The sequence below is a fragment of the Collinsella aerofaciens genome, from assembly GCF_002736145.1.
Taxonomy (GTDB): Bacteria; Actinomycetota; Coriobacteriia; order Coriobacteriales; family Coriobacteriaceae; genus Collinsella; species Collinsella aerofaciens_A.
Map to the genome: position 1 here is coordinate 2,132,990 of NZ_CP024160.1, position 115,343 is coordinate 2,248,332.

Consider the following 115,343-nt stretch of genomic DNA (forward strand, 5'->3'; position numbering starts at 1 on the left):
CCTTAAGACCGTGTCCAGCCTGCTCGACTATATGAGCACCGACCAGGTGAGCAACTTTATCGCCAATCTGTCCTCGACGCTGGGCGATTCGGTCCAGGACCTGCAGGACGTTCAGGCCAGTGCAACGTCGCTTGCGGGCATTTTGAGTTCTACGTCCGATTCACTGACATCGGCGGGCGGCATGCTCAAACAGTCCGGATCGACCGAGGAGTCGGTGAAGCAGCTCATGCAGCATGCCGAGAGCGGTATTGCCGATTCCGAGCAAGCGCTCAAGTCCGCCAGCGATGCAATCGATGCCGCTATTGATGGGAGCGCAGGTTCGTTCGATAACGTTTCTACCGAGCTCGCAAAGGCATTCGACGCTGCAAACCTGCATGTCAATCTTACGGTGCGTCAGCTCAACGATGGCGCAGCGTCACTCAAGAACCGTGCCGACGAGATTGATGCCACGGCGAATGAGCTCCGTAGTCTTGCTGGCCAGGTGAGTAACGATAAGCTCAAGGCAGGGCTTGAGGACGCGGCTGCTGAGCTTGACAAAACCGCGGCGGAGTACCGCAACAATGCCAATGAGCTGACGAACATCGCGACGTCGCTCACGAACAGCATGGCCGAGGTCAACAGCTCGCGTGCCGAGGTCGACCAGGCCATCGCCGATGCCAAGGCGGGTATCTCGGGTGCCAAGTCCGACTACGATTCTACGTTCTCGGTTAAGGCCAAGGAGCTCAAGAAGACCATTTCGGGCGTTCTGGATTCCCTGAACGGTATCTCGGGTGACCTAGATAGCGCCGTGAGCGGTCTGACCGACGCCTCTGGTTCGCTCGCGAAGGGTCTCTCCAAGGCTGCAAGGCTCGTCAACAAGGCTTCCGATCAGCTGGGTGAGGCATCGGACAAGATTAGCGCGTTCAAGGACGAGCTCGACGGTGCCCTTATGTCGGACGATCTGGCCACGATCAAGACGATGATCGGCAACGACCCCGATGGCCTCGCCGTGTCGCTTTCCGGCCCCGTTGCGCTCGATCGCAAGCCGGTCTATCCGATCCGCAACTACGGCTCGGCCATGGCGCCGTTCTACACGATTTTGTCGCTGTGGGTGGGCTCGATTGTTCTGGCGGCCATGATGAAGGTCTCGGTTGACGATGAGCTCATCAACGAACTCATCCCCGTGCGCCTGCACGAGATCTACCTGGGCCGTTATCTGTTCTTTGGCGGTCTGGCCTTGCTGCAGGCAACGCTCGTGTGCGCGGGCGACATTCTGTTCTTTGGCATCCAGTGCGACAACCCCCTGCAGTTTGTGCTTGCCGGCTGGGTCGCGAGCCTCGTGTTCTCCAATATCGTCTACACGCTCACGGTTTCGTTTGGAGATATCGGCAAGGCCCTCGCCGTCGTGCTGCTGGTCATGCAGGTCGGCGGTTCGGGCGGTACGTTCCCCATCGAGATGACCGGTCCCGTGTTCCAGGCGATCTATCCGTTCCTGCCGTTTACCCACGGCATCAACGCCATGCACGCCGCCATGGCCGGTGCCTACCATATGGAGTACTGGATTGAGCTGGGTATCTTGGCGAGCTACCTGATTCCGTCGCTGGCCCTGGGCGTCGTCTTCCGCCGCCCGGTTATCAAAGCCAACGACTGGATCATCGAAAAGCTGGAGTCAACCAAATTGATTTAATGCAGCGACGTAAACGCCGTCGGAACATCGAGGCCTTCCAACCCGATGCTTTAGCGTAGTGAATTGCACGGGTTGCTTGGTTGTTGTTACAGTAGCGGGGCGTGCCGGGGGTCCGGTGCGCTCCGTTTTTATTTGACCATGAGGCGGCACGCAGCCATATGCGTGCGGACACCACGCCCAGATTGAGTGCGAGGATGTTCCATGGCCCAATACGCTGCCAACGAAATCGAAAACTTGCCCGATAGCCCTGTTGCTCGCGAGGACCTGGGCGCGGGCGGCACCTTCCGTGGTGCTGGTGCTCGTTCGCCGTTGTTCTGGAAAGTTCTACTGCTTTCGGTGGCGATTATCTGGGGCTACTCCTTTACCACTATGAAGGACGCGCTCGACACCATTCCGGTGTTCGAACTGCTCTATATTCGTTTTCTTCCTGCGGCGCTGGTCATGCTTGTTATCTTTCGCAAGCGCATCGCCGCCCACCTTAACGCTCGCAATCTGATTGTTGGTCTGAGCATGGGCGCGCTCATGTGGGCAGCCTATGCCTTGCAGACGGTCGGTCTGGCTCAGACCACGGCGGGTAAGAACGCTTTTTTGACGGGCACCTATTGCATTTTGGTCCCGTTCGCGAGCTATTTCCTAAGCGGCGAAAAGCTCACTCGTTACAACTTGGGCGCCGCATTGCTCTGCCTGGCGGGCATTGGCCTGGTGGCGCTCGATAGCGTCGAGTTCAACATCGGTGATGCCATCACGCTGGGCGGTGCGGTTTTCTTTGCCATCCAGATGGCGGTGACCGCCAAGTACGGTCGCAAAATGGATATCAACGTCATTACGTTTTGGATGTTTGTGGGCAATGGCGTCTTGAGCCTTATCTCGTCGCTGTTGTTCGAGACCCAAGCGCCCACGTCCGTGTGGACGCCGAGCTTTATCGGCGTGATGGCCTTTCTCTCGGTGGGCTGCACGTGCGTGGCGCTGCTCATCCAAAACGTCGGCTTGGCGCACGTCCCGGCCTCGACGGGCTCATTGCTCCTATCGATGGAGTCCCCCTCGGGCGTGTTGTTTTCGGTGCTGCTGATGGGGGAGGCGCTCACTTCGCGTCTGCTCGCCGGCTTCGTCCTCATCTTCTTGTCGATCATCTTGAGCGAGACACATTTCGATTTTTTGCGCCGAAATAATTGAGCGCAATTGTAAACAACTTGTTGCGCCGCCCTCCTGGGGCGGCGTTTTTTATGTAACGCCCTTACAGTTATGCCTTGCACTTTAGACTATCAAAGTGTTTGCTGCACAAATAATACTGGAGGGCATCTATGGCACCAGCTCAGTCCGATTTTCAACCGCAACCAGCGCCCAAGGCCACCCAGGCAGCGCAAGCCGCTATCGGTGACGGTCTTGTTGCCGAGGCTCAAGCTTTTGCAGACAAGCTTGCTGCGTGGCGCCACGACCTGCACCAGACGCCCGAGTTGGGTAATCGCCTTCCGCAAACCTCTGCGTATATCCAGGCACGGCTGATCGAGATGGGCATCCCGTTTGCCACACTCGTCGACGGCTCCTGTGTTGTGGGCCTCATCGGTGCCGGTGCGGCCGTGGCGGCCCAGGGCAACGGTACGTGCACGGACGATCAGGCCGGCACGGTCATCATGCTGCGCGGTGACATGGATGCCCTTCCCGTCGCGGAAGAGTCGGGCGAGCCTTTCGCCTCTGTCAACGGCTGCATGCATGCTTGCGGCCACGATATGCATGCGACGGCCCTGCTTGGTGCCGCCCGCCTGCTCAAGGCTCGCGAGGCCGAGCTTGTCGATGCCAATGCCACGGTTAAGCTGCTGTTTCAGCCGGGCGAGGAAACCTTTGAGGGCGCTCGCGCTGCCATTGCCGATGGTCTTCTGCAGAACCCGCGTCCCCAGGCGGCTTTCGCCATGCATGTTAACAGCCAATCGCCGCTCGGCCTGGTGCTCTATGGGAGCCCGGCGCTTTCGGGCGTGTACGGTTTCCGCATTACACTGCAGGGCAAGGGCGGCCATGGCTCGAGCCCCGAGATCTGCATCGACCCCATCACGGCCGGCGTCCATGTGCACCTGGCACTCCAGGAGCTCATCTCCCGCGAGGTGCCGGCGGCCAAGGAGGTCGCACTTACCGTGGGTAAGTTTGCCGGCGGACAGGCGGCAAACGTCATTCCCGACACCTGCGTGCTCGAAGGAACGCTGCGCGGCTTTGACGTCGAGCTCATGGCGCATCTTAAGGCCCGCATCGCCGAGGTCGTCAACGGCGTAGCGGCAACGTATCGCACGCCGGCGACCATCGAGACGCTCTCGGATGTTCCGCCGCTCGTACTCGATGACGATATGACCCAGGCATCGCTGGGCTATGTGGGTGCGACATTGCCCAAGGCAGCTTTCCTGCCGTTGTTCCACGCCATGGCGAGCGAGGACTTTGCGCTTATCTCGAGCGAGATCCCGAGCGCGTACTTTACCGTGGGCGCCGCTGTAACCGATACGGATGAGCATTTTGCCCAGCACCATCCCAAGGCGCGCTTTAACGACGCCGAGCTGCCGCTCGGTGCCGCGGCTTATGCGGCAGTCGCTTTGGGCTATATCGCCGACCACCGGTAGCACCCAATCTTGCTACTCGTTTGTTTAAAAAAGGAACAGTATGTCCCAGCAACGTAAGTTCTTCCCCGGCTGGCTCGTGGTGGCCTCCGGCTTTGTGATCATGGCCACGTGCTACACGATTTTCGTCAACTGCATGAGCCTGTTCCAGCCGCTCATCGTCAGCGACTTGGGAATTTCTCTTGCGCAGTACAACATCTCCAACGCCATCTCTACCGTGGTGAGCGTTATCGGCTCACTTGTGATCGGTCATGTTGCCGATAAAGTAAGCGGTCGCGTTTTGGGCTCCCTAACCGTTATCGCTACCTCTGCCGTTCTTGCCGGTATGAGCTTTGTCGGTGAGTTGTGGCAGGTCTACGTGCTCTTTGCCGTCTCGGGCTGCTTTGCCGTCGCCTCGACCCGCCTGCTCATTAGCCTGGTGACCGCCAACTGGTTTACGGCCAAGCGAGGCCTTGCCATCTCCATCGCACTTTCGGGCTCGGGCTTTGGCGGCGCTATTCTGTCTCCCATCGTGAGCTCGCTGATCGTGAGCGTTGGCTGGCGTTCCGCCTTCCTGGTGCTCGCGGCTATCTGCATGGTGGCGGCGCTGCCCATCACGGCCTATTCCTTCCGCACCAAGCCTTCCGAGATTGACCTGAAGCCGCTCGGCGAGAACCCGGGCGATCCGTCCGTCTCGACGGCCGGCGACAAGGACGAGCACACGGCTCCTGAGGTTAACGTTGGCTGGTCTCGCATCAAGAAGAGCCCGGCGTTTTGGCTGCTTGTCGTCGCCTTCCTCTTTATGGGGCTTGTCAATGGCGCCATCCTGCCCAACCAAGTTACGAACATGACGAGCGTTACCGTCAACGGCGCCAAGATCGTCACGGGTGGCCACGACCCCATGTGGGCCGGTACGGTGCTTTCTGCCTACATGGCCACGGTCGTTATCGCCAAGATTTCGCTCGGTGCCATCTACGACCGCTTTGGCCTGCGCTTTGGCAATATCCTTGGCTCCGTTGCGTGCATTGTCGCCTGTGTGGCGCTGTGCTTTCCGACGACGGACCTTGGTCCTATTGTGGCCGCTGTGAGCTTTGGTATCGGAACGTGCATGGGCACCATCACGCCTACCATTGCCGCATCCAAGCAGTTTGGCATGGCCGACCTCGGCAAGGTCACGGGCACCATTACCTCGCTCGAGATGGTCGGCGGCACCGTGGGCGCCATCGTCTCGGGTGTGCTGTTCGATGCCATGGGCTCCTTTGCGAGCACCTGGATTGTGTGCCTGGCGTGCTCCGTGGCCATGCTCGTGTTCCTGCTGGCATCCGAGCCCATCGCCGCCAAGCTGCGCGCGAGCGTGGCGGGGGAGTAGACGCCCGTCGCTCTTTTCTGTTTGCCCCGTTCTGTTCGTGGCCGCCCTGGAAGCCGAATGGATGCTCGTACCATCATTCGGTTTCCAAGGCGGCCACGGGCCTACGAAATGATCCGTTTTCCTCCGTCCCCAAGGGTTCACGTGATCCGAAGGGAACGGAGGAAAACGGATCACAAACAGCGGCGGTGCGTCTGGCCGAACGAGTCCCCATACCCTCGTTCGGTCAGACGCGCCGCCGCGGTTTGTGTTTGTGCCGTATAATGTCCACTACCTATGACGCGATACAAAAGAAAGGTGTTTGCCCATGCAGGCACAGAAGGCGGAGGGAACCCGCGACCTTATCGGCGCCGAGATGCGCGCCTGGCAAAAGATGCAGCAGATTGCGGCCGGCGTATTCGAGCCGTTTGGCTTTAAGCCCATCGAGACACCCGCGATCGAGCAGGTGGACGTCTTTGTCCACGGCATCGGCCAGTCGACCGACGTTGTGCGCAAGGAGATGTTCCGCGTCTTTAGCGGCGCCAACCTGGAACGCGTCTTTGCTGAGGGCACCGACACCAAGCTCAAGCCCAAGCAGCGCCTGGCGCTTCGTCCCGAGGGCACGGCCGGTGTGGTGCGCGCCGTCGTGGAGAACAACCTGGTGCCCCAGGGCTCCACGCCGTTTAAGGCTTACTACGCCGAGGCCATGTTCCGCGGCGAGCGTCCCCAGAAGGGTCGCCTGCGCCAGTTCCACCAGGTGGGCATCGAGTGGCTCGGCGCTCCCGATCCGGCTGCCGACGCCGAGTGCATTATCATGCTTATGGAGTTCTACAAGCGCCTGGGCTTCGATCTGTCCAAGCTTCGCCTGCTTATTAACTCGATGGGCGATGCGCAGTGCCGTCCGGCATACCGCGAGCAGGTCAAGCAGTTTATCCTCGATCACGCCGACGAGATGTGCGACGAGTGCCGCGAGCGCGCCGAGCTCAACCCGCTGCGCGCCTTCGACTGCAAGAACGACCACTGCCGCGAGATCATGGCCGACGCCCCGCTGATGGGCGACAACTTGTGCGACGAGTGCCGCGAGCACTACGAGCAGGTCAAGCGCTATCTGGATGCGGCGGGTATCGAGTATGTCGAGGACCCCACCTTGGTGCGCGGCCTGGACTACTACACTCGTACCGTCTTTGAGGTCGAGGCTCCCGGCGCCGGCGTCGGCTCCATTGGTGGCGGCGGTCGCTATGACGGCTTGGTCGAGCTCGAGGGTGGCAAGCCCACGGCAGGCGTCGGCTTCGCCGTCGGTTTTGAGCGTGCGCTGCTGGCCCTTCAGGCATTTGGTAACGACCTGGGTGCCGAGGAGGCCCCGTGCGTCTACGTCGCCAATGCCGGCAAGGAGCTGCGCCAGAACGTCTTTGCCATCACGCAGGAGCTTCGCGCCGCAGGCATCGTGACCGAGGCCGACTACCAGGGTCGTTCGCTCAAGGCCCAGTTTAAGCAGGCCGATAAGGTTGGCGCCAAGCTCATTTTGGTCCTGGGTGGCGACGAGCTTGCTGCCGGCAAGGTCAAGGTGCGCGACATGGAGAGCCATGACGAGGTGCTGGTCGATTTGGCCAACGTTGTCGAGGCGGTTCGCGAGCGCCTGTAGCGCATTATTTTGAGCTGCGGACCCGCTTGAGTGTCCCGTCCATTGCGAGCGATTGTTACGGGGGTGTTTCGCATTTATGCGGAATGCCCCCGTTTGTGTATGCCGTCCACCGAGAAATACGACCATTTAGAGCAAAAACCCTTGCAATGCAGAAAATACTTTTGTGTGGTAAAGCGCAATCAGTGTCGAAAGTATTTCTCAAGCGCCTATAATGAATACCGCATGTTACGTGCATAGAAGGAGGAATGGGAGGAAACGTGGCTGAGAACCTAAGCAACCAGTCTGTACCCGAAGCCGCGGCGCGCGTCGCTGCCGTGGTCAACCGCCTCGTTAACCGAATCGGCTCGAATGCCGAGTCCAGGGAGCGTCTCGCCGAGATCGAGATCCCCGAGGAGCTGCGCGATAATCTGGCGCTGTTCCTGCGCCTGGAGCGCCGTGTGCTTAGCGAGTATGATCCCGAGATCGCGGACCTGTTCGACAAGATTCTGTCGGCAGAAATCGTGGCCAATGCCGGCAACCCCGGTAGCCGTGCCGCTGACGAGGCCGTCGACGAGCAGGGCGTGCCCACCGCCGACGAGCCCACCGCCGTGGCGTTTCGCGAGGTCGTCGATCTGATCGACAGCCTGCCGCTCGATAAGCAGCAGGTTATCGTCCGCGCCTTTACGAGCTTCTTCCACCTGGCAAACCTGTCGGAGGAGAACTACCGTGTGGCGCAGCTGCGCGAGCGCGAGGCCGGTGCGTCGACCGATACCGAGGTCGATCCCGCCAACGAGCTCACCGTCGCCTATCACCAGCTGGTGAATGAGCTGGGCGTCGAGGGCGCCAACGAGCTGCTCGGCAAGCTTGAGTTCCATCCCGTTTTTACCGCGCATCCCACTGAGGCCCGCCGCAAGGCCGTCGAGGGCAAGATTCGCCGTATCTCCAACCTGCTGGAGGAGCGTCCGCGTCTGGGCGGCTCCGACCTGGTGGAGAACGAGCGCCATATGCTGCAGGAGATTGACGCCTTGGTGCGTACGAGCCCCATCGCGCTCAAGAAGCCCACGCCGGTCGAGGAAGCCGATACCATCATCGACATCTTCGATAACACGCTGTTCGACGTCATCCCCGTTATCTATCGTCGTTTTGACGACTGGGTGCTGGGCGACAAGGCCGGCACCGTGCCGCCGCTGTGCCCGGCGTTCTTCCATCCCGGCAGCTGGATCGGTTCCGACCGCGACGGCAACCCCAACGTCACCGCCAAGGTGAGCCGTGAGGTCGCCGCCAAGTACTTCACCCATATGGTGCTCAAGCTCGAGGACAAGTGCCGCCGCATCGGCCGCAACCTCACGCTCGAGGCCACCTACAGCAAGCCGTCTGCCGAGCTCATCAACCTGTGGAACCATCAGGTCGAGATGAGCACCCAGTACACCGCACGTGCTGAACTGATCTCCGAGCACGAGCCGCATCGCGCCGTCATGCTCGTCATGGCAGACCGACTCAACGCTACTGTCCGTCGCATCACCGACACCATGTACCACAGCGCCGATGAGTTCCTGGAGGACCTGCGCGTCGTCCAACGCTCGCTGGCCGCTTGCGGTGCCGTCCGTGCTGCCTACGGCCCGGTCCAGACCATCATCTGGCAGGTCGAGTCCTTCGGCTTCCACATGGTCGAGATGGAGTTCCGTCAGCACTCCGTGGTGCACGCCCGCGCCCTCAAGGATATCCACGAGAACGGTATCCATGGCGACCTGCAGCCCATGACGCGCGAGGTCATCGATACCTTCCGTGCTATCGGCTCCATCCAAAAGCGTTACGGCAAGAAGATGGCGCACCGCTACATCATCTCGTTCACCAAGAGCGCCCAGCATGTGGCCGACGTCTTTGAGCTTGCCCACCTGTCCTTTGCACACGAGGAGGATGTCCCCGAGCTCGACGTGATCCCGCTGTTCGAGCAGCTCGAGGATCTCGAGGGCTGCGTCGACGTGCTCGACCAGATGCTTACACTGCCCGTGGTGCAAAAGCGCCTTGCCCAGACCAACCGCCGCATGGAGGTCATGCTGGGCTACTCCGACTCCTCCAAGGATGCCGGTCCTACCACGGCCATGCTCGCGCTGCACTCCGCGCAGGAGCGCATTGCCAAGTGGGCCGAGAAGAACGATATCGACCTGGTGCTCATGCACGGTCGCGGCGGTGCCGTGGGCCGTGGCGGCGGCCCGGCCAACAAGGCCGTGCTGGCGCAGCCCAAGGGTTCGGTCAACTGCTTCTTTAAGCTCACCGAGCAGGGCGAGGTCATCTTTGCCCGTTACGGCAACCGCACGCTGGCCCAGCGCCATGTTGAGTCCGTTGCCGCCGCAACGCTTTTGCAGTCGGCCCCGAGTGTCGAGAAGACCAACACCGAGACCACGCAGAAGTTCTGGGATATGGCCGACAAGCTCAACGCCGCAAGCCACGAGCGCTATCTGGACCTGCTGAACACCGAGGACTTTACGCCGTGGTTCTCGACCGTGACGCCGCTGACCGAGGTCGGTCTGCTGCCGATCGGCTCGCGCCCGGCCAAGCGCGGCCTGGGTGCCAAGTCGCTCGACGACCTGCGTACCATTCCGTGGATCTTCAGCTGGAGCCAGGCACGCATTAACCTGGCCGCTTGGTACGGCCTGGGCACCGCCTGCGAGCAGCTGGGCGATCTTGACCAGCTCAAGGCTGCCTACCAGGAGTGGCCGTTCTTCCGCACCTTTATCGACAACATCGAGATGTCGATCGCTAAGACCGATCAGCGCATCGCCAAGATGTACCTGCACCTGGGCGATCGCCAGGATCTGTCCGAGAAGGTCTTCACCGAGATGCAGCTCACCCGTAAGTGGGTCCTTGCCATCGTCGGTGACGAGTGGCCGCTGCAGCGTCGCCGCGTGCTTGGCTGCGCTGTCCGCGTGCGCAACCCCTACGTCGACGCCCTGTCCATCGCCCAGGTCCGCGCTCTTCGCGAGGTGCGTATGAACCAGGACGAGATGGCGGAGGAGAAGAAGGCCGAGTACATGAGCCTGATTCTTTCGACTGTGACCGGCGTCTCGGCAGGTTTGCAGAACACGGGGTAATCGATAGCCCTGTAGTCGTCCGGGTCCGCCATCAGCTTACTTTTAGGCACGTCCTCGGACATGCAAGAAGCCCTCGCTGCGCACTTCGTGCGGCGAGGGCTTCTTGCGTCCTGCGGAGTGTGCCTAAAAGTAAACTGATGGCGGGCCCTGCGATGTCCGGTCTTCAGCGGATTGGCCGCTGGGTGAGGGTGGTGCTTGGGGCGACGTGCAAAAAACGGAGTTTTCAGCAGCCAAAGATTGATGCATAAGGCCATAGCCGGCTTTCGCTGCCTTTGTTGATGCTTTTGCACGACAATTGGGCCTTGGCGATGTCCATATATGGCTGGTTTCTCGCCGCATGCCATCCAGATGGGTCGAGTCATGAGGACTATCTACTTTTTGAAAGACTTTTGACACCAAAATCTTATCCCGCGATGCTGAATACTCGCAAAAATGCACGCTCCGGAGGGTACTACCCTGTTACGGCTAGAAATCCATGCGCCATTTTATGCAATTATTAACGCATTTATGCAAAATGCTTTACGTGCGTACGTCTTGGGGTAGATGTTTGCCTCGGCGCTGTGTAAGTCATCCTTTCTATTGTGTCTTTTACGGGCGGCCGCGGTCCCGTTTGGGATCGCGGTCGTTTTGTTGTGGGTCAAATATGAACGTTGTGTTAATGAGTCGGTGGACGGTGGTGTTTTTCGGTGAGCGGCGTATCCTTCCAACGGTTTATCTAGTGTGTCAGTTGAAAGGAAGAGGGCGCTCATCATTGTTTGAATGTGAACTGCCGTTTGACCACAAGACGTTGCATCTGGAGCTCGAGGATAAGAACTTCGCGGGTGTGATGGAAGGTCATCAAAACGAGTTTAAGACTACAAAATCTCAGGAAGAGCTGGTAGAGGAGTCGCTTGCCAACCCTTATGGCTCACCTTCGCTCGAGGAGCTTTGTGCTGGCAAGAAGGATATCGTCATCATTAGCTCCGATCATACGCGTCCCGTTCCCTCGCGTGTGACGATGCCTATTCTGCTGCATCACATCCATTCCGCTGCGCCCGAGGCTCGTGTGCGTATTTTGGTTGCTACGGGTATGCACCGTCCGTCGACGCACGAGGAGCTCGTCAATAAGTATGGCGAGGAGATCGTTGCTAACGAGGAAATCGTTATGCACGTCGCGACTGACGACAGCATGATGAAAAAGATCGGCACCCTGCCTTCTGGTGGCGAGTGCATCATCAACAAGATTGCCGCCGATTGCGATCTGCTGCTTGCCGAGGGCTTTATTGAGCCGCACTTCTTTGCCGGTTTCTCTGGCAGCCGCAAGTCCGTGCTGCCCGGCATCGCCAGCTACAAGACCATCATGTACAACCACAACGGTCAGTTTGTGAATGATTCCCACTCGCGTGCCGGCAACCTGTGCCACAACCACGTGAGCGAGGACATGTTTGCCGCCGCCGAGATGGCTCACCTTGCCTTTGTGCTTAACGTTGTGCTCAACGGCAAGCACGAGGTCATCGGCTCCTTTGCCGGCGACATCCACAAGGCGCACGAGGCTGGTTGCGAGTTCGTGAAGAGCCTTGCCGGCGTTGAGCCCGTCGAGTGCGAGATTGCCATCACCACCAACGGCGGCTACCCCCTCGACCAGAACATCTACCAGGCCGTGAAGGGCATGTGCGCTGCCGAGGCCACGCTTCCCGAGGGCGGCGTGATCATCGATGTCGCCGGTTGCGCCGACGGTCACGGTGGCGAGGGCTTCTATCACAACATCGCCGACAACGATCCGGCGGAGTTTGAGCGCGCTTGCATCGATCGTCCTAAGGACGAGACCCTGCCCGACCAGTGGACGAGCCAGATCTTTGCCCGCATCCTGGCGCATCACCCTGTGATCATGGTCACCGACCTGTGCGATCACCAGATGCTCAAGGATATGCACATGACGCCGGTCAACACTATCGAGGAGGCGCTCAAGCTCGCCTTTGAGATGAAGGGTGCCGATGCCAAGGTAGCCGTTATTCCCGATGGCCTGGGCGTTGTCGTCGCGCAGCGCTAGTGCGCGGCCTAAACGAATCGTTTATAACCGACAAGAAAGATAAGGTTTTATGCTTACCAAACTCCTCTGCGAATTCGGCGCAACGGCCCTCATGATCATCTTTGGCGTGGGCGTGCACTGCGATACGGTGCTTAAGGGCACCAAGTATCAGGGCTCCGGCCACATGTTTGCCATTACTACTTGGTCTTTTGGCATCTCGGTCTGCCTGTTTGTCTTTGGCGGCGCCGTGTGCATGAACCCGGCTATGGTTCTTGCGCAGTGCATCGTCGGCCTGGTACCGTGGAGCAGCTGCATCCCCTTCATGATTGCCGATATGCTCGGCGGCTTTGTGGGTGCCGTAATCGCTTGGTTGATGTATGCCGATGAGTTCAAGGCTTCCGAGGGCGTCGTCGACCCCATTGCTCAGCGCAACATCTTCTCGACCAACCCCACCACCGAGGGCACGAACTATGCTCGTAACTTCTTCTGCGAGGCTATCTGCACCTTTGTGTTCATCAGCGCTATCCTCGCTGCCGCTAGCCGCGCCGGCGAGAACGTTCTGATGCTCGCAATTTGCGTCGGCCTGATCGTTTGGGCCGTTGGCATGGGCATGGGCGGCATCACCGGCTTCGCCATGAACCAGGCTCGTGACCTTGGTCCTCGCATGGCCTATCAGGTACTGCCGATCAAGAACAAGGCTGACAACAACTGGAAGTACGGCCTGCTCGTTCCTGGCATCGCTCCGTTTGTCGGTGCTATCTTGGCTGCACTGTTTGTGCATGGTTTCTTGGGCATGTTCTAGTCCAAGGCTACATAGGTTGTCCGCCGTCCGCATGGGGTAACTTCCCAGCGCGTCCTCGGACATGCAAAAAGGCTCGCTGCGCACTTCGTGCGGCGAGCCTTTTTGCGTCCTGCGGAATGCGATGGGAAGTTACCCCATGCGATCAGCTGCGGGATTTTAGTCGCGTTGGAACAAGCAACCCAACGTATATATTTGAATTGGGATGGGAGGGGCTTGTTGCTGTTGGGGGCGTTGAAGTGCGAGCGACACTTTGGGATGCGTGGCGCCCTGGGTTGGGGCGATGCTTTGGGATGAGCTTCTTACTTAGTTTAAGAGGGGTTTTATGGCTGATAGGTAGTCTTTGGCTACGTCCTCTTTTGGGGCTTGGAAGTTGTGCCAGGCCCACCATTGGACCATTCCTACGAAGCTTGAGGCTATGTGGTGGAGGAGGAAGCTGCGGTCCATGGTGGCGGCGGGGCCGTTTGGGTCGGTAGGGACGGTTTCGGCTGCGCGCGACATGATGGTCTTGCGGAGACAGTCGGCGAAGACGCGTGAGCCGGCGCCGGCTACGAGGGCTCGTACGCCCTGGCGGCACTCCCAGAGGTTGTTGAGGATATGCTCGACCTGCACGCGTGGGTCGTCGAGCGGTGTGCCATCGTCGTCGAGGGCGTGGGTGCAGATGTCGCTCACGAGCTCAGCGAGCAGATCATCTTTGCTCTTGAAGAGGCCGTAGAACGTGGCCCGACCCACATGGGCGCGAGCGATGATGTCGCCGACGGTGATCTTGCCGTAGTCCTCTTCGCGCAGCAGCTCGGAGAACGCCGCAACGATGGCGGCGCGGCTTTTTGTCTTGCGGGCATCCATGGCTATGCGTCCGCGTGAACGAGCAGGCAGCGAAGCGTGCCGGAGCAGCCCTCGTAGGGGCGCTTACCGGCGCCGTAGCCGACGGCCTCGATGCGGTAGCGGGCCGGCAGGTGCTCGGACGTGCGCAGTGCAGCGACGACGGCAGCGCCCGTGGGCGTCACGAGCTCGCCGGCGACCGGTGCGGGCGTGAGGGCGATATTGCCCGCCTGGCACAGGTTGACGACAGCGGGGACGGGAATGGGCATGAGGCCGTGGGCGCAACGGATGGTTCCGTGGCCCTCGGAGAGCGACTCGACCACGATGTTCTCGATGCCCAGGTTGTCGAGGCAGATGGCGACGGAGCAGACGTCGACGATGGAGTCGACGGCGCCCACCTCGTGGAACATGACGGTCTCGGGCGTTTTGCCGTGGGCCTTGGCCTCGGCGGCGGCGAGCGCGGTAAAGATGGCGAGCGCGCGACGCTTGGCGCCATCGCTTAACTGCGAGCCATCGATGATGGCGGTGACGTCTGCTAAAGAACGGTGGTGATGGTGGTGGGCGTGATGATGACCCTCGTGGTCGTGGTCGTGGTCGTGGTCGTGGTCGTGGTCGTGCTCGTGTTCGTGCTCGTGTTCGTGCTCGTGTTCGTGCTCACCATGATCATGATGGTGGTGTCCATGCTCATGCACGTGCTCGACAGCAGCCTCGTTGCCGTAGAGCCAGGCCATATCATGATCGTGGTTCTCGAGCTCCTCTGCAAGCTGGACGTCGAAATCGCAGGCGTCGATGCCATGCTTGTTTACGCGTGTGACGGCGATCGTAAAGCCGTCGACCGGCAGCGTGGCGAGCTGCTCGCGCAGGTGCTCCTCGCTGGCGCCTAGGTCGAGCAGGGCCGCGACGGTCATATCGCCGCTGATGCCCGAGGTACCGTCGATGATAAGCGTGTGCTGATGGTTGGACATGGAATGCTCCTTAACGGGCGCAGGGCGTGCCAGCGCTCAGATGATTGATAAGACTTGCCTGGTAGGCGGCGCCAAAGCCGTTGTCGATGTTGACGACCGAAACGCCGCTGGCGCAGGAGTTGAGCATGGCGAGCAGTGCGGCCACGCCGCCAAAGCTCGCGCCATAGCCCACGCTGGTGGGGACGGCGATGACCGGGCAGCTCACCAGACCGCCGATAACGCTCGCCAGGGCGCCCTCCATGCCGGCGATGGCGATGACCACCTGCGCCTGAGCAAGTTCCTCGGCATGCGCGAGCAGGCGGTGCAGGCCGGCGACACCTACGTCGTAGAGGCGGTCGACCTCGTTGCCATAGAATTCGGCCGTCAACGCGGCTTCTTCGGCGACGGGTAAGTCGCTCGTGCCGGCGCAGGCGACAACGATGCGTCCGTTGCCGGTGGGGGAGGGCTTGCCGCCCACGAGGGCGAGCTGTGCGTCCGGGACATATCCCAGGTCGATGCCGTTGCCAAGAAGCTCAGCGGTGCGCGCGGCTTTTTCGGCATCCAGGCGCGTGACCAGGATGCGCTCCTGGCCGGCATCGCGCAGTGCTTCGATAATGGCGGCAATCTGATCGGCGGTTTTACCGGCCCCGTAGACAACCTCGCCGGCTCCCTGGCGCACCCCGCGCGAAAGATCGAGCTGCGCAAAGCCCAAATCGGCGGTCGGAGCCGTCTGGATGCGCGTGAGGGCGTCGGCAGGGGTGACTGCTCCGCCGGCAACATCGCTCAGCAATTGCTCAAGATCTCGCTTATCCATATATGTTCCCTTCGACGGCGCAAAGTCTAGCACTCAAAGGGTATATTTCCGAACACTAAGACAAAATTGTTCGGAAACTATAGGACAGACTGATTCAATTGTTAGACGGATCGACTAGTCGCGCAGGATGATGTCCATGGCGAGCATCAGGTTGCGCTCGTCGATGGTAAACGGGGCGGCCTCGCGCGTCTTGGGCTTGGCACAAAACGCGATGCCCGTGCCTGCGGCCTGGATCATGGGGATGTCGTTGGCGCCGTCGCCGATCGCGACCGTATGGGCTATGTCGACGCCGCACTCAACTGCCCAGTCCAACAGCTGGATAAGCTTGGACTCCTTGGTCACGATGTCTGCCGCCAGCTTACCCGTGATCTTGCCGTCCACGACCTCCAGGCGGTTAGCCAGGCAAAAGTCGATGCCCGCGGCGGCCACGATCTTATCGGCGACCTCGTGAAAGCCGCCGCTTACCACGCCGACCTTCCAGCCCTTGCTGTGCGCCGAGCGCACAAGCTCCAGCGCGCCGGGGGTAAACGTCACGCGCTCAAAGGTGCGCTCGAACACGCTCTCGTCCAAGCCGGCAAGCAGCCCCACGCGCTCCTCGAGCGCCTGCTTAAAGTCGAGCTCGCCGCGCATGGCGCGCTCAGTGATCTGTGCCACCTGCTCGCCTACGCCGGCCTCCTCGCCCAACAGGTCGATGACCTCCTGGTTGATGAGCGTGGAGTCGATATCCATAACGATGAGGCGTGCGGTCATGACGGGCCTTTCCGAGTGCAGTTGTATTGGGGCACATTGTCGCACGTGACGAGCGCGGGCGGGTGCCGCGGCGCGTCAATTGTTTCGTCTCCGTCAAGTCTTTGGGCAGGAGCTACTTTTCCACGGCACATCGACACAGGTGCGATAAGATAGAACGCCATGTCTGGCTGCGCGGTTTACGCAGGCCGGGCAAATCTGTACGACGCCGCCCGGAACGACACGGGGCGGCACAGATCCATAAAGGAGGATCACTGGTATGAGCCAGACCCGTCCCATCGACGAGCATTCCATGCACACCCGTACCTGCGGCGAGCTTCGCCGCGAGAACGTGGGCGAAGAGGTCACCCTCACCGGTTGGGTGAGCCGTCGCCGCGACCACGGCGGCCTTATCTTCTGCGACCTTCGCGACCGCGAGGGCATCACGCAGCTCACCTTCGACCCCGAGCACTCCGACGGCGACGCCTTTAAGATCGCCGAGACTATGCGTCCCGAGTGGCCCATCAAGATCCATGGCGTCGTGCGCGCCCGTGGCGAGGAGACCACCAACACCAAGCTCGCGACCGGCGAGATCGAGGTCCTGACCGATCATGCCGAGGTGCTCAACACTTCCGTCACCCCGCCGTTCCAGATCGAGGACGGCATCGAGACCAGCGAGGACACCCGCCTGCGCTATCGCTATCTGGACCTCCGTCGTCCCGAGATGATGGCCAACCTCAAGCTGCGCTCCGACTTTACCTTTGCCATTCGCGAGGCGCTGCACAACCGTGAGTTCATGGAGGTCGAGACGCCCTCCCTGTTTAAGTCCACGCCCGAGGGCGCCCGCGACTTCATCGTCCCCAGCCGCATCCAGCCGGGCAACTTCTACGCCCTGCCGCAGTCCCCGCAGCTCCTGAAGCAGCTGCTCATGGTCGGTGGCGTCGAGCGCTACTATCAGGTCGCCAAGTGCTTCCGCGACGAGGACTTGCGTGCCGACCGCCAGCCCGAGTTCACCCAGGTCGATATCGAGATGTCCTTCGTGGACCAGAACGACGTTATGAGCGCACTCGAAGAGGTCCTGGCCGACGCCTTCGGCCGCATGGGTGTCGAGATGCCCACGCCGCTGCGTCGCATGGACTATTGGGAGGCCATGGACACCTATGGCTCCGACAAGCCCGATACTCGCTACGGCATGCACCTGGTCGACCTGACCGACATCTTTGCCAACTCCAAGTTCAAGGTCTTTGCGACTGCTGCAAACGAGGAGGGCTCTGTCGTCAAGGCCATCAACGCCAAGGGCGCCGGTGCCTGGGCACGTGCCAAGATCGATAAGCTCGCCGGCGTGGCCTCCACGTTTGGCGCCAAGGGCCTGGCCTGGATCGCTTTCCGCGAGGATGGCTCCATCAACAGCCCCATCGTCAAGTTCTTCTCGGACGAGGAGATGGCGGCTCTGCGTGAGCGCATGAACGTCGAGCCCGGCGACCTTGTGATGTTCGCCGCCGGTCCGCGCCTGCTCTCTGACGAGATCCTGGGCGGCATGCGTTCCCACATGGCTAACGCGCTCGAGATCAAGCGCGAGGGCCACGACTTCCTGTGGGTCGTCAACTTCCCGCTGTTCCACTGGGACGAGGATCGCAAAGCCTATGCTGCCGAGCACCAGCCCTTTACCCTGCCGACCGAGACCGACATCGCCAAGATCGAGGCCGATCCGCTGGCAGCCGGTTCCTGCACCTACGACTTTGTCATGGACGGCTTTGAGGCCGGCGGCGGCGGTATGCGTATCCACAACGCCGAGATGCAGATGTCCATGCTCAAGCTCCTGGGCTTTACCGAGGAGCGCGCCGAGTCGCAGTTTGGCTTCCTCATGGAGGCCCTCAAGTTTGGTGCACCCCCGATGGGCGGTTTTGCTCTGGGCCTGGACCGCGTGTGCATGCTGCTCACCGGCTCCGACTCCATTCGCGACGTCATGGCGTTCCCTAAGACGGCCAGCGGCTCCGACCTTATGTCGGGCGCTCCGAGTGCTGTTTCCGGCGCCCAGCTCAAGGACGTCAGCCTGCGCTTGATGTAGGCGAGTGGCTGCATATTGCCTGTAACGAGGGAAGGACGCGTTCCTTCCCTCGTTTTTTGTGGGACGGGGGTGCGCCGGTAACGTACAATAACTACCACGTGGCTGGGTTTGCCGGCCGAATGTGCGATGCCGCGGGAGGGGACATGGTCGAGTTTACAAAGACGATTAAAGATCCGTTGGGACTACATGCCCGCCCGGTTGCGCTGCTCTACGACATCATTGCCAAGCATCGTAGCGACGTATCGGTCAGCATCGGCGATCGTCACACGGATGGCCGCGATGTGATGGGGCTCATGGCTCTCTACGGCGAATGTGGCGAGGACATCATCTTTCGCGTTTCGGGCGTGGATGAGGCCTCCTGCGTCACATCGATCAGAAACCTCTCGCTTTAACCGCAATAATGTGGCAAAGGGGCAGCTCCCTTTGTTGCATAAATTGGTATGACAAGGCACCGCAAAGAGATGGTCTTTGCGGTGCCTCTTTTGTTTCGTATAGGAAACTTTTTCGAAAACTGAATGAGGACCCTTTCCAAAAAGTTAACCACGTGTTAGTTTACTAAAGCGAACATAGACGTGGTTAACTTTTACCGCGTCGATGTTGAGGACGAACCGACGTTAGGAGCTCACTCATGTCTTGCGGACCGCAGATGCCGGCTATGCCGCTTTCGATGGTAAAGGCGGGCGAAACCGTGCGCGTGTCTCGTGTAAAGGGCAATGAGGACATGAAGCACCACCTCAAGGACCTCGGCTTTGTCGAGGGCAGCGAGATCCACGTGGTGAGCTCGAGTGGCGCCAACATCATCGTCACGGTGCTGGGCGCACGCTTTGGCATCGATTCCAAGGTTGCCATGCACATCATGACCGTCGGTTAGTCCGCAGCATTCTGTAAAAACTGAAAGGGGGACAAATAAATGAAGACGTTGGGTGACGTTAAGGTGGGCGAGAGCTCTACCATCGTCAAGCTTCACGGTGAGGGCGCGCTGCGCCGCCACCTCATGGACCTGGGGCTCATCAAGGGCACGTCGTTTAAGGTCGTGAAGGTCGCGCCGCTCGGAGATCCGGTCGAGATCAACGTGCGCGGCTACGAGCTTTCCATTCGCAAGGAGGAGGCTGCCGTCGTCGAGGTCCAGTAAGGACTCGCGGCGCATATTTCTGCAGATAAAGTTAGGTTTTTCTAACTTAATCCAGCATCTTTGAAGCACATTATCCAGCCCGCGCGGAGAAAGCAGCGCGGGCACACAAGGAAGAAGGATTGAATGGCGGATTCTCAGATCCATGTCGCGCTGGCGGGTAACCCCAACTGCGGCAAGACCACGCTTTTCAACCTGATCACCGGCGCCAACGGCTACGTTGGCAACTGGCCGGGCGTCACGGTTGAGAAAAAGGAAGCCAAGCTCCTGAGCGACAAGAGCGTCACGATTACGGACCTCCCCGGCATCTACTCGCTTTCCCCCTACAGCCCCGAGGAGCAGTGCTCGCGCGACTACCTCATGAGCGGCGAGCCCGATGTCGTTGTCCAGGTGGTCGATGCCACCAACCTCGAGCGCAACCTGTACCTGGCGCTTCAGGTTATCGAGACCGGCCTGCCCGTGGTCGTTGCCCTCAACATGGCCGACCTGGTCGAGAAGAACGGCGACAAGATTGACACGGACAAGCTTTCCAAGAAGCTCGGTTGTCCGGTCATGATGATCTCGGCCCTTAAGAACAAGGGCATCAAGGAGCTGTTCGAGCAGGTCAAGAAGTCCGCTGCTTCCAAGGGCCAGGTGCCGGAGCACAAGTTCGACTCTTCCATCGAGGACGTTCTGGACCACATCGAGAACAATCTGCCGGCGAGCGTTCCCGCCAACAAGCGTCGCTACTACGCCGTCAAGCTGTTCGAGCGCGACGCGGACGCCTGCAAGCTCATCAACCTCACCAAGGAGAAGGCCGCTCGCGTGGAGCAGCTGGTCGCTCAGTGCGAGCAGGACTGCGACGACGACGCTGAGTCCATCATCACCGGCGAGCGTTATGGCGTGATCGCCCACATCATCGACGAGTGCCTTACCAAGGCTCCGGCCAAGATGAGCACCTCCGAGAAGATCGACCGCGTGGTTACCAACCGTATCCTGGGCCTGCCGATCTTCGTCGTCATCATGTTCTGCGTGTACTACATCGCCGTTTCCACCCTAGGCGGCACGGTGACCGACTTCACCAACGACCAGCTCTTCGGCACCGACGGTTGGTACGTGCTCGGTCAGGGCCGCGATGCCTACGACGCAGCTGTTGAGGCTGCGGGCGACAACGCCGACTCGGTCGACCCGGCGCAGTATGGGCCCTATGTCCCGGGTATCACCACCATGGTGCACGACGCCCTTGTGGCGGGCGGCACCGAGGACGGCGGCCTGGTCGATTCACTGGTCTGCGACGGCATCGTCGGCGGCCTGGGCGCCATCTTCGGCTTCGTCCCGCAGATGTTCCTGCTCTTTGTGATGCTGTCCTTCCTGGAGGACTGCGGCTACATGGCCCGCGTCGCCTTTATCATGGACCGCGTGTTCCGCCGCTTCGGCCTGTCCGGTAAGTCCTTTATCCCCATGCTCGTGTCCTCGGGCTGCGGCGTCCCCGGCGTCATGGCCACCAAGACCATCGAGAACGAGAAGGACCGTCGCATGACGGTCATGACGACCACGTTCATTCCCTGTGGCGCCAAGCTGCCGATCATCGCCCTGCTCATGGGTTCCATCATCGGCGATTCTTCCACCACCGCCGCGTGGATCAGCCCGCTGTTCTACTTCTTGGGCGTCTTTGCCGTCATCGCCTCGGGCCTCATGCTTAAGAAGACCAAGCTCTTCGCCGGCCGCCCGACGCCGTTCGTTATGGAGCTTCCTGCCTACCACTTCCCGGCGATCCGCTCTTGGGCGCTGCACGTGTGGGAGCGCTGCTGGGCCTTTATCAAGAAGGCCGGTACGGTCATCTTCGCGTCCACCGTTGTGGTGTGGTTCCTGTCCAACTTTGGTAGCTACAACGGCACGTTTGGCTTCCTGCCTGCTATGGAGGGCATCCCCGAGGAGTTCATGGACTACTCCGTGCTTGCCATGCTGGGCAACCTGGTCGCCTGGATCTTCGCCCCGCTCGGCTTTAGCACCTGGCAGGCAACTGCGCTGACCGTCTCGGGCCTTGTCGCTAAGGAGAACGTCGTCGCCACCGCCGGTTCGCTGCTGTCCGTCGCCGACGCCGGCGAGACCGACCCGAGCCTGTGGACCGCGTTTGCCGGCATGTTCCCGACTATGGGCGCTTGCGTTGCCTTTGGCGCGTTCAACCTGCTGTGCGCTCCATGCTTTGCCGCCATGGGCACCATCCGCAACCAGATGGACTCCGGCAAGTGGACCGCGATCGCCATCGGCTACGAGTGCGCCTTCGCATGGGTTATCGGCCTGTTCATCAACCAGTTCTACAACCTGCTCGTTCTGGGCCAGTTTGGTATCTGGACGGTTGTGGCTATCGTGCTGCTGGTTGCGATGCTCTTCCAGATCTTCCGTCCCATGCCCAAGCACGCTTGGACCGACGAGGATGAGACCAACACTGCTTCCGCCGCAGTTTCCGCTTAAGTCCGAATAAGGATCGGCCCCTTTTCACGAGCCCGGGTGTCCCAGCGACACTCGGGCTTTTTGGTGAGGGAGATGTGGCGTTTCCGCAGATAAAACCGATCAAAATATACCTGTCCCTTTTTGGCAGGTGGAGAATGGGGTAAAGTAAGTGTTGGTTAACTAGAGGAGGCTTGCTATGGCACCTATCGATATTGTTGTACTGGCTGTTATCGGTATTGCGTTTGTCGCCGTGTGCGTGCGCATCTACCGCAAGGGCACCTGCGCCGACTGCGCTCAGGGTGGCGTTTGCACGGGGCATTGCTCCAACAAAAAGACGTGCGCCGCACTTAAGGGCGTGGACAAAATTGCCGAAGACTTGGGCCGCGGTATCAAATAAAGGTCCAGGCACCCAAGCGCCTCGCGAGCATCCGTTCGCGGGGCGCTTTGCACATTTGGGGGAGAGCGCGGCGAGTTGAAGAGTGATTTTGGGGTATCGTTACCTGTACTGTTAATTGGCAACTTATCTATAACGGAGTAACCCCATGAGCGCTCGCGTAACCATGAAGGACATAGCCGCCGAGCTTGGCGTTTCCATCAATACCGTGCACAAGGCCCTGACGGGTAAGGCCGGCGTGAGCGAATCCGTGCGCTCCAAGGTGAATGCTAAGGCCGAGGCCATGGGTTACCATCGCAATACGAGTGCCTCGAGCCTGCGACGCAAGGATATCAACCTGGTGTTTTGCCTGCCCCGCGCATCGCGCGAGGGGGCGTACTTTTTCCGTTACCTTTGGGAAGGCTGCAACCGCTTTGAGCGGGAGGTCATCGATCAGGGCATTACGGTTGAGCGCTTAGAATTTGGCGTGGGCGGCTACGCCGATGCGCTCGAGCAGATTGATGAGCGTCTGCAGGTAGGCGAGAAGATTGACGGCCTGCTTGCCTATGTTCCGGGCGATGACCGCGCAACCGAGCTTTTGAGGCAGATTGCCGAGGCGGGTGTGGCGATTGAGCTCGTCGACGGCGACCGACCGCACCTCGATCGCCTGGGCGCCAGTCTGGCGGACTATTCCGCGGCGGGCAGTCTTATGGCAGAGCAGGCGGCAAATCTGGTCCACGCTTCTGGGGCTGACGCCCGCGTGCTCCTGTTGGCGGGCGACCCCTATACCGATTCACACTACCTGACCGCCCGCGCCTTTCATAATTACCTGCGCGAACACGATATTCCATGGCAAGTTGAGGACCTTGCCGGCGCCCATGCGCAAGTCAAACAGCTCGAGCGCGAGCTTGAGCAGCGCTTGAGTGCGCCGGATGCTCCCGAGCTCATCTGTAGCGTTTTTGCCGTTGGTTCCGAGGTGGTCGCCGACGCGCTTGTTTCAAGCGGCAAGGCCGGCAAGGTCATGGTAATCGGCAACGACCTGTTCCCCGAGAGCGCCTTGGCCTTGCGCCGTGGCATCTTTACTAATATTGTCTATAAGGACCCGGTGAGCTTGGCCTACCGTGGCGCTAAGACCTTGGGCGAGTATCTGCTGTGGGGTAAAACTCCGGCGGAGCCCGTGCAGAAGGGTGCTGTGGAGATGGTGTTTGCCAGCAACGTCGACCGCTACTGCGAGCTTGCGGGAATTTAGCCGTTTAGTCAGGTACCCCCTCTTGCGACGTGCATTTTTTGGAGTATTCAGCAATGGCGTGTCCCGAAAGAGGCTAGGACGACTGTTTCAAGTGCCCCCGATGGCGTAATTCGCCATCGGGGGCACTTATTTATGCCGATTGGGCGCAATATGAGCATCAGATAGGGCTCCGAAGACGGTGCGCGGTGCGCTCCGATGCTGAATACTCCCAAAAATGCACGGCGGAACATGACCCACCTGGCCAAAGCGCTCAAGTTCGGTATTCGGGGACGCCTGCCAATTCGCAATACATACAAGTCACGGCTCCAGTAACCGTTGAACGGGCAAAATCGACCGTTCACCCCATGGTGGTTAGGTGAACGTTCACCTTTTAAGTCGCAATGAATTAGTATAGTGAACGTTCACCTAGAGGATAACGAGCGCATCGTGCGCCCGCTCCGCCAACAAAGGGGTTGTTTGATGAAAAACTTCATGGACGATCAGGATTTCCTGCTGAGCACCAAAACCGGCGAGGAGCTGTTCCACAACTTTGCCGAGGGTATGCCCATCGTTGACTACCACTGCCACATTTCTCCCAAGGAGATCTGGGACGACAAGCGTTTTGAGAACATCACCGAGGTTTGGCTGGGCGGCGACCACTACAAGTGGCGCCTAATGCGTGCCAACGGCGTCGACGAGCGCTTCATTACCGGCGATGCCCCTGCTCGCGAGAAGTTCCAGAAGTGGGCCGAGACCCTGGGCCGCTGCGTGGGCAACCCCGTCTTTGAGTGGAGCCACCTGGAGCTTAAGCGTTACTTTGGCTACGAGGGCGTCCTGAACGGCAAAACCGCTCAGGAGGTCTGGGACCTTGCCAACGCCAAGCTCGCTGAGGCCAGCTTTACCTGCCGCAACCTGATCAAGCAGTCCAACGTCCGCATGATCTGCACTACCGACGACCCCGCCGACAGCTTTGAGTGGCACAAGAAGATTGCCGCCGACGACAGTTTTGACGTTCAGGTCGTTCCCGCCATGCGCCCCGATGCCGCCCTGCGCATCGAGCGTGGCCAGGAGTTCGCCGACTACTGCAAGCATCTCTCCGAGGTTGCTGGCGTTGAGATCAGCGACTTCGAGGGCATGAAGGCTGCCATCTCCAAGCGCTACGACGTTGCCCACGAGCTGGGCTGCCGCGCTTCCGACCACGCGCTCGACTACGTTATGTACGTTCCGGCTACCGCCGACGAGATCGAGGCCATCTTTGCCAAGGGCCTTGCCGCCGAGCCGCTTACCGAGGACGAGGTCCTCAAGTACAAGACGGCCTTTATGCAGTTCGTCGCCGGCGAGTATGTCCGCCTTGGCTGGGCCATGCAGCTGCACTTTGGCTGCAAGCGTGACAACAACCGCGCTATGTTCGCCAAGCTCGGTCCCGACACCGGCTACGACTGCATCTCCAACTACACGCCGTCCGACCAGCTGGCCGATTTCCTCAACTCCATCCAGGAGTCCACGGGTCTGCCCAAGACCATCCTGTACAGCCTGAACCCCATCGACAACACCATGATCGATACCGTGATGGGCTGCTTCCAGGAGGCTCCGACCGCCGGCAAGATCCAGAACGGCTCTGCCTGGTGGTTCAACGACAACGAGGTCGGTATGCGCGAGCAGCTCACGGCTCTGGCTAACGAGGGCGTGCTGGGCAACTTTGTGGGCATGCTTACCGATTCCCGCTCCTTCCTGTCCTACCCGCGTCACGAGTACTTCCGTCGCGTGCTGTGCGGCGTGATCGGCGAGTGGGTCGAGCAGGGCAAGTATCCGGCCGACATGGAGCTGCTGGGAGCCATCGTGCGCGACATCAGCTACAACAATGCAGTCCGCTACTTTGGCTTTGACCTGGATACCGTCGAGGCCTAAACCCGCATCGAATCACACCGAACTCGGGAGCGCCGTTGCCACACGCGGCGCCCCCGTTTTGCCTGCACGCTAACAGCAATCTAAGGAGAGACATCGATGGAGAACATCAGCTACGAGACGCTCGAGAAGATCGGCTACAAGGGCTACCTGCTGCCCAAGGACGCGCCCGAGAAGGTTCTGCAGTTTGGCGAGGGCAATTTCCTGCGCGCCTTTGTCGACCGCTTCTTTGACATGGGCAACGAGGCAACCGGCTGGAACGGCAAGGTTGTCATGGTCCAGCCCATCAGCGGTGCCTTTGGCTTTGCCGACGGCATTAACGCTCAGGATGACCTGTACACCGTGCTGGTGCGCGGCAAGGAGAGCGGCAACACGGTCGACGAGTCCCGTGTGATCAGCGCCTGCAGCCGCTGCCTCAATCCGTATCGCGAGGACGACTACCGCGCCATGATGGAGGTCGCCGTCTCCGACGATTTGGAGATTATCGTCTCCAACACCACCGAGGCCGGTATCGCCTACGATCCGTCCTGCAAGGCCGACGACATGCCGCCCGCGAGCTTCCCCGCCAAGCTTGTCCAGGTCCTTCACACTCGCTGGGCTGCCGGTAAGCCGGGCGTCATCGTGCTCGCCTGCGAACTCATCGATCACAACGGCGAGGAGCTGCTGCGCATCATGAACCAGTACGTGAGCGACTGGGGCTGGGAGGATGAGTTCTCGCAGTGGATGGCCAACGACTGCACCGTCTGCACCACGCTCGTCGACACTATCGTCCCCGGCCGCATCCGCGACCCCAAGGAGGCCGCTGCCGTGGCCGAGCGCCTGGGCTACGAGGATCCCTTCCTGGCCGTGCGCGAGCCCTTCCAGATGTGGGGTATCCAGGGCGATGAGTCGCTTGCCGAGAAGCTGCCCTTCGTGAAGGCCGGCCTGCCGGGCGTCTTTGTGACCCCCGACGTCACCCCGTACAAGAAGCGCAAGGTCCGCATCCTCAACGGTGCCCATACCGCCTTTGTCCCGGGTTCCTGGGTTGCCGGCTTTGACATCGTGCGCGATTGCATGCACGACGAGATCGTTCGTGGCTTCATGAACACGATGCTCTACGACGAGGTCATCCCGACGCTTGCCGCCGATCTGGATGTCGAGGACTGCAAGGCCTTTGCCGCCGCCGTCGAGAACCGCTTCGACAACCCGTTTATCGATCACGCGCTGCTCTCCATTTGCCTCAACTCCACGGCCAAGTGGCGCGCTCGCGATCTGCCCACGCTCAAGGACTATGTTGCCGAGACCGGCAGCCTGCCCAAGTGCCTGGCCACGAGCCTCGCTACGCTCATTGCCTTCTATACGCAGGAGCTTGTGTCCCGCGAGGGCGATGGCCTGCACCTGCGCCGTGCCGACGGCACCGAGTATACCGCTCAGGACGACGCCTTCGTGCTCGATTTCTACGCCGCCCACGCCGGTGCAGACGATGCCGAGCTGGTGCACGACGTGCTCAGCAACGAGCAGATGTGGGGCGAGGACCTTACGCAGATCACCGGTCTTGAGGAGTTTGTCGTCAACGCGCTTGCCGTCGTGCGCGCCGAGGGCGCCAAGCAGGCATTTGCCAACGCCCAGGCCTAAATCCTTCTGTGCGCCCGCCGGGCAACTGGCGGGCGCCCGCTGACTTCTGCTCAACCTGTAGGGTTAGGACTCTTTGTAATGAATACTATCCAGATCAATCCGGCCGACAACGTGATCGTTGCGCTGTCGCCGCTTGCCAAGGGCACCGCCGTCGCGGTTCCCGGGGTGGGCGAGGTCGTGGCCGCGGAGGATATTCCGCAGGGCCACAAGATGGCCGTGCGCGCCATTGCGGCGGGGGAGGACGTCGTCAAGTACGGTCTTCCTATCGGCCACGTGACGGGCGACATCCAGCCCGGTCAGTGGCTTCATACGCATAACGTCAAGACTAACCTTTCGGGCGAGGTCGAGTACGCTTACAACCCGACGCATCCGGTCGTTGAGCCGGTTGAGCCCGAGACCTTTATGGGCTTCCGCCGCGCCGACGGCCGCGCCGCGACGCGCAACGAGCTGTGGATCATCCCCACGGTCGGCTGCGTCAACGAGGTCGCGCGTGCCATGTGCGAGCAGGCTCAGGATCTGGTCGAGGGTTCGCTGGAGGGCGTTTACTACTTCCCGCATCCCTTTGGCTGCTCGCAGACCGGTGCCGACCATGCCCAGACGCGTCGTCTGTTGGTGGCGCTCTCGCGTCACGCAAACGCTGCGGGTGTGCTGTTCCTGTCCCTCGGTTGCGAAAACTGCACGCACCAGCAGGTACTCGACGAACTCGGTGACTTCGATCACGAGCGCGTTCGCTTCCTCACCTGCCAGGATGTAGCCGACGAGCAGGTCGAGGGCCACAAGATTCTGTCTGAGCTGGCCGACCTGGCCAAGCAGGCCAAGCGTGAGCCCATTCCGGCCTCCGAGCTGGTCATTGGCCTTAAGTGCGGTGGCTCTGACGGTCTTTCGGGCATTACCGCCAACCCCACGATCGGTCGCGTGAGCGATATGGTCGTCGCCCGCGGCGGCACGTCGGTGCTCACCGAGGTGCCCGAGATGTTTGGCGCGGAGAGCATTCTGCTCGATCGTTGCGAGAGCCAGGACGTCTTCAATGCCGCCTCCGACATGCTCAACGGCTTTAAGGACTACTTTATCAGCCACGGCGAGGTCGTCTATGAGAACCCGAGCCCCGGCAACAAGGACGGCGGCATTACCACGCTCGAGGACAAGAGCTGTGGCTGCGTGCAAAAGGGTGGGTCTGCCCCCATCGTCGACGTGCTGCCGTATGCCGGCCGGGCAACTAAACATGGTCTGAACATGCTGTGCGGTCCGGGCAACGACATGGTATCCACCACGGCCCTGACGGCTGCTGGCTGTCACGTGATTCTATTCTCGACCGGCCGCGGCACGCCGTTTGGCGCACCGGCGCCTACGCTCAAGGTGTTCACCAACCAGCGTCTGTGCGACCACAAGGCCAACTGGATGGACTTTAACGCCGGCGTGGTGGCTACGGGCGAGCGCACGCTCGATGAGGCTGCCGGCGACCTGTACCAGATGGTGCTGGACACGGCGAGCGGCAAGCTTACGAGCGCCGAGCGTCGCGGCTGCCACGAGATCAGCATCTGGAAGGACGGCGTCTGCCTGTAGCGGCAAATGGATTCGCATAGGCCACTGTTGACCATGGCCCCGTCGGGAGTGTTCCCGGCGGGGCCATGTTTGTTCTGTCTGTTCGGGCGTGTCTTTCTGAGGGTACGGGAGCGGCGAAAACAATAAACGTTCACCTAATCGACCTCAAATTTAAACCCACTCAATACCCATGTAATCGTGATTTTTTTCAAGTCAGATGTCCGTTTAACGGCAAAAAACGACCGTTCAAGGATAATATACAAGTGAACGTTCACCTATCATAAGCAATCGCGCATAATCTAGCTAAACGTTCACCCTACGAGTGGACGACATGCAGACAGACATCGGTATGGACTCCAATGTCTTGTTACAAGACAATCGAGAAAAGAGAGGGAGCTCGATGACTAACAAGATCGGTAAAAAGCGCAAGATCACATTCTGGACGCGCTTGGGCTTTGGTATGGGCGGCATGCTCAACTCCGGTGCCCTGAGCTTTACGCACAGCTACATGGTGCTGTTCCTGTCCACGGAGTGTGGTCTGTCCGCAGGCGAGGCTGCGCTGATCAGCTCGTTCGCCATCTATCTCAACGCCATTCTGTGCCCGCTCATGGGCTTTGTGGCCGATAACTTCTACGCTACCAAGATCGGCCGCATCTTTGGCCGCCGCCGTTTCTGGATCTTGCTGGCTATCCCGATGATGGTCGCCGAGCCGCTCATCTTTGTGGCTACGCCGTTTGGTTTCCCGTACTACTTTGTGTTGTACCTGATCTACAACGTCGCGTACACGTTCTGCACCGCCAACCTGTCGCCGCTTACCATCGAGATGACCGATGACTTCAAGGAGCGTACGTACCTCACCGGCTACAAGCACCTCTTTGGTAACGCCGCCGGCTTCCTGATGGCAGCACTCGTCGGCTTTGGCTTTGGCACCTTCGGCGAGACCAACCCGTTCAGCTACTTCATTATTGCTACGATTAACGCTTCGGTCATGGCAATCTCGCTGCTCTGCGTGTACCTGTCTACGTGGGAGCACACCCCCGAGGAGGTCGCTCAGGAGAAGATCGAGAGCGTCGGCGAGGGTATCAAGAAGTTTTTCATCGACGTTATCTCTACCTTCCGCAACAAGTCCTTCCGCAAGGTCCTGTATGCGCAGGTCTCCACGAAGCTCGCCGCTGCCTGCTGGTCTGCGTGCCTGTCCTTCTTCATCGTCTACTGTCTGCAGATTCCTAAGTCCTACGAGTCCGTGATGGAGATGCCCGGCAAGGTCGTCGCTATCGTCTGCACCGCCATCTGGGTCGCCCTCATGGCCAAGAAGGGCTTCCACAAGTCTTGGTACCTGGCAAACGTCGGTTGCGCCGCGTGCATCATCGCCTACAACTACTTCGCCTTTGGTCAGATCAACGGCACCTCCACGGTCGCCATCGCCATGATCGCCTACCCCATCATCTTCGCCATCTGGAAGTTCTTCTACGTTGGCTTCCAGTATCTGCCCGATGTTCTGCTCAACTACATCCCCGATGTCGATGAGCTCATCACCCTGCGTCGCCGCGAGGGCATCTACAGCTCCGCTCAGCAGCTCTGCCAGCAGATTGCCCAGGCTGTTGCCGTCAACGTATGGGCTATCGTCCTTGCTGCCTCCGGCTTCATTCAGACCGCCGGCAACAGCGACGCCGTGACCCAGCCCGCCACCGTGCCTCTGTACATTTGCGGCTACATGCTCATCGGCTGCGCCGGCTTCTTCCTGCTCGCGGCTGTCCTTGCCCGCGGCATCAAGATCGACAAGGAGCAGTGCGACATCCTTTGCGACGAGATCCACCGTGTCAAGGAGGGTGGCAAGATGGCCGACGTCAAGCCCGAGGTCAAGGCGCTTTGCGAGGAGCTCTCCGGCTTTAAGTACGAGGACTGCTTCGCCCACAACAATGTTGGCTTCCAGGACGGCAGCGTAATTCCCGCCGAGTAGGGCCAACGCATTGTCCAAACCAAAGGGCCGTGCCACCGGAGATCCACCGGCGGGTGCGGCCCTTTTTTAAAAACGAGTAGTATGAACTTCTGATTACATTTGAGGGAGAGACCCATGGAGACGAACGTTATCTGGCGCAACGCCCGCGCGGCCGTTATCGAGCTCGACGATGGCGGCTACTTTACCTGTGCCGATACGTGGGAAATCTTTGTCAACGATGAGCCCGCCGGTACCACGAATACGGTCGAGACCTATGTTGACGGCCTGGTTCCCGGCAGGCGCAACCTGATCCGCTTTGTCTGCGGCGAGCGCGAGTTGAGCGTAGGCGTCACCACGCCGGCGGAGCCCTTTACCATCAACGTTCGCGACTGCGGAGCCAAGGGCGATGCCGAGCACGATGACACCACCAACATTCAGGCTGCCATCATGGCCTGCCCCAAGGGCGGGCGCGTGCTGATCCCCGCCGGCAACTACCGCATCAAGTCCCTCTTCCTTAAGAGCAATATCAACATCGAGCTTGCCGAGGGCGCGGTGCTGCTGGCCCGTCACGACCGCGCGGCGCTTGCCTACATTCCGGGCACGGTCACGGGCGACGAGGGCGCCGGGTATGCCGGCACCGACATGCTGCCCCTGGGCCGCTGGGAAGGCGAGAGCTTTTCGGCCTACTGTTCGACCTTTACGGGCCTGAGCGTGCACGACGTGTGCATCTATGGCCGCGGCGCCATCGACGGCCAGACCGATTTTGCCGAGGACAACTGGTGGAACAAGGACTTTAAGAACATCTTCCGTCCCGAGGAGGGCCGCGAGGTCGCCCGCCCACGCATGATTTTCCTGTCCGAGTGCGAAAACGTGAGCCTTGCCGGCTTTACCGTACGCAACAGCCCGGCGTGGAATATCCATCCCATCCTGTGCGAGCACGTCGATGCCCTGTGCCTGTCAATCGAAGGTCCCAAGAACTCCCACAACACCGACGGCTTCGATCCCGAGAGCTGCGGTTTTGTCCGCGTCCTTGGCTGCCAGTTCTCGGTGGGCGATGACTGCATCGCCATCAAGAGCGGCAAACTGGGCATCGAGCCCGAGCTTCGTCCCGCTACGCACGATATGCTCGTCTCGCACTGCTACATGCACGATGGCCACGGCGCCGTGGTGCTGGGATCCGAGGCTGCCGGCGGCATCAAGGACCTTACCGTGAGCAAGTGCCTCTTTGAGCGCACCGACCGTGGCCTGCGCGTCAAGACCCGCCGCGGCCGCGGCAAGGACGCCGTCAACGAGGGCATCACCTTCGAGCACATTCGCATGGACAAGGTGCTCACGCCCTTCGTGGTCAACTCGTTCTACTTCTGCGATAAGGACGGCAAGACCGACTATGTCCAGAGCCGCGACGCGCTGCCCGTCGACGACCGTACGCCCGGCTTTGGCGCCACGACGTTTTGCGATATCGAGGCCACCAACTGCCATGCGGCCGCGGCCTATATCACGGGCCTTCCCGAGAGCAAGGTGACGCGCCTGACGTTCCAGGATATCCATGTGACCTTTGCCGCCGCTGCCGAGCCCTTTGTGCCGGCCATGGCCTGCGGCGTGGAGCCCATGGTGCGCCAGGGCATCATCGCGCAGAACGTGAAAGTCCTCGACCTGCAGAACGTGCGCATCGAGGGTCAGGATGGCGACGAGCTGCAGTTGCAAAACGTCGACAAGGTTATCCGCGCGTAGGGTAGTGCTCTTGCACAAGTGAATACGGTATGTTGAGGCGTGCGACGGTCGGGTCTGCCCGGCTGTCGCACGCAATCTATAGGTGTCGGTATTGCATGGTGGGTGTTCTGTGACAGAAAGCGTAATGACAGATGAGTGGTAAAGAACAGCTCTTTGAGGTGTCGCTCGAACGCGAAGGCGCGTATCGCAGTATTTCGGCGGCGCTCGAGGCGGCGGAGCGGTGTGTACCCGATGCGACCGTGCCGGTGCGCGTGCTGGTGGCGCCGGGCGAGTACCGCGAACAGGTCGAAATTCGTCGTCCGCATGTGACGCTCGAGGGCGAGACCGCCGACAGCGTGCGTATCGTGGGCGGCCTGGGCGCCAAGATGCCTTCGGAAGACGGTAGCGGCCAGGATGGAAGACTCGGCACCTTCCGTACGTATACGGTGCTGGTCGATGCCGACGACGTGACGCTTGCGGGCCTAACGATCGAAAACGATGCCGGTGACGGTCGCGAGGTCGGCCAGGCGATTGCCCTGTATGCCGACGGCGACCGCCTAGTGGTCGATACCTGCCGCATCCTGGGCCATCAGGACACGCTCTTTTTGGGGCCGCTGCCGCCGCACGAGGCCAAGCCGGGCGGCTTTATAGGCCCCAAGCAGTTCGCCCCGCGCCGGGTGGGGCGGCAGTATTTTCGACGTTGCCGGATCGAGGGCGATGTCGACTTTATCTTTGGCGGCGCGCATGCCTACTTTGAGGGGTGTGAGATTCGCTCGCTCAACCGCGATATGGATGTCAACGGGTATGTAACGGCAGCCTCCACGCCTCAGGGCGAGCCGTACGGATTTGTGTTTCATGGCTGTTCGTTTACAGCCGATGAGGGCATTGCCCCCGGATCGGTCTATCTGGGTCGTCCATGGCGCGAGTGGGCCCAGACCGTTTTGCTCGAATGCTGGCTGGGCCCCCATATTTCACTCGAGGGTTGGTGGGATTGGAATAAGCCAGCGGCACATGACGGCACCCTGTATGCCGGCGGTGCCCTGTTTGGCCCGGCGGGTGATACTGCCGCTTGGGTGCCGTGGGCGCATTGCCTGACCGGTCAGGATTCCGAACGCTATGCGCGTGACCGAGTGCTTGCCGGCACGGATGGTTGGGATCCCGAGGGCGGCGACGGTGATGCGGTAGAGACGGCCGGGCTATCTGCCAATGGCCGCACCGTGCACATCGAGACGTACTACGAGGACGAGCCTGCGCTGCGCGCCCGACTGAAGCGCGAAGGGCGCTCGGCCGCATTTACGGGCAAGACTCCCACAGACTTTGAGGTATGGAAGGCTGCGACCAGGACTCGTCTGTACGATATTTTGGGTCTTTCGCTTATGGACCGCGCCCCGATTGAGATTCGTGAACTCAATCGCGTGCGGGTTGCCGGCAGCATCGTGCGTACTCATGCGGTGTTGCAGGTTGAGCACGATGTGTGGATGCCGTTTTACCTGTTGGAGCCGTCCCGCCCCAAGCTTGACGAGCGGGGACTCAAGCGCTGTTATATCTGCCCACATGGTCACCAGGGGGCGGGTGCTGCAAGCATAGCCGGCGTTGTGGGCGTGCCGGCGGTCGACGATGCCGTGCGTAAGTTCAATTACGACTACGGTCTGCGTTTGGCGCGCATGGGTTACGTGACCGTCTGCCCCGATGCGCGTGGTTGGGGATACCGTCGTGACTGGAAGGGTCAGGGCGACGACGAGAACAGCTACCTGCGCGGTACGTGTCTGAATCAAGCACGTATGGCCGAGCCGCTGGGTCTTACGGTCGCGGGCCTCAACGCCTGGGACAACATGCGCTTGATTGATTACTTGGAGACGCGCGGTGACATTGCCATGGACGACCTGGGCTGCTTTGGTTTTTCGGGCGGCGGTTACATGACGTTGTACCTGGCCGCGCTCGACCCGCGCGTGCGCAAGGCGTTTGTCTCGGGCTATCTGTATGGCGTTGATGACTCGCTGCTGCATCTCAATGGAAACTGCAGCTGCAATTACACCCCTGGACTCTGGCGTCTGCTCGACATGGGGGACATCGCCTCGCTTATCGCACCGCGCCCGCTCTTGGTTCAAAGCTGTGAGAAAGACCATCTCAACGGCGCCCGCGGGCTTGCGAACGTAGACGAGCAGCTCGATATCGTTCGCGACGCCTACGCGCTGCTGGGCAAGGACGAAAACCTTCTGCACGAGGTGTGTCCGGGTGGACACCATCTTGGCGTGGCGCATCTTGCCGAGGATATCGAATGGCTCGATTCGCAAGTTGCAGAATGCGCCCACGCATAGCCCCTCGGCATGTTGCGAATGAACGGTATGTACCTGTATGACCGCCGGTGTGCGGGTGAGGAGAAGAATATGGAACCGAAAAACTTGAGCGAATCGACCATCTGCTGCTTTGGCGATTCGACCACCTGGGGCGATAACGGATGCGGCGGGGGAGGCAACGACATCTCTTGGACCTCGCACCTGGGTGCGCTGCTGGGCGGCGCTACGATCGAGAACTTTGGTATTAAGGGTTCGCGTATTGCCGTCAAGGCCGACCGTAGCGATTCGTTTGTCGAGCGCTTGGACGGCATCGATCACACGGCAGATATCTGCATCGTTTTTGGCGGCGTTAACGACTTTAGCCGTAACGTGCCGCTGGGAGAGCTGGGCAGCACGGACGTGCACGAGTTCTACGGTGCGCTCGACTACCTGATCCGCACCATCACGGCGCGCTCGCCTCAGGCAAAGCTGGTGTTTATGACGCCGTGCAAGACGAGCGGCAAACACGAGAAGGATATTCCGGCAAGCAACGAGGCCAACCATCTGGGCCTGACGCAAGACGCCTATGTGCGCGCGATGCTGGAGGTCTGCGATCGCTACTCGGTGCCGGTGATCGACCTGTATGCGCAAAGCGGCATCAGCCCGTTTTTGCCGGAGCACCGCGAGCTCTACATGCCGGACGGTCTGCATTACAGCCCTGCCGGCTATGAGCGCCTGGCGCATCGCATCGCTGCGGGCCTCACCGCCGTTTGCCGTTAAAAGGCTGCCGTTCACGGGGATTATAGGGTTAACGTTCACCCTATAATCCCCGTTCGCGTTACACTAGGTTAACGTTCACCCATCAATAACGTCAGAGGGGACAGCAATGGGTTGCAATCAGATTCTGGACCGTTATATCGAGCAGTTGATCGAGACCTCTACGCCTCAGGCGCCGGCCTGGAATATCGAAAAGCTTCGCGCCGGCAAGGAAAACACCTGGAACTATATCGATGGCTGCATGATCAAGGCACTCATCGAGCTGTACGAGATCACCGGCGAGCAGCGTTACCTGACCTTCGCCGACGACTATATCGACTTCTTTGTCCAGGATGACGGCACCATCAAGCATTACGATCCCCAGGAGTACAACCTCGACAACGTCAACGCGGGCAAAACCCTCTACAAACTCTATGACCTGGTGGGCAAGCCCAAGTACCGTGCCGCCATGGATACCATCTATCGTCAGCTCGAAACCCAGCCGCGTACCAAAGAGGGTGTGTTTTGGCACAAGGCCGTCTACCCCAACCAGATCTGGCTCGACGGCATGTACATGGCGCAGCCGTTCTACATGCAGTACGAGCTGAGCTTCCACAACCGCCGTGCCTGCTCGGATAGCTTCCATATGTTCCAAGTGGTGCACGATTTGATGCGCAACCCCCTCAACGGCCTGTACTATCACGCCTACGACGCGAGCCGCAAGCAGTTCTGGTGCGATCCCGTCACCGGCCTTTCGGCCAACTTCTGGCTGCGCGCCGAGGGCTGGTTCGCCATGGCGCTCATCGATACCTGGGAGCTCATGCCGCCCTCGATGTCGGCCGAGAAGGACGAGATCCGCAAGATGTTCCACGACCTGATCGACGCCATGCTGCCGTATCAGGACGAGAAGACCGGCATGTGGCACCAGGTCATCAACCTGCCCAATATCGCCCCCAACTATCTGGAGGAGTCGGGCAGCGCCATCTTTGCCAACGCCATCATGAAGGGCGTGCGCCTGGGCGTGCTGGGCGAGCGCTACTACCAGTACGGCCGCCGTGCGTTTGACGGCATCTGCGACACGTGCCTGTCCGAGCGCGACGGACAGCTGGCGCTCGACAACATCTGCCTGGTGGCGGGTCTTGGCAACACCGCGCACCGCGAGGGCACGTTTGGCTACTACATGAGCGAGCCCGTCGTCAAAAACGACGCGAAGGGCGTGGCGCCGCTGGTGCTCGCCTATATCGAGACCATGCATCATGACAAGTTGGCCGGTAAGCGCGATCCGCTCGCCCCTTCGGGCGTGTGCTCCATCGATGACCCGTTTGGCGGCTACACCCCGGGCATCAATGCTCATAAGGGGCGTGAATAGCGTGGGGGCCATTACTCCGGGCGTGCGTTTACACGACCTTCCGCAGGGGACCGTCGAGGAACGCATCCGCATGGCAGGAGAGCTGGGCTTTTCGTGCATTCAGCTGCCGAGCAAGGTGCTCTACGCATCAATGGGAATCGATCGATGCGGTCTGACCCGCGAGCTCGCCGACCATTTGCGTGCGGTGCTCGATGAGGCGGGCGTTTCGGTCGCCGTGCTCGGCTGTTATAAGAATCTGGCGACGCCCGATCGACAACAGCTCACGGATAACTTTGCCGAGTACGAGGCGTGCTTGAACTTTGCTCAGATGCTCGGCGGCTGTCCGGTTGGCACCGAGACCGGTCGTCCCAATGCGCAGAACCGCGTTGCTGACGACCGTATGGCCGACGAGGCACTCGATGCGTTTATGGATGGACTCGCGCGCGTCTGCGAGTGCGCCGAGGCCGTGGGTGGGCAAATACTGATCGAGCCCGGCTGGAACGAGACGGTCAACACGCCAGATCGCTGCCGTGAGGTGCTGGAGCGCGTCCCGAGCCCGGCGCTCGGCGTGATCTACGACCCGGTGTCGCTGCTGCATCCCACGATCGTCGGTGAGGCTTCCGAGCAGGTGTCGCGCATGTTGCACCTGTGCGGCAGCAAGATTCGCGTGCTGCATGCCAAGGACTACGAGATCGTAGACAACGAGGACCAGGATGGCTGGTGTGATGGCTCGGGCTCTCGTTTGGTATGCCACGGCGTCTGTACGTGCGGAAACTTTGATTTTGAGGCTATTGCCGCTTGGGCCGCGGCCGCGCGACCGGGCATTATGACCGTTATCGAGAACAGCACACCGTCCACGGTCGAGCGTTCGCGCGACGAGCTGCTGCGCATGGGGCACAGCGTGATGTGCGAGCACGTGATTCTGTAACGAAGCAGGTTGGCGAAAGAGATTGTCGTAGAGGTCCAGGAGAGGAACCGATGGCTATTCATATTGTTGAGGAAGCGAACCGTTGCCTTGGGTGCAAGAAGGCGTTCTGCCAGCTTAAGGGCTGCCCGGTGCAGACGCCTATTCCGCAGGTCATCGACCTGTTTAAGCAGCGCCGTCTGGAAGAGGCGGGTGAGCTGCTGTTCCAGAACAATCCCATGAGTGCGGTCTGCTCCATGGTCTGTAACCATTCGGGCCAGTGCGAGGGCGCATGCATTCAGGGCCGCAAGGGCGCACCGGTGCATTTTTCGAGTATCGAGAACTATATCTCGACGGCATATTTGGACCGCAAGGAGTGGAAGCCCGCGCCCTCATGCGGCAAGCAGGTTGCCGTGGTCGGTTCCGGTCCCGCCGGCATTACCGTGGCCATTAAGATGGCCCAGCTGGGCTGTGCCGTCACAGTGTTTGAACAGCGCCCCGAGATCGGCGGCGTGCTGGAGTACGGTATCCCCGAGTTTCGCTTGCCCCGCGCACTCGTGCAAAAGTACCGTCACGTGATGTGCTCACTTGGCGTACGCGTCCGTCCCTCGACCACCATCGGTGGCGCGCTGCATATCGACGACCTGCTGCGCGACGGCTACGATGCGGTCTTTGTCGGTACCGGTACCTGGCGCGCCCGCAAGCTGGGTATTCCCGGCGAGTCGCGTGGCAACGTACTGTTTGGTATCGATTACCTGGTTGATCCCACGAGCGTGGCGATCGGTCAGAACGTGGCGGTTATCGGCGCCGGCAACGTGGCCATGGATGTTGCCCGTACGGCCCTGCGCTCGGGCGCTCGCAAGGTTACCGTGTATGCCCGATCGCGCCATATCTCGGCCATCGATGACGAGGTGGAGCTGACCGAGCTTGACGGTGCCGAGATCGTGCGCGGCAAGGCGATTTGCGCCATCGACGATAACGGTCCGGTGTTCGAGACGGCTATCTTTGACGAGGACGACAACGTGGTGGGCTACGAGGAAGAACTTGACCATGTGCCCGCCGACACGGTTGTGATTGCGGCCTCGCAGGTGCCCAAGGACAAACTGGTGCTTACGACGGGCGGTCTGGAGACCGACCATCGCGGTCTTCTTTCGGTCGATGAGTACGGCATGACCACCGTGCCCGGCGTCTTTGCCGCCGGCGATGTCGTCAACGGCCCGCTCACCGTGGTCCATGCCGTAGCAGGCGCCAAGCTCGCCGTCGAAGGCATGACCAGCTATCTGGGCCTCTAACCCATCCCACCCATCAGTTGCGGTGAAATACGGACTGTTTTGGCTGTCAAAGGCCTTATCTACTCCGTATTCCACCACAACTTTTTTGTGAGGGTCGGGATTGAAGGTGAGGAATGCGAGCGAGTGCGGATACGGCAGTTGCTGGTACGATAAGTACGTTAGCAACTGCCGCCGAGCGGCTCAAACGAAAGGAACCCTGTATGGAGTCCTCCGCCTATCCGATGCTCTTTAGCCCGATCAAGGTCGGTACGACCGAGGTCAAGAACCGTGTCTTTATGCCGCCGGTATCTACCAACCTGGCCGATCATGGCTATGTGACCGACGACTTGGTCGATCATTACCGTGCCCGCGCCAAGGGCGGCGTGGGCCTCATCATTACCGAGGTCGTGACGGTCGAGCCTACCTATACCTATCTGCCGGGCGACATGTGCTGCTACGACGACACGTTTATCCCCGGCTGGGAAAAGCTCGCCGCGGCCGTCCACGAGTATGGCTGTAAGATCATGCCGCAGCTCTTCCACCCCGCCTACATGGCCTTTAACATTCCGGGCACGCCGCGCCTGATCGCTCCGTCCTTTGTGGGGCCGTCCTATGCCCGCGAGGCGCCGCGCCCCATCACGGTCGACGAGATCCACGAGCTCACGCATCAGTTTGGCGACGCTGCCGTTCGTATGCAGAAGGCTGGCGTCGATGGCGTCGAGGTCCATGCGGCGCACGCCCATGGCATGCTCGGCGGCTTTTTGACCCCGCTATATAACAAGCGTACCGACGAGTACGGTGGCTCGCTCGACGCCCGCATGCGCTTTTTGCTCGAGGTCATCGCCGAGATTCGCGAGCGCTGCGGCAAGGACTTTATCATCGACGTCCGTATCTCGGGCGACGAGTACACCGATGGCGGTCTGACCCTCAACGACATGATTTACGTCTCGCGTCGCCTGGAGAAGGCTGGCGTCGACATGATCCACGTGTCGGGCGGCACTACCATCAAGCGCGGCTCCGCCATTCCCGCCGCCGGCACCCAGCAGGCCTCGCACGCCGCCTGCTCGCGCGAGATCAAAAAGCACGTCAACATTCCCGTTGCCACGGTCGGCCGCATCAACGAGGCATGGATTGCCGAGGAACTGATCGAGGACGGCGCCGCCGACATCTGCATGATGGGCCGTGCCAATCTGTGCGATGCCGAGTTCTGCAATAAGGCCGCTGCCGGCAACGCCGACGACATCCGCCCCTGCATCGGCTGTTTGCGCTGCCTGAACGGCATTATGTTTGGCAAGCGCATCTCCTGCACCGTCAACCCGGACGTGGAGCGCGACGAGGCCGGCTACGAGCCTGCCGCCGAGGCCAAGAACGTACTGGTTGTGGGCGCTGGTCCTGCGGGCATGGAGGCAGCCTACATTGCCGCCAAGCGCGGCCATAACGTGGTGCTCGTGGACAAGCAGGACGAGCCGGGCGGCGAGATGCGCATCGCAGCCGTTCCGCCGGCAAAGCAGGAACTCACCCGCGTGATCAAGTATCAGTACCGTCGCCTGGCCGAGGCCGGCGTGAGGTGCGTATTTGGCACCGAGCTTACTGCCGAGGACATTCAACGTGACTACGCGGGCTACGAGGTTGTCCTGGCCTACGGCGCCGAACCCATCGCGCCGGCCTTTATGCAGAGCTTTAAGCAGGTCATGACGGCCGACGACCTGCTGGGCGGCAAGGCTTTCCCGGGTAAGAAGATCGTCATTGTGGGCGGCGGCACCGTTGGCTGCGAGACGGCCGATTACCTGGCCCCGTTGGTCAACGATCTGTCGCCGGCAAATCGCGATGTCACCGTCATCGAGATGACCAAGACGCTCGCCGCCAACGAGGGCGGCGCCGGCCGCGCGGTGCTCATCACGCGCATGCTCTCCAAGGGCGTTCACGTGCTGACTGAGGCCAAGGTGACCGAGATTACCGAGGACGCCATCAGTTACGAAAAGGACGGCGAAGTCCACACCATCGCCGACGCCGATACGCTGGTGCTTGCCATGGGCTATCGTCCCAATACCAAGCTGGCCGACGACCTGGCTGCAGCCGGCGTTGCCGCCCACGTGCTGGGCGACGCCAACAAGTGCGGCAACATCCGCGACGCCATCGGCGATGGCTACAAGGTTGCCTGCGAGCTGTAGGCTCTTGGCAAATAGAGGAGCGGCCGCCTTGCAGTGGCTCAAGCGATAGCCAATCAAAAAAGGCGCCGCGACACATGGATTGTCGCGGCGCCTTTTGCTTGGCGGTTTGTTGGGGGTCGGTGCGCCCCGTGGGCCTTATTACAGGCCCAAGATCTCCTTGACCTTGGCGATGATGGCCTCGTCGGTGGCGTTGGCAAAGAAGTACTCCTGGAAGTGCTCGCCGGCAAGTGCGCCCTTCACCAGGTCCTGATCGATCTCGCCCAGGACGTCGACGAGCGGACGCATGGTCACAGCGCGCACGCCATCGAGGATCTTCTTGTTGCGCTGCTCGGGCTCAACGCGCTCGGCGGGGTAGCCGTTACCCGAACCAAAGCCAAAGAGCTTCTCGAAGGTGTACTCGAGGTTGAGCTCCTGGCCCCAGCCGTTCTTGAGCGCGAAGGGCATAGCGACGGCGTTGCCATCGTTGACCTGGGCAAAGGTGTAGGCATCCAGCGGGTCGGCAACATGGCCGCACAGCACGCCAGGGAAGGAGTTGCAGGCGAGCATAGCGCCCTCGCCGGTGCCGCAACCGGTCACGACGTAGTCGGCGGCACCGGAGTTGAGCAGCACGGCGGCAAGGATGCCGTTCTGCACGTAGGTGAGGGGCTTGGAGTCGGCGTCGGCATACATGCCATAGTTAAAGACGGTGTGGCCCATAGGCTCGACAACCTTCTTAAGGGCAGCCTCGATCATAGGGTTTTTGGAGTTCTGAGAATTCTCGTTGATCAGAGCGATCTTCATTTGAGTTAACCTTTCAGCTAGTTTTTTAGAATTAGATATGTTTTGCGCGCCATCTTCGAGTAGAAGGCCGTTGTGCGGGCGGTCGGCAGTTAAGTCTGTCGCGAGTTCCGCACGCAAAGGAAAGCACTTAATGTGCTTTCCGTCTTGCGCAGGACTGTCCGAGCAGCAGACTTAACTGCCGACCGCCTCGCCCAGTTTCCTTATTGCGGCTGCTTGCCGATGTAAGCCAGAATGCCGCCGTCCACGTACAGAATGTGCCCGTTGACGAAGTTCGATGCGTCGGAAGCCAGGAACACGGCGGGGCCCTTCAGGTCCTCGGGCGTGCCCCAACGGGCTGCCGGCGTCTTGGCGATGATGAACTGGTCAAACGGGTGGCGACTGCCATCGGGCTGCGTCTCGCGCAGCGGCGCGGTCTGCGGGGTAGCGATGTAGCCCGGCCCAATGCCGTTGCACTGGATATTGGCCTCGCCAAACTCGGAGCAGATGTTCTTGGTGAGCATCTTGAGTCCGCCCTTGGCGGCGGCATAGCCGGCGATGGTCTCGCGGCCCAGCTCGCTCATCATGGAGCAGATATTGATGATCTTGCCGTGACCCTTGGAGATCATGCCGGGCAGGCAGGCCTTGGACACGATAAACGGGGCATTGAGGTCGATATCGACGACACGGCGGAAGTCCTCGGCACTCATGTCGAGCATCGGCGTGCGCTGGATGACGCCGGCGTTGTTGACCAGGATGTCGGGCGTGGTGCCAAAATCGGCCTCGATCTTGGCGATGAGCTCGGCGACGACGACCTCGTCGGTGACGTCGGCAACATAGCCGTGAGCATCAAAGCCCAGCTCGCGGTAGTGCTTCTCGGCCTCGGCGACCTTGTCGGCGTGACGGGCGTTAAAGGCAATCTTGGCGCCTGCCTCTCCGAGCGCCTCGGCAATGGCCATGCCGATGCCATAGGTGGCGCCGGTCACGAGCGCGACCTTACCGTCCAGGCGGAAGCTGTCCATAAGATCAGACATAGCAATCCTTCCAAAAGAAACGTTCATCTATATAAGTCTTGCTTTTCGTACAAGCTCAGTATATGTGAAGTAGGGTAATAAACCCTCCCATTCTCCGAAAAATAGGTGAACGTTCACTTTTAAAAGGTAAACGGTGAACTCGCCCTGCTGTGCGGACGGCACGATTGTCCTGATCGAGGAGGGCAAGCTCGAGAGACAAGTGAGCATGGGCTGCCCGTTGGCCCCGCGTGTAGTGCTACTTTTCAAATGCGGCGCGCACAAAGTGCCGGGTGAACAACTTGCTGGCGATGCCGGCGACGTTGCCTAAGATCAGCGCCGAGATAGCGGTGGTCACGTCTGGTCACGTCAAAGCCACCTAAGTTGTGCATGGGTGTCAGCGGCCCTTATTTCACCGCAACTGTGGGGATGGGGGATGCGATAGTATAGCGTGGTGATATTCAAAAAAACGTGGGCTTCATCCGAGGGCTTTATGGAACAACACCAGCATTATCAGAGCCTGCAAGATCAGGCATACAACGCATTGCGCTCCAAGATCATCTATGCCGAGCTCAAGCCCGGCACGCGCCTTTCGGCGATTGGTCTGGAAAAGGAGACGGGAATCGGGCGCACGCCCATTCGCGAGTCCTTTGTGCGCCTGCGCGAGCAAGAGCTGGTGGAAACGCGTCCCAAAAGCGGCACCTACGTCTCTAAGATCAGCATGGAACGCGCCGAGAACGCCTGTTTCTTGCGCGAGAAACTCGAGAGAAGCGTGCTCATTAAATGCTGCTCTGCCGCCACGCCCGAGCAAAAGCATCGGCTCGAGCAGATTCTTGCCGAGTCCGAGTCACTCGATCATCGTGAAACGCGTCGTTTCTTTGACCTGGATAACCTGTTTCATGAGACATGTTTTGTGATTGCCGGTCGCCACATGTTGTGGGATTGGATGAAGAGCATCAACACGCATTTCGAGCGATACAACTGGTTGCGTATGGTGTCGCAGGATCTGGATTGGGAGCCGATTCGTCGACAGCATCGCCGGATTCTCGAGGCCATTAAGAGGGGCGATACCGACGCGGCGAGCTATCTGGCAGAGACGCATTTGCATCTAATGCCCGAGGAGCAGGGTCCGGTTATCGCCTTACATCCCGACTATTTTGAGCTGTCCAAAGACTCGGCCATCTAACTCGCCCCCTACATTAGTTGCGGTGAAATAGGGATTGTTTTGCGGCTTTGGCGGCGTAAGCAGTCCGTATTTCACCGCAAGTGCGGGGGTGCAATCGGGGCATGAAAAAGCTGCGGCGCCGCTTGGAGGAAAAGACTGGAAGCAAGGGTCCATTCCTCCAGACGGTGCCGCAGCTGTTTTGGTGGACTGGATTATGTTGAGTCGGTTGATTGACCGGGAAAGCAAAGCGGCTCGGGGGCGTGTCGCTTCCGTCACGTTCTATCAGCATACAAGACGGTTTTTGGTTCTTGTTCGTGACGGAAACGGCGCGCTTCCGAGCCGCTTTAAGAGAAAGGGGGCGAGGTCTAGGGCACGCCCCCTTTCACGATAGAGAGCTAAACCTAGCCGCGGACCTTCTTGACGACGTCCATGGCCTCGCGGGCAATCTGCTCGACCTTGGAGAAATCGCCATCGGCGAACAGGGCGGGCTTGACCATCCAGGTGCCACCGCAGGCGATGATGGCGGAGGAGCTCAGGTACTCCTCGACATTGGCAGTGCTCACGCCGCCGGTGGGCATAAAGCGATGGCCGACAAACGGAGCGGCGAGGGCCTTGATGGTGTTCAGGCCACCATACTGAGCCGCGGGGAAGAACTTGGTGACCTTGAGGCCCAGGTTCTCGGCGGCGGTAACCTCGGAGGGGGTCACGGTGCCGGGAAGGACGGGCAGGTCGATGTCGATGCAGTGCTTCACGACGTCCTCGTTGTAACCCGGCGAGACGATGAACTTGGCACCGGCGGCGCGGGCCTGCTCAACCTGTTCGACAGTCAGGACGGTGCCAGCGCCGACGCACATCTCGGGCTCGGCCTCGGCCATGGCGGCGATGCACTCGGCGGCGCAGGCGGTGCGGAAGGTGACCTCGGCGGACTTCATGCCAGCTGCCATAAGGGCGTGGGCGAGCGGAGCGGCGTCTTCGACCTTGTCGAGCACGACGACCGGCACGATGCCCAGGGACTCAAGCGTGGTATAGAACTGATCGAACATGATGTTCCTTTCGATGTGTGGCGCGCATAGGCGCATGATTGCCAAATGTGCTGGTCGGGAGCCGATTTTGGATTGGTTATCGGAGGCACTGCTTGGGGTCCAAGCAATTCCAAAACCGGCTTCGCAACCAGTCGTGTAGGGAATGCCAGACAAAACCGGAATGGGACTGGTGGCTTTGCCCGACCGGAGAAATCGGGGAGCGGGCCGCAGGGGTATGGGTATGGAAAGCTGCGGCCCGCGGAATGGGGACGGCTTAGCGCGCGACGCGAGTGCCACCGTCGGCGGCGAATGCCACGGCTGCGATCTCGTCTGCGGTCACCAGGTTGGAATCGCCCTTGATGGTGAGCTTGAGGATCGAGGCCGCGATGGCGTAGTTGACGGCGTCCTGCGGGGCAAAGTCGTTGATGAGGGCATGGACGAGGCCGGCGTTAAAAGCGTCGCCGGCGGCAACGCCCTCGAGCACGTGCACGTCGTGAGCAGGGGAGAACCAGTGCTCGCCGCTCTCGGCGTCATAGAACATGCCCATCCAGATGGAGCGCTCGACGCAGGAGATGTTGCGGACGACCGAGGCGACCTTCTTGCAACCGTACTCGGCGCAGATCTGACGGGCCATCTCGACGTAGGTGTCGCGCTCCTCGATGCCGTGGGCAAGGGAGCCGGAGACGCAGGTCATGCCGAGGCCGGCAGGCGCGTCCTCGTCGTTGGCAATGCAGATGTCAACGAGCGGCAAGAGTTCCTTCATGGTGGTCTGCGACTTCTCGGGCGACCACATCTTGCCGCGATAGTTCACGTCGCACACGGTGGTGATGCCTTTTGCGCGGCAGGCGGTGAGGGCATCCTTGCAGGCGGCGGCCATCTCGTCGGAGACGGCGGGCGTCACGCCGGAGAAGTAGAAGACATCGACACCCTTGAGGATCTCATCCCAGTCAAAGACGTCGCGCTTGGCCATGTTGATGGCAGAGTACTTGCGGTCGTAAACGCAGCCGTTGCCGCGCTGCGAGGCGCCGACCTCAAACACATAGGAGCCGAGACGGTCGCCCTGGCGCACGACGCGTGTGGTATCGACGTCGTAGACCTTCAGCGAACGCAGGGCGCACTCGCCCAGACGGTTGGCCGGGACAACGGAGACGTAAGCGGCCTTGTCGCCCTGATAGGCCAGGGAAAGCGCGGTGTTGGCCTCGGCACCGCCGTAGCGGACGTCAAACTCGGTCGCCTGCTCAATGCGCAGATGGTCTTTGGGCGAGAGCCTCATCATGATCTCGCCGAAGGTAAGAACCGTTTTACCCATGGTCGCGCAGCTCCTTCTTACTCGTGCGTATACCTTTGATATGGCGTTGGCACGGAGGTGCCAAGACGGTAGGGTGCATCTTTGCACCTCCGTGCCAACGCTTGCCGAAATCGGTTTACGAAATCGGTTTCGTTTCGAGTTGTAGTATACTCACCTACAGCGTTTTGCAAGCGAGATTTTTAAAAAAATGCCTAAAATGGCCCAGACTGCCGACAATTGGGAAACGGGGTGCGCTATGGCGCAGATGAGAATCAAGGACATTGCCGCCGAGGCGGGCGTGAGCCCGGCCACGGTCTCGCGCTATCTCAACAACCGCCCCGGGCAAATGACCGAGGAAACCCGTGCTCGCATCGCGGCGGTTATCGAGCGCACCGGCTATCGCCCACGTGCTGCCGCGCGCAATCTGCGCAGCTCACGCACCAACCTCATCGGCGTGATTCTGGCCGACATCGCCAACCCGTTCTCCAGTGCCATGCTCGAAGGACTTTCCGCCAGTGCCGCCGCGCGCGGCTGCTCGCTTATGACGGCCATTAGTGGCAACGACCCCGCCAAGGAGGCAGAGTCGCTCACCAGACTTATCGATGCCGGTGTGGACGGCCTGGTCGTCAATACCTGCGGAGGCAACGACAAGGCGATCGCCGCGGCCGCGGGGCGCCTGCCCGTTGTGCTGCTCGACCGCGATGTTGCCGACGGTGGCATCGATCTGGTGACCTCCAACAACCGTGAGCTGGTTGCCGGCCTGGTAGACGCCTTGGCTGTCGCGGGCAGCGAGCGCCTGTGCCTGCTCACCGAGGCAAGCGATGACAGCCCCGTGCGTCGCGAGCGCGCCGAGTCCTTTGCCGACGAGCTTTCGCGCCGCGGTCTTGCGGGCGAGGTCGTCACCCTGGCCGACGGTGGCGCCACGGGTGTCAGTCGCCTGGACGAGACCATCCGCGGCTATGCGGGTAAAAAGCTCGGCCTCATTGCCGTCAACGGCCTGGTCTTCCTGCGCCTGACCGAGGCGCTGGCACAGTTGGGACCTTCGTTGCCGGCGGGTCTCAAGATCGCAACGTTTGACGACTATCCCTGGAACCACGTGCTCTTTGGCGGTGTGACCACGGCCGCGCAGGACACCCTCACCATTGCCGAGCGCGTGGTCGAGCGCCTGTCCGAGCGTATCGACGTTGTTACCACTACGGTGGGCGATGCCGCAAAGCTCGCCCCCAAGCGCATCGAGATCCCCGGCCACATCGAACACCGCGCTTCGACCTCGCGCTAGTCTGTGTGATAATATATAGACAATATCATACAGGAGGTATCCATGGCTGCGTCTGTGTTGAGTGTGCGAGTGGACTCGTCAATTAAAGATTCATTTGCCGAGCTGTGCGAAGAACTTGGCATGACTTCGTCTGTTGCGGTCAATATGTTTATGAGACAGATGCTGCGCGAGCGCTCACTGCCGTTTGTTCCTTCACTCGGTAAAAGCTCTGCGAGCGAAAGCGTCGCGGCGGGCATTTTGGATACTGCCCAGATTGAGTCCGCCGTCCGCGAGGCAGCCAGCTCGATTCCCGCCATCAAAACCGTGATTCTTTTTGGTTCGTATGCCCGTGGCGAAGCGCGTGCCGATAGCGATATCGACTTACGTCTCGAAGTTGATCGCGAGCAGGGCTTTGGTCTTTTCGCGTTGTCGGCGTTTGGTGAGGCGGTGCGCAAAGAAACCGGGAGGCAGGTCGACCTCGTTTCGAGTGACGATCTTGATGACGATCTTGCCGCGGTAATCGAGCGCGAAGGAGTGATCATTTATGATCGCGCGTAAGTCAGACGGCCTCCGCGCCCAAGAGGTCTTGGAGGCCATCGCTGAAACGAACGAGCGCATCAAGGCTTTTGATATCACCGAGGACCAGTTTCTGCATGCGAATGACGTGCGGACGAGGGCGTTGGCGGACTCCCTTTTGATGTGCGCGCTTAGGGTGACGGAAGAAGCGGGCAAGTTGTCGGAACGCTCGCAGCGGCTTCATCCCGAAATTGAGTGGCGTGGAATTATCGGCATGAGAAATTACCTCGCGCATGATTACGGCAATGTCGACCGATCGGTTGTTTGGGATGCAGTGACGATGGAGTTTCCGGCGCCGGAACGAGCCTGTAGGCAAATTGTCTCCGAATCCGAGCGATAGTTACTTGTCATACCCGCCTGTTCGCACACGTTTTTTGAGCGCTTGATACGCTTTAACCCTGCGGAAACATTTTTCTGCGATAGTATCTGCGATATAGACCAGTCGAAACCCGCCCGAAAGAAAGGGGAGCGACATGAACCAGCAGAACATCGATTACGTACTCCGCTCTGTAGAGCAGCGTGACATCCGCTTTGTGCGTCTGTGGTTTGTCGACATTCTCGGCCGCCTCAAGAACTTTGCCATTAGCCCCGAGGACCTCGAGGTCGCTTTTGAGGAGGGTATTGGCTTTGACGGCTCCGCCATCGAGGGCTTTGCCACGCCCGAGGAAGCCGACATGCTGGCGTTCCCCGATGCTTCGACCTTCCAGATCCTGCCGTGGCGCCCGAGCCACAACGGCGTCGCCCGCGTGTTCTGCGACGTGTGCACTCCCGATCGCAAGCCGTTTGCCGGCGACCCGCGCGATGCCCTGCGCCGCATGTTCCGCAAGGCCGAGAAGGCCGGCTATCTGCTCAACGTGGGTGCCGAGCTGGAGTATTACTACTTCCCCGACGAGCACACCCCCGAGCCGCTCGACAACGTGGGCTACTTCGATCTTTCGGTGAGCGATGCCGCTCGCGACCTGCGCCGTAACACGGTCCTCACGCTCGAGAAGATGTCCGTGCCCGTGGAGTACACCTTCCACGCCGCCGGCCGCTCGCAGCACGGTATGAGCCTGCGCCATGCCGAGGCCCTGAGCATGTCCGACGCCATCACCACGGCCAAGCTCATCATTAAGCAGCAGGCTTACGAGAGCGGTTGCCATGCCTCCTTTATGCCCAAGCCGCTGGCGGGCGAGGACGGCAGCGCTATGTTCCTGTGCCAGTCGCTGTTCGACCATGACGGCAACAACGTCTTTTGGGGCGAGGACGACGAGAAGTACCACCTCTCCGATATCGCCAAGCACTACATGGCCGGCATCTTGGCGCACGCGCGCGAGATCAGCGCCATCACCAACCCCACGGTCAACTCGTACAAGCGCATCACCACGGGTGGCGACTCCGTGCCGCAGTACGCCACGTGGGGCCTGCGCAACCGCGCGAGTATGGTCCGCATTCCGGTCTACAAGCCCGGCAAGCAGCTGTCCACGCGCATCGAGCTGCGCAGTCCCGATCCCATGGCCAATCCGTACCTGGTCAACGCCGTCACGCTGGCGGCTGGTCTCGACGGTATCGAGCGCAAGCTGGAGCTCCCGCCCGAGGCCACGGCCGAGACGCTCAAGCTTACCGACCGTCAGATGGTCGAGGCCGGCTACACGCCGCTGCCGCGCTCGCTCAAAGAGGCGCTCGACGTGTTTGAGGACTCGCAGTTTATGAAGGATGCCCTCGGCGAGCACATCCACAGCTTCTTCCTCAAAAAGAAGCGCGACGAGTGGCATAAGTTTGAGTCTACGATCACCGAGTGGGAGATCAAGCACTACCTGGCGAACTCCTAATCGCGCTGGCTTGTTCCAGTACGATTGAGCTCATTTCTTTGGAGGCCGATATGTCCGAAAAGAGTGCCCTGTTCATGGCGCGCACGACGCGCTTCCACGAGTTTGCCCGCAGCTTGACGACCACCCTGGGTGTCGAGGTGAGTCTGGCCACTCCCGATTCGCCGACTGCGGCGCACGACTTTGACCTGCTGATCCTCGATTCCGATGGCATCCGCAGCGACCGCATCGATCAGATTGCCAAGTGGCTTGACGACCGCGGCGGCGTTCCCATGCTGGTGATCGTTGACGACGAGGCGCTCGGCACCTTGCGCCTGCCCAATCACGCGCATGCCGACTTTGTGTGCCCCACGGCGACGCCCAACGAGCTCAAGGCTCGCGCGCAGCGCCTGATGGGCGAGGAGGAGACCGTCACCGCCGACGATGTGCTCAACATCGATAACCTCGAGATCAACTTGGCTACCTACCAGGTGACGCTCGATAACGAGCCCATCGACCTGACGCTGATGGAGTACTCGCTGCTGAGCTTTTTGGCGACGCACCCCAACCGTGCCTACAGCCGCGAAGTGCTGCTGCACCGCGTGTGGGGCTTTGAGTACTGCGGCGGCACGCGCACCGTCGACGTGCACATTCGACGCATCCGCTCCAAGGTGGGCCCGCAGATCGCGGCACACATCACCACCGTCCGCGGCGTGGGCTATCTGTTTAAGGACTAGATTTCCACCACAAAGGGGACAGGCACCTTTGTGGTGGTTTTGACGCAGGTGCGGGTTCCTTTCGAGTTTGCAGCAGAACTTAAGCCTTCCTAAAAGATTGCGTTCTCGTACACGTACGCCCGCATATTGGGGTACAACTCAACGTGAACAATGATGGCCCGCCACATGTTTGGCGGGCCTTTGGTTATTTGACGAAAGGATCGCAGCTATGAGCGAGTACGATTCCCAGCGTCCCCAGGATGCGGGCAACGCCGGCGAGACCCAACAGCAGCCGCGTGTGCAGGTGGAGTCGACGCCTGCCGATGGCAACAACATTCCTTACGTGCAGGCCTACGACACACAGACCGGCCAGCCGCTGGGCGGTCAGCAGGTTGTAAACAAGCACACGGTGGTCAAGACCAAGACCAAAAAGCTGCCGATCTTCATTACGGCACTCGCCGGCTGTGCCTGCGGCGCCCTGCTGGTCATTGCGCTCATTATGAGCGGCACGCTCAACATTGGCGGCGGCAAGAATGCCGTGACGGCGGGTGCTTCGGGTTCGTCGACGCAAAAGATCACGATCGACTCCGAGGACACCACACTTGCCGAGGCCGTTTCTGCCAAGGCCCTGCCCTCCGTGGTTTCCATTACCGCCACTTCGAGCGGCGGCCAGAATGGCTCGCTTTCGCAGTCTGCCGACGAGTCGGACAACTCGGGCAGCGTCGGTTCGGGCGTGGTGCTCGATACCGAGGGCCACATCCTCACCAACAACCACGTGGTCGATGGCTATGACCAGTACGTGGTGACCATGGACGACGGCACCACCTACGAGGCCGAGTTCGTGGGCAACGATGCCTCGAGCGACCTGGCCGTCATCAAGCTCAAGGACGCCGACGCCTCCAAGCTCACGCCGATCGAGATCGGTGACTCCTCCAAGCTCAACGTGGGCGAGTGGGTCATGGCGATTGGTTCGCCGTTTGGCAACGAGCAGTCTGTCTCTACCGGTATCGTCTCGGCGCTCTACCGCTCCACGGCCATGAGCTCTACCAGCGGTAACACCATCTATGCCAACATGATCCAGACCGATGCCGCCATCAACCCGGGCAACTCCGGCGGCGCGCTCGTTAACGACAACGGCGAGCTTGTGGGTATCAACTCGCTTATCGAGAGCTACTCGGGCTCCAGCTCGGGCGTGGGCTTTGCCATTCCGGTTAACTACGCCAAGAACATTGCCGACCAGATCATCGACGGCAAGACGCCGGTGCATCCGTACATGGGCGCTACGCTTTCGAGCGTCAATGCGCTCAACGCCCGCACCAACAAGCTGAGCACCGATAGCGGCGCGTACGTGGCAAGCGTCGTCGAGGACGGTCCCGCCGCCAAGGCCGGCATTCAGGAGGGCGACGTCATCACCAAGCTGGGCGACGATGAGATTTCGAGCGCCGATGGCCTGATCATCGCGCTGCGCAGCCACGAGGTGGGCGAGAAGGTCGAGATCACGCTCATGCGCGGCAAGGACGAGAAGAAGGTCACGGTCGAGCTGGGCTCCGACGAGGAACTGCAGAACCAGCAGCAGAACGACAGCGCAACCGACACTGGCAACGGCGGTATTACCGATGAGCAGCTGCGCCAGTATCTGGAGGAGCTGCTGGGCCAGCAAGGTCAGGGTCAGGGCAACGGTCAGGGTTTCTAACGAGCCGTTTCGCACATGCCGAAGCCAGAGGGGCTGTCCTGCCAACGCGGGGCAGCCCCTCTTTTCTTATTGATCCGTTGGGGACGGAGGAAAACGGATCATTTAGAAATGGAAAGGGTATGGTTTGATCGTGCGATCCACCCCAGTCTGGCGGCTGCCGATTCGGTGCGGTTCGAAAGGGTTATTCGGCGCCATGGTGACCGGTGGTACTCTTGTATCCGTTTGAAATCGAGCGAAGGAGTGCCGCTATGGAGCAATCGAGCCTGTTTGGTGACGGCGTGGACATCGATACCGAAACGCCCGCGAGCGCGGATGCCGCTGCACCGGCCGACGCCCATGCCCAGGCCGCCGCGCGCGCGGCTGAGTTGCGCCACGAGCTCGATTACCACGCCTATCGCTACTACATGCTCGACGCGCCCGAGATCACGGACGCCGCCTTTGACAAAATGCTCGTTGAGCTGCAGGAGATCGAGGCGGCCTATCCCGACCTGGTGACGCCCGACAGCTATACCCAGCGCGTGGGCGGATACGTGAGCGAGCAGTTTACGCCGGTCACGCACATGGCACGCATGTATTCCATGGACGATGCCATGGACCTGGACGAACTCGACGCGTGGCTCCAGCGCACCGAGGACGCGCTCGGTGCCGGTAGCGTCACCTATACCTGCGAGCTTAAGATCGACGGTCTGGGCGTGGCGCTTACCTACCAAAACGGCACCTTTGTGCGCGCCGCCACGCGCGGTGACGGCACCACGGGCGAGGACGTGTCGCTCAACGTCCGTACCATCAAGGACGTGCCCATGCATCTGTCCGAGGCGGCGCTCGCCCACATGGGTGCCGAGCGCGAGCGTACCATCGAGGTTCGTGGCGAGGTCTACATGCCCAAGGGCAGCTTTGTGCGCCTGAACGACGGGGCCGATGCCGAGGGCCGCGACCCCTTTGCCAACCCGCGCAACGCCGCCGCCGGCAGCCTGCGCCAAAAGGATCCCAAGGTCACGGCGCGCCGCGACCTGGCTACCTTTATCTACGCCATCGCCGATACCGACCCGCTGCATGTTCACAGCCAGCGCGAGTTCCTCGATTGGCTGCGTAGCGCCGGTTTTAGTGTCAACCCCAACGTGGCTCGTTGCGCCACGCCGGCCGAGGTCCACGAGTTCTGCGCCCAGGCCCTCGAGCATCGCGGTGACCTGGATTACGACATCGATGGCGTGGTCGTAAAGGTCGACAGCTTCCAGCAGCAGCTCGACCTAGGTTTTACCGCACGTGCGCCGCGCTGGGCCATCGCCTTTAAGTTCCCGCCCGAGGAAAAACAGACTGTCCTGCGCGAGATCCGCATCCAGGTGGGCCGCACCGGCGTGCTCACGCCGGTGGCCGAGTTCGACCCGGTGACGGTCGCCGGCTCCACCATCGCGCGCGCCACGCTGCACAACATCGACGAGATCCGTCGCAAAAACGTGCGCGAGGGCGACACTATCATCGTGCACAAGGCAGGCGACGTGATCCCCGAGGTCGTGGGCCCGGTACTCGACAAGCGCCCGGCTGATTCGGTCGACTGGCACATGCCCGAGGTTTGCCCCGTGTGCGGCAGCCCCGTGGTTCACGAGGATGGCGAGGTGGCCTACCGCTGCGTGTCCATCGACTGCCCCGCACAGCTCAAGGAGCGCCTGCTCCACTGGGTGAGCCGCGGCTGCATGGACGTGGACGGCCTGGGCGACGAAATCGTCGACAAGATGATCGCCGCCGGCCTAATCCACGATGTCGCGGACTTCTACCAGCTCACGGTCGACGACATCGCCGGACTGGACACGGGCCGCGTGTACGCCAGCTCTAACAGCAAAAAGGGCGTCAAGAAGGGCGACCCCATCCCGGTGGGTCTCAAGACGGCCGAAAAAATCATCGCCGAGCTCAACAAGTCCAAGAGCCAGCCGCTCGGTCGTGTGCTGTTTGCCCTGGGCATCCGCCACGTGGGCAAGAGTGTGGGCGAGGTCATTGCCGAGCGATTCCTGTCGATTGACAAGCTCATCTTGGCGAGCGAAGAGGGCATCGCCGAGTGCGAGGGCATCGGTCCCAAGATTGCGGCGAGCGTCAAGCAGTTCCTGGCCGTGCCCGAGAACCTTGCCGTGCTGGAGCGCCTGCGCCAAGCGGGTCTTTCGCTCGAGGTCGACTTGGGCGCCGCGCACGCGCAAGCTGCAGCTGATGCCGGCGTAGCGGGCGAGCTCGCCGATGCACAACCGCTCGCGGGCCTGACCTTCGTGCTCACCGGCACGCTCGTCAACCGCACCCGCGACGAGGCGGGCGCGGCGCTCAAGGTGCTTGGCGCCAAGGTTTCGGGCAGTGTGTCAAAGAAGACGAGCTATCTGGTTGCCGGCCCCAAAGCGGGCTCCAAGCTCACCAAGGCCGAGCAGCTGGGTGTACCTGTGCTGGACGAGGACGCGCTCGAGCAGATCCTGGCGACTGGTCAGGTGCCAGAGGCGTAAGGCATCGATAGCCAAATTGAAGAACCGCCCGGAAGCACGATGCCTTCCGGGCGGTTCTTACTTTGCTGGGGCAACCGGCACCGTGATCTGCGTTACGTAGGTTGCCGGATCATCGCTGATGATGTCATCGATAAGGGCGATCTCGCGCGAAGGCCCGGCGGGCGCCAGGTTGTGCTCGCGCATATAGCCGAGCAGCTGTTTATAGCGCGGGCCCGCTTGCCCGTGCGTGCCGCGGAAGCTTATGGTCAGGCAGCGCGCGGCAGGCCGCGTCTCAACATCGCCCAAGTACTCATCGGTGTCATCGAGCAGCAGAAAGACCTCGTCGTAGCCGTCAAAGTCGCCGGCGGCCAGACGTTCGGGCGCGATACCCACACCCAGATTGCCCAGATAGGCAAAGGTTTCGTGCTGCCCCTGCTGAAGCTGGCGGATATGCCATCCCAGCGAATAGGCGTCGGTGGGATTGACGCGCTCGTGCAGCGCGGCGCAGCGAAGTTCGGGTTCCTCGATTTCGCTAATGGTGTCGAGATCAGCATTCAAAGCGCCACGAAGCAAGGCAAGTCGCTGGTCAATCTTGCGCGACATGCGCTCCAACTCACGCCGCTTGTGCTCAATTAACTCCTGTTGCTTGGTCAGTTGCCGTTGCATCAAATCCATATCGCGCGTAGTGACAAACTCGCGAATCTGCGCCAGCGGCAAGTCGAGAACGCGCAGGTTGCCGATGGTGTTGAGGGTGGAGAGCTGTCGCGATCCGTAGTAGCGGTACCCACTCGCCGGATCGACATATGCCGGCTCTAACAGCCCCATCTGCTCGTAATGACGCAGTGTGCCCACGCTCAAATTGAGCAGGCGCGCCACCTCGCTAATGCGGAGCAGGCCCTCGGTGTGTTCGCTTGGCATGTCGGTCACAGGACCGCTCCTTTCGGTAAAACAGGGGAGAGGCGCTAGGCCTGCGTCGCCCCGCTACGCCACCAGCTTGTCAAAAGCCCCGCGGCGGTTGAGCACGGTAAACGCGATAACACAGATGACTGCCGACAAAATCGATCCGCACGGCGAAGCGATGCCCATGGGAAACAGCGTGTTGGAATAGGCATTCGACAGCAGCCATGCTCCGGGCACGCGAATGAGCGCCACGGCCAGCACGTTGTGCGCAAAGCCGATGTAGCTCTTGCCATACGCAGCGAAAAAGCCGCTAAAGCAAATGTGGATGCCGGCAAAAATCGCGTCGAAAATGTAGCTGCGCATATAGCCGGTGCCGGCGGCGACTACTGCAGCGTCCTTGGCAAAAAAACCGATAAACGCCGGCGCTACCAGCCACATCAGCACCGTGATCAGGCAGCCATACACCACCGAGATCGTCATAGCGTCCTTGAGCACCTGACGTGCGCGGTCGCCCTTGCCCGCGCCGGCGTTTTGCGCCGTGAGCGCGCTGACGGTGGCACCCATGGAGCTCGGCACAATGAACAAAAAGCTGATCATCTTCTCGACCAGGCCCACGGCGGCGGCGTCGACCAGGCCGCGATGGTTGGCGATGACGGTGATAAACATAAACGCCACCTGGATGCAGCCGTCCTGCACGGCCACGGGCACGCCGATCTTAAGAATGCTGCCGAGCACCTCGGGCTGGGGGCGCAGGTCGCTGCGCTTAACGTGGATGTTCGTGCGACGGCTCTTGAGCCACACGAGCGCGAGGGCAACGCTGGCCGTCTGCGCGGTCACCGTGCCGAGCGCCGCACCCACGGGGCCGAGCCCCATGTGGCCGATAAACAGGAAGTCGAGCGCGATGTTGATGATGCACGCCACGCCAATCACGTACATGGGCGAGCGCGAATCACCCAGCCCGCGAAAGATGGCCGAAAGAATGTTGTACGCGGCGATAAAGGGAATGCCGACAAAGCAGATGCGCAGGTAGGCGGCGGTGCCTTCGACCGCCTCGGCCGGCGTGCCAATGAGCGCCACGATCTGCGGGCACAGCGCGAGCAGGACAGCGGCCAGCACTACCGAGACACCCATAAAGAGCGTGATGGTGTTGCCGATGGCGGTCTCGGCGCGGTCAAACCGGCGCGAGCCCACGGCGTGGCCGACGATAACCGTCGTTCCCATGGCCAGACCCACGAGCGTCACGGTAATGATATAGAGCGTCTGCGCGCCGTTGCCCACGGCGGTGATGCCGGCGGCGCCGCTAAACTGCCCCATCATGTACAGGTCGGCCATGCCGTAGAGCATCTGCAAAAAGTACGAGAGCATATAAGGCAGGGCAAAGACCGCGATGGTCTTAAGGACATTGCCGCGTGTGAGGTCGTGTTCCATGGGCGGGGCTTTCTGGCTTGGTTCGTTTTGCTACCAGTGTAGTGAAAACCCTACAACGATTATAGAGTCAAGGTTTGTGTTGGCAGTGGGACGAAAAAAGTCACGCTCGCGTTCATTTCCAATTGAATACGGACGTGCACCCTGTGAGCATGGCGCCTGTACTAGCCTTGCAAAAATCGATTTCGGAACACTTGACACCACCACACGGCGCGCCATAATACGTGGGTTTGCGAACAACGTTTGATGGGGGATGAACCTGCGTGCGCAATCTCAAGATTCTGTTTTCCTATCTGGGGGCATACCGCCGCGATGCCATACTCGGCGTGCTCTTTGTGACGGCCGAGACGGCGCTCGAGCTGTTTATCCCGGTCATCATGGCAAATATCATCGACGTGGGCGTGCCCGCGGGCGACATCAACTACATGCTGTTGCAGGGCGCGTATATGTTGGTGTGCGCCGCATGTTCGCTGGTACTTGGCTTGGGCTATGCGCGCACGTCCGCCCGCGTTGCCTCGGGGCTGGGCGCTAACCTGCGCGAGGCCGAGTATCGAAAGATCCAGACGCTCGCCTTTGGCAATCTGGATAACTACGACGCCAGCTCGCTCGTCACGCGCATGACCACCGATATCACTGTTATTCAAAACGCCATCGGCAACGGCTTTCGCCCCATGGTGCGCGGGCCGGTAAATCTGGTCATGGGTCTCGTCTACGCTTTTGCGCTCTCGCGCGAGCTCGCGGCGGTCTTTGCCGTCATTCTGCCGATGCTCGCCATCGTGCTCGGTATCATTACCGTGCGCGTGAGCCCGCTCTACCGCCAGCTCCAGACCTCGATGGACCACCTCAACGGCGTGGTGCAAGAGGACCTTACCGCCGTGCGCGCCGTGAAGGCTTACGTGCGCGCCGAGCACGAGTGCGACAAGTTCGACACCGTCAATACCGAGCTCGCTGGCACGGCGACCAAGACCTTTGGCACCGCCGTGCTCAACCTGCCGGTGTTCCAACTCTCGATGTACGTGGCTGCGCTCTCGATCTTGTGGATTGGCGGCCGCATGATCATCGAAGGCCGCTTGGGCGTGGGCTCGCTCACGGGCTTTATGAGCTACGTGCTGCTGATTATGAACTCGCTCATGATGATTTCCAACGTGTTTTTGCTGCTCACGCGCGCTCTCACGAGTGTGGGCCGTATCGCAGAGGTGCTCGATGAGGAGCCCTTTATCGCCAACCCTGCGGGAGACCTCGCGATTGCGGCACCAGCGGACGGCAGTATCGAGTTTCGCGACGTGTCGTTTAAATACCGCGCGGATGCAGCCGAGGATGTGCTCGAGCATATCGACCTTCGCATCGAGAGTGGCTCGACGGTGGGCATCCTCGGCGGCACGGGCTCGGGCAAGAGCTCGCTTGTGCAGCTGATTGCGCGCCTGTACGACGCCACCGAAGGCGCCGTGCTTGTGGGCGGACACGACGTGCGCGACTACGACCTCGCGACCCTACGTGATGCCGTGGGCATTGTGTTGCAAAAGAATGTGCTGTTCACGGGCACCGTGCGCGAGAACCTGCAGTGGGGTAATCCGCAGGCGTCGGACGATGAGCTCTTCGCGGCTTGCCGCGCGGCGTGCGTGGACGAGTTCCTTGATCGCATCGGCGGGCTGGACGGAGAGCTGGGCCAAGGCGGCGCCGGTGTTTCGGGTGGCCAGAAGCAACGCCTGTGCATCGCGCGCACGCTGCTCAAGCATCCGCGTGTGCTCATTTTTGATGACTCCACCAGCGCGGTCGATATGGCGACCGACGCTAAGATTCGCGAGCACATCGCTCGGATTCCCGATACGACCGTGCTCATCATCGCCCAGCGCATCGCGAGCGTCATGGATGCCGATCGCATTGTGGTGTTGGACGACGGTCGTGTCCACGGCGTGGGCACGCACGAGGAACTGCTGGCGGACGACAACATCTACCAGGAGATTTACGCCTCGCAGATGGAGTTCGCGGGGAACGCGGACACCGGCGACGATGGCTGCGCGAATGATCCGTTTTCCTCCGTCCCCAGCGGATTGCCCTTGGAAGGGGGTGAGCGCCATGCCTAAGACCGCAGCCCAAGCACGCCCGGCCGACCTCAAGCGCACGGTGCGCCGCTTGCTCTCCTACATGGGCCACGCCAAGTTCTCGCTGCTCGCGGTGGGCGTGCTCGCCTCCGTCGCCGCCATCGCGAGCCTCGCCGGCACCTACATGGTGCGCCCCATCGTCAACGGTTTGGCCACGGGCGGGGAGGAACTGCTCGCCAAGCAGGTCATCCTAACGGCGATCATCTACGCCGCGGGCGTGCTCTCGGCCCTAGGCTACTCACAGATCATGGTGCGCGCGGCCCAACGCGTGGTGTCCGATATTCGCCGCGACCTGTTCGCGCACATCCAGACGCTGCCGCTCAGTTATTTTGACAGCACGCGCTCGGGCGACATCATGAGCTTTTTCACCAACGACGTCGACACCGTCTCCGAGGCGCTCAACAACAGCTTTGCCAACGTGATTCAGGCCGCCATTCAGGTTGTGGGCACTACGGCCATGCTCATCATCCTTAACTGGCAGCTCACGATTATCACGCTCGTGTGCGATGCGGCCATTGTGCTGTATGCGCGCTACTCGGGCGCGCGCTCTAAGCGCTTCTTTGCCGCCCAGCAGGCATCGCTTGGCGACCTGGACGGATATATCGAAGAGATGGTCTCGGGCCAAAAGGTCATCAAGGTCTTTAACCGCGAGGCAGCGAATGTCGCCGGCTTCACCTGCCGCAACGACGAGCTCCGCCGCACCGGCACCGCCGCCGTGAGCTATGCCAACTCCATGGTGCCCATGACCGTCGTGATTGGCTACGTCAACTATGCCATCGTCGCCGTGGCGGGCGGCATGCTCTGCATCAAAGGGCTCGCCGACGTAGGTGCGCTCGCGAGCTATCTGGTCTTTGTACGCCAGGCGGCCATGCCCATCAACCAGTTTACGCAGCTGGGCAACTTCTTGCTCAACGCGTTGGCCGGCGCCGAGCGCCTGTTTGCCGCCATGGATCTTAAGCCCGAGGTTGACGAGGGCTGCGTGGAGCTGGTGCAGACGGGCGATGCCGCGTGGGCGTGGAAGATTCCCGAGGGCCAGGGCGTGGGCGCGTACGGGCATCTGCATGACGTGGCAGCTGTTGATGAGTCGGGCCGCGCGGTGGCCGCCGACGGTACCGAGCTCACGTGCGGCTTGGTTCCGCTTGCCGGCGACGTGCGCTTCCATGCCGTGGACTTTTCCTATGTGCCGGGCACCCGTGTGCTCACGGACCTCAACCTGTTTGCCAAGCCGGGGCAAAAGATCGCGTTTGTGGGCTCGACGGGCGCCGGAAAGACGACCATCACCAACCTTATCAACCGCTTCTACGAGGTCGATGGCGGCGAGATCACGTACGACGGCATCGACGTCAAGCACATTGCCAAGGCCAGCCTGCGCGGGTCGCTCGGCATTGTGCTGCAGGACACGCACCTGTTTAGCGGCACCATTGCGCAGAACATCCGCTTTGGCAAGCTCGACGCGACCGACGAGGAGGTGCGCGCCGCTGCCGAGGCCGCCTGCGCCGACTCGTTTATCCGCCGCCTGCCTAGAGGCTACGATACGCCGGTCACGGCCGATGGCGCCAACCTGTCACAGGGCCAACGCCAGCTGCTCGCCATCGCGCGCGTGGCCGTTGCCGATCCGCCGGTGCTCATTCTGGACGAGGCTACGAGCTCCATCGACACGCGCACCGAAAAGCTCATCGAGCGCGGTATGGACCGCATCATGCGCGGACGCACCACGTTTATGATCGCGCACCGCCTGTCCACCGTCCGCGACGCCGACGCCATCATGGTCCTCGAACACGGCCGCATCATCGAGCGCGGCACGCACGAAGAGCTGCTCGCCCAGCACGGCGAGTACTGGCAGCTGGCGCATGGCTTAAAAGAGTTGGATTAACCCGTTCGAGTACGATGCTTTGACCCCTTCGTGCTCTTCACCTCGCTTCAAACCATCACAACATTCGACGTTTTTCGCCAAAATCGGGAAAAGCATCGAATGTTGTGATGGTTTTTCTACCACTCGATCGGGTGGAATCGCTTTCTTGCGCACGAAGGTGTGCGGACCCGTGGGCAGGGGAATAAGGTTGGTTATCCGACTCCATTGGAGGGCTCATGGACCTGCCGATCGTCCTGTCCCATAAGACTGCCTGGCTGTACCACAACGTGGCGCGCCCGTCCGAGCCGCTCTCGCGAGCAAGCAGCCTATACAATGAGGACTCGCTTGCTAACGAGGCGGAGCCGACTGCGGACCTGCCCAAATTGGGACTCGATGCCAAGGGGCTGAGGGCTTCAACGGCAGTTGGGATCGTTACCGACTATCTGGTTTCGCTTGGTATTCCACGAGAAGAGCTCGATCATATCGACACGCTCGTCAACTTCGATTTTGAGCGCTCGACGCCGGCTGGATTTAGGTGCCACGTTTTTGGGGCGCCGGTACCTCCAAGCCATCTTATCGAGGTGGCAGAGGGCCTTCTGGTGGTTGATGAGGCCATGTGCTTTGTCCAAGCGGGTTCGTGGATGAGCGAACCCGATCAGCTGGAATATGGCTACGAAATCTGTGCCCGTTACCATTTGAATCATCTGTCGACAGACGATTATATTGAGATAGGGCAGAGGTATACCGTTGCCGACTTGATTGCCTATTGCAATGAGAACCGATCTCGTCAGGGTGCTATACGCGCGGCCGCCGTGCTCAAGCGCGTGCATGATGGCGCGCGGTCGCCCATGGAGACGGCCACCGCAATCATGGTCGCAGCAAAACGTTCCCAGGGAGGGCTGGGATACGTTAAGGTTGAGCTCAACCATCGGGTCGATGTTCCCAACGAGTTCAAGTATCTCGCAAAGGCCGGGTATTTCGAGATCGACGTATATGTGCCTGCAAGCGGTACGGGGATTGAATACAACGGCTCGGACCATCTTGATAAACAGCGCAGCGCGTCGGATGCGGAGCGTATGACCGTGCTGAGCGCGCTGGGCTTTAGGATGATCGTCCTCACCGGGACTCAGTTTGCCCACCAGCTGCAATTGCATCGGGCGATGAACGCCATCGCGCTCGCTATGGGTCTCAAGTGCGACCGAAGCGAAGCGTTCCAGAAACGGCAGAACGACCTGCGAGAATTCGTGATTCGGCACTGGGACGGCGGCCTTTAGGGGCGCTTTGGTCCTTATGCGGGGTGCCGTGGGCAGGCAAACCATCACAACATTCGACGTTTTTTGCCAAAATCGGGAAAAGCATCGAATGTTGTGATGGTCTGTGCTGAGGATGGGCTTGGGAAGCCGGTCTTGCTCGAAGCGACCTGTCCTGTCGTACGGGTGTCGGCATGATTCTCTCGTGGGGTATTATGTTTTCCGAAGAATAAAACGCCGCGTGAGGGGAGGGCTGCGTGGACGGGCACGTGCAACATGACGGCTTTGGCCGCGATATCAACTACCTGCGCATTGCCGTTACCGACAAGTGCAATTTCCGCTGCATTTACTGCATGCCGGCCGATGGCGTGGCGCCCCGTGCACACGACGAGCTACTCAGTGCCGAGGAAATCGCCCGCTTTGTGCGCCTGGTAGCGGGGGAGGGCATTCGCCGCGTGCGCCTGACGGGCGGCGAGCCGCTGGTCAGCCGCCGTATCATTCCGCTTATTCGCGACATCCGCGCGATTCCGCAGATCGAGGACATCTCGCTTACCACCAACGGCGCCCTGCTACCCAAGCTGGCGCCGCAGCTCAAAGACGCGGGGCTTAACCGCGTCAACATTTCGCTCGACACACTCGACCCTGCGCTGTTTGGAAAGATCACGCGCCTGGGTCGACTCGAGCAGACCATGGCTGGTATCGACGCGGCGCTGGCTTGGGGCTTTGAGCCCGTTAAGGTCAACTGCGTTGTTGTGCGCCGGCTCAACCAGGATGTGGCGGCCCTCGCGCGGCTCACGCTCGACCGCCCCATCCACCTGCGCTTTATCGAATATATGCCCATCGGTGACGAGCGCACGAGCTCGCATTGCACTGTGGACCCGCATGCGCCCGCGCTCAATCCCGAGCTGTGGGACGCGAGCGATACCGTGCCGAGTGATGAGCTGCGGGTGCGCATCAATGCCAGGGCCGCGGCGGCGGGACTGGGCGAGCTCGAACCGCTCGACATCAACGACGCTCCTGCCGGCGCGGGTCCTGCGCGCTATTGGCACTTTCCGGGTGCGGCGGGAACGGTCGGCTTCATCAGCGCCATGTCCAACCATTTTTGTGCGAATTGCAACCGTCTGCGCCTGACGGCCGATGGAAACGTGCGTCCGTGCCTGTTCAGCGATGCCGAGTATTCGGTGCGCGAGGTGCTGCGCCGTGGTGATGATATGCAGGTACTTTCGATTTGGCGCGATGCCGTCGCCCACAAACCGCAGGAACACGCGATAATTGAGGGCACGCAACGATTTATGTCCCAAATCGGAGGATGATCATATGGCCAAGAGCAGGTACGCCGATGCCACCAAGGCCGCTCGCAGGGCCGCGATGTCTGCCCATAAAGTCACGGCTGCGGCCAGCGATGCCGTTGCAGGCGCGCAGCCGACTGCCAGCGCTGTCGCCGAGCCCGCCCGTGACGCCCGCCGCGACGAGCTGACACACGTGGACGCCAAGGGCGAGGTGCGCATGGTCGACGTGTCCGACAAGGCCGAGACCCATCGCGTTGCCATCGCCGAGGGCACCATCCTCATGCATCCCGAGACGCAGACCATGGTGCTGCAGGACCGCGCCAAAAAGGGCGACGTGCTTGCCTGCGCGCGCGTGGCGGGCATTATGGCCATCAAACGCACGAGCGACATCATCCCCATGTGTCATCCGTTGCTCATTACCAAGAGTAAGTGCGACATTGCGCCCATCGCCCCGGCGGGGACGCCGGCCGATGACGTGCCCGAGGGCTGGGCGCCGGCGCGTGCGGACGGGCGGGTTGGCTTTCACGTACTGGTTACGGCCGGCGTGACGGGCAAGACGGGTATCGAGATGGAGGCTCTGACCGGCGCGAGCGCTGCGTGCCTGACCATTTATGACATGTGCAAGGCCGTCGATCGCGGCATGGAGATCGTCGACGTGCGCCTGTTGCACAAGGAGGGCGGCCGCTCGGGCGTGTGGGATCGTGCAGAGCGTCAGGCCGCTGCTGTTGAGTCCGTGGCCGCTGACGGTGCCGCACCCGCAAGCGCGCCTGTCGCCGTCGCGTCCGCAGCTCCGGCCCCGGCCGTCCCCGCGATTGCGTTTATCGGCTACCAAAATTCGGGCAAGACCACGCTCGTCGAGAAGGTTATCGCCGAGCTCACCCGTCGCGGCCTGCGCGTGGGTTCGCTCAAGCATCATGGGCATCACGGCTTTGATATCGATGTACCCGCTAAGGACACCTGGCGCCATCACCAAGCCGGATCCAAGCACGTGGGTCTCATCTGCGCCACGCGCTGGGCGGAGTACGCCGACACGCGCGAGGAGGACGAGATGCCCGCGCGCGAGCTGCTCTCGCGCTACAACGATGTCGACGTGGTGATCATCGAGGGCTACAAGACTGAGGGCTTCGACAACATTGTCGTCGCGCGCTCCGGTGTCGACCGTCTGCGCGGCAAGAGCTCGCTCGACCTGGTCGACGGTCACACGCTGGCCCTTGCCTGCAACGAGGCTCTGGCACGCCAGGCCTTCGACGCCGGCTTTGCGACCCGAGCCATCAACATCAACGACGCCCGAGCCATCTGCGATCTGATTCAGGACCATCTGGCCTAAAACCTGCCAAAAAGGGACAGGTTTATTTTGGAAGGTTTTATCTGGGCAAACGCCATTTCCACCACAAAGGGGACAGGCACCTTTGTGGTGGTTTTGATCAAAGAGCCTTTGACTTAAACCTACCTCGAGGTTTAATAATCGCTGACAAACGATTGCGATTACGGAGGTCTCATGCCAAAACTGTACTTTATGCGTCACGGTCAAACGCTCTTTAACCTGCTTCGTCGCAAGCAGGGTTGGTGTGACTCGCCGCTTACCGAGCTGGGGATCGAGCAGGCTAAAACTGTCGGCGCGACCCTGAGAGGGCGTGGCCTTACGTTTGACCATGCGTACAGCTCCACGTCCGAGCGTGCGTGCGACACGCTTGAGCTTGCGTTTCCCGGCCAGCCTTACGAGCGCGTCAAGGGCCTTAAGGAGTGGAACTTTGGCAAGTTTGAGGGTGCGAGCGAGGATTTGAATCCGCGTCTGCCGTACGGCGATTTTTACAAGCAGTATGACGGCGAGGGCGAAGACGAGTTTCGCGAGCGCATGATGGCGACCATCACTGAGCTCATGCAGCGCCCCGGACATGAGAGCGTGTTATGCGTGGGCCATGGCGCCGCAGCGGCTCAGGTCATGCGCGGCGTGGGCGTGGAGCCGCTCCAGATGAAGCACCGCATCGGCAACTGCTGCGTGCTCGAACTCGACTTTAATCCCGCCACCAGCACATTCGCTCTCGCAGATTTGTACAACCCCTACGGCACCCCGCGCGAGTAACATCGGGGCATCAGCCAAAACCACCACAAAGGGGCCAGGTACCTTTGTGGCGGTTTTTGGCCTTGCCCTCGGCATTTGTCCAGATAAAACCTGCCAAATTAAACCTGTCCCTTTTTGGTAGGTACCGTTTACGGGCGATTTCCTACCGTTCGGCGGACTTTCGCGCCAATGGGGCTTACGCCGCATGCAAGTTTCATCCTACAATCGCCCACGTGCTCACAAGTTTGTTACTCCTCGGGAGGCATCACTTGCGCATAATAGAAGACGAGGAATATCGCCCCGTCGTCTAGCGCCGATGTCCGAGGAGTTTTTTCATGCTCATTTTAAAAAAGATCAACAATAACGTTGCTCTTGCCGCCAGCGATGACGGCCGAGAGGTTGTTGTCTTTGGCAAGGGCATCGGTTTCCACGAGATGCCCTACGAGCTTGCCGATGAGTCTCTCATCCAGCGCAAATTCTATAACGTTCCCGAGAGTCTGCAGGATATGGTCGGCACCCTTCCCGACGATGTGCTGCTCGCGGCAAGCGACATTGCCTGCTTCGCGTCGCAGCAGCTTGGCTGCAAGCTATCCGGTGGCCTGCCCTTTATCCTGGCAGATCACCTGCAGTTTGCCGTCCAGCGCGACGACGACCAGCTCAGCGCTCCCAACCCGCTCGAGCACGAGGTGGCCTTCATCTACCCGCGCGAACTCGAGATCGGCCAGGCCGCGCTCGCTATCGTGCAAAAGCACACCGGCGTCAAGCTGGGTCAGAACGAGGCCACGAGCATCGCGCTCCATATCGTTAACGCCGAGGTCGACGGCATGGGCCGCGCCAAGGACATGGACTTCATCATGAAGAGCACCCGCGTCCTCGATGAGGTAACCCATTCCGTGGAAAAGCAGCTCGGCTGCTCGCTCGACACGGCGTCGTATAGCTACATTCGCTTTCTTGCGCACCTGCGCTTTTTGGTTCGCCGCCTCTGCAAGGGCAAGTGCACGCAGACCGAGAACTCCTCGCTGTTTATGCAGGCAGCCCGCGATTTTCCCGAGGCCTACCAGTGCGCGTACGCCATCAACCGCGTGTTCGAGAAAGAGTTCAAGCAGAGCTGCTCGGACGAGGAGCTCTTGTATCTGATGATGCATATCAATCGTCTGCGATCGGCTTCGCAGACCGAATGAGTAAAGCCGCCAGCCTGGCGGCAATCGCAACAATTCTTTTTGGTTTCTAACTGCGGGCAAGGTACCGGCTCGCGGTAGGGGATATTTTTGTCGAAATTTGGAAAAGAGAGGACAGATCATGGCAGGTAAATACGACGATCTTGCTGCCCAGATCGTAGAGCTGGTTGGCGGCAAGCCCAACGTCAAATGCGTCGCACACTGCATTACCCGTGTTCGTTTTAAGCTCAAGGACGAGTCGAAGGCCAATGACGAGGCAATCTCCGAGCTGCCCAACGTCATCAAGGTCATGCACGCCAACGGCCAGTACCAGGTTGTTGTGGGCAACATCGTCGAGGACGTCTACGACGCCGTTCTCAAGGCCGGCGGTTTTAGCGACGGCGGCGCCGTCGACGCCGATGACGACGAGGCCGCTCCCAAGGGCGTTACCGATGTGGTCATCGACCTCATTTCGGGCATCTTCGCCCCCATGCTCGGCACCTTCGCCGCTGCCGGTATCATGAAGGGCCTGCTGGCGCTCGCTACCTTCCTGGTCCCGAGCTTCGCCATCGACGGCGCCTACACGCTGCTCTACACCGTCGCCGACGGCATGTTCTACTTCCTGCCCGTGGTGCTTGGCTACACCGCGGCCAAGAAGTTCAAGATGAGCGAGTTCAACGGCATGGCCATCGCCTTTGCCCTGGTGTATCCCACCATGGTTGCCCTGACCTCGGGTGAGGTTGTCGGCTCCGTCGAGCTCGGCTTTGCCGGTACCTTCTCTTGGTACACCACGTTCCTGGGCCTGCCGCTCATCATGCCTGCCTCGGGTTACACCAGCTCCGTTATCCCCATCCTTCTCATGATCTGGTTCGGCTCGACCCTCGAGCACTGGGTTAAGAAGTGGATGCCCGCTTCTATGAAGATGTTCTTCACCCCGCTGATCGTCGTCACCGTCACCGTCACCCTTGGCTACCTGGTCATTGGCCCCATCGCCACGCTCATCACCAACCTGCTCGGTGAGCTCTTCGCGCTGCTGTTTGGCCTGCCCATGATCGGTTCCATCTTGGGCTGCACCCTCGTCGGTGCCTTCTGGATGTGCCTGGTCATCTTTGGCTTCCACTGGTCGCTCGTGCCCATCGCGCTGGTCAACCTGTCCACTCTGGGCCACGACTACATCCTGGGCTCCGTTATCGCTCACTCCTTCTCGCTGGGCGCCGTGCTTTTTGCCATGTATCTCAAGAACAAGGACGAGAAGTTCCGCGGCATCGCGCTGCCGGCCATGATCTCCGCCTTCTTCTTTGGTGTCACCGAGCCCGCTATCTATGGTGTCGCCCTGCCCGATAAGAAGGCCTTCATCAACGCCAGCATCGGTTCTGCCGTGGGTGGCCTCATCATCGGCATCTCCGGCGCCGTGGTGTACATGTCCGGCGGTCTGGGCGTCTTCAACTGGCTGTCCTTCATCGATCCCTCCGGTGTTAACGGCATCAACCACATGATCTGGGCCATCGTTGCCTCGCTCGTGGGTGCCGTTGTGGGCTTCGCGATTGAGTTTGTCACCTACAAGCCCGAGGCTGCCAAGTAGCCCAAAGGACAAAGAATCGGCACCAAGCCGGCGGGAGAGCGCCCCGCCGGCTTTTTTCAAAGGGGCGAGACGGTCTGCGCATGCGCAAAAAGGGGTCCCGCCACGAAACTCACTCCAACACGTACGAAAGGAGCCAACATGGCTTTTCCCGATGGATTTCTGTGGGGCGGCGCCACTGCCGCCAATCAGTGCGAAGGCGGATACAACGAGGATGGCAAGGGCCTCGGCGTTCCCGACATCATGACCGGCGGCACGGTCTCCGAGCCGCGCCACATCACCGACGGCATTCTGCCCCAGTACCACTATCCCAGCCACGAGGCCGTGGACATGTACCATCACTACCTCGACGACATCAAGCTCTTTGGCGAGATGGGCTTTAAGTGCTACCGCATGTCCATCAACTGGAGCCGCATCTTCCCCAACGGCGACGAGGCCGAGCCCAACCAGGCCGGCATCGAGTTCTACCGCCGCGTGTTCCAGGCCTGTCAGGAGCAGGGCATCGAGCCCATGGTCACCCTCAGCCACTACGAGCTGCCCTATGGCCTGTCCAAAAACTACGGCGGCTGGAAGAACCCCAAGCTCATTGATTTCTACCTCAACTACGCCCGCACCGTCATGACCGAATACAAGGGCCTGGTGCGCTACTGGCTCACCTTCAACGAGATCAATTGCCTGCTCATGGGCGGTTTTGGCGGCGTGATGGGCGGCGGCATGGTGCCCGAGGCAACTGACACGCCCATGGTCTTTGGCAGCTGCGACTGGGACGACCCGCAGGCGCGCTTCGACGCACTGCACCATCAGTTCCTGGCGAGCGCCAAGTGCGTCACCATGGGCCATCAGATTGACCCCCAGAACAAGATCGGCTGCATGATCGCCGGCAACGCCTGCTACCCGCACACGTGCAACCCGGCCGACGTTCTGGCGGCTCAAAAGCAGCAACGCGAGATGAACTTCTACTGCGGTGACGTGCAGGTGCGCGGTGCGTATCCCTCGTGGGCGCCCAGCGTGTGGCGCCGCGAAGGCGTGCACGTGGAGGTCTCGCCCGAGGACGCCACCACGCTGGCCGCCGGCAAGGTCGACTTCTACAGCTTTAGCTACTACATGAGCGCCACGGCCACGGCCGACCCGGTGCTGTTGGAGCAGGGCAACATCTTTGGTGGTGCCGGCAATGAGTACCTCAAGAAGAGCGATTGGGGTTGGGCGATCGACCCCGAGGGTCTGCGTTACTACCTGGAGGAGGTCTACGACCGCTACCAGGTGCCGCTGATGATCGTCGAGAACGGCTTGGGCGCTGTGGACGAGGTCGAGGCGGACGGTGCAATCCACGACGGCTACCGCATCGATTACCTGCGCGAGCATATCAAACAGATGGAGATCGCCATTGAGGACGGCGTGGACCTGATGGGCTACACCATGTGGGGCTGCATCGATTTGGTGAGCGCCTCGACTGGCGAGATGAAGAAGCGCTACGGCTTTATCTACGTCGACAAGGACAACGACGGCAACGGCACGCTTGCCCGCAGCCGCAAGGACAGCTTCTTCTGGTACAAGAAGGTCATCGCCACCAACGGCGCCGACCTGGCCTAGCCAAGTCTCAAACAGCTAAACGTCGCAACCACCACAAAGGGGCCAGGCACCTTTGTGGTGGTTTTTTCTTTGGTAGATATTTGGGACATGCCTTAAAATCTACCAAGTAGTTCATGACGGGCGAAAAACGGAGAGAAGGGGCCTGATGCGTCCTTAATGTTTCATGCGGATAGATTGATTTGACAGACGGTGGCGAATGCCCGCCGTCCGCATTCGTATGAAACAAGGAGTCTCCATGCTCGTCTCTCTTTTCTCAAAACCTCAACACTCGCTGTCCGCGCAGGCTAAACGCCTGGTGGCAATGCGCTTCCTCATCTACACCGGGTTTCAGACCAGTTATTTTATCGGCGTCATCGGAACGCTCACCTATGCGGACGAGGCTTCGGTCATTGCGACATCGCTGGCCGTCCTTTTTATGAACGTATTCGTGATCTTGGGATCCTTTGCGGGCGGCGCGGTGCTCGACGCTTGGGGCCCGTGCCGCCATTTCTTGCTGAGCATCATCAGCACGCTGGTAACCGGCGCGGCGATTCTCGTTTTTGGCAGCGCGACTGGCATCGTCCTGCTCGGCGCGGTGCTCCTGGGCTTTGTGATGGGGTTCGCCCAGCCCATCGCCACATCCTATCCGGCCTACCTCACCGACGACCCCGTCGAGCTTAAAGACACCAACTCCGCCATCGCCATGTTTTCAAACGTGAGTATCATTGTTGGCCCCACACTGGGCGGCTTTGTCGCGGCGGCTGCATCGTCACGCGCGGTGTTCGTGCTCATGATGATCTTTACCGTACTGGCGCTCGTCGCCGGTTGGGGCTTTAGGCCGCAAGGAGGTCGCGTCGCCGCGCGCGAAAGTACTCCTGCGGACGGCAGCACAACGGCAAGTACTGCCAGTCAAAGCTCCGACTCCAGCAAATCCACCAGCACAACCTTCGCGACCAGCATCAAGACAGTCTTTACCAACAGCGTCCTCGCCCTACTGTTCTGCATCATCTTTCTTTCGAACTTCGGCTATGGCGCCTTTGACCCGCTGGAGTCGTTCTTCTACCGCGATGTTCTGCACGTCGGTGTCGAATGGATGGGCTGGCTCTCGTCGGCCAGCGGTGTGGGCGCGGTGCTGGGCGCCGTGGCCGCGCTCCGCTTGCCGCCGCACCTGGTCAACCTTAAGACGCTGCTTGTAGCGCTCATGTCCGTGGGTCTGGGAAGTCTGCTCTATGTGGGGACTCCGTACGTGGGCGTGGCGCTCATTGGCCAGATTGTCCTGGGCGTGGCCTGGGGCGTCGTCAACCCGCTCCACAACACGATCGTGCAAACGACGGCTCCGCTCGAGCAGCTCGGTCGCGTCAACTCGGTCATGGGCTTTGGCAACATGTTCGCCGGCGTGGCCCCGCTGGCGATTGCCCCCTGGCTGGCGGCGACGTTTGGTGTGCAGCAGACGCTCATCGGGGCGGGCATGGTCGTGACGGCTGTCCCTGCGGCGTTGCTGCTGTTTGGGCGTAAGCATTTGGATCGTGCCGCAAAGCAGTAAAAACCATCACAACATTCGATGAAAATCGCGATTTTGCCGAATAACGTCGAATGTTGTGATGGTTTGCGCCCCGGGCCATGCCATCCTGCGGGTCCGGCCGCCATAAAGGGGACAGGCGCCTTTGTGGCGGTTTTGCTTTGGCAGGCCGCGCCTGCGCCTTGGTATACCATGTACACCATTTCCGACCACATTCAGCACCGCCGCACAACCCAGAAAGGCCCACCATGGACACCACCTTCAGCCACATCAAAGCCGTGCTCTGCGATATCGACGGCACGCTGCTCACGAGCCAGCACACGGTGTCCCCGCGCACCGTGGCGGCGATTCGCGCCCTGCGCGAGCGCGGCGTGCTCTTTGGCCTGTGCACCGGGCGCGACGCCCGCGCGACCGAGGCCATGTATGAGCTCTGGGGCATCGAAGGCCTGGTGGACGTGCTCGTGGGCTGCGGTGGCGCCGAGGTCATCGACCGCGCGCACGACATCAACGAGCTGAGCTATCCGCTGCCGGGCGAGACCATCGCGCGCATCTGCAAGCACATGGCGGACCTTCCGGCAACGCCCGTCTGCCCCCGAGGCGGCGTGTTCTACGTGCCCGAGAGTAACGCGTGCGTCGAGCACTTGTCGCGCGTCGATGGCGTGCCCTACCAGGTGGTCGATTTTGCCGAGTTTTTGCGCGAGCCGCAGCCCAAGGTGATGTTTACCATGGCGCCCGAGGTGATGCCGCAGGTGATTGAGCGGGCATCGACGTTTGCCGATAACACTGTTAAGGCGGCGGCTCTGCAAACCACGCAGCGGCTCTACGAGTTCATGGATCCGCGCGTGTCCAAGACGCGCGGCCTTGTGCGTGTGGCGGAGCTCAACGGCATGGATCTCCAGGACATCTGCGTGTTTGGCGATGCCGATAACGACACCTGCATGGTGGCTGACGCCGGCGTGGGCGTGGCCATGGCAAACGGCAGCGATGCCACCCGCTCCGCCGCCGATTTTGTAACCGCCAGCAACGACGAAGACGGCATCGCGATCTTTATCGAGGAACATCTGCTGTAGCGCTGGGGGAGAACCACTGCAAAAGGGGACAGGCTCTTTTGCAGTGGCCTCAGGCGATTTGGGCGAATTAATACCCAAAATCTGTGTGAAAATTCAAATATTGTTGTCTGAACATCATGCTTCTAACCACCGATGGGTTTAAGATATTCTCATCAATTTGGTAGGATATTCATCCCGGTTAATGATCTACCGCTCACGGTCGATTTTCGACCGTTCACAGGATGTTCGCTCTTGAGCAAAATGTTGTGCAAATAAAACTAATGCCATTAAAAAATAATAGGCAACTAAATTACCAGCAGAAACAAAAAATAGATATCGAATAAACGAAGGCAAATCCGAGTAAATGTCAAGAGAATTGAGAACTCGCTACAAAAATGTCGGTTTTGTTGCTCAGATGTTTAAACAATCGTTATAATTGCATTACTAAACGAGCGCAATTACAGATTGCGCAGATACGTTTGATGGTGAAAGAGCAAGATCGCGGTCTCTTGGGGAGGAGACATCGATGAAAGCGAATTCAGAAAAAACTAAGCAGAGTAAAAAAGCGACGCGCCGTGTACTGGCAGGCGTTTTGTGCGGAGCCTCGGTTTTGAGCCTGGTGCTGTCGCTCGTCATGCCCCCGATCTCGCAGGCCATTGCCAACGATGCCCAGACAGATTCTACCGAGAAAACTGTGATGGGGGGGGGTTCCTCAAGTGAGTCTACTGATGTAGACAACACCAACAACGGGGATACCGAAAACCAGAATAGTGACGAGACTGAGGGCGACGAGACTGGCGACGATGCTCTCAGGACGGCTCCGTTGTCTGATGACACGGGAGCCGAGAGCGCTGCGCAGTCTGCGGATGCGAAGCCTTCTGATGATGAAACTAACGATGAAAGCGCAATCGCCCCTGCCAACGTCAGTGCCGATGACTATATCGAGGTAAAGGGTAATGTCGCTAACCAATTTACCAATGGCGGCAAGTTTCGACTGACGGATTCTGCCTATTCGGATACGCAGATTGCCATCACCAAAGACACCACCATCGATCTTGCGGGATGCATGCTCTATAACTACCACGGCGTCTACAACGATCGCACCCCAGACTCCTTCTTTGTGGTCCGAAGCGGAGCCAAGCTCACTATCGAGGACTCGGGTAACAAGGACTTGGGTAAAAAAACGATAGACGATCAGACTCAGGTCCCTACGTCGGCGGGCCAGTTGGCGACTATGGAGTGGGACAAGGGAAATGGCTTCAATAGCGGCACTCCTGAGAGTCTTACTTACTATGAGACCAAGAGTGTGCCCAATTCAGATTGTCTCGGCACTACGGAGACTACGTACAAGCATGTTGTTACGGGCTTCGGCGCTATCGATGCGGCATCGGACAGCGGTTCCGTAAAGTATGTGGTCGAGGTCGAAGCGGGCTGCACGCTCAATCTCGAGGGCGGCATGATTACCACGGCTGCCAATCTGGGCGACAACGGTCACGTTATTTTCTCTCGGGGCGCTGTCAATATTTCTGGCGGTTACGTTACCAACGGTAACGGCGGTGGCTGGGGCGGTGGCCTGTGCATAGCGGGCACGAATCCCAAACTCGAAATGACAGGCGGTGTGGTCGCGGGAAACAAGGCGGCTGCTGGCGGCGGCATCTTTGCTGACTTTGGAGCCACCCTGAACCTTGCGGGCGGAATTATCTCTGGCAACGCTACGTATGGAAATCCCATCAACAATGGTGAAAACACCCGCGACGGTGGCTACGGTGGCGGTGTTTATACCAAGGGTGCAAACGTTACCATTAGCGGTTCTGCCTGTATAACTAACAACCGAGTCGATGCTCGCATCACAGATATTGAACACTTTGGCAACAATGGCCTGCTCGGTGGTGGTGGCATTGCATGTACGCACGATGGCACGCTTAACTTAACGGGCGGCTTCGTTACGGCCAACTATTCCTATGAGGCTGGCGGTGGCGTCTACGCTGGTTTTTATGATAAAGATAACGACGGCGAGATCGAGAAAATCACTTTTAAAATGACTGGCGGTACGATTGCCGGCAATGTTGCCGATAACGCCGAAGGCGGCGGTCTGCGTGTCGCGGGCGGCGACAGCGCCGGCACGACGGCAACAATTAACGCCAGTGATACTGGCAGGGTTTACATTACGAACAATAAGACGAATACGGGTAGCACCAAAGGTCGTGGCGGCGACTGGGGCGGCGGTGGCGTCTTTATCCAAAAGGGCGGCAAGCTTAACATCGTAAAGACGCTGATTACTAAAAATGAGGCCGGTGGCTGGGGCGGCGGCGTTGGTGCTTGCCCTACGGGCGAGACGATCGTCTCGCACTCAAATGGTGCCGCAATCTACAGCAATACGGATTATGGCGAGCACTTCTCTGCCGGTGGTGATGGCAAGGATCAGGACAAAGATTTCGAGAATTCTGAGTACATTACCGCTGACTTCAAAAAAGAGGGTCACAAGGATTTCTTCCTCGTGCGCAAGAAGGGCAGCGAAAAGACGGTCGCAGTCGTTCTCGGCAAGATGCTCGGCAATCGTTCTGCTGGCTGGAAAGGTACCTGCGATGGCCAGAAAATCACCATCGATCCTAATGGCGGCGCTGAGGCCAAGTACATGTTCGGCTTGGAGGCCCATCCGACCGAAGATGCCATGAAAAAGGCGCAAGAGGCAGCTACGACCATCATCAGTGGTAACTGCTCCTACACCCACGGTGGCGGCATTATGACCAACGGCGACCTTGTCGTTGGCGAAGTTACTGCCTTGAACGTATATCCTGCAATCAAGGTTAAAGCTAACAAGGTCCTTCTGAAGGACGGTGCTAAGAAGGGTCTCAAAGACCATCCCTATCAGTTTAAGCTGTTGGGTGCAGCTGCCAATTCAAAGAATGAACCATACTGGAATGAGAACGGCACGCTTAACGAAAACGGATGCGAGGCTATGCCCGCGGTCAACGTCAATGAAAATAACGGAGAGATTCTCATTGACACGGGCGCGAACTACCAGTCGGGCGATTACGACCTCTACCTTGTTGAAGTTCCTATCGATGAAAAGGGAACAACGTTTGATAAGGCTATTTACAAAATACACATAAAGGTTGGTACGACACCAGCTAATACGACCAGCCTCTTGGGGATCGATATTAATCGTTATGGAGTTGATAAGAGCGCTTCCACAGTATCCGTAAAAAAGGGGAACGCGGCGTCCTTCACTAAATGTGGCTTCTATGAATGGACTGAGAATTCGGCCGATAGCACCGTCTCGACCGTAAAAATCGGTGACGAATCCAACCCTGCGTTTATAAACGAACTTGCTCCCTATCAGGCCTCAGGCACCTGGACACCTCAGGTGACCAAGAGGGTCGATGGCGGCGAGATGAAGAAGTTCGAGTTCGAGCTGTTTACTAAGGATTCGGACGGTAGGGAGAAGTCTCTTCAAACCAAATGTACTTCTGCTGAGTCGGGAAACCCTCAGATAGTAACGTTCGATCCGGTACCAATCGGCCCCCTCGGGGTTAAAGATCTTACCGGTGGCAAAGCAACGTTCACCTACTACATCCGTGAATGCGCCGCCAGCAAGGGCGATGGCACCAAGCACGAAGGCTACAAGAACGACACCAAGAGGTTCAAGGTCGTGGTGACGGCAACGGACAACCATGATGGCACGCTGAACTGCACGCCGACCTACTACGAGGTCGACGCCAGCGGAAACGCCAGCGAAACCCCGACCACCGATCCCACCTTCACCAACACCTACTCCACCTCTTTGCCCCTTTCTGGTATGTCGGGCGTCACTCTGACGTACCTTGCCGGCGCGGCGGTGCTTTGCGCTGCTGCGGCCTGGATGCACATTCGTCGCAAGGCGAATGCGAAGGGAGGCGAGCGTCGTGAATAAGAAAGTTTGCTCCTTCCCGATCTTGTTTGCGCTGCTTGCCCTCCTGATCGGCACCTGCGCGGTTGTGTTCCCCGCATCCGCGCAGGCCGCGCCGACCTCGACCGGTTCCATCACGGTGAGCGGCACCGTGGCGCGCAGCTACGACGCCTACCAGATCTTTAGCGCCAACGTCGTCGACGGCGACAGCGACGCCAAGATCGCCACCGACCTCGCCTGGGCAAGCGACGCCGTGCGCGACGCTGCGCTGCCTGTGCTGCACAGCGCCGGCATGCCCAATTCCCAGACCACCGCGCAGGAAGCTGCCGAGTGGCTCAACACCGATTCCCACCTCACGAGCGCGCTGAGCGCACAGCTCGCTCGTTCCCTCCAGAGCTCTGGCGCCGTGTCCGTGGCCCTTAACGCGGGCACGACGGCCAAGCTGCCCTGCGGCTACTGGCTCATCGTCGCCGACGACGACGCCATCGCCCAGGGCGAGGCCGGCACCGCGCCGATCATGGCCCTGGTCGGCGGCAGCGCCGTCACCGTCAAGCCCAAGGCGGCGACCCCCAAGGTCGCCAAGCACGTGCTGGAGGACGGCACCGCCGCCTGGCAGAAGGCCGCCGATGCCACGGTCGCCGACGACCTGTACTGGCGCCTCTCGGCCACGGTCCCGGCGGGGCTCACGGCCTACGACACCTATACGGTGCAGTTCGTCGACACCATGGGCGCGGGGCTCGACCCCTCCAAGGTGGTCGCGAGCGTGCGCGTGTACGTGGTGGCGGGCGCGGACGGCGGCTTCGACGCCGTCTCGGCCGGCAAGGACGGCCGCGCCGGCACCGAGCCCGCGAAGGGCTGGACCGACATCACGGCCCAGTGCGCCACCAAGGTAGCGGCCGACGGCAAGACCTTCACCGTGCGCACCGGCGACCTCATCGCCGCGCTCGGCGGGGCCGACGCCTTCGCCGCGGGCGCCCGCGTGGTCGCCGTGTACAATGCGCCGCTCAACAGCGCATGCAACCACGGCATCGCGAAGGGCAACCCCAACGAGGTCTACCTGCGCTACCCGCGCTCTCCCTTTGCCGACCAGTCCGGCGACGCCGGCTTCACCCGCACGCCGAGCGACGACGCGTGCGCCTACACCTGGGATCTCGCGCTCACCAAGCGCGGCAGCGACGGCGACAAGCCGCTTGCCGGGGCGGTCCTGAGCATCGCCGACGACCACGGTCGCACACTGGCGGCTGACGGCACGTGGGATGCGGAGGGCAAGGCCACCGTCACCACGGGCGAGGACGGCCGCGTGACCGTCTCGGGCGTGGACTCGGGCAAGCTGGAGGTCCGCGAGCTCAAGGCGCCCAAGGGCTACACCGCCTTCGAGGGCACGCGCTCCGTGACGGTCAAGGCCGAGGGCCTGGACGTCGACCAGGTGGCCGCCGCCAAGCCCAAGCTCACCATCACGGCCGAATCGCCCCTGCGCGCCGACAGCGCGGACGGGTCGACGGGCAGCCTGGAGGCGTCGCTCATCAACACGCCCACCGGCACACCCCCTAGCATTACCACCGGAGGCTTTATGCCCTCGACTGGCGATATGGCAATGTACGCCGCGGCCGCCGCAGCGGTCGCCGGAGCCGCGCTCATCGTGGTCGCGCTCCTGGTCAAGCGGGGAGGTGGCAGCCATAAAGAGTAGCTGGCAGCCCCACAGAGAGCGGGGCGAGACGTAGCGAAGTAGATGCTAAGACACAGACAGATGATGATCGATCGAATGAGAATCAAACGGAAAACGGAGGAAAAGAAGATGAGCATGAACAAGAACATCGCACGCCTGGCAGTAACCGCCGGCCTCGCAGCAGCGCTGAGCTTCGGCGGTGTGATGGCCCCGGTGACCATGGCGTTTGCTGATGGCACGCCAACGGTGGCTTCGGATGGCAATGTAAAGATTGACGAGAAGACCTATACGGATACAACCTTTAAGGGTATCCAGATTTTCAAGGCCAAGGTCACGCAGGATTTGAAAGGCGTTAACAACTGGAATGGCGCTAAGACGCTTTCCGACATTGAGTGGGCGTCAGATGCCGTTAGGGATGCTGTGATCGGGGCATTTACTGCCGATACTAGCGACGCTACAAAGCCCCTCGACAATGATGCTCAGAAGTGGGCCGACTGGCTTAAATCAAAAACCGAAGGTGATTACAAGTCAGGTACAGACAAGACTACTAAGCTCGATGCCGGAACGACTCTCGACAAGATCGCCAAGGCACTGGAGGACGCCAATATCACTGAAGGGACGGATGAGTGCAAAACGAGCACCGGTGGCACCTTCACTGGTCTGAATACCGGCTACTGGCTCTTCGTGACTAAAAACGTCAGCACTAGCACTAATCCACCCAAGCGCGACACCGATACCTTCACTTCGCCCATTTTCGTCGTTGTTGGCGGTTCTGCTGAGACCATTGCTCCCAAGAAGCAGGTCCCCACTGTGACCAAGGCCGTAATGGACGACGCAGAGGGCAGCACGTTCGGCACACCCGAGAATCCCAATAAGGCTGCGGACTCTCAGATGGACGACTATGTCGACTACCTGCTTACCGGTACCGTTGCGGGTAACATCAACACTTACAGCACCTACAAGTACATCTTCACGGATAATCTTCCCGAATCCATGACGCCCGAGTTTGAATCTGACGGCACGACGCCCGCTGTCAAGGTCAAGATTGGTGATACCGAGGTCAAGACTAGCTGCTACACCGCCAAGTACGAGAACAATACGATAACTGTCGACTTCACCAATCTCAAGAATTGCACGGGCGTGAACAATGCTGCTATTACACTGAACAGCGACTCGAAGGTGACCGTCGAGTACAAGGCAAAGCTCGACTCTACCAAGATCTTTGGTAATGACGGTAAAATCAAGAAGATCTTTAATGGATTGGTTGGTCAAGCCCAGACTAATACGGTTAAGCTGACTTATTCCAACAATCCGCATGCTGAGGGTGTCGGCACCACGGTCGAGCACCCTGCCTATGACTACACCTATGGCATCGATGTCACCAAGGTGGGCTCTGATAACGAAGCAAAGGGGCTCGAGGGCGTTGAGTTCACGCTGCAGGAGAACGGTGATACGAGCAACTTTATCAAAGCGGACGGTACCAAGACGGCTAATAGCGAGCAGGCCAAGCTGAAGACCGACGCAGACGGTAAGATAAACGTTGTCGGTCTCGATGAGGGCACCTACACCCTCACAGAGGTAACCCCGGCGCCTGGCTACAACAACTCTGCTTCCAAAGGTGTCACGTTTACCATTGCTCGCGGCACGCTTCAGCAGGATGGCACCGCGGTGACTCCCGACAAGGATTCTGCCAACGTTACTGCTGCTGATGGTGTTGTAAAGGCCGATTCTGCCGCTGTATCTATCGGTAAGCTCAGCTTCACCATCGTCGACCAGGAGGGCACCGGCCTCCCGCTGACCGGCCTTAACGGCGTGACCTTCACTTGGATCGCTGGTGGCGCGGTGCTGTGCATCGGCGTGGCGCACCTCATCCGCAGCCGTAAGCAGGCTGAGGAGTCCGAGCAGGAGTAACGCTCGCTCACCCATCCCTTTGGCAGGTGGGATGCGATGGCCATGAGACTTGCGGACACTTTTCTCGTCCATCCACGTTCTTGCTTTGCCATTCTCTTTTCGGGGCAGACTCCGCACTGGAGTCTGCCCCGTTTTTTGGGATAACACAGTCAGCCTTCATCGTCCGATGCGGCTCGTTCGTCATCGCGTTTCTTGACTCGTATGAGATTCGGTTTAAGGTCCGTAGGCGCACGCGCGGTGCGGACGGTGGAAGGCATTTGCGCCGCAACAAGCGCAAATATGAATGCCCGGGGTTAGAGGCCCGGGCATTTAACAACGTCGGAAACTGGTCGCCCGCGCTCCTAAGTACTTACGCGGGGTGCGTCGTTTCCTGTAGCAATTGTATCCCGAATCGCCCAGCCGATCCGGGATATTCTGAAAACGCAAACACGTCGGGCAAACCCGGACAATGCGGCCAGGCTCCGCTGGATGAGGAATTGTGTTTATAACTATCGAACAAATGTTTGCAATTATTGCGTTTAGCAGCTGCGGGTGCATGCACTCGCAGTAAAATACCCTTGCGACGCATCCCGTGCGCGGGCGGCCGACGACTCGATCGGAGGTCACCATATGCTGAAATTCCTTAACGCGCTCGCCGCCCTCGCGGCGGTGGGCACGTTCGTCATCGCGTTTCTTGACTCGTATGAAGTTCGGTTTAAGGTCCGTAGGCGCACGCGCGGTGCGGACGGTGGACGGCATTTGCGCCGAAAGCGCAAATAAGAATGCCCGGGGGTCGGATCCCGGGCATTTAACAAAAACTGAAAACTAGGCCGCCCGCGCTCTCGTACACTTACGCGGGGTGCGTCGTTTTCTATTGACATTGTATCCCGAATCGCCCAGCCGATTCGGGACATTTTGAAAACTCAAATGCGGGCCCATACTCGCGCTGTGCAATGCTGTCAGGCTGCGTTGTCCGGCGTGGAAGCTCGCTAATCGGCTATTATTTGTTTAGACAACCTGAGCTGTAAAGGAGTGACCGGCGATGGTGCAGGGCGCCAAACATATGAAGAGCAATAACGCCGCGGCCAACGGTGGCTCAAGCCCTCAGCCCAAACCTCAACCAAAACCCAAACGCCGCCGCAAGCGACTGCCGCGCTGGGCCGACCGGCTCATCACCATCGTCATCATCCTTATTGGCGTGGGCCTTATGACCTGGCCGTGGATCTTGGACCGGCTCGAGGCCTCGGGCGTGTTCAACCAGATCAGCACCGTGTCCAGCACCGTGGACGCGCTATCTGCCGAGGAGCGCGAGCGCATTCTGCTCCAGGCGCGCTCCTTTAACGAGCAGCTGGCGGGCGAGGCTACCGAGCTTCCCGCCGACCAGATCGAGCCCTACGCCCAGCAGCTCATCTTTGACCGCGACCCCATGATGAGCTGGGTCGAGATCCCCTCCATCGACGTGAGCATGCCCATCTACCACGGCACGAGCGAGGAAGTCCTCATGGCGGGCGTCGGCCACCTGGAGGGCACGAGCCTGCCGGTGGGCGGCACCTCGACGCATTGCGTGCTCACCGCGCATTCGGGTATGCGCAACCTGAGCATGTTCGACGACATCCACTCGTTGGAGCCCGGCGACCTGGTGCTGCTTCACACCATGAATAAGACGCTCGCCTACAAGATGGTGGACTCCGAGGTGGTGCTGCCCGAGGAGATGGAGTCGCTGACCATCGAGCCCGGCGCCGACAAAGTGACGCTCGTCACCTGCACGCCCTACGGCGTAAACGACCATCGCTTGCTGGTGCATTGCGTGCGCACCAAGTACAACAAGAAGGACGTCGACAAGCAAAAGTCGCTGGCCGGCCGCCACTGGGGCAAGCGCGAGTTCGCCGTGCTCATCGTGGTCGTAGCCATTGTGCTGTTGCTGCTGGATATCGTGATCCACGCGGTCCGCAAGCGCCGCAAGGCCAAGGCCTCGGCATAAGACATCGTTCAGAACAACCACAAAGGGGACAGGCACCTTTGTGGTGGCCCGGGCTTCCAAACCATCACAACATTCGATGAAAATCTCGATTTTGACGAAAAGCGTCGAATGTTGTGATGGTTTTCGCTGCGGGCGAGACGGTTTTCATTGCGGGCGGGATGCTTTTCGCTGCGGTCGAGACGGTTTTCGCTATGGGCGGTGCGGTTTCGCTGCAGAATCGCCAGCCCGCAGCCTGCCAGCCCGCCGTCCTCGTTACGTTTTCGCTGCATTTAGGTAAAGCGCCTGCTCCAAGCGGCGTTGCCTTGTATACTAGAGCGGTTTATCTGTTATGCGGAAGGGAGCGCCTATGGCACTCAGCGAGAAAGACGTGCGCGGCATCGCCGAGTACGCAAAGATCGCACTGACCGATGACGAGCTCACCCAGATGACGTCCTACATGAACGACGCCGTCCAGATGCTCGAGCCCGTCTTGCAATATGACTTGCCCGACGTGGAGCCCACGTTCCATCCCATCGGAAGCCTGTCCAACGTGATGGGCGACGACCTGCGCGAGCCCGAGCGCGATCTGCCACTCGACGTTGCGCTCGAAAACGCCGGCAGCGCGCGCGACCGCTACTTCCGCGTGCCGTCCATTTTGGGAGAGGGGGAGAGCGAGTAATGGCGCTAAGCTTCGATTCCCTTACCGCCGCCCAGATCGCCGCCGGCGTTGCCGCCGGCGACTTTACTGCTACCGAGGTGGCCCAGGCCTCCCTTGCTGCCATCGAGGCGCGCGAGGGCGGGGTCCAGGCATTCCTGCAGGTGGCGCCCGAGCTTGCGCTCGAGGCCGCCGCGCACGTGGATGCCGACCGTGCCGCAGGCAAGCCGCTGCCCCCGCTCGCGGGCGTGCCGCTGGCCATTAAGGACAACATGAACCTCGTGGGCACGCGCACCACCTGCGCTTCCCGCATGCTCGGGGACTACCAGAGCGTCTACACCGCCACCTGCGTCCAGCGCATGCTCGACGCCGGCTGTCTGCCCATGGGCAAGGCCAACATGGACGAGTTTGCCTTTGGCAGCTCTACCGAGAGCTCGGCGTTCCACCGCACCAACAACCCCTGGGATACCGAGCGCGTGCCCGGCGGCTCCTCGGGCGGCTCCGCTGCCGCCGTCGCCGCGGGCGAGGTCGCGCTCTCGCTGGGCTCGGACACCGGCGGCTCCATTCGCCAGCCGGCGTCGCTGTGCGGCGTGGTGGGCTTTAAGCCCACGTATGGCGCCGTGAGCCGTTACGGCGTGGTTGCCTTTGGCTCGTCGCTCGACCAGGTGGGTCCCTTTGGCCGCACGGTCGAGGATGTCGCGCTGGCCATGAACGCGCTTACCGGCGCGGGCCACGATCCGTACGACTGCACCAGCCAGGATTGCGCCGTCGACTTTACCGAGCATCTCAACGACAGCATCGAGGGCAAGCGCGTGGGCATCATCCCCGCGTTCATGGAGGCCGAGGGCCTGACGCCCGAGGTCAAGGCCGCTGTTCAGCGCGCCGCCCAGGAGCTGCAGAACCAAGGCGCCGAGCTGGTCGAGGTCGACCTGCCGCACCTGGATGCCGCCATCGCTGCCTACTACGTCATCGGCCCGGCCGAGGCGTTCTCCAACCTGGCCCGCTTCGATGGCATTCGCTACGGCTACCAGGAGGAGGGCTGCGCCAACCTGTCCGACCAGAGCTCGCTTTCGCGCGCCCACGGCTTTGGCGCCGAGGCCAAGCGCCGTCAGATGCTCGGCGCCTATCTGCTGAGCTCGGGCGTGTACGACAAGTACTACTACGCCGCACAAAAGGCCCGCACGCTTATCACGCAGGACTACGACGCCGCGTATGCCAAGGTGGACACCATCCTCATGCCCGCCTCGCCGCGCACGGCCTTTAAGTTTGGCGAGATCAGCGACCCCACGCAGATGTACCTCTCCGACCTGTACACCATTTCGCTCAACATTTGCGGCAACGGCGGTATCTCGGTGCCGCTGGGCCTGGGCGAGGATACGCAACTGCCCGTTTCTGCCCAGCTGGTTGGTCCGGCCTTTAAGGACCGTCAGCTGCTCACGTTTGCCCGCGCCCTGGAGCGCGGCTTTGCCGATGCCGCCACGGGTGCACCCGCGCTTTCCGTCGCGCCCGATTTTGCCGGGAAGGGAGGCGAGCTGTAATGAAGGAGCTTTCCGAGGTCCTGCAGGATTGGGAGGCCGTGATCGGCCTGGAGATCCATACCGAGCTCACCGCACTCGATACCAAGATGTTCTGCAACTGCAAGCTCAGCCACGATGACGAGCCCAACGCCAACGTGTGCCCGGTGTGCCTGGGCCTGCCCGGCGCGCTGCCGGTGCCCAACAAGCGCGCCATCGAGAGCATCGTCAAGGCCGGTCTCGCCACCAACTGCGAGATCCAGCGCCACTCGATGTTCTACCGCAAGCACTACTTCTATCCCGATATGGCCAAGAACTTCCAGACTACGCAGGGTCCGGTCGCCTTTGCCATGTACGGTCACCTGGACCTGGACGTGACCGGTCGCGGTGCCGCCGAGCGCCCCGACTGCGCGTTTGGCGAGGCCGAGGCTCAGAGCCTGGCGAGCGCCTCGGCCAACGCCGAGGGCCTGTCCACGTCCATGACGTCGACCATGCGCGAGGGCAACCAGCGTGCCGGCCACCTGGCCAGCTACGATGCGTCCAACCTGCAGATGCCCGAGCGTCGCGAGGACGGTTCCTACACGGTGCCCATCCGCATCCTGCGCATCCACATGGAGGAGGACGCCGCCAAGATGGTTCACGTGGGCGGCGCCGAGGGCCGCATTACCGCCGCGGCCGAGTCGCTTGTCGACTACAACCGCTGCGGTACGCCGCTCATCGAGCTTGTCACCGAGCCCGATCTGCGCACGCCCGAGGAGGCTCGCCTGTTTATGGAGAAGCTCCGTCGCATCTTTGTGACGCTGGGCATTTCCGATTGCTCCATGGAGAAGGGTTCCATGCGCTGCGACGGCAACGTGTCGCTGCGCCGCCGCGGCGAGACCAAGCTGGGCACCAAGACCGAGCTCAAGAACCTCAACTCGTTTAAGAGCCTGCATGACGGCCTTGCCTACGAGATCTGCCGCCAGGCCGAGGTGCTCGAGGAGGGCGGCATCATCTATCAGGAGACCCGCCACTGGGAGCCCAGCCGCAAGCGCACCGTGGTCATGCGTGTGAAGGAAACGGCAGACGACTATCGTCTGTTCCCCGATCCCGACCTGGCGCCGTTCGACCTGGACGACGAGTTTATCGACCGTTGCCGTGGCGAGATTCCCGAGCTGCCCGATGCCAAGTGCGCCCGTTTTGAGGCCGACTTTGGCATTAAGGCGGCCGACGCCGAGCAGATCGCTGGCGACCCGGAGTTTGCCGACTTCTTTGAGGCCGCCGCTGCCGGTATGGCCGGCAAGGAGGCCCAGACGGTTGCAAACCTGCTGGTGAACGAGATGATCGCCTACCTTAAGGGCGCAGGCGTGTCGCTCGCCGAGTCCGGCATCGCGCCGGCTCAGGTGGCAGCGCTGGCTAAGCTGCTGGCGACCGATGCCATCAGCTCCAACCAGGCGCACGAGGTCTTTGAGGCCATGGCCCAGACCGGCGACGACCCCAACAAGATCGTTGACGAGCGCGGTATGCGTCAGGTGAGCGATGCCGGCGCGCTGCAGCCGATTGTGGACGAGGTGCTGGCAAACTGTGCCGAGCAGGCGCAGCAGTATCGTGACGGCAACCAGAAGGTTATCGGCTTTTTGGTGGGCCAGTGCATGAAGGCGAGCCGCGGCAAGGGCAACCCGAAGCTCTTCAACGAGTTGCTGAGAACGTCGCTCTCGTAAGCGGGAACCCGGAAGCCCCGGCAGGGCGGGTGCTTCCTCAAAATTTCGAACAGTCCTGCGCAAGACGAAGGCCACATTAAGTGGCCTTCTTTGCGTGCGGAACTCATTTTGAGCAAGCACCCGCCCTGCCGGGGCTCCCGGGTTCTGTGACGACTCGGCCGTTCGGGTCAGGTAGGCTGAATGGAATAGAGTGAATGGGCGCGCCGTTGGCGCGCCCATTGTTTTGAAGGGAACTCATTGAGAGGCAAGGCCCTGCGCCCGGCCCCTCGGTTCCGTGACGACTCGGCCGTTCGGGTCAGGTGGGGCTGAATGAAATTTGGTGAATGAGGGTGCTGTTGGCGCCCTCATTTTTTTGTGGATGTGGCGCAGGGACGGTCCCTTGGTCGTATCGTGCCTCAAGATTTCCAAAAAGTTAACCTTTGTTGACCTTAATAGTTAGATAAACTAAACTATTTTCCAAAAGTGTGCTCGAGCAAACTTGTTTACTCGGGTGCTGAGGCACCGTGCCGCGTCCAATGCGGCAAAAGGGAGAGACATCATGAAGAAGTCCACGTTCAACACCCTGCTTGTCGGTGGCGGTTTTCTGCTTGGCACGGCCGGCATCAAGCTGCTTACCAGCGCCCCGATCAAGAATGCCTGCGTGCAGGGTATCGCGTGCGGTATGCGCATCAAGAATGGCTACCAGGACATGGTCGAGCAGGCCAAGGCCGAGGTCGACGACATGGTTGCCGAGGCGGCCTACATCACCCAGAGCGAGGCCGCTGCTGACGAGGCAGCCGAGTAGCACTCCCAGGCACAAACTATGAGATTCTCGATTATCAGCGAGATCCCCGGCAGGACCCGCCTCCAGTTGGCGGGTCCTGTGCCAGAGAGCGATCTCGATGCGCTTCTAAAGCTCAGCGGCGAAATCGATGGTGTGCGCAAGGTGCGCGTCTACGGCCGCATTGGCCAGATGGCGCTCGAATACGACGAGCGGTGTCGTGCGAGCGTGCTCGACGCCTTGGGTGCGCTCGATGCCCAGGCCATTGCCGACGCAAAGACGGGTTACGTGATGCAGCTTGAGCCACGCAGGCACAAGCTCGTTATGGATCTTGCCACGCTTGTCGGCGCTCACTATGCACGTCGCTGGTTCTTGCCCACGCCGCTGCGCGCGGTGTTTGTCGTGGTCGGTTACATGACCTTTTTGCGCGCCGCCCTCCGTGAGCTCGCGCAGCCGCGCCTGACTGTTCCCGTGCTCGACGCTTCGGCCATCGGCATTTCGTTCGTCAAGCGCGACGTTGACACCGCGGGCCAGACAATGTTCCTGCTCAACGTGGGCGAGCTGCTCGAGGACTACACCCGCGCCATGAGCGAAAACGAGCTCATCAACTCGCTGCTCGATGTGCCCGACAAGGCGCAAAAGGTCGTCGGTGACACCGAGGTAAGCGTTGCCGCGACCGAGCTCGAGCCCGGCGATCTGGTCGCCGTGCGCACTGGCATGTCCATTTGCATCGACGGTGTTGTCGAACAGGGGAGCGCTATGGTCAACCAGGCGACCCTGACCGGCGAGCCGCTGGCCGTCGAGCGCAGCGTGGGCGATGACGTGTTCGCCGGAACCGTCGTGGAGGACGGCAGCATCTTGGTGCGCGTGCGCGCCAATACGGCGCAAACCAAACTGCGCTCAATCGTCTCGCTCGTGCAGACGGCCGACTCGCTCAAGTCCGAGGGCCAGTCGCATATGGAGGACCTTGCCAACAAGATCGTCCCGTGGAACTTCCTGCTCGCGGGCCTGGTTGCGCTTGCCACTCGCAGCCTCATCAAGACCTCAGCGGCGCTGATGGTCGACTACTCGTGCGCGCTCAAGCTCACGGGTTCGGTCGCCGTCATGACCGCCATGAGCGATGCCGCCAAGATGGGCGTGATGGTCAAGGGCGCTAAGTACTTTGAGTCGTTTGCCAAGGCCGACACCATTGTGTTTGATAAGACCGGCACGCTCACCGAGGCGCAACCGCGTCTTGCCTGCGTACTCACCACCGATGGCTGGAGCGAGGACGAGGTCCTGCGCCTTTCCGCTTGCCTGGAGGAGCATTTCCCGCATCCGGTGGCGCGCGCCGTGGTCAATGCGGCACGCGAGCGCGGGCTCGAGCACCGCGAGCGCCATGCCGCCGTCGAGTACATCGTGGCGCACGGCATCGCTTCGTCCATTGAAGGGCGTCGCGCCATCATCGGTTCCGCGCACTTTGTATTTGAGGACGAGGGCGCACGGCTCGAATCCGACATCAAGGAGCGCATCGAGTCCCAGATGCAGGGCCTGTCGCCGCTGTACCTGGCGGTCGACGGCACCGTTGTGGGCGTGCTCGGTATCGAGGACCCGCTTAAGCCCGGGGTCCGCGAGGCCATCGCCGACCTGCACGCGCTGGGCGTCAAGCACGTGGTCATGCTCACGGGCGACTCCGAGCGCACGGCTGAGCGCATCGCGCGCGAGGCGGGCGTTGACGAGTTTAAGGCCGAACTGCTGCCCGAGGACAAGTATGCCTATGTGGAGCGGATTAAGCGCGAGGGGCGCCACGTTGCCATGGTGGGCGACGGCGTCAATGATTCGCCGGCACTCGGTTTGGCCGACGTGGGCCTGGCGATGGGCGGCGGAAGCGACATCGCCAAAGAGGTCGCCGACATCATCCTGGCCGATACGGACCTCGCGGCGATCGTTCGCCTGCGCCGCATGAGCCAGGGCCTCATCGACCGTCTGACGAGTTCGTATTCCAAGGTGATGCTCACTAACTCAGCGCTCCTGGCGCTGGGCATTACCGGCGCGATTACCCCGCAAGCGTCATCGCTGCTGCATAACGGCTCGACGATTGCCTACAGCCTGGGCAACGCGAAGGCTTACCTGCGTTAGCAGACGTGTTCGCCCGCGTTATCTGGCCTGCGCCCAGACGGCATCGGTGTCGTCCGCGCGCAGGCCTTTTGCGTTTGACCATGTGCTAGCTTCTCTATATAGTGGTGCTAGCATGGCTAGCAATTGAAGGGAGCGGGATCGACGTGGGTGCTGTTGGCGGCATGGCGCAGGTGAACGTTCGCGTGGATCGCCAGGTCAAGAACCGTGCCGAGGAGGTGCTGCGGCTTTCGGGCGCCTCGCTGCCCGAGCTTATCAAAAAGGTGGTGGCTAAGGTCGCGCAGGGTGGCGGGCAGTGCGAGGAAGTGCTTGCGGCCGTCGACGACCGGCAGCAGACCGTCGCGCCCGATACGCCGTTCGCCGCGTCGTGGGCAGCGGCTGACCGGCTTTACGCGGACCTGGGCATCGCTACGTCGCCCGCATCCGACGATCGCGGTTGGGACACAATCTATTCCGAAGCCATGGACGAGCGCTATCGCCAAAAGGGGATGATCCAGTGAGTGGGGCGCCTCTCAAGATCATGGTGGACGCCAACGTATGGGTTGATTCGTTTTGCGTCGACCATGCCGAGTCGCTTGCCGCGCGTGCGTTTATTGGGCAGGCGACGGAATCGGGCGCAACGTTGCTCTTTCCGGTGCATATCGCCAAGGACGTGCTGTACGTTGTCCAACATGAGCTGAAGCGTAGCGTTCTTGCCGGCGGGGGAGCGCTCGACGAGGCTTCTGCCCGCGCGATTGGCGATGCGGCGCTGGCGTTTGTTCGGAATATGACCGAAAACGCCACGGCCGTGGGTGCAGATGCGTCGGACCTTTGGCTGGCCGACAAATACTTAGCGCTCCATCGCGATTACGAGGACAACTTGGTGCTCGCCGCGTGCAAGCGCGCGCAGGTCGATTACTTGGTGACCAACGATCGCAAACTGCTCGAACATGCTGATCTTGCAGCAAAGACACCTCGTCAAATGATGCCGATTCTTGCTTTGGCCGAACGCGGCCGCGCGGCTATCGGTTGACGCGAATTGTTTGCGGGCCTCTTGGACGACGATGCGCCAAGGGGCCCGCGTCTGCTATTTACAAAAGCTCGGCCTTGATGGCGGGACTTTCTGCGAGCTGCTCGGCTGCCTTTTCGTCGGAGCTGTCGAGTGCTGCCAGGCTGCGGTAGACCCACTCGTTGACCTGGGTGTTCTTGACGCCTGCGGTCTGCATAAGGGCGCCTACCTCGCGGATTGCTGCGAGCAGATCGGCTTTGGGACCCGCGAGCTCGACCTCGATGCCGTGGTAGGCGGTCACGCCGCGGTTCTCACTCACGTGGTCGATAAAGCCCTCGACGGTTTCAAGCTGCTGGGCGAGAGCTGCATCATCGTCAGCGTCCAGCGCGACGAGTGCGTTCGATACCGTGAGGGCGGGATGTCCGCAGGGGACAAAGCCTTCGATGACATCCATAGCTTCGGTAATGGTTGAGCCCAGGCCTGCGAGGGCATTGACAAGTTGCTGCTTGGTATCCATAACGGTCCTTTCGACGGGTCAATTTTGCTTGGCGAAAATATACGTGACGCGATCGGTAGCAAAAGTGCGAAGTGTGGCGCACATTGGGGTCTTCACAGCTCGTGCATAGAACAGCTGTCCGCTTTCAGAACGTGGTAAGATAACACTCCACAAGCGGGGCTTGCCCCGCATGTTCCTTGAAAAGTCGACGGTTATCGGGTGTTTGCAGGCCCGATACCATCCAGACTTTCCCGACATTCGGGGGCGACTGGTTTCGACACGATAGCTCTGAGAGAGGAAGCAAGCCGAGGTCTCCTCGCCTCGTTAAACAGGGGTACCGTCAAATTGAATTGACAACAACTCTTCTTTTGAGCCTATGGCTCTCGCTGCTTAGTTTATAGCGGCGCGTCAACCCGGTGATTTCCCCGACACCGGCGCGACGTCATATTAGGGGAATGCTCCTGCGCACGTAATCGGTATGGCGCAGGCTAAGACCGAACCGGTTAGGACGCCGCGAGCGTGTCGCTGCGCGCAAAGCGTCCGAGACAAAACCAGCGACTGAGCTTGGAGATGCCAATCAGGGGGCTTTCGTGGACCGGAGTTCGATTCTCCGCGCCTCCACCATAAGTAACAGGCAGGTAGATATTCGTATCTACCTGCCTTTTTATTTCATGCCCGCACCGCGGAGAATCGAACTCTGCGCAGGGCGCGAGCGTTAAACAAACGCGAAGCGTTTGTAGCGAGCGGGCGAGGACGCCGGCAGGCGGCCGAAGCCGGTGCGGATTTGCGAAGCAAATACGCGGATTTTCCGCGCAAAGCTTCAACCCTATATAGATGCGATGCCGATCGGACTGCAGCCTGCCATGCCCCGCATCAACGTCGTCCCAGGCGGAAAATCCATCCCAGAATTCCGGCTCAGACTGGGATGCGGTTTCCGGATGACGTTTCAAGCGGAAACTGCATCCCGGAATCGACGCTCGGAATGGGATTCATTTTCCGGAAGACGCCTCAAGCGGAAAGTTCATCCCGGAATCCGCGCTCAGAACGGGTCGCGCTTTCCCAACGGCGGTCCAAGCGGAAAGCACATCCCGGAATCCCGCCTCAAACTGGGACGCACTTTTCGTTTCGCCTGCCGCCTCAAAAAAACCTGCGCGCCCTCCATTCCAAAACTGGGTAGAAGAAGGCCAAAACGCAATCGCAGGAGGTCAATATGACTGCAGAAGATAAGGCAAAGAACGCCGGCAAGGTCGCGCTCGTCTTGGAGGGCGGCAGTTTTCGCGGGCAGTTTACTGCGGGCGTGCTCGACGTTCTCATGGAGGCTGGCGTCGAGATTCCGGCTGTCTACGGTGTATCGGCCGGCGCCCTCAATGGCGTGAACTACAAGTCGCACCAGATCGGCCGTGCCAACCGCATCAACCTGGCTTTCTGTAACGACAACCGCTTCATGGGCGCCGCGTCGTTTGCGGCCACGGGCTCTATCGTCGGCTACGACTTTATCTTCAACGATGTCCAGGACCGCCTGGATCCCTTTGACAACGAGACGTTCGATGCGAGCCCCATCGAGATGTACGCCGTTGCGACGGACATGCTGTTCGGAACCGCCACGTACCTGCCGGTCAAAAGCGCCGTACTTGACCTCGATGCCGTGCGCGCCTCGACGTCGCTGCCGCTGGTGACGCCGCCGGTCGAGATCGACGGGCACAAATACGTCGACGGCGGCGTTGCCGATTCGGTTCCTATTGAGCATGTGCTCGAGGAGGCGGGCTTCGACCGTGCGGTCGTCATCGTCACCCAGGACCGCTCGTATGAGAAAAAGCCCTACGAGTTTTTGCCGGCGGCGCGTGCGCGCTATGCCGACTACCCCTATCTGCTCGAGGCTATCGAGACACGCCACGACCGCTATAACCTCCAGCGCATGCACCTGTGGAAGTATGAGCGCGAGGGTCGCGCGCTGGTCATCGCTCCGCAAAAGCCGGTCGAGGTCGGCCATGTCGAGCATGATCCGGCCAAGCTTCTCGACCTGTATATCCAGGGCCGCCAGGAGGCAAAGCGCTTGCTGGGAGATATCGAGGCATTTGTCGAGCGCTAGCGCTGCAACGTCACGGCTCGTGGATGACATGTGCAGAAACTCTGGTCGGAGCCAAAATACCTGTTGACTCGTACGGCGAGCGGGGTAATATGGACGGGTTACTTGCAGAGCCCCGTGAATCTCTGTAACAACACGTACTGTACATGGAGGAGTCTAAGTGATTTCGAAATCGACTCACTACGCCAAGCAGGGCGAGGTCCAGCGCAACTGGGTTCTCGTCGACGCCGATGGTGCTGTCCTGGGCCGTCTTGCCACCCAGATCGCAATGATCCTGCGCGGTAAGAACAAGCCCCAGTTCACGCCCAACAGCGACTGCGGCGACTTCGTTGTCGTCATCAACGCCGATAAGGTCCAGCTTACCGGTAACAAGGCCGACACGAAGACCTATTATCGCCACAGCGGCTACAACGGCGGCCTCAAGGCTGAGAGCTTCCGCCAGGCTATGGAGAAGCACCCGGAGAAGGTCATCGAGCGCGCCGTTCGCGGCATGCTGCCCAAGACCACCCTCGGCCGTGCCCAGATGACCAAGCTTAAGGTCTACGCTGGTGCCGAGCATCCGCACGCTGCCCAGAACCCCACGAAGATTGAGCTGGAGGCTTAAAGATGGCTGAGAACACCGTTGTCTACCAGGGTACCGGCCGTCGTAAGAACGCCGTCGCCCGCGTCCGTCTCGTCCCCGGCACCGGCAAGGTGACCATCAATAAGCGTGACGCCGAGCAGTATTTCGGCCGTCATCAGCTCGTTGAGAACGCCCTTGCTCCCTTCAAGGTGACCGACACCGCCGGTCAGTTCGACGTTATCGCTCTGTGCGATGGCGGCGGCATCTCCGGTCAGTCCGGCGCTCTGCGCCTGGGCATCGCTCGCGCTCTTCTGAACGCTGGCGACTACCGTGCTGACCTCAAGAAGGCCGGTTTCCTTACGCGCGATGCTCGCGTGGTCGAGCGCAAGAAGTACGGCCTCAAGAAGGCCCGCCGCGCTCCCCAGTTCTCCAAGCGCTAAGGTTTTATCTCCTTTCGAGATACAATGTACAAGCGGGGCCTGCCGATTCCTCGGCGGGTCCCGCTTTTCTTTTTCGACTAGGGTGGGCGGTTGCATATCGCCTGCTAGGGAAGGAGCAATCCTATGCCCCAGAACATCTTCGGTACCGATGGCGTCCGTGGCGTCGCCAACGCCGATCTTTCGTGCGACCTCGCGTTTCGCCTGGGCCGCGCGGCGACCAAGTTCCTTGGTCCGGACATCTGCATCGGCCGTGACACGCGCCTTTCGGGCACCATGCTCGAGAGCGCTCTGACCGCCGGCATCATGGCCGAGGGCGGCCGTCCGCACTGCTGCGGTGTCATCCCCACGCCTGCCGTGGCGCTGCTCACTGTTCAAAACGAGCTCGACGGCGGCATCGTCATCTCCGCTTCGCACAATCCGCCGGAGTTCAACGGCATCAAGTTCTTTAGCCGCAAGGGCATGAAGCTTCCCGACGCGGTCGAGGAAGAGATCAGCGCCTGGGTCATGTCCGAGGAGGCCATGGCTGCCGATACGCTGCCGACCGGCGCCGGCGTGGGCCACATTATCAAGATGAAGGACGCTCGCAAGGCATACGTCGACCACGCCATCGATACGCTTGATGGCCTGAGGCTCGACGGCCTGGTTGTTGCCGTCGACTGCGGTCACGGTGCTTCCTGCCAGACTACGCCCGCCGCGCTGCAGCGCCTGGGTGCCACGGTGCACGCCATCAACACCGATTACTGCGGCACCGACATCAACGTTGAGTGCGGCTCTACGCACCTCGAGCCCCTGCGCGAGCTCGTGCTGCGCACCCATGCTGACATCGGTCTGGCCCACGACGGCGACGCCGACCGTGTGCTGTTCGTGGACAGCGAGGGCAATGAGATCGACGGTGACTACATCCTGGCTATCTGCGGTTCTGACCTCGCCGCTCGCGGCAAGCTCGCCAACTCCGAGATCGTCTCGACCGTCATGTGCAACCTGGGCTTCTCCATCGCTATGAAGGAGCAGGGCTTCGAGATGGTTCAGACCGCCGTGGGCGACCGTTACGTTCTGGAGCGCATGCTCGCGGACGGCGCCGTCATCGGCGGCGAACAGTCCGGCCACATCATCTTCCTGGAGCACAACACCACCGGTGACGGCTTGGTGACGGCTCTGCAGCTGCTGGCCGTGCTCAAGCGCACCGGTCGTACCCTCACCGATCTTGCCGGCATCATGAAGAAGTACCCGCAGGTACTCGTCAACGTGCATTCCGACAACAAGGCCGGTCTGGACGATTGCCAGCCCATTTGGGACGCCGTCGCTGCTGCCGAGAAGGAGCTTGACGGCCGCGGCCGCATTCTGGTGCGCCCGAGCGGTACCGAGCCGCTGGTCCGCGTGATGGCCGAGGCCGAGACGCACGAGCTGACCCAGCGCGTTGTTGACGACATCGTCGAGGTTGTCAAGCGCGAACTTCCCTAATGGTCAAAAACGGGTGCCAAGTGGTAAACTGTCAAGGTTATTTTGATTGATTGGAATGTCCGAGGGGGAGCATGTTCACTAAAGTCCTAAGGTCTTTTGGTATGCGTGGTCGAGTCCTTACGCTGGATGCTCCCATCTCGGGCGATGTCATTCCGCTTTCCGAGGTAAACGACCAGACATTTGCCACCGGCCTTTTGGGCCAGGGCGTTGCCATTCAGCCTACGGGTACGCGCGTGATCGCGCCGGCTGACGCGAAGGTCGAGGCTATTTTTCCCACGGGACACGCCGTTGCGCTTAACACGGTCGATGGTCTGGACGTGCTCATCCACGTTGGCTTGGACACTGTTCAGCTCGAGGGCAAGCACTTTACCGTACATGCGCAAGTGGGTGACATCGTTCATAAGGGCGATGTACTCATTGAGTTCGATCGCGAGGCAATTGCTGCCGAGGGCTACGATGTGACGGTTCCCATCTTGGTGTGCAACTCCGTTGAGTTCTCGAGCATCAAGGGCTCCGTTGGCGTGCATGTCGAAGAGATGGACCAGCTCATCGTTGCTCGCGAGCGCTAGCAAGTGCACGTGGCCATTAGCCTACAATTCAAACACGTTTACGGAGGGCGCCCTTGAAAGAGGACGCCCTCCGTGGCAAGATGGGATTTGTCCGAAGCTAAAAGGCTTCGGGTCACCGTGGACGGGCAGGGGCCTCGACGCGGCTAGACACGAGACACATACATTACGCGACCTCGCCCTGGTGGCCGCACACGTTGGTTGCGGCCGACGCGGGCCGCGGGCAAGTGCTTGTAAGGGGAGCCTTGCCTCTCTTGTACGAGAAAGGACGCGTAATGAAGATCATTAAAGCTAAAGACTACGAGGATATGAGCCGCAAGGCCGCCAATATCATCTCGGCGCAGGTTATCCTCAAGCCCGACTGTGTGCTGGGCCTTGCCACCGGCTCCACCCCGATCGGTGCCTACAAGCAGCTCGCTGCTTGGTACGAGAAGGGCGACGTCGACTTTGCCGAGGTCAGCACCTACAACCTGGACGAGTATCGCGGCCTTTCGCACGACGATCCCCAGAGCTATCACTACTTCATGCGTGAGAACTTCTTCGATCACATCAACATCGACCTGAACAACACGCATGTGCCCGACGGTTCCAATCCCGACGCCGCCGCTGCTTGCTCTGAGTACGACAAGATCGTCGCCGCCGCCGGTTACCCGGATCTGCAGCTGCTCGGCATTGGCAACAACGGTCATATCGGCTTCAACGAGCCCGATGACCACTTCTCCAAGGGCACGCACTGCGTCGACCTCACCGAGAGCACCATTCAGGCCAACAGCCGCCTGTTCGACAGCATCGACGATGTTCCCCGTCAGGCCTACACCATGGGTACCCAGACCATCATGTATGCCCGCATGATCCTGGTCGTCGCCAACGGCGAGGCCAAGGCTCAGGCCGTGCATGACATGTGCTATGGTCCGGTTACGCCCGCGTGCCCGGCTTCGATCCTGCAGCTGCACACCAACTGCGTTGTCGTTGCCGACGAGGCCGCCCTTTCGCTCTGCGAGTAGCGCGAATCCTGCAGCTCGACATAGCCTTGCCTAAGGCCTCCGCTTTGCGGGGGCCTTTTTGCTATCCCTTTCCGCCCGCTTGACCAAAATCTTGCCGCAGGCTTGGCGAATGCCGGATGCCCAACAGCTTGATTCATTCCATACCAGATTCTATGCAATAATGCCACTAAAAGGTCGTAGACGGTAGCGGGTGCTAGGCGAGTTGAATGACATAGCTGAACCTTGTTCACTTGCGTTACACTGCCGCTCAGATGGGACAAGCTGACAAGCCATTTACCTGCTTAAAGACCGATTAGTCGGGGGATTAATAACAATCGGCCCTCGCTGTACAAAAACTTGCCGCTTGCGTACCAAAAGACAACCTAAAACACAAGGTCGCTCTATTCATAGCGCGGCTTGTATGGTCTTGCGGTTACAGTGTCCATACGGTCGAGTTGAGGAGCGGGCATGGTAAACGATTTGGGCAGTATAGACGACCTCGAGCTGATGCCGCTGGGCGGAGGCTATATGGTGCGACGCGAACGCTTGATGACTGAGCTTATCGCCAAGGGCCGAAAGGCCGGCATCGTGGTTCTTTATGCGCCCGACGGGTTTGGGAAGACCTCGGTGCTGCTGCAGTACACCCATGAGGTTAAATGCGACCCGACGCGAGGCCCCGTGCGGATTATCGAGGCCGATCGCGCCATTGGGCGCGAGGTGTTTATGCAGCTCGAGGTGGTCACCGAAGAACTCAAAGACAAACCGCGCTCCCTTATCGCGATTGATAATGTGCCAAACCTCGATCAGCACGATACCGAAGACCTCATCGACAGGATTCGCGGCCTGCGCGCCATGGGGGTAGGGGTCTTTATCTCCTGCCGTCCTTCAAATCGTCAGCTGATTCATGGGCTGGGCGATTCGGTTAAGATCAATGCGCAGATGCTCAAGGTGCATGCCTATGAGTATTCGGCGTGGGCATCGGCGTTTTCGATCAGCACATCGCTCGACTTTTATCAGCTTACGCAGGGCGTGCCCGAGCTCGTTTCGGCATTGCAGACGGGTCTGTATGGCCAAGGCGACGTAGCCGGTCTGCTCGAAAACGAGATTGTCAACGTATATGGCGCGGCACTTGTCGATCTGGCTTCGCTCGACAATAATGCGCTGTTTTGCGTGGCATGTCTCATGATTTTGATGGGCGAGGGCAATATCGCAGAACTCGAGGCTTGTGGGGTGAGGCTGTCGATGGTCGACCAGTCCTACTTTGTACGCGACTACCCGATCTTTGGCTTGGATCCCGCCGAGCGGAGTTTTACGTGTCTGGGCACGGAGGATAACGGACGCTTGCGTTTGCGTAAGTTGGTGGCCGAGGTTCGCCCCGAACTTGTTCCGAGGGCAGCCCGGATTTTGCTTAAGGCGGGCCGATGCGATGCGGCGATGGGCCTGGCGGACGCCTTTTTGGACCGTGAAGCGGTCCTTGAACTTGCTGGGCAGTATGGGGTCGATCTGGCTCTGACGGGGCACGGGGCCGATATCTGCCGAGCAGCGCTGGGCACGATCGATGCCGACGATCCGGCTCCAGAGCCAACGCCTGCCGAGGCGCTTGGCGTATATCTGGCAGCGGTCAGCGTGTCCAATACAAAGCTCGCTCGCTATATGGCATCGGTCATCGAGCGCGGGGGCGAACGGGCGGCCTGCGAAATAGACCCTGTTTCATGGAAGGTGGCCCAGACACTGACGGCTGTTTGCTATGGGGACAACGGGCTTGGGCTTCCTACGAACCTGGCCGTGTCAGAAATCGAGACATCCCATACCGCACTCGATATGCTGTCTGCGCATATCGAGGTCAAGCGCCGCCTGACCGAGCGGGGAGATGACGGCGGCGTTCTACAGCAGCTCAAAACGAGCAAGGCCTACGACTGTGAGCTCGACATCGCGGGGATTGTTATACGGGCCGATAGCATGCTAGTGGAGCTCTTTGACGGGTCGTTTGCGGGAACCGACGAGCGCGACGACGAGATGACGGTGGTGCGGGAGGCGCTCGACGTACGTGGGCTTAAGGCGATGGCTATCTGGGTGCGCATGGTGTTGGCGGCACGGCGGCTCCTTTCCGGCCTGCCGGTAACCGACGACGCGGCGTTCAACGAGCTCGATCGTTTTGCCGTGCGCATGCGCGACAACCAGATTCAGCTGTTTGGCCTGTTGCTAGAAGGCTGGCAGTCGCTGGCAGAGGGACGGCCGGTTAATGCAAAGTTCCGTGCGGTCCAAGTGCTCAAACTTGCCGAGGAGTCGATTGCGTACATGCGCGATAACGCATTGCTGCTGGAGCGCGCGGCGTATCTGCGTAACACCTCGATGGTTTCGGTGCGCGAGGAAGCGGAGTTGCTCGATATAAGCCAGACGCAGGTTGGTGGCGCAGAAGCCTGGATGGTGGCGCTGCATTTGGCCTGTGCGGGCCGAGACAGCGACCTTGCGGCCTGGATGTCCATGAATCGCGCGGGGATTCTGGAACCATCGTATCGGCTCTTTGCGCGCCTTGCCATGCATTGTCTGGGCGAGCCGGCGACCAGGATTCGCAAGAAGCTTCCCGTGCGCGAGCTGTCGCGGTACTCGCTGCGCGACGATTTGGAAGGGGAGGGCGAGCGCCTGTTCCAGGCCGGCGAGGTTGAAGCCGTTGATACCATTGACCATATCGAGATTCGCATGTTTGGCGCGTTTCGCGCCGAGCGCGACGGGTTTCCCATCACGGACAAAATGTGGCGCCGCAAGAAGGCGGCGACACTTGCCGAGCGGCTTGCGCTGGGCATGGATGCACTCGTCGATCGTGAGACGCTGGCCATGGAGCTGTGGCCCCATGCCGAGTTCAATAGCGCCCGCAACAACCTGTACTCGACGATATCGCGCTTGCGGTCGGCTTTGGGACCGACGCCGGATGGCAAGTCGTGTGTGCTTATCCAAAATGAATGCATCGGACTCAACGGCGACTACGTCAAGACCGATGTACGGCTGTTTGACCAGATAAGCCGCGAGGTTTTGGGAAATCGCACGGGTGCGCGCGGGCCCCATTTAGTTGAGCTATGCCTTAAGATTGAGCAGCTTTATGCCGGACCGCTGTATGTTCCCAATGGCTGTAACCCCACCTACTTTTTGCGTATGCGACGCATTATGCAGTCAAAGTACATCGATTGCATGATTAAGGGGGCCAATGCCGCTCTAGAAGAAAACGATCTGCAGTCGGCGATTTGGCTGGCGGAGTCGGGGCTTCGACAGGAAACGGCGCGTGAGGATATGGTGCGCTGCGCCATGCGTGTCTACAGTGCGGCGGGGCGGCGGCGCGATATCGTCGAGCTGTACAGCGGGCATATGCACCATCTGAGGGAGCAGGTCAATGGCGTGCCCGAGCCCGAGACGCGGCGTCTATACGAGCGCTTGGTGGAGGGACGGCTCAATCGCGTGCTGGTCGAGCGATAAAAAACGGGCGCCCGAAGTACTTGGGCACCCGTAAGCTTGCTATGTGTTGGCTCGCCGGATCATTGGCTCTTAGACGAGCTTGATCTTCTCGATGTCCTTGCGCGAGGACTCGCGATACAGCGAGAACTTGCGGCCGATGACCTGGACGACCTCGGCGTGGCAACGCTCAGCGAGCTCTTCGGCGGCCTCGCGGGCGGAAAGACTGGAGCCATCGAGCACGGAGCACTTAACGAGTTCGTGCTTCTCCAGGTAGGCGACCGTCTGCTCGACGGTGCCCTCGTTGACATCGGACTTACCGATGATGATGGCGGGGTTGAGGTGATGGGCCATGCTGCGAAGCTGCTTGACCTGGGCTCCTGTCAGTGCCATGGGTTCTCGCTTTCTATGTATGGGGCGCCCCGCGACGGGGCCTTAATCTACGTGAGCTGTCCCACGATAGCGCAGGAACGGCACGGTGTGGAGCGCGTTTGCCCAGTTCAAAAAGAATGCGGATGCCGAGTGAGTGGGCGGTGCGGGCTGCGAACAGGCTATGAGCTGGGCGCAGAGACCGGTTCCCATGCAATAAACGCCCAGCGAACCTTACGGATATGGTCGAGCATATAGCGCCCCTGCGGCACGCCCTTGGAGCCCGGCTCACCGGCATGGGAGTTCTCGATCATGTGCTGGGCGATGTAATCGCGCAGGCGGTCGATCTTATCCTCGTTGCCATGTTCGAGCATACGGGAAAAATCCGCCACACCTGCCTCAAGGCTATCGAAGGTGTCGCGTCGAGGCGATTCAAAGTATGTAACCTGCGGCAGGGCACCCATCTGAATGAGGATATTAAAGGCATACACAAAGCCATTACTGCAGGTAACCGAGGCACCGATGGCGTTCATTAAGTGCAGATCATAGCGCGGGCTGGAGTTAGCGACCATCGTGACAGCACAACGCCGACGAGCCGTTCGATCAAGCTTGGCAAGCGCATCTTTTAGATTGGTCGTCGTAACCGACCGACTGGCAAAGGCAACATCCACCGCTTTCGCGACCGGTCCAACCAAATCCCAATCATCATCCCAAGCAAGCTCAAGCGGCGTAATGCGATCCTCGAGCCCATAGTACTCAATGCCAGCATCAAGCGTGCCCAGCATAGCAGGGGAGAAATCAGCCGCAATCACAGGATGCCCAGCCTGAGCAAGCGGAATAGCAATCGACCCAGCCCCACACCCCATATCCAGCACCGACTCACCAGGCTTTAACGCCAACAGCTTCATAAAGTCCCGAGCATAAGGGGCAGTCTCCAGCGGCCGAAAATGCCGAGCCCGCTTATCCCATTCAAAAGAATCATCAGCCCGCCGCCGATCAGCCTGCAAGCGCATCCACTCGCCATTCCAATCAGCAGAAAGCAGCTCAGAGCGAGCATCCCCATCAACCACGGGCCAACCTCCTAGCAACAAAAAAGCGACTCCTCCCAAAAGAAGAGCCGCAACAAGCATATATCAGAAAGAACCGATCCAACGCCAAACCGCCATACCAGCAAAGTAGGGCAGAAGCGAAGCGACTGCCAAAGGGATAGAACCCAATCGAGGTCCCGTTGTGCGGGAGCCCCGCCGCCGGGCGGCAGACATATAAGGTCGATCGCGAGTTCCGCACGAGCCGGAGAGCACTTAATGTGCTCTCCGTGCGAGTCAGGACTGTCCGAGCAGGCGACCTTATATATTTGCCCTCCCCGGGGCTCCTCGCCAGTCCCCCTCAGCTAGTTCTTGAGCGAGTTCAGCGGTGCCGGGAAGCGTCCACCGCGGTGGGCAAGCACGGTGCCGGCGTTGGGGTTCACCGGCATGATGGGCGCACGGCCGAACAGGCCGCCGTACTCGACGCAGTCGCCCACGCCCTTGCCGATGGCGGGAATCACGCGCACGGCCGTGGTCTTGTTGTTGATGACGCCGATGGCCATCTCGTCGGCGATGATGCCGGCGATGGTCTCGACCGGAGTGTCGCCGGGGATGGCGATCATGTCCAGGCCAACGGAGCACACGCAGGTCATGGCCTCGAGCTTCTCGAGCGAAAGCGCACCGGCCTCGACGGCGGCGATCATGCCGGCGTCCTCGGATACGGGGATGAAAGCGCCGGAGAGACCGCCCACGCTGGAACTGGCCATGACGCCGCCCTTCTTGACGGCATCGTTGAGCATGGCGAGCGCGCAGGTCGTGCCGGGGCCACCGCAGGTGCCCACGCCGATGATCTCGAGGATGCGCGCGACGGAGTCGCCAATGGCAGGCGTAGGTGCCAGCGACAGGTCGACAATGCCCTTCTCGACACCCAGGCGATGGGCGGCCTCGCGGCTCATGAGCTCGCCGGCGCGGGTTATCTTAAAGGCGGTCTGCTTAATCTTCTCGGCGACTTCCATCATCGATGCGGAATCGGGCAGCGTCTCCAGGGCTGCGGCCATAACGCCGGGGCCCGAAACGCCTACGTTGATGACGGCGTCGGCCTCGCCACCGCCGTGGACGGCGCCCGCCATAAACGGGGAGTCCTCGACCATGTTGGCAAAGCAGACAAACTTGGAAGCGCCGACGGAATCCTGGTCGGCCGTGAGTTTAGCGGCATCGATGATGGTCTGGGCGGCCATGAGCACGGCGTCCATGTTGATGCCGGCACGCAGGCTGGCGACGTTGACGCTGGAGCAGACACGGCTGGTGGTGGCAAGCGCCTGCGGGATGGACTGGATGACGCGGCGGTCGGCGTCGCCGATGCCCTTCTGGACGAGTGCGGAGAAGCCGCCCAGGTAGTCGATGCCGAGGGTCTCGGCCGCGCGGTCGAGGGCATGCGCGATGGGGGTGAGGTCCTCATCCTTGCAGCAAGCGGCGATCTGCGCCACCGGGGTGACGGAAACGCGCTTGTTGACGATGGGGATACCGTACTCGCGCTCGAGGTTCTCGGCGGTCTCGACCAGATGCTCAGCCGTGTGCGTCACGTGGTCGTAGATCTTCGTACACATGCGGTCGAGGTTCTCGTCACCGCAACCCATGAGCGAAACACCCATGGTGATGGTCCTGATGTCGAGGTTCTGCTCCTCAACCATGCCGCGGGTTTCCGCGATTTCTGCGGGCGTGATCGCCATCCTTGCGCTCCTATCTGCCAAAACGAGCATAGTCTTTTCTATTCTAACGTGCCGCACGTGCCAAGTGGCGCATGCGGCACGTTTTGGCGCTCGGTTGTTTCCGTTGTGTTACTGGCCAAAGACCTCTTCGGCGATACGAGCGCTTTCGGCGGCGTCCTTGGCGTAGTAGTCCGCGCCGATCTGCTTGGCGTATTCGGGGGTGAGTACGGCGCCGCCTACGATGATCTTGACGCCCGGCACCTCGGCATGAAGCAGCTTGATGGTCTCTTCCATGGCCACGACGGTGGTAGTCATAAGCGCCGAAAGGCCGACGAGCTTGATGTCGCGCTCCTGTACGGTCTTGAGCACCTCTTGCGGGTCGACGTCGCGGCCTAGGTCAAAGACGGTATAGCCGTAGTTGTCGAGCAGCATCTTGACGATGTTCTTACCGATGTCGTGGATATCGCCTTTAACGGTGGCCACGCAGATCTTGCCCTTGTCGGCAATCTCGCCGGCGGGCATCAGCCGCTTGATGGTGTCGAAGCCCACGCGTGCCGCCTCGGCCGAGGCCATAAGCTGCGGCAAGAAGAATTTTCCCTGGTCAAAGAGGACGCCAACCTCGTCGAGGGCGGGGATAAAGTGATTGTTGATGAGGTCCATGGCGTCGTGATCTGCCAGTAGACGCTCGGTCTCGGCAGCGATCTCGCCTTTGCGGCCCGAGACGACCATGCGACGAATCGGGTCGTCGGTGCCGGCGGTGCCAGCAGCGGGCACGGTGTCGGTCGATGCGGCCTGAGCTGCTGCCGGGTTTGCGGCGATCTTATACGGATCGATCCAGCCAGCGTAGCGCTCGATGTATCCGGTCGAGCCCTCGTCCTCAACGCTCAGCACGCGATAGCTGTAGACGGTATCCATAAAGCGCTTGGAACCCGGGTTCATGATGGGGGCGTCCAGACCTGCACCAAAGGCGGCGGCCAAAAAGACCGAGCCCAGCAGCGGCCGCGCGGGCAGACCAAAGCTGATGTTCGACACGCCGAGCGCGCATTTGACGCCCAGGCGCTCCTTGCACAGGGACATGGCGCGTAGGATCTGCTCGGCCTGGCGTTGATTGGTCGAGGCGGTCATGACCAGGCAGTCGATGAGGATACGGTCCGGGCCGATGCCGTAGCGGGCGGCCTCGGCCACGATATGCTCGGCGATGGCGAAGCGGGCCTCGGCGGTATCGGGGATGCCGCTTTCGTCGAGCGTAAGGCCGACGACGTTGGTGCCGTAGTGGGCGACCAGCGGGAAGATCTCATCCATGATCTGCTGCTTGCCATTGACCGAGTTGATGATGGGCTTGCCGGCGTAGCGGCGTACGGCGGCCTCGACGGCTGCGGGGTCGGTGGAGTCGATCTGCAGCGGCAGCAGCGTGGAACCCTGGAGCTGCTCGGTCGCTTGCTGGATGACCTTGACCTCGTCGATCTCGGGCAGGCCCACGTTGACGTCCAGGATGTCGGCGCCCTGCTCTTGCTGGCTGATGCCCTGGCTCACGACGTAGTCCAGGTCGCCGTCGCGCAGGGCCTGCTGCAGGCGCTTTTTGCCGGTGGGATTGATGCGCTCGCCGATGACGGCAATCTTGTGGCCGTCGCAGGGAAGGTCCACGACCGTTTGGGCGCTCGTGACCGACATGCTGGGCTTGCGGTGGCGCGGACTGGGCGTGTGGTTATCGATGAGCGTGCGCAGCGCTGCCATGTGCGCCGGCGTGGTGCCGCAGCAGCCGCCCACGACGCTCACGCCGTCGGCAATCATGCCGGCGACGGCCTTGGCGTATTCGGGGGCTTGGATATCAAAGACGGTGTTGCCGTCGTTGTCCACATGGGGGAGTCCCGCATTGGCCTGCACCATAACGGGCTTGTCGGTGACGGTGAGCATACGCGCGGCGAGTCCTCGGAGCTCGGCCGGGCCCTGGCTGCAGTTGATGCCCAGGACGTCGGCGCCGATGGCGTCGAGGGTGATGGCGGCAACCTCAGGGCTCGTGCCCAAGAAGGTGCGACCGTCTTCCTCAAAGGTCATGGTGGCAAAGACGGGCAGGTCGGAGTTCTCGCGGCAGGCGAGGACTGCCGCCTTGATCTCGGCCAGGTCGGTCATAGTCTCGATAATAAAGAGGTCCACGCCCGCATCGACGCCGGCGCGTACTTCCTCGGCAAAGAGGTCATAGGCCTCGTCGAAGCTGAGGGTACCCAAGGGGCGCAGCAGGGCGCCGATGGGGCCGATGTCGCCGGCGACATAGTGGGCACCGGCCGCGCGGGCGCAGGCGACGGCGGCGGCAAAGACATCTGCCACGGTAGCGGCACCGTCGAGCTTGTGGGCGTTGGCGCCAAAGGTGTTGGCGGTGATCACGTCGCAGCCGGCCTCGACGTACTGACGCTGGATGTCGGTAATGACCTGGGGCTCCTCAAAGTTGAGCAGCTCGGGCAGGGCGCCGGCCTTCATGCCGGCCGCCTGCAGCATGGTGCCCATGCCGCCGTCGAACAGCAGGTGCCCCGTGCCCTCGATGGCGGCGCGCAGGCGATCGTCCTTAATGTGCAGGTCGTCGATCGTGCGCGTTTTGTACGCGGCACCGTTGCGACGTGCGGCATCAACGGGTGCCGCCAATGCAGTGCCGTCAGAATCATGAGTGATAAGCGGAGTAAACATCGAGGGCTCCTAATGGCTGGAATAGCAGGTGGTGTGGGCGGCGCGGAAGCGACAGTGCTCGCGCATACGGCAGATATTGCAGGTGGGGCGGCTCTGGGCGTCGTGGACCTCGCCGTCGAACAGGCCGATCACCGCGGTCACGCTCTTGGTGGGCATGAGTAGGCTGGTGGGGGTGACGGTAAGTCCAATGAGGCGCGTGGCGTTGAGTGCATCCACGATCGAGCGCTGGGCAGAGAGCGGGCAGTCGCCATAGCCGGGACTGAAGCGCCAGTTGCCGGCGAGCCCGTGTGCAGCGGCCGCGGCCTTGACCTGCTGGTCCATCTGCTCGACGGCGGCTTCTACATAGGCAGAGCATGCGGCGTCGAGCACGGCGCCTTCCAGGGGTTGCTGGGCTCCGGTGGTTCGCAGACGGCGTTCGGCGTCCATGCCGAGTGTGCATGCCATGAGTGCGGCAAGGCGGGCGTCCTTAAGGTGGCGATAGATATCGCGACCTTGCAACTCAACGTTGGTGCCAACCAGACGGATGCAAGGCTCTCCCTGCTCGTCCACGCCCGTGGCATCGATGGCAAATACGCGGCGCACGCCACGGGGCTCAATGTCCAGCTCAAGGCGCTCGACCACAAGCTCAATACGTCGTGACAGCTCGGGCTCAATCTGCTGCCCGCCGTAACCCAGATATCGCAGCATCTCGGCACGGTCGACACGGGGATGGTGCGCAGCATCGACACGGTAAAGCGCCGGCGACGCAAGGTCGGCCGGCACTTCGACAGCGGTTGTATCGATGTGCGGTTTTTCCATTACCCTAGGCGCTCCATAATGGTCGCGGCGATCGCAGGACGATTCATAGTGTACAGGTGCAGACCGGCGGCACCGTGCTCCTTAAGGTCGCAAAGCTGACGGGCGGCATAATCTACGCCGGCTGCCTGCAGGCTCTCGGGGTCGTTCTCGTACTTGGCGAGAATCTTGATGACGGGGGAGGGCAGCGACGCGCCGCACATAAAGACCATGCGGCTGATCTGCGACTTGCCCATAAACGGCATGATGCCCGCGGTAATGGGCACGGTGATACCTGCCTTGTCGGCAAGCTCGCGGAAACGGTAGAAGCACTCGTTATCAAAGAAGAGCTGCGTCACAAAGAAGCTCGCGCCAGCGTCCTGTTTTTGCTTGAGGTGTTCGACCGAGAGGTTGAGATCCTCACAGGCAATGTGGCCCTCGGGGTAGGCTGCGGCGCCCACGCAAAAGCCGGCGTCGACGAGCTCGGGGATGAGGTCGCGGGCGTAGGCGTAGTCGGAGGCGGGCTTGTCGTCCTCGGTCGCGCCGGCAGGGAGATCGCCACGCAGGGCCAGGATGTTTTCCACGCCGGCGGTGCGATACTCGTCGATCTTGGCGGCGATATCGGCGTGCGAACGGCCCACGCAGGTAAGGTGTGCCACCGAGGGTGTATCGAATTCGCTCGTAATCATATGCGCGATGGGGGCGGTGGTGGCACCGTTGCCCGAGCCGCCGGCCGAGCAAGTAACCGAGACAAAGCTCGGCGAAAGCTTGCACAGATTGCCTGCCACCTTGCGAGCCGTATCGAGGGTGAGCTCGCCCTTGGGCGGGAACATCTCAAAAGAAACGGGCGTGGTGCCCTGGGATGCTGCCTGCTTAAAAACCTCATCGACGCGCATATCGTGCTCCTTTAGATACGTAATAGTGTGATGTGTTGTAAGGATTCTACAGCACCACTGTGTCACGGTGGAGTTTCACTCGCTATTCGGGGATACCAATCAAAGATGCCTTGCTATCGACATTCCCTATAGCAGAGCGGCTGATTTTGATACGGGCTATAAAGACTGGTATCTGATGCGAAATACCAGTTAATAGAGCCCCATCCCAAATTGACTACCCTTAAACCATGGGGAGAGGTCTGCAATTTATACAGTTGATTGGCTGTTGAGGGCGGCAACGCCGCCGCGATGCGGTAACCTCATTGATTGGTTTCGTGACAGCAACATAACGGTAATGTTGCGGAAACACGACGAGCCTAATCTATGACTCGTTCGTTAGTAATCAACACCGCTTCTCACGCGGTGCCGATACGAAGGGAGTTCCGTATGGCCGAACTTACTGACCGCTTCGGGACCATGGTGTTCTCTGAGGAAGTCATGAAGGACTACCTCCCCAAGGACATTTGGAAGCGCCTTGCTGCAACCCTCGAGGACGGTGAGCCGCTCGACCTGGATGTGGCCAACGCCGTTGCCCACGCCATGAAGGTCTGGGCCATCTCCAAGGGCGCGACGCACTACGCGCACTGGTTCCAGCCGCTTTCGGGCATTACTTCCGAGAAGCACGACAGCTTCCTCGAGCCCAACCACGACGGCACCGCCATTACCAAGTTTACGGGCAAGAACCTCATCCAGGGCGAGCCGGACGCCTCCAGCTTCCCCAACGGCGGCCTGCGTGCCACCTTCGAGGCCCGTGGCTACACCGCTTGGGACCCCACCAGCCCCGCCTTTATCAAGGACGACGTCCTCTGCATCCCCACGGCTTTCTGCTCCTACACGGGCGAGGCCCTGGACAAGAAGACCCCGCTGCTGCGCTCTATGACCGCGCTCTCGCGTGAGTCCAAGCGCGTTTTGGCGCTGTTTGGCAAGACCCCCAAGAAGGTCGTTCCTTCCGTGGGCGATGAGCAGGAGTACTTCCTGATCAAGAAGGACGCTTACCGCAAGCGCAGGGACCTGGTCATCACCGGTCGCACCCTCTTTGGCGCTGCTCCCTGCAAGGGCCAGGAGCTCGAGGAACACTACTTTGGCGCTATCCGCCCCACCGTCTCGTCCTATATGAAGGACCTGGACGATGAACTGTGGGCGCTTGGCATTCCTGCCAAGACCAAGCACAACGAGGTCGCTCCCTGCCAGCATGAGCTCGCCCCTGTCTACGGCGAGGTCAACGAGGCCATCGACCAGAATCTGGTCATGATGGAGAAGATGAAGCTCATCGCCTCCCGCCACGACTTGGTCTGCCTGCTGCACGAGAAGCCCTTTGAGGGCATCAACGGTTCGGGCAAGCACAACAACTGGTCGCTTGGCACCGAGTCCGAGAACCTGCTCGACCCGGGCGACACCCCGCTCGACAACCTGCAGTTCATCGTCTTCCTCACCGCGGTGATCGAGGCCGTCGATAACTATCAGGAGCTCCTGCGTGCCTCCGTTGCCTCGGCCGGCAACGATCATCGTCTGGGCGCCAACGAGGCTCCTCCGGCGATTATGTCCATCTTCCTGGGCGACCAGCTTACCGAGGTCGTCGAGAAGATTATCGATGGCAAGGCTTCCGTCCATGCCACGCGCGGCGTGCTCGACCTGGGTGCCGATACCCTGCCCAAGCTGATGCAGGACAACACCGACCGCAACCGCACCTCCCCGTTTGCCTTCACTGGCAACAAGTTCGAGTTCCGTGCCTGCGGCTCCGAGCAGAACGTCTCCGACTCCAACCTGGTGCTCGATGCCGCCGTGGCCAAGTCGCTCAAGTCCTTCGCCGACGCACTCGAGGGTACGCCCGAGGATAAGTTCCAGGACGCCGCGCTCGAGTACTGCAAGAAGGTGCTGACCGATCACCAGCGCATCCTGTTCTCCGGCGACGGTTACTCCGACGAGTGGCCCATCGAGGCCGAGAAGCGCGGCCTTGCCAACAACAAGACCACGGCCGACGCTCTTCCCGCCTTTGTTTCCGATAAGGCTATCGCGCTCTTTGAGGAGACGGGCGTCCTGACCAAGGCCGAGGCTCAGTGCCGCTACGACTGCAAGCTCGAGAAGTACAACAAGCTCATGAACATTGAGGCCACCACGATGGTTCGCGAGGCGCGTCGTACCTATCGCCCGGTCATTACCGCCTATGCCACCAAGGTCGCTAAGGGCCTTGAGGCTATCCGTGCTGCCGGTGCCGATGCTGCCATGCAGTGCGAGCAGAACACGCTCAACAAGCTCTGCAACGGCATCACCGCCATCAACGACTCCATCAAGGCGCTCGACGCCGTACATCAGAAGGCCGAGGCCCTCGATGGCCAGGAGCAGGCCAACGTGTACGCGCACGAGGTCGTTCCCGCTATGGATACGCTGCGTGCCGCCGTGGATGCCATGGAGGAGATCGTGGCCGCTGACTACTGGCCGGTCCCGACCTACGACGACATCCTGTTCTACGTGTAGAGCGTAACTGACATATCGTCACGGTATTGAGCCGGGGTCCGCATCGCGCGGCCCCTGGCTTTCTTGTTGAACAAATTTATTAGGGAAGAGTCTGCTCCGTGCCGTTTGCTAGGGTAGGGGTGTGCGCGTTGCCGTGTCGTGAAAATGGAAGATGCTCGGAATATAACGCGCCTCGACATACTCAAATTGAGTTCCGGTTGAGTCGAATGTCTGGCTGGTTACGACCGCCAGATACGAAGAAGAATCGACGTCAAGCAACCGGCAGTCCTCAGTGTCGGGCTGGGCGAGTGTTATCGTTCGTTTGCTCACGGCAATGGTGAGCCCTAGCTCATCCTCGATGTAATGGAAGAGCGACAGGGTGGCATTCTGCTCGTTTAGGCCGGGGACGGAGGAAGTTAGGAAGTAGTGGCGGTCGACAGCGACCGGTTTATCGTCGAGCATGCGGACGAGCTTCAAATGCGTAAGGTCTTCTCCTTCGGGAAATCCCGTCAACTGAGCTAGATACTTATTGGTGCTTACGTGTTCGAAATAGACGATTTTTGACGTTGGAATTGCTCCGATCGCGTGTGCCGATTCGCTGAACGAAGAAAGGTCATTTACGGTGAATGCGCCCTCTTTGCTGGCGCCTGCAAGTGACGTCTCGATTACGAGGACTCCCTTGCCTTTAATGGACTGAACTAGACCTTCATTTGCGAGAAGTGAAATGGCCTTGCGCACCGTCATTCGAGAACAGGAGAACTCTTTGGACAGATTTTGTTCGGAAGGAAGGAGCGATCCCACGGGATGCTTACCTTCGACAATCCGCTCTCGAAGGCTGCGGTAAATTTCACTGTACAGGATCCTTGCCAAAATGCTCTCCTTATAGAGGTGGTGCGGAATGCGTCAAATCGGCGCGATAGTCTGTTTCTACCAATTATAGGAAGTGAAGACGCTTAAAGTTACCGCTTACCGTCATAAATCAACCGTTCACCCGTGTGCTTAACATGTCTAGACAGATAGCAAATCACTGAGGATATAATTCAAGTCGTCAAGTACATGTCTAGACAGGAGGATTTGCAATGGCAAAACAGAGCTATGCGGTTACTATCGCGGGAGGCGGAAGCACTTATACGCCGGGCGTTGTTCTGACACTTCTCGCGAAGCGTGATGTGTTCCCCATCAATAGGATTACGCTCTATGACAACGATGCCGAGCGTCAGGGGACAATTGCCAAGGCATGTGCCATCTACATCAGGGAGAATGCCCCAGAGGTAACCTTCAGCTATACGACCGACCCTGAGGAGGCCTTCACAGGCATCGACTTTGTACTTGCCCAGATTCGCGTTGGCAAGTACGCTATGCGCGATAAGGACGAGAAGATCCCCCTGCGCTATGGCGTTCTCGGCCAAGAGACCTGCGGTCCTGGTGGCATTGCTTATGGCTTGCGCTCCATTGGCGGCGTACTCGAGATCCTTGACTACATGGAGAAATACAGTCCCAACGCATGGATGCTCAACTACTCCAACCCCGCGGCGATCGTTGCTGAGGCGACACGCCGCCTTCGCCCGGATTCAAAGATCATCAACATTTGCGACATGCCAATAGCCCTGATGGATATCATGGCTCAGATGTGTGGTCTCAAGGACCACAACGACCTCGTCGTCGGCTACTACGGCCTCAACCACTTTGGCTGGTGGACAAAGATTCACGACCGTGCAGGCAATGACCTTATGCCCACTATCAAGGCCCAAATGGCTAAAAACGGTTATGCTGGCGAGGATTCTGGCCTTGAATTCGTCGATGCGTCTTGGGACCAGACGTTCCGTAAGGCTAAGGATGTTTACGCGCTCGATCCGAATACCATTCCGAACACCTACCTCAAGTACTATCTCTTCCCGGACTATGTGGTTGAGCACACCGACCCCAACCACACCCGCACCGACGAGGTCCGTGAGGGTCGCGAGAAACGCGTTTTCGGTACCGCTCGCCAGATCATCGAAAAGGGCACGTCTGAGGGTTTCGGCCTTAAGCCAGATACCCACGCTGAGTACATTGTCGATCTCGCTCGCGCTTTGGCAGAGAACACCCGTGAACGTTTCTCGCTGATTGTTCCCAACGACGGGGCTGTGTCCAATTTTGACCCAACGGCTATGGTCGAGATCCCCTGCATCGTCGGCAGCGACGGCTACGAGAAAATTTGCCAAGGTGAGATTCCGCAATTCCAGAAAGGACTTATGGAGGAACAGGTCTCGGTCGAAAAGCTTGCAGTGTCTGCTTGGGTCGACCATTCCTATCAGGAGCTTTGGCAGGCGCTGACGCTTTCGAAGACGGTCCCCTCTGCCTCCGTTGCAAAGAAGATCCTTGACGATCTCATTGAGGCGAATAAGGAGTTCTGGCCAGAGCTTCACTAGTATCGGAAATCAATTTAGCGAATGATGGCGGGCGGCCGACCTTGGACAGGCCGCATGGGAGGAAAACCATGAGCGAAAGCAAAGAGCTTGCAAATCGCAAGCTCGGCGAGGACGTAGTTGGCCTCGTCGGCGGTAAGGAAAACATCCTGAGCATCTCGCACTGCATGACGCGTCTACGTTTCAAGCTGCGAGACGATGCGAAGGCCGATACTAAGGCAATTGAATCTCATAAAGGCGTCATTCAAGTAATCAACGCGAATGGCCAGTATCAGGTTGTTGTCGGCATCAATGTGATTGAGGATGTTTACGATGCCGCGGTTGCCGCTTCTGGTGTCGAGGGACTGGGCGAGGTTAATCTTGATGGTGAGCCCGTCAAGAAAGGAAACGTTGTTAGTGCCCTTATCGATACTATTTCGGGCGTAATCCAGCCGATTCTTGCGGTTCTGTGTGCCGCGGGCATGATCAAGGGTGTTTTGAGTATTCTCGTCGCCCTTGGATGGATTACGGCGACAGATGGCTTGTACCAGATTCTATATGCGGCTGGTGACGGCTTCTTCTACTTCCTGCCGATTATCCTTGGCTATACCGCGGCAAAGAAGTTTGGCTGTAGTGAGTTCGTTGGCATGACGCTCGGTATCGCACTTACGTATCCGGCGATGGTCAACATCACATCTGGCGATGTTTTGGGAACGGTGTTTGCCGGCACTCCCTTTGCCATGAACTACTACACGACTTTCCTCGGCATACCCGTCATCATGCCGTCTTCGGGTTATACGAGCTCTGTCATTCCGATTATCATCTCTGTTTGGTTCGCGGCAAAGCTGGAGAAGTGGTGCCGCAAGCATTTCTCTGAGTATGTAAAGTTCTTCTTTGTGCCTACGTGCGTGCTCGTTGTGATGGTCCCCGCTACCTATTTGATTATTGGCCCGATTGCCACCCTGATCACGAACCTCATGAGCCTGCTGTTTAACTCCCTCTACAGCTTGCCTGTCATCGGCGGCGCGCTCGGCGGCATCGTGCTTACTGCCATTTGGCAGCCTATGGTCATCTTCGGATTCCACTGGAGTGTCATTGCCCTCATGCTGGTGAACATTGCCTCCCAGGGCTGGGATATTGTCATGGCGCCGTACATGGTTTGTTCATACGCTCAGTCCCTTGCCGTCCTCGCTATCCTTCTGAAGACTAAGGACGTAAAGCTCAAGCAGCTTGCATGGCCGGCGTTCATCTCGGGCTTCTTCTTCGGCATCACCGAACCCTGCATCTACGGCGTGACCCTTCCGCGCAAGAAGCCTTTTATCATGAGCTGCATCGCCTCTGTGCCCGGCGGCCTAATCATCGGCGCTCTTGGCACCAAGATGTTCGCCTTCACCGGCGGCGGCTTCTGCGCCTTCCCGGGCTTCATTGACCCGTCCGGTGCAATGGGCGCGAACTACCTGATTTACGTAATCATAGCCATCGTGGTTTCCAGCGTGATTTCGTTCCTGCTTACGTATGCGACGTACAAGGAGGACGTGCCGGCGGTAGAGGCTGCAAAGTAGCCAAAGAAGTGGAGCTGCGGGACAAGTATTTCCCCGCGCGCCAGCAATTAGACGAGGTCGTCCTTGAATAAGCGTCGAGGGCGACCTCATCTTGTACTGATTTCGTTCGAGAGGCAGTGGTTGAGGGTGCCTAATATTATCTTTGACAATAAGATGGGCGAGGCGTGCCTTGCGGCGTGGAGGTCCGCGGGTGTGGAAGTCCGCTCAGTCGTGGTCCGACAAGATGGTGAAGTCGTCTTCGAGCATGCGGCTGCGCCGTTCGCCCTCGAACACGTTCACCCGCTCTATTCTGTGACTAAGTCCTTCACTTCGGTTGCTGTTGGGATGTTGGTGAATGAAGGACGGCTGTCGCTGGCCGATCGCTGGATTTCATACTTCCCGGAATATGAAGGCGAGATTGCGGATGAGCGCTTTCGCAATGTGACGGTTCGCAATTTGCTGACTATGACGATGGGGCAGGAGAGTGACCTTTCGTATATTGGCGCGGGAGACGACTGGGCACATGAGGTTCTTCATCGTGAGTTTGACTGGAAGCCGGGCGAGGTCTTTCACTACGATTCGCTGTGTTCACATTTATTGAGCATGCTCGTGCAACGCATAAGTGGAACGAAAGAATCCGATTATCTCGCTGAACGTTTGTTTACGCCGTTAGGCATTAGAAATTGGTGGTGGGAAGAGGATCAAGCCGGTCATACGACCGGAGGTTTTGGTCTTCACCTTTCGACACCGGATTTGGCTAAGTTTGGTCAATGTTTGCTGGATGGCGGCAAGTGGCGTGGGGAACAGATCATTCCCGCGGAATGGGTTGCCGAGGCGACGAAGATTCAGATGGAAACGAGCCCCTTTTATCCGTCTGAGGCGACTGAAGACAGCAATGGCTATGGATACCAGTTCTGGATGTGCCGGCGTGGCGGGTTCAGATGCTCCGGCCTTTTTGGGCAGCTGTGCTACATACGGCCCACAGATGGCCTTGTCATCGCTTGCTCGAGTTCCACGACAGGAAGTAAGGCGCTGCTTGATCCGCTGTATAAGGTATTGTTCAAAGAGTCTAGTGTTCGGGAAACGGTGGCTTCCGAACGTGACTTCGATAGTATTCCCGTGCCAGTTGGGTTGGCTTCTGGCGGACGTTTGAGCTCATTACGCCTCGAGGGCATTCATCATTGCATTTTCGGGGATTTTGAAGAGATCGATATTCGATTTTATGAGAATGAGCTGGATTTATCTCTGTTGCGCGATGGTCGTGAGTACGGCGTGAGGGCCGGCTACAAGTCTTGGGTTTGCAAATCGGGCGATGGGGCCGGCGTTGGAGACCTCTTTCCTTTCGTGACTCATGAAGCTGAGAGGGACGATGCCCCCGCATGGGATGTTCGCAAGTTGTTTGCAGCGTATGCCTGGACTTCGCCAACAAATTTACAAATCGAGACCAGGGAACTGGACTACACGCGGCGCTGTTTTATCGATGTACGGATTGGAGGTATTTATGCTGTGTGCAGGGTGCGAGTTGAGGGAATGTGCTGTTTCCCGACACCCTCGGAACTTACAGCGATTTTGAAGTTGGGATAATTTTTCAAGACGTGCGATTGATAAGAAAGCTTGTCAACATCACGGCTAATGGAGACGGAGCTGTCTCCAGGCAATGTTTTTCGATACGGACGTTTCAGATATCGTATTGCTAGGGACTAAGTCAATCACTTGTTAGGGTCGAAGCGTAAAT

General features: G+C 60.2%; 85 protein-coding genes and 1 other RNA gene (1 of these 86 cut by a window edge). 68 read left to right on the top strand and 18 right to left on the bottom strand.

Translation table 11 applies throughout. The features are described from left to right. From CSV91_RS09260 to larD, 8 genes are all read left to right on the top strand, one after another. Positions 1 to 1,666, top strand: the 3' portion of a protein-coding gene (locus CSV91_RS09260; RefSeq protein WP_099432640.1) for a YhgE/Pip domain-containing protein. Its footprint begins 524 nt before the window's first position; the window shows 1,666 of its 2,190 coding nt (coding positions 525–2,190); the start codon falls outside the window, past its left edge; it ends in the stop codon at positions 1,664 to 1,666. A gap of 201 nt (positions 1,667 to 1,867) precedes the next feature. Next, complete coding sequence (locus CSV91_RS09265; RefSeq protein WP_099432641.1) at positions 1,868 to 2,839, top strand: DMT family transporter; 972 nt, start codon at positions 1,868 to 1,870, stop codon at positions 2,837 to 2,839. Positions 2,840 to 2,967: 128 nt separating this feature from the next. Further along, positions 2,968 to 4,266 carry a M20 family metallopeptidase gene (locus CSV91_RS09270; RefSeq protein ID WP_197736870.1) on the top strand — a complete coding sequence of 433 codons (1,299 nt, stop codon included), beginning with the start codon at positions 2,968 to 2,970 and terminating at the stop codon, positions 4,264 to 4,266. A gap of 40 nt (positions 4,267 to 4,306) precedes the next feature. Then, the gene (locus CSV91_RS09275; RefSeq protein WP_099432642.1) at positions 4,307 to 5,611 is read left to right on the top strand and encodes an MFS transporter; all 1,305 of its coding nucleotides are present in this window, start codon (positions 4,307 to 4,309) and stop codon (positions 5,609 to 5,611) included. A gap of 304 nt (positions 5,612 to 5,915) precedes the next feature. Then, entirely contained in the window at positions 5,916 to 7,229 is a 1,314-nt protein-coding gene (gene hisS / locus CSV91_RS09280) for a histidine--tRNA ligase (RefSeq protein ID WP_099432643.1), read from the top strand. Between the two features lie 257 nt (positions 7,230 to 7,486). Continuing rightward, the gene (locus tag CSV91_RS09285) at positions 7,487 to 10,300 is read left to right on the top strand and encodes a phosphoenolpyruvate carboxylase (protein ID WP_414436971.1); all 2,814 of its coding nucleotides are present in this window, start codon (positions 7,487 to 7,489) and stop codon (positions 10,298 to 10,300) included. A 751-nt stretch (positions 10,301 to 11,051) separates the two neighbouring features. Continuing rightward, complete coding sequence (gene larA / locus CSV91_RS09290) at positions 11,052 to 12,329, top strand: nickel-dependent lactate racemase (RefSeq protein ID WP_172622481.1); 1,278 nt, start codon at positions 11,052 to 11,054, stop codon at positions 12,327 to 12,329. 49 nt (positions 12,330 to 12,378) lie between these two features. Continuing rightward, positions 12,379 to 13,110 (top strand): D/L-lactic acid transporter LarD, encoded by a 732-nt coding sequence (gene larD, locus CSV91_RS09295; RefSeq protein ID WP_099432645.1) that lies wholly within the window; start codon positions 12,379 to 12,381, stop codon positions 13,108 to 13,110. A gap of 303 nt (positions 13,111 to 13,413) precedes the next feature. On the opposite strand, the gene CSV91_RS09300 is transcribed toward larD, so the two are convergent. The 4 genes from CSV91_RS09300 to serB all read right to left on the bottom strand — a co-directional run bounded on the left by CSV91_RS09300 (position 13,414) and on the right by serB (position 16,437). Continuing rightward, entirely contained in the window at positions 13,414 to 13,953 is a 540-nt protein-coding gene (locus CSV91_RS09300; protein ID WP_099432646.1) for a TetR/AcrR family transcriptional regulator, read from the bottom strand. Positions 13,954 to 13,955: 2 nt separating this feature from the next. Next, complete coding sequence (gene larC, locus CSV91_RS09305; RefSeq protein ID WP_099432647.1) at positions 13,956 to 14,894, bottom strand: nickel pincer cofactor biosynthesis protein LarC; 939 nt, start codon at positions 14,892 to 14,894, stop codon at positions 13,956 to 13,958. Positions 14,895 to 14,904: 10 nt separating this feature from the next. Further along, positions 14,905 to 15,687, bottom strand: coding sequence for a nickel pincer cofactor biosynthesis protein LarB (gene larB / locus CSV91_RS09310; protein WP_099432648.1), 783 nt, complete (start codon positions 15,685 to 15,687; stop codon positions 14,905 to 14,907). Between the two features lie 114 nt (positions 15,688 to 15,801). Beyond that, entirely contained in the window at positions 15,802 to 16,437 is a 636-nt protein-coding gene (serB, locus tag CSV91_RS09315) for a phosphoserine phosphatase SerB (protein ID WP_099432649.1), read from the bottom strand. A gap of 256 nt (positions 16,438 to 16,693) precedes the next feature. Here serB and aspS point away from each other — a divergent pair, with 256 nt between their 5' ends. From aspS to CSV91_RS09405, 18 genes are all read left to right on the top strand, one after another. Then, a complete protein-coding gene (gene aspS / locus CSV91_RS09320; RefSeq protein WP_099432650.1) occupies positions 16,694 to 18,481 on the top strand; it encodes an aspartate--tRNA ligase in 1,788 nt (595 codons plus the stop codon). Positions 18,482 to 18,624: 143 nt separating this feature from the next. Next, positions 18,625 to 18,873 (top strand): HPr family phosphocarrier protein, encoded by a 249-nt coding sequence (locus CSV91_RS09325; RefSeq protein WP_022094361.1) that lies wholly within the window; start codon positions 18,625 to 18,627, stop codon positions 18,871 to 18,873. A 236-nt stretch (positions 18,874 to 19,109) separates the two neighbouring features. Then, a complete protein-coding gene (locus CSV91_RS09330) occupies positions 19,110 to 19,352 on the top strand; it encodes a FeoA family protein (protein ID WP_040358815.1) in 243 nt (80 codons plus the stop codon). Positions 19,353 to 19,391: 39 nt separating this feature from the next. Further along, positions 19,392 to 19,613 (top strand): FeoA family protein, encoded by a 222-nt coding sequence (locus CSV91_RS09335; RefSeq protein WP_006234774.1) that lies wholly within the window; start codon positions 19,392 to 19,394, stop codon positions 19,611 to 19,613. 123 nt (positions 19,614 to 19,736) lie between these two features. Further along, positions 19,737 to 22,064, top strand: a complete 2,328-nt coding sequence (gene feoB, locus CSV91_RS09340) for a ferrous iron transporter B (protein ID WP_099432652.1) — start codon at positions 19,737 to 19,739, stop codon at positions 22,062 to 22,064. A gap of 175 nt (positions 22,065 to 22,239) precedes the next feature. Beyond that, positions 22,240 to 22,440, top strand: a complete 201-nt coding sequence (locus CSV91_RS09345) for a hypothetical protein (protein WP_035136858.1) — start codon at positions 22,240 to 22,242, stop codon at positions 22,438 to 22,440. A 145-nt stretch (positions 22,441 to 22,585) separates the two neighbouring features. Then, positions 22,586 to 23,665 carry a substrate-binding domain-containing protein gene (locus CSV91_RS09350; protein WP_099432653.1) on the top strand — a complete coding sequence of 360 codons (1,080 nt, stop codon included), beginning with the start codon at positions 22,586 to 22,588 and terminating at the stop codon, positions 23,663 to 23,665. Between the two features lie 459 nt (positions 23,666 to 24,124). Further along, positions 24,125 to 25,552 (top strand): glucuronate isomerase, encoded by a 1,428-nt coding sequence (uxaC, locus tag CSV91_RS09355; RefSeq protein ID WP_099432654.1) that lies wholly within the window; start codon positions 24,125 to 24,127, stop codon positions 25,550 to 25,552. A gap of 96 nt (positions 25,553 to 25,648) precedes the next feature. Then, positions 25,649 to 27,163, top strand: coding sequence for a tagaturonate reductase (locus tag CSV91_RS09360; protein ID WP_099432655.1), 1,515 nt, complete (start codon positions 25,649 to 25,651; stop codon positions 27,161 to 27,163). A 78-nt stretch (positions 27,164 to 27,241) separates the two neighbouring features. Continuing rightward, positions 27,242 to 28,726 (top strand): UxaA family hydrolase, encoded by a 1,485-nt coding sequence (locus CSV91_RS09365; protein WP_099432656.1) that lies wholly within the window; start codon positions 27,242 to 27,244, stop codon positions 28,724 to 28,726. A 379-nt stretch (positions 28,727 to 29,105) separates the two neighbouring features. Beyond that, positions 29,106 to 30,665, top strand: a complete 1,560-nt coding sequence (locus CSV91_RS09370; RefSeq protein WP_157758022.1) for an MFS transporter — start codon at positions 29,106 to 29,108, stop codon at positions 30,663 to 30,665. A 114-nt stretch (positions 30,666 to 30,779) separates the two neighbouring features. Then, on the top strand, positions 30,780 to 32,375 hold the full coding sequence (locus tag CSV91_RS09375) for a glycoside hydrolase family 28 protein (protein ID WP_099432658.1): 1,596 nt from the start codon (positions 30,780 to 30,782) through the stop codon (positions 32,373 to 32,375). A 131-nt stretch (positions 32,376 to 32,506) separates the two neighbouring features. Beyond that, a complete protein-coding gene (locus CSV91_RS09380; protein WP_099432659.1) occupies positions 32,507 to 34,672 on the top strand; it encodes a pectinesterase family protein in 2,166 nt (721 codons plus the stop codon). A 69-nt stretch (positions 34,673 to 34,741) separates the two neighbouring features. Next, complete coding sequence (locus CSV91_RS09385) at positions 34,742 to 35,410, top strand: SGNH/GDSL hydrolase family protein (RefSeq protein ID WP_232049606.1); 669 nt, start codon at positions 34,742 to 34,744, stop codon at positions 35,408 to 35,410. Between the two features lie 106 nt (positions 35,411 to 35,516). Then, positions 35,517 to 36,755, top strand: a complete 1,239-nt coding sequence (locus CSV91_RS09390; RefSeq protein ID WP_099432661.1) for a glycoside hydrolase family 88/105 protein — start codon at positions 35,517 to 35,519, stop codon at positions 36,753 to 36,755. Position 36,756: 1 nt separating this feature from the next. Further along, positions 36,757 to 37,662, top strand: coding sequence for a sugar phosphate isomerase/epimerase family protein (locus CSV91_RS09395; RefSeq protein WP_157758023.1), 906 nt, complete (start codon positions 36,757 to 36,759; stop codon positions 37,660 to 37,662). A 50-nt stretch (positions 37,663 to 37,712) separates the two neighbouring features. Then, positions 37,713 to 38,930 (top strand): FAD-dependent oxidoreductase, encoded by a 1,218-nt coding sequence (locus tag CSV91_RS09400; RefSeq protein WP_099432663.1) that lies wholly within the window; start codon positions 37,713 to 37,715, stop codon positions 38,928 to 38,930. A 200-nt stretch (positions 38,931 to 39,130) separates the two neighbouring features. Next, a complete protein-coding gene (locus tag CSV91_RS09405; protein ID WP_099432664.1) occupies positions 39,131 to 41,080 on the top strand; it encodes an NAD(P)/FAD-dependent oxidoreductase in 1,950 nt (649 codons plus the stop codon). A gap of 138 nt (positions 41,081 to 41,218) precedes the next feature. Here CSV91_RS09405 and CSV91_RS09410 read toward each other — a convergent pair whose 3' ends face one another. Both CSV91_RS09410 and CSV91_RS09415 read right to left on the bottom strand, forming a co-directional pair. Then, the gene (locus CSV91_RS09410) at positions 41,219 to 41,860 is read right to left on the bottom strand and encodes an RpiB/LacA/LacB family sugar-phosphate isomerase (RefSeq protein WP_055309683.1); all 642 of its coding nucleotides are present in this window, start codon (positions 41,858 to 41,860) and stop codon (positions 41,219 to 41,221) included. Positions 41,861 to 42,060: 200 nt separating this feature from the next. After that, positions 42,061 to 42,870 carry a gluconate 5-dehydrogenase gene (locus tag CSV91_RS09415; RefSeq protein WP_099432665.1) on the bottom strand — a complete coding sequence of 270 codons (810 nt, stop codon included), beginning with the start codon at positions 42,868 to 42,870 and terminating at the stop codon, positions 42,061 to 42,063. 469 nt (positions 42,871 to 43,339) lie between these two features. Between CSV91_RS09415 and CSV91_RS09420 the strand changes: the two genes are divergently transcribed. After that, on the top strand, positions 43,340 to 44,032 hold the full coding sequence (locus CSV91_RS09420; RefSeq protein ID WP_099432666.1) for a GntR family transcriptional regulator: 693 nt from the start codon (positions 43,340 to 43,342) through the stop codon (positions 44,030 to 44,032). Positions 44,033 to 44,412: 380 nt separating this feature from the next. On the opposite strand, the gene eda is transcribed toward CSV91_RS09420, so the two are convergent. Then, a complete protein-coding gene (eda, locus tag CSV91_RS09425; protein ID WP_089573205.1) occupies positions 44,413 to 45,054 on the bottom strand; it encodes a bifunctional 4-hydroxy-2-oxoglutarate aldolase/2-dehydro-3-deoxy-phosphogluconate aldolase in 642 nt (213 codons plus the stop codon). A gap of 253 nt (positions 45,055 to 45,307) precedes the next feature. Further along, complete coding sequence (locus CSV91_RS09430) at positions 45,308 to 46,342, bottom strand: sugar kinase (protein WP_099432667.1); 1,035 nt, start codon at positions 46,340 to 46,342, stop codon at positions 45,308 to 45,310. 235 nt (positions 46,343 to 46,577) lie between these two features. On the opposite strand from CSV91_RS09430, the gene CSV91_RS09435 reads away from it, so the two are divergent. The 7 genes from CSV91_RS09435 to ligA all read left to right on the top strand — a co-directional run bounded on the left by CSV91_RS09435 (position 46,578) and on the right by ligA (position 54,828). Then, positions 46,578 to 47,600: a LacI family DNA-binding transcriptional regulator gene (locus tag CSV91_RS09435; RefSeq protein ID WP_172622482.1), complete on the top strand. Its 1,023-nt coding sequence runs from the start codon at positions 46,578 to 46,580 to the stop codon at positions 47,598 to 47,600. Positions 47,601 to 47,642: 42 nt separating this feature from the next. Then, the gene (locus tag CSV91_RS09440; RefSeq protein ID WP_099432669.1) at positions 47,643 to 48,137 is read left to right on the top strand and encodes a type II toxin-antitoxin system RelB/DinJ family antitoxin; all 495 of its coding nucleotides are present in this window, start codon (positions 47,643 to 47,645) and stop codon (positions 48,135 to 48,137) included. Next, positions 48,124 to 48,495, top strand: coding sequence for a HepT-like ribonuclease domain-containing protein (locus CSV91_RS09445; RefSeq protein ID WP_099432670.1), 372 nt, complete (start codon positions 48,124 to 48,126; stop codon positions 48,493 to 48,495). The genes CSV91_RS09440 and CSV91_RS09445 overlap by 14 nt, the downstream gene beginning before the upstream one ends. A 133-nt stretch (positions 48,496 to 48,628) precedes the next feature. Then, positions 48,629 to 49,966 (top strand): glutamine synthetase family protein, encoded by a 1,338-nt coding sequence (locus CSV91_RS09450; protein ID WP_055286015.1) that lies wholly within the window; start codon positions 48,629 to 48,631, stop codon positions 49,964 to 49,966. A 50-nt stretch (positions 49,967 to 50,016) separates the two neighbouring features. Then, on the top strand, positions 50,017 to 50,679 hold the full coding sequence (locus tag CSV91_RS09455) for a response regulator transcription factor (protein WP_006234733.1): 663 nt from the start codon (positions 50,017 to 50,019) through the stop codon (positions 50,677 to 50,679). 208 nt (positions 50,680 to 50,887) lie between these two features. Beyond that, positions 50,888 to 52,351 (top strand): S1C family serine protease, encoded by a 1,464-nt coding sequence (locus CSV91_RS09460; protein WP_099432671.1) that lies wholly within the window; start codon positions 50,888 to 50,890, stop codon positions 52,349 to 52,351. Positions 52,352 to 52,599: 248 nt separating this feature from the next. Continuing rightward, the gene (ligA, locus tag CSV91_RS09465; RefSeq protein ID WP_099432672.1) at positions 52,600 to 54,828 is read left to right on the top strand and encodes an NAD-dependent DNA ligase LigA; all 2,229 of its coding nucleotides are present in this window, start codon (positions 52,600 to 52,602) and stop codon (positions 54,826 to 54,828) included. A 57-nt stretch (positions 54,829 to 54,885) separates the two neighbouring features. Here the strand turns inward: ligA and CSV91_RS09470 are convergent, their stop codons facing one another. Beyond that, a complete protein-coding gene (locus CSV91_RS09470) occupies positions 54,886 to 55,725 on the bottom strand; it encodes a MerR family transcriptional regulator (RefSeq protein WP_232049622.1) in 840 nt (279 codons plus the stop codon). A 63-nt stretch (positions 55,726 to 55,788) separates the two neighbouring features. Next, positions 55,789 to 57,135, bottom strand: coding sequence for an MATE family efflux transporter (locus CSV91_RS09475; protein WP_099432674.1), 1,347 nt, complete (start codon positions 57,133 to 57,135; stop codon positions 55,789 to 55,791). A gap of 260 nt (positions 57,136 to 57,395) precedes the next feature. Here CSV91_RS09475 and CSV91_RS09480 point away from each other — a divergent pair, with 260 nt between their 5' ends. The 22 genes from CSV91_RS09480 (at position 57,396) to CSV91_RS09590 (ending at position 89,721) form a co-directional block, all read left to right on the top strand. After that, complete coding sequence (locus tag CSV91_RS09480) at positions 57,396 to 59,216, top strand: ABC transporter ATP-binding protein (RefSeq protein ID WP_099432675.1); 1,821 nt, start codon at positions 57,396 to 57,398, stop codon at positions 59,214 to 59,216. Then, positions 59,209 to 61,107, top strand: a complete 1,899-nt coding sequence (locus CSV91_RS09485; RefSeq protein WP_099432676.1) for an ABC transporter ATP-binding protein — start codon at positions 59,209 to 59,211, stop codon at positions 61,105 to 61,107. Before CSV91_RS09480 ends, CSV91_RS09485 begins: the two co-directional genes overlap by 8 nt. Before the next feature lie 215 nt (positions 61,108 to 61,322). Next, complete coding sequence (locus CSV91_RS09490) at positions 61,323 to 62,360, top strand: hypothetical protein (protein ID WP_099432677.1); 1,038 nt, start codon at positions 61,323 to 61,325, stop codon at positions 62,358 to 62,360. Positions 62,361 to 62,593: 233 nt separating this feature from the next. Then, positions 62,594 to 63,649 (top strand): GTP 3',8-cyclase MoaA, encoded by a 1,056-nt coding sequence (moaA, locus tag CSV91_RS09495; protein ID WP_232049607.1) that lies wholly within the window; start codon positions 62,594 to 62,596, stop codon positions 63,647 to 63,649. Between the two features lie 4 nt (positions 63,650 to 63,653). Next, a complete protein-coding gene (gene mobB / locus CSV91_RS10290) occupies positions 63,654 to 64,952 on the top strand; it encodes a molybdopterin-guanine dinucleotide biosynthesis protein B (RefSeq protein ID WP_099432678.1) in 1,299 nt (432 codons plus the stop codon). Positions 64,953 to 65,123: 171 nt separating this feature from the next. Further along, a complete protein-coding gene (locus tag CSV91_RS09505; RefSeq protein ID WP_099432679.1) occupies positions 65,124 to 65,708 on the top strand; it encodes a histidine phosphatase family protein in 585 nt (194 codons plus the stop codon). 314 nt (positions 65,709 to 66,022) lie between these two features. After that, on the top strand, positions 66,023 to 66,868 hold the full coding sequence (locus tag CSV91_RS09510; protein WP_099432680.1) for a PRD domain-containing protein: 846 nt from the start codon (positions 66,023 to 66,025) through the stop codon (positions 66,866 to 66,868). 118 nt (positions 66,869 to 66,986) lie between these two features. Continuing rightward, a complete protein-coding gene (locus tag CSV91_RS09515) occupies positions 66,987 to 68,426 on the top strand; it encodes a PTS transporter subunit EIIC (RefSeq protein ID WP_099432681.1) in 1,440 nt (479 codons plus the stop codon). A 138-nt stretch (positions 68,427 to 68,564) separates the two neighbouring features. Beyond that, the gene (locus CSV91_RS09520) at positions 68,565 to 70,013 is read left to right on the top strand and encodes a family 1 glycosylhydrolase (protein WP_099432682.1); all 1,449 of its coding nucleotides are present in this window, start codon (positions 68,565 to 68,567) and stop codon (positions 70,011 to 70,013) included. A 235-nt stretch (positions 70,014 to 70,248) separates the two neighbouring features. Next, entirely contained in the window at positions 70,249 to 71,535 is a 1,287-nt protein-coding gene (locus CSV91_RS09525; RefSeq protein ID WP_157758024.1) for an MFS transporter, read from the top strand. A gap of 224 nt (positions 71,536 to 71,759) precedes the next feature. Further along, on the top strand, positions 71,760 to 72,581 hold the full coding sequence (locus CSV91_RS09530; RefSeq protein WP_099432684.1) for a Cof-type HAD-IIB family hydrolase: 822 nt from the start codon (positions 71,760 to 71,762) through the stop codon (positions 72,579 to 72,581). A 505-nt stretch (positions 72,582 to 73,086) separates the two neighbouring features. Next, the gene (locus CSV91_RS09535) at positions 73,087 to 76,473 is read left to right on the top strand and encodes a Spy0128 family protein (RefSeq protein WP_099432685.1); all 3,387 of its coding nucleotides are present in this window, start codon (positions 73,087 to 73,089) and stop codon (positions 76,471 to 76,473) included. After that, on the top strand, positions 76,466 to 78,136 hold the full coding sequence (locus CSV91_RS09540) for a SpaA isopeptide-forming pilin-related protein (RefSeq protein ID WP_157758025.1): 1,671 nt from the start codon (positions 76,466 to 76,468) through the stop codon (positions 78,134 to 78,136). Before CSV91_RS09535 ends, CSV91_RS09540 begins: the two co-directional genes overlap by 8 nt. A 114-nt stretch (positions 78,137 to 78,250) precedes the next feature. Next, a complete protein-coding gene (locus CSV91_RS09545; RefSeq protein WP_157758026.1) occupies positions 78,251 to 80,026 on the top strand; it encodes a SpaA isopeptide-forming pilin-related protein in 1,776 nt (591 codons plus the stop codon). A gap of 1,042 nt (positions 80,027 to 81,068) precedes the next feature. After that, positions 81,069 to 81,986: a class C sortase gene (locus CSV91_RS09555; RefSeq protein WP_157758027.1), complete on the top strand. Its 918-nt coding sequence runs from the start codon at positions 81,069 to 81,071 to the stop codon at positions 81,984 to 81,986. Between the two features lie 346 nt (positions 81,987 to 82,332). Further along, entirely contained in the window at positions 82,333 to 82,644 is a 312-nt protein-coding gene (gene gatC, locus CSV91_RS09560; protein WP_055250987.1) for an Asp-tRNA(Asn)/Glu-tRNA(Gln) amidotransferase subunit GatC, read from the top strand. Further along, on the top strand, positions 82,644 to 84,158 hold the full coding sequence (gene gatA, locus CSV91_RS09565) for an Asp-tRNA(Asn)/Glu-tRNA(Gln) amidotransferase subunit GatA (RefSeq protein ID WP_099432690.1): 1,515 nt from the start codon (positions 82,644 to 82,646) through the stop codon (positions 84,156 to 84,158). Before gatC ends, gatA begins: the two co-directional genes overlap by 1 nt. Further along, positions 84,158 to 85,834, top strand: a complete 1,677-nt coding sequence (gene gatB, locus CSV91_RS09570) for an Asp-tRNA(Asn)/Glu-tRNA(Gln) amidotransferase subunit GatB (protein WP_099432691.1) — start codon at positions 84,158 to 84,160, stop codon at positions 85,832 to 85,834. Before gatA ends, gatB begins: the two co-directional genes overlap by 1 nt. A 538-nt stretch (positions 85,835 to 86,372) precedes the next feature. Next, positions 86,373 to 86,618, top strand: a complete 246-nt coding sequence (locus tag CSV91_RS09575; RefSeq protein ID WP_099432692.1) for a DUF6110 family protein — start codon at positions 86,373 to 86,375, stop codon at positions 86,616 to 86,618. Between the two features lie 78 nt (positions 86,619 to 86,696). After that, entirely contained in the window at positions 86,697 to 88,712 is a 2,016-nt protein-coding gene (locus CSV91_RS09580; protein ID WP_232049608.1) for a heavy metal translocating P-type ATPase, read from the top strand. 143 nt (positions 88,713 to 88,855) lie between these two features. After that, positions 88,856 to 89,209, top strand: coding sequence for a hypothetical protein (locus tag CSV91_RS09585; protein ID WP_099432694.1), 354 nt, complete (start codon positions 88,856 to 88,858; stop codon positions 89,207 to 89,209). Beyond that, entirely contained in the window at positions 89,206 to 89,721 is a 516-nt protein-coding gene (locus tag CSV91_RS09590; protein ID WP_099432695.1) for a type II toxin-antitoxin system VapC family toxin, read from the top strand. Before CSV91_RS09585 ends, CSV91_RS09590 begins: the two co-directional genes overlap by 4 nt. Before the next feature lie 58 nt (positions 89,722 to 89,779). On the opposite strand, the gene CSV91_RS09595 is transcribed toward CSV91_RS09590, so the two are convergent. After that, a complete protein-coding gene (locus tag CSV91_RS09595; protein WP_099432696.1) occupies positions 89,780 to 90,214 on the bottom strand; it encodes a hypothetical protein in 435 nt (144 codons plus the stop codon). 239 nt (positions 90,215 to 90,453) lie between these two features. Between CSV91_RS09595 and ssrA the strand changes: the two genes are divergently transcribed. The 8 genes from ssrA (at position 90,454) to CSV91_RS09635 (ending at position 99,759) form a co-directional block, all read left to right on the top strand. Then, positions 90,454 to 90,817: a transfer-messenger RNA gene (gene ssrA / locus CSV91_RS09600) on the top strand. Positions 90,818 to 91,403: 586 nt separating this feature from the next. Beyond that, the gene (locus CSV91_RS09605; protein WP_099432697.1) at positions 91,404 to 92,282 is read left to right on the top strand and encodes a patatin-like phospholipase family protein; all 879 of its coding nucleotides are present in this window, start codon (positions 91,404 to 91,406) and stop codon (positions 92,280 to 92,282) included. Between the two features lie 157 nt (positions 92,283 to 92,439). Further along, positions 92,440 to 92,883 (top strand): 50S ribosomal protein L13, encoded by a 444-nt coding sequence (rplM, locus tag CSV91_RS09610; protein ID WP_022094635.1) that lies wholly within the window; start codon positions 92,440 to 92,442, stop codon positions 92,881 to 92,883. 2 nt (positions 92,884 to 92,885) lie between these two features. Further along, complete coding sequence (rpsI, locus tag CSV91_RS09615) at positions 92,886 to 93,281, top strand: 30S ribosomal protein S9 (RefSeq protein ID WP_022094634.1); 396 nt, start codon at positions 92,886 to 92,888, stop codon at positions 93,279 to 93,281. A 123-nt stretch (positions 93,282 to 93,404) separates the two neighbouring features. Next, positions 93,405 to 94,742 (top strand): phosphoglucosamine mutase, encoded by a 1,338-nt coding sequence (gene glmM / locus CSV91_RS09620; protein ID WP_006234694.1) that lies wholly within the window; start codon positions 93,405 to 93,407, stop codon positions 94,740 to 94,742. A 101-nt stretch (positions 94,743 to 94,843) separates the two neighbouring features. Continuing rightward, positions 94,844 to 95,311 carry a PTS sugar transporter subunit IIA gene (locus tag CSV91_RS09625; RefSeq protein ID WP_306421699.1) on the top strand — a complete coding sequence of 156 codons (468 nt, stop codon included), beginning with the start codon at positions 94,844 to 94,846 and terminating at the stop codon, positions 95,309 to 95,311. 272 nt (positions 95,312 to 95,583) lie between these two features. Then, on the top strand, positions 95,584 to 96,312 hold the full coding sequence (gene nagB / locus CSV91_RS09630) for a glucosamine-6-phosphate deaminase (protein ID WP_055251013.1): 729 nt from the start codon (positions 95,584 to 95,586) through the stop codon (positions 96,310 to 96,312). Between the two features lie 447 nt (positions 96,313 to 96,759). Continuing rightward, positions 96,760 to 99,759 (top strand): AfsR/SARP family transcriptional regulator, encoded by a 3,000-nt coding sequence (locus CSV91_RS09635; RefSeq protein WP_099432698.1) that lies wholly within the window; start codon positions 96,760 to 96,762, stop codon positions 99,757 to 99,759. Positions 99,760 to 99,828: 69 nt separating this feature from the next. On the opposite strand, the gene CSV91_RS09640 is transcribed toward CSV91_RS09635, so the two are convergent. The 6 genes from CSV91_RS09640 to CSV91_RS09665 form a co-directional block, all read right to left on the bottom strand. Further along, positions 99,829 to 100,128, bottom strand: a complete 300-nt coding sequence (locus CSV91_RS09640; protein WP_006234690.1) for a YhbY family RNA-binding protein — start codon at positions 100,126 to 100,128, stop codon at positions 99,829 to 99,831. Between the two features lie 158 nt (positions 100,129 to 100,286). After that, the gene (locus CSV91_RS09645) at positions 100,287 to 101,174 is read right to left on the bottom strand and encodes a methyltransferase domain-containing protein (RefSeq protein ID WP_232049609.1); all 888 of its coding nucleotides are present in this window, start codon (positions 101,172 to 101,174) and stop codon (positions 100,287 to 100,289) included. Between the two features lie 320 nt (positions 101,175 to 101,494). Then, positions 101,495 to 102,859, bottom strand: coding sequence for a PFL family protein (locus tag CSV91_RS09650; RefSeq protein WP_035136908.1), 1,365 nt, complete (start codon positions 102,857 to 102,859; stop codon positions 101,495 to 101,497). Between the two features lie 108 nt (positions 102,860 to 102,967). Next, entirely contained in the window at positions 102,968 to 105,517 is a 2,550-nt protein-coding gene (locus CSV91_RS09655; RefSeq protein ID WP_172622483.1) for a homocysteine S-methyltransferase family protein, read from the bottom strand. Between the two features lie 9 nt (positions 105,518 to 105,526). After that, complete coding sequence (locus tag CSV91_RS09660) at positions 105,527 to 106,315, bottom strand: hypothetical protein (RefSeq protein WP_099432699.1); 789 nt, start codon at positions 106,313 to 106,315, stop codon at positions 105,527 to 105,529. After that, entirely contained in the window at positions 106,315 to 107,187 is an 873-nt protein-coding gene (locus CSV91_RS09665; RefSeq protein ID WP_099432700.1) for a methylenetetrahydrofolate reductase, read from the bottom strand. Before CSV91_RS09665 ends, CSV91_RS09660 begins: the two co-directional genes overlap by 1 nt. Positions 107,188 to 107,613: 426 nt before the next feature. On the opposite strand from CSV91_RS09665, the gene CSV91_RS09670 reads away from it, so the two are divergent. Continuing rightward, positions 107,614 to 109,701 carry a glutamine synthetase III family protein gene (locus CSV91_RS09670; protein ID WP_099432701.1) on the top strand — a complete coding sequence of 696 codons (2,088 nt, stop codon included), beginning with the start codon at positions 107,614 to 107,616 and terminating at the stop codon, positions 109,699 to 109,701. A gap of 108 nt (positions 109,702 to 109,809) precedes the next feature. On the opposite strand, the gene CSV91_RS09675 is transcribed toward CSV91_RS09670, so the two are convergent. Beyond that, positions 109,810 to 110,550, bottom strand: a complete 741-nt coding sequence (locus CSV91_RS09675) for a GntR family transcriptional regulator (RefSeq protein ID WP_099432702.1) — start codon at positions 110,548 to 110,550, stop codon at positions 109,810 to 109,812. 209 nt (positions 110,551 to 110,759) lie between these two features. Between CSV91_RS09675 and CSV91_RS09680 the strand changes: the two genes are divergently transcribed. From CSV91_RS09680 to CSV91_RS09690, 3 genes are all read left to right on the top strand, one after another. Next, the gene (locus tag CSV91_RS09680; RefSeq protein WP_099432703.1) at positions 110,760 to 112,091 is read left to right on the top strand and encodes a 6-phospho-alpha-glucosidase; all 1,332 of its coding nucleotides are present in this window, start codon (positions 110,760 to 110,762) and stop codon (positions 112,089 to 112,091) included. A gap of 68 nt (positions 112,092 to 112,159) precedes the next feature. Continuing rightward, positions 112,160 to 113,629, top strand: a complete 1,470-nt coding sequence (locus CSV91_RS09685) for a PTS transporter subunit EIIC (RefSeq protein WP_099432704.1) — start codon at positions 112,160 to 112,162, stop codon at positions 113,627 to 113,629. Between the two features lie 192 nt (positions 113,630 to 113,821). After that, positions 113,822 to 115,192 (top strand): serine hydrolase domain-containing protein, encoded by a 1,371-nt coding sequence (locus CSV91_RS09690; protein ID WP_157758028.1) that lies wholly within the window; start codon positions 113,822 to 113,824, stop codon positions 115,190 to 115,192. The last annotated feature ends 151 nt before the right edge of the window (positions 115,193 to 115,343 follow it).

Coding starts and splice junctions, on each gene's coding strand:
- CSV91_RS09265 (WP_099432641.1), top strand. CDS start 1,868: ATGGCCCAATACGCTGCCAACGAAATCGAAAACTTGCCCGATAGCCCT.
- CSV91_RS09270 (WP_197736870.1), top strand. CDS start 2,968: ATGGCACCAGCTCAGTCCGATTTTCAACCGCAACCAGCGCCCAAGGCC.
- CSV91_RS09275 (WP_099432642.1), top strand. CDS start 4,307: ATGTCCCAGCAACGTAAGTTCTTCCCCGGCTGGCTCGTGGTGGCCTCC.
- hisS (WP_099432643.1), top strand. CDS start 5,916: ATGCAGGCACAGAAGGCGGAGGGAACCCGCGACCTTATCGGCGCCGAG.
- larD (WP_099432645.1), top strand. CDS start 12,379: ATGCTTACCAAACTCCTCTGCGAATTCGGCGCAACGGCCCTCATGATC.
- CSV91_RS09300 (WP_099432646.1), bottom strand. CDS start 13,953: ATGGATGCCCGCAAGACAAAAAGCCGCGCCGCCATCGTTGCGGCGTTC.
- larC (WP_099432647.1), bottom strand. CDS start 14,894: ATGTCCAACCATCAGCACACGCTTATCATCGACGGTACCTCGGGCATC.
- larB (WP_099432648.1), bottom strand. CDS start 15,687: ATGGATAAGCGAGATCTTGAGCAATTGCTGAGCGATGTTGCCGGCGGA.
- serB (WP_099432649.1), bottom strand. CDS start 16,437: ATGACCGCACGCCTCATCGTTATGGATATCGACTCCACGCTCATCAAC.
- aspS (WP_099432650.1), top strand. CDS start 16,694: ATGAGCCAGACCCGTCCCATCGACGAGCATTCCATGCACACCCGTACC.
- CSV91_RS09325 (WP_022094361.1), top strand. CDS start 18,625: ATGGTCGAGTTTACAAAGACGATTAAAGATCCGTTGGGACTACATGCC.
- CSV91_RS09330 (WP_040358815.1), top strand. CDS start 19,110: ATGTCTTGCGGACCGCAGATGCCGGCTATGCCGCTTTCGATGGTAAAG.
- CSV91_RS09335 (WP_006234774.1), top strand. CDS start 19,392: ATGAAGACGTTGGGTGACGTTAAGGTGGGCGAGAGCTCTACCATCGTC.
- feoB (WP_099432652.1), top strand. CDS start 19,737: ATGGCGGATTCTCAGATCCATGTCGCGCTGGCGGGTAACCCCAACTGC.
- CSV91_RS09345 (WP_035136858.1), top strand. CDS start 22,240: ATGGCACCTATCGATATTGTTGTACTGGCTGTTATCGGTATTGCGTTT.
- CSV91_RS09350 (WP_099432653.1), top strand. CDS start 22,586: ATGAGCGCTCGCGTAACCATGAAGGACATAGCCGCCGAGCTTGGCGTT.
- uxaC (WP_099432654.1), top strand. CDS start 24,125: ATGAAAAACTTCATGGACGATCAGGATTTCCTGCTGAGCACCAAAACC.
- CSV91_RS09360 (WP_099432655.1), top strand. CDS start 25,649: ATGGAGAACATCAGCTACGAGACGCTCGAGAAGATCGGCTACAAGGGC.
- CSV91_RS09365 (WP_099432656.1), top strand. CDS start 27,242: ATGAATACTATCCAGATCAATCCGGCCGACAACGTGATCGTTGCGCTG.
- CSV91_RS09370 (WP_157758022.1), top strand. CDS start 29,106: ATGACTAACAAGATCGGTAAAAAGCGCAAGATCACATTCTGGACGCGC.
- CSV91_RS09375 (WP_099432658.1), top strand. CDS start 30,780: ATGGAGACGAACGTTATCTGGCGCAACGCCCGCGCGGCCGTTATCGAG.
- CSV91_RS09380 (WP_099432659.1), top strand. CDS start 32,507: ATGAGTGGTAAAGAACAGCTCTTTGAGGTGTCGCTCGAACGCGAAGGC.
- CSV91_RS09385 (WP_232049606.1), top strand. CDS start 34,742: ATGGAACCGAAAAACTTGAGCGAATCGACCATCTGCTGCTTTGGCGAT.
- CSV91_RS09390 (WP_099432661.1), top strand. CDS start 35,517: ATGGGTTGCAATCAGATTCTGGACCGTTATATCGAGCAGTTGATCGAG.
- CSV91_RS09400 (WP_099432663.1), top strand. CDS start 37,713: ATGGCTATTCATATTGTTGAGGAAGCGAACCGTTGCCTTGGGTGCAAG.
- CSV91_RS09405 (WP_099432664.1), top strand. CDS start 39,131: ATGGAGTCCTCCGCCTATCCGATGCTCTTTAGCCCGATCAAGGTCGGT.
- CSV91_RS09410 (WP_055309683.1), bottom strand. CDS start 41,860: ATGAAGATCGCTCTGATCAACGAGAATTCTCAGAACTCCAAAAACCCT.
- CSV91_RS09415 (WP_099432665.1), bottom strand. CDS start 42,870: ATGTCTGATCTTATGGACAGCTTCCGCCTGGACGGTAAGGTCGCGCTC.
- CSV91_RS09420 (WP_099432666.1), top strand. CDS start 43,340: ATGGAACAACACCAGCATTATCAGAGCCTGCAAGATCAGGCATACAAC.
- eda (WP_089573205.1), bottom strand. CDS start 45,054: ATGTTCGATCAGTTCTATACCACGCTTGAGTCCCTGGGCATCGTGCCG.
- CSV91_RS09430 (WP_099432667.1), bottom strand. CDS start 46,342: ATGGGTAAAACGGTTCTTACCTTCGGCGAGATCATGATGAGGCTCTCG.
- CSV91_RS09435 (WP_172622482.1), top strand. CDS start 46,578: ATGGCGCAGATGAGAATCAAGGACATTGCCGCCGAGGCGGGCGTGAGC.
- CSV91_RS09440 (WP_099432669.1), top strand. CDS start 47,643: ATGGCTGCGTCTGTGTTGAGTGTGCGAGTGGACTCGTCAATTAAAGAT.
- CSV91_RS09445 (WP_099432670.1), top strand. CDS start 48,124: ATGATCGCGCGTAAGTCAGACGGCCTCCGCGCCCAAGAGGTCTTGGAG.
- CSV91_RS09450 (WP_055286015.1), top strand. CDS start 48,629: ATGAACCAGCAGAACATCGATTACGTACTCCGCTCTGTAGAGCAGCGT.
- CSV91_RS09455 (WP_006234733.1), top strand. CDS start 50,017: ATGTCCGAAAAGAGTGCCCTGTTCATGGCGCGCACGACGCGCTTCCAC.
- CSV91_RS09460 (WP_099432671.1), top strand. CDS start 50,888: ATGAGCGAGTACGATTCCCAGCGTCCCCAGGATGCGGGCAACGCCGGC.
- ligA (WP_099432672.1), top strand. CDS start 52,600: ATGGAGCAATCGAGCCTGTTTGGTGACGGCGTGGACATCGATACCGAA.
- CSV91_RS09470 (WP_232049622.1), bottom strand. CDS start 55,725: ATGCCAAGCGAACACACCGAGGGCCTGCTCCGCATTAGCGAGGTGGCG.
- CSV91_RS09475 (WP_099432674.1), bottom strand. CDS start 57,135: ATGGAACACGACCTCACACGCGGCAATGTCCTTAAGACCATCGCGGTC.
- CSV91_RS09485 (WP_099432676.1), top strand. CDS start 59,209: ATGCCTAAGACCGCAGCCCAAGCACGCCCGGCCGACCTCAAGCGCACG.
- CSV91_RS09490 (WP_099432677.1), top strand. CDS start 61,323: ATGGACCTGCCGATCGTCCTGTCCCATAAGACTGCCTGGCTGTACCAC.
- mobB (WP_099432678.1), top strand. CDS start 63,654: ATGGCCAAGAGCAGGTACGCCGATGCCACCAAGGCCGCTCGCAGGGCC.
- CSV91_RS09505 (WP_099432679.1), top strand. CDS start 65,124: ATGCCAAAACTGTACTTTATGCGTCACGGTCAAACGCTCTTTAACCTG.
- CSV91_RS09510 (WP_099432680.1), top strand. CDS start 66,023: ATGCTCATTTTAAAAAAGATCAACAATAACGTTGCTCTTGCCGCCAGC.
- CSV91_RS09515 (WP_099432681.1), top strand. CDS start 66,987: ATGGCAGGTAAATACGACGATCTTGCTGCCCAGATCGTAGAGCTGGTT.
- CSV91_RS09520 (WP_099432682.1), top strand. CDS start 68,565: ATGGCTTTTCCCGATGGATTTCTGTGGGGCGGCGCCACTGCCGCCAAT.
- CSV91_RS09525 (WP_157758024.1), top strand. CDS start 70,249: ATGCTCGTCTCTCTTTTCTCAAAACCTCAACACTCGCTGTCCGCGCAG.
- CSV91_RS09530 (WP_099432684.1), top strand. CDS start 71,760: ATGGACACCACCTTCAGCCACATCAAAGCCGTGCTCTGCGATATCGAC.
- CSV91_RS09535 (WP_099432685.1), top strand. CDS start 73,087: ATGAAAGCGAATTCAGAAAAAACTAAGCAGAGTAAAAAAGCGACGCGC.
- CSV91_RS09545 (WP_157758026.1), top strand. CDS start 78,251: ATGAACAAGAACATCGCACGCCTGGCAGTAACCGCCGGCCTCGCAGCA.
- CSV91_RS09555 (WP_157758027.1), top strand. CDS start 81,069: ATGAAGAGCAATAACGCCGCGGCCAACGGTGGCTCAAGCCCTCAGCCC.
- gatC (WP_055250987.1), top strand. CDS start 82,333: ATGGCACTCAGCGAGAAAGACGTGCGCGGCATCGCCGAGTACGCAAAG.
- gatA (WP_099432690.1), top strand. CDS start 82,644: ATGGCGCTAAGCTTCGATTCCCTTACCGCCGCCCAGATCGCCGCCGGC.
- gatB (WP_099432691.1), top strand. CDS start 84,158: ATGAAGGAGCTTTCCGAGGTCCTGCAGGATTGGGAGGCCGTGATCGGC.
- CSV91_RS09575 (WP_099432692.1), top strand. CDS start 86,373: ATGAAGAAGTCCACGTTCAACACCCTGCTTGTCGGTGGCGGTTTTCTG.
- CSV91_RS09595 (WP_099432696.1), bottom strand. CDS start 90,214: ATGGATACCAAGCAGCAACTTGTCAATGCCCTCGCAGGCCTGGGCTCA.
- CSV91_RS09605 (WP_099432697.1), top strand. CDS start 91,404: ATGACTGCAGAAGATAAGGCAAAGAACGCCGGCAAGGTCGCGCTCGTC.
- rpsI (WP_022094634.1), top strand. CDS start 92,886: ATGGCTGAGAACACCGTTGTCTACCAGGGTACCGGCCGTCGTAAGAAC.
- glmM (WP_006234694.1), top strand. CDS start 93,405: ATGCCCCAGAACATCTTCGGTACCGATGGCGTCCGTGGCGTCGCCAAC.
- CSV91_RS09625 (WP_306421699.1), top strand. CDS start 94,844: ATGCGTGGTCGAGTCCTTACGCTGGATGCTCCCATCTCGGGCGATGTC.
- nagB (WP_055251013.1), top strand. CDS start 95,584: ATGAAGATCATTAAAGCTAAAGACTACGAGGATATGAGCCGCAAGGCC.
- CSV91_RS09635 (WP_099432698.1), top strand. CDS start 96,760: ATGGTAAACGATTTGGGCAGTATAGACGACCTCGAGCTGATGCCGCTG.
- CSV91_RS09640 (WP_006234690.1), bottom strand. CDS start 100,128: ATGGCACTGACAGGAGCCCAGGTCAAGCAGCTTCGCAGCATGGCCCAT.
- CSV91_RS09650 (WP_035136908.1), bottom strand. CDS start 102,859: ATGGCGATCACGCCCGCAGAAATCGCGGAAACCCGCGGCATGGTTGAG.
- CSV91_RS09655 (WP_172622483.1), bottom strand. CDS start 105,517: ATGTTTACTCCGCTTATCACTCATGATTCTGACGGCACTGCATTGGCG.
- CSV91_RS09660 (WP_099432699.1), bottom strand. CDS start 106,315: ATGGAAAAACCGCACATCGATACAACCGCTGTCGAAGTGCCGGCCGAC.
- CSV91_RS09665 (WP_099432700.1), bottom strand. CDS start 107,187: ATGCGCGTCGATGAGGTTTTTAAGCAGGCAGCATCCCAGGGCACCACG.
- CSV91_RS09670 (WP_099432701.1), top strand. CDS start 107,614: ATGGCCGAACTTACTGACCGCTTCGGGACCATGGTGTTCTCTGAGGAA.
- CSV91_RS09680 (WP_099432703.1), top strand. CDS start 110,760: ATGGCAAAACAGAGCTATGCGGTTACTATCGCGGGAGGCGGAAGCACT.
- CSV91_RS09685 (WP_099432704.1), top strand. CDS start 112,160: ATGAGCGAAAGCAAAGAGCTTGCAAATCGCAAGCTCGGCGAGGACGTA.